This window comes from Cohaesibacter celericrescens (assembly GCF_002866925.1).
GTDB classification, from domain to species: domain Bacteria; phylum Pseudomonadota; class Alphaproteobacteria; order Rhizobiales; family Cohaesibacteraceae; genus Cohaesibacter; species Cohaesibacter celericrescens.
The window spans coordinates 1-115,343 of sequence record NZ_PKUQ01000009.1; the positions used below are offsets into that span (position 1 = coordinate 1).

Consider the following 115,343-nt stretch of genomic DNA (forward strand, 5'->3'; position numbering starts at 1 on the left):
ACAATTGTATAAACTTCATCACCAATTCTTAAATTGATATTACTGTCTTACCTGAATATGAGACTTCTTTGATTTTACAATTTGAATACTTTCTCGGAGTGCTCTTTCTAATGGTTGCGGTGTCGCCCCTCGTTCAATCTCATACGCGGTTTGAGTCAGTCGTATTAAACCGATGATGTTGGCTGTCCTTTTTAGTGTCTGCGCGGCTTGTCTTATGTGTAACGCCTGCATTGCGTAATGAATCGCCTGCGGAAAGTATCAGCCGCCATTGCGCTTTGGAGGACTTTGGAAAGTAAAAATTTATCAAATGGTTTGATTAGGAAATCCCAAAACACGTTTTTTAGTGCTGCTCCCTTCTATGATTAACCAATTGATTGGTTATTGTAATGATGGGCATAGTGGCGAGCCGATAATCAAAATGTTGTCGCAAGAGTTTTGTTACTTCTTGTCCTGACATGCCTGGTATGGACTTATCCATAAGAATGGTGTCGGGCAGATGCGTTTTTGCTAAGGCAATGGCTTCAGAGCCGTTAAAGGCTTCAATGACCTTGTGCTCCAGTGTTTCGAGTATCTCTAGTAGGATCGAACGGGCTGTTTCCTAATCATCAGCGAATAGGATGGTTAGATGGGATAAACCTGCAAAAGAAATAGGGCGTACATCTTTGTTTTTAGGCCGCCAATCGTATGGGGACCGATATTTGATGGTGTATTGATTTTATCCTGTAAATCTTCCCCCCCAATCAGCCCCCTCAGCCCAGCAAGCATGTGCTTTTAAAGCTACACAATTTTAGTTCGCAGGCTTAACTCATTGGGGCCGGGCTGGTTGGCCATGTGTTTTCAACTCCATGTTGCGGGCAATTTTGTGTGTCGGCGAGTGAGAGACCCCAATACCGTTTGTATTGTCACTTTATCTTTCAAACGCCAACGACGCCTTGAGATTTTGCAGTCCAGAGCGCTGCATGCTATGGCAACGCCGAACAACTATATGTGCGCTATTTAGGAATTCCAATGCAGACTTTAACGCTTACACCGAATGAAGCTTTTGAGCGCTATCAGGTGATCCGATCCCGGTTGCCAATGTTGCCTGAATTTGACTCAGGGCTAGGGAGGATGAAAACAGCTAATCACCTCGGGGACCTCGTTTCATTTTATGATGTTTTTGTTTTTGATGCCTTTGGAGTTCTTAATGTTGGTGACGTTGCTATTGCGGGGGCTCGTGATAGAATTGATGCATTGCAACGAGCAGGAAAGCGACTGTTTGTGCTGACCAATGCTGCCTCTTATTCCTTTCCTAGTGTGGTGGTGAAGTTTCAAAAGCTTGGCTTTGCCTTCGGACAAGATGAACTTATTTCGTCTCGGGATGTCTGTGAAACCCAAATGCTGGATATGGATCCGGCGATGACATGGGGAGTGATTGCACCATCAAATTTCAATCCAACAGAAGTGAATTTCCAGTGCTCTGTTTTGCGCGATGATCAATCGCAGTATGACAATGTGGATGGATTTATCTTTCTATCGACCGAATGCTGGCAGAATGCGCGGCAGTCGCTTTTGATCTCCAGTTTACAAAGGCGATCGCGTCCGGTGATTGTTGCCAATCCGGATTTGGTAGCTCCACGCGAAGTGGGGTTAACCTTGGAACCCGGATTTTATGCGCATGATTTGCTCGATCAACTACCGGACCTTGATCTGACCTTTCATGGGAAACCATTTGCCAGTGTTTATGATCGGGTGGAGCAACTGATTGGCGATAAACTCAATCGAGAACGGATTGCCATGATGGGGGATAGCCTGCACACAGACATTTGGGGGGCGAGTGTGCGCGGCTGGGGTTCGGTGCTGGTTACCGATCATGGCTTTCTCAAAGGACAGAATTTAGAACAAGCCATTCAGGACAGTGGCACCCGACCTAATTGGATCGTACCATCAATCTAGTGATGAATTTTTACCGTGCACGGTGTTGAGTGAGTAATTCTTTAAGCGACATCCAAATCTGGCGTTTGGAGTCCCGATTTCTTGCAAATAAGGGCAGCTATTTCAGCCACCCCAACGCCGCGGGACAAATCAGCAAATTGGAAAGGTTTGCCTTTGCGGGCATTTTCTGTATCGAGCCGCATGCGATCGAGGTCAGCGCCTACATAGGGCGCCAGATCGGTTTTGTTGATGATTAACAGGTCTGATCGGGAAATGGCTGGTCCACCTTTACGCGGAATGTCGTCGCCCTGACAAACCGAAATAACATAGAGGGTGAGGTCTGCCAGATCAGGCGAAAAAGTCGCTGCGAGATTATCGCCACCGGATTCAATAAAGACAATATCCAGATCAGGATGGCGGGTGCACAGCGTATCGATAGCGGCAAGGTTGATGGAGGCATCCTCGCGGATGGCGGTGTGTGGGCAACCTCCGGTTTCGATGCCGAGGACGCGATCCTCTGCCAATGCCTGCTTGCGCACGAGGGCCATTGCATCCTCTTTGGTATAGATGTCATTAGTCACCACCCCGATGGAAAAATGATCGCGTAGGGCAAGGCACAGTTTTTCTGTCAATGTGGTTTTGCCTGCTCCCACAGGCCCACCAATGCCAATACGCATGGGGCCATTGAGTGCCGATGGGGACGTGTGATCAGGATTGTTGGCAGTCATGACCGAAAGATCCTTGTTGTTAGATGCTCGTGCTGCATTGCCGCAATGTCAGAGTGCAGGCAACAGCTGCCGATGTCTTCGAGTGTTGCTGTTGTTGCGCGTTGTGCCGTTTCTAAAACTATGGGCTCTAAGGCAGCCTGCAGCAAAAGGCCATCGCTTTGCCCCAGTGGCACAAGGCGCATGGCAACCGAAATTAGATTGGCTGCAAAGGCGTGAATTGCTGCGGGTAATATGGTTTCCAGCGCGATATTCTGATTCTGCGCCACAGCGCCAAGAATGACGGGTAGAGCAATCACCTTGGTGCCTGTTTGATCCAACATATCATGGACGGGGCAGGGCCACGTCCGACTGGCTTGCAAAAAGGCGGCGCCTTGCTGAGTGGTTTCCATATAGCGCTCTGCACTGGGGGCCATTGCTAGGGCGTGGTCGTTCAAATCGAGCAAGGCAGTGCTTTGAAGCTGAACCGCTTTCCAGCTGAGCGCCAACATCACTGAATCGGACCAGCCACCACCACGCTTAACCAAAGCAATAAGCCAGTTCCGTGTGCTGACGCGGTCATGTAGCGTGCCTGCATCAATGGCCGTTTCTAAGCCGTGGCTATAACTAAAGGCTCCCACCGGAAAAGCTGGGGACATCCAGGTGAGAAGTCGCACAAGGGCGGCACCCGTCAGGCCGTTACTGGCAGTTTGTACACCGGCACCCTCAATGTGCATGGTCATGCTCGTGCGTGTGGCTCTGTACGGCGCCTTCGCTGTGATCGTGGGCATTGGGCGCTGTCTTGCCGACATAGGCTCCACTGACGGGAGAGAAAGGTGCTGTCACAGGGGTTAGCGTTGCGCCCAATCCCTGAAGCATATCGGCGATCACAGCATCCTGACGGATCCTTAGATGATCTTCATAAATCTCAGTTGGTTGATGTCGGTTGCCCAGATGCCAGCCAAGGGTCAGCAAAGCAAGCCCGTCTGCCCCCCGAACCTCATACAGTGGTTCGGGGATGGCCAACACCTTGATCATATGCCCATTGTCTAGCAACAGACCATCACCGTGATTGATCCGCTCAGCTCTTTGCAACAACAGCATAAATTCCACACCATTGTCACTGGTCAGGGCGATGCGGCGGCGAAAGCGATCCTCTTCATCAAGGGTAATCTGATCGTCTGGTTCAACAGTCCATTGATCTGGCGAGAGAACTTTATAGGCTATGATGTTTGACAAGGTTGCCTCCTAAAACAGAAAATAGCGTTGCGCCATAGGAAGCACTTCTGCGGGTTCACAAGTCAGGATTTCTCCGTCAGCCCGCACTTCGTATGTTTCCGGGTCGACGGATATTTCTGGTGTGGCATCATTGAGCATCATAGATGCTTTGGAAATACCGCTGCGGGTGTTTTCGACAGCAACCATAGTCTTGGCGGTTCCCAATTTTTTGGACAGGCCATTGTCAATCGCGGCTTGACACACGAAGGTGACAGAGCTGTTGGTCAGGGATTTGCCATAGGCTCCGAACATTGGCCGGTAATGGACCGGCTGAGGGGTTGGGATTGAGGCGTTCGGATCGCCCATTGGCGCCGCTGCGATGGTGCCGCCAATCACGATCATATCGGGTTTGACGCCAAAGAAGGCCGGAGACCAGAGCACAAGGTCTGCGCGTTTGCCCACTTCAATCGAGCCGATATGCTTGCTCATGCCCTGCGCGATGGCGGGGTTGATGGTGTATTTGGCAATATAGCGTTTGACGCGCTCATTGTCGTTGTTGCCACGCTCCAAATTTAAACTGCCGCGCTGCTTTTTCATTTTGTCGGCGGTCTGCCATGTGCGGATGATCACCTCGCCGACGCGGCCCATGGCCTGACTGTCGGATGAAATAATCGAAAAGGCACCCATATCATGCAAAATGTCTTCCGCTGCGATGGTTTCCTTGCGGATGCGGCTTTCGGCAAAAGCAACATCTTCGGGGATGTTGGCGTCCAGATGGTGACAGACCATCAGCATATCCAGATGCTCGGCCACCGTGTTGGCTGTGTAGGGCCTTGTCGGGTTGGTTGAAGAGGGTATCACATTGTCCATGCCGCAGATTTTGATGATGTCGGGGGCATGGCCACCGCCAGCGCCTTCGGTGTGAAACGCGTGGATGGTGCGTCCTTTGAAGGCATCAACGGTGCTTTCGACAAATCCGGATTCGTTCAAAGTATCCGTGTGGATCATCACCTGAACGTCATGGGCATCTGCAACCGTGAGGCAGGTGTCGATGGCGGCGGGAGTGGTGCCCCAGTCTTCATGCAGCTTCAGTGCCGCTGCACCACCCAAGAGCATTTCTTCCAGTGCCTTTGGCTGTGACGCGTTGCCTTTGCCTGCAAAAGCCAGATTCATCGGGAAGGCATCGGCGGCTTCGATCATGCGGGCGATATGCCAAGGGCCAGGGGTACAAGTCGTCGCCAGAGTGCCATGGGCTGGACCTGTACCCCCGCCGAGCATCGTAGTGATGCCAGACATCAATGCTTCTTCTATTTGCTGCGGGCAGATAAAATGGATATGGGCATCCATGCCGCCCGCTGTCAGGATTTTGCCCTCAGCGGCGATGGCCTCGGTGCCTGGACCGATGATGATATCAACGCCGGTCTGTGTATCTGGGTTACCTGCTTTGCCGATGCCGCAAATGACGCCGTCTTTGAGGCCAATATCTGCTTTGTAAATGCCGGTATAATCAACGACCAACGCGTTGGTGATGACTGTATCTACGGCTCCATCGGCGCGAGCCACTTGCGATTGGCCCATGCCGTCGCGGATGACTTTACCGCCGCCGAATTTGACTTCGTCGCCGTAGGAGGTGAAATCTTGCTCCACCTCGATGAATAGCTCAGTGTCAGCAAGACGCAGTTTATCGCCGGTGGTGGGGCCGAACATGTCCGCATAGGCGGCTCTTGAAAGTGAAATAGCCATTAAAGGGCACCTCCGATTTCGCCACGAAAGCCATAGACTTCGCGTTTGCCTGTCAGCGGGATCAGTTTGACAATGCGTGTTTGGCCCGGCTCGAACCGAACGGCAGTGCCGGCGGCAATATCAAGCCGTTGGCCACGCGCAGCAGTGCGGTCAAAGGAAAGAGATGGATTGGTTTCAAAAAAATGATAGTGAGAGCCAACCTGAACGGGGCGGTCGCCGGTGTTGGAGACTTCCAATTCGGTAACCTCTAGGCCGTCGTTTAGCATGATGTCCCCGTCAGCGGGAATGAATTCACCTGGTATCATGGTCTGTTCCCTATCTGATTGGTTCATGCACGGTGACGAGTTTGACCCCGTCGGGAAATGTGGCTTCGACCTGAATGTCGTGGATCATCTCGGGGATGCCTTCCATCACTTGATCGCGGCTGATGATGTGGGCTCCGGCTTCCATCAGGTCCGCGACAGAACGGCCATCGCGAGCCCCTTCAACGATGAAATCGGAAATCAAGGCGATGGCTTCGGGATGGTTGAGCACTACGCCGCGTTCCAGACGACGACGCGCCACCATCGCCGCCATGGCGATCAGTAGTTTGTCTTTCTCACGGGGGGTCAAATTCATGACATTTCCTCCTCTATTCTATGTTGTCCAGACTCGGGGAAGAGGCTCCCCGGCCCGTAAATGTTGAATGAGCGGGATAAGCGCCGCACGCAGTTGCAAGCCGTAGGGGGCGCTCAGGCGCACCAGCAATTTGCCATTGAAGGCCGAGACACCACCATGACAGTCAGGCTGGCGCGCGATGCATTGGCGGGCACCATCGGCCAAAGTTGCAAGGCTTTCTGTATCTTCTGGGCCGATATAACAAAGGGACGAAAAGCTAGAGTGGCTCGATAAGACGGCCGCATTGGCCCCGAAGCCTGTCACATTTCCGTTCAGGGTTAGGGTGTCTGCGTGAAGCAGTTGACCATCACGCCTTATTCGCCAGTTATCAGAAAAACCGACAGAATGGACCTTTTCCCCCATGGCTAGACGACCGAGCAGAACAGATTCGACAGCAAGAAAACGGGCTGTGCCGCTCAGATCGACCAGTAGGTTACGGGTCAACTGAGATTGGTCAAACAGAATTGTTTCTTGTGGCAGCCAGTCAAGGCGGGCTCCATCGGCGACTGTGAGATTGGTGGAGACTTGCGCAGGCCCTTCGTTGGACTTGTAGATTTTTTCGCAGGCCTGTGTGGTGGCAACGGCTGCTGTGCCTGTGCCGCACGAGACATCCCAGTTGAGGTCATCACCGCCGGTCAGACCGCCTGAGCTGTTGATTAAAACAGCCTCAGCCCCGTTGGAGCCATAGACCCTAGGCAAACGGATTTTGGCACAGCCTTGCTGATAGAGCCCATCCAGCATGGTTTTGCCGGTGGTGCCCATAGAGCCGGGCTTGAAGCTGACCCGCCCTGTGCCGCTGGCGCGTTGCGCCCGCACGGGTTTGATGGTCGGCTCATACGGTGAGGTAGCTGCGAACATCATCCCTATCCAAATCTTCTGCGGGACCGGAGTGGGTTATTTCGCCGCGGTCCATAATGTGTACAACATCAGCCAATTCGCGACAGAAATCCAGATATTGTTCAACCAGAAGAATGGCCATTCCTTTTTCGTCGCGCAGATACGTGATGGCGCGGCCGATATCCTTGATGATCGATGGCTGAATGCCTTCAGTGGGTTCGTCCAATACCAGAATGTCGGGGCGTGTAACCAAGGCGCGCCCTATGGCCAATTGTTGCTGCTGACCGCCGGAAAGGTCTCCACCACGGCGTGATAGCATATCCTTGAGAATCGGGAAGAGTTCAAAGATTTCTTCTTCGATAAAGCGTTGCTTGCGCGGCAGGCGGGCGTAACCGGTTTCCAGATTTTCCTTTACGGTCAATTGCGCAAAGATCTCGCGGCCTTGAGGCACATAGCCTATGCCCTTTCCTGCGCGGGTATAGGAAGGGGCCTTGGTGATTGCATCCCTCCCCAAAAGAATCTCCCCGTTTGAGACGGGATGTTGCCCGACGATCGCCCGCAAGAGCGAAGATTTACCAACGCCGTTGCGGCCGAGCACACAGGTGATTTTTGCTTTTTCAACCACCAAGGATACATTGCGTAAAGCTTGGGCCGCACCATAATGCAGATCGATTGACTGCACCTTGAGAGCAGCCGTCTCTGGCATGCCGTCGATTACGATGCTTGTGTCCGGCCCATCTGTTTTTGGGGTAATTTCGATCGCTTCACTCATGATTATCTCCCCAAATAGCTTTCAATGACGTCTGGATGGGCGCTGACATGGTCGAGCGATCCTTCAGCGAGAACCGATCCTTCGGCCAACACTGTGACTTTGACATCAAGGTCGCGGATGAAGCCCATGTCGTGCTCAACAACGATGACGGAGCGCGTTTTGGCGATTTCGCGCAACAATTTGGCCGTCTCAATAGTTTCGGCATCGGTCATGCCGGCGACCGGCTCATCGACCAACAGCAGCTTGGGGTCCTGTGCCAACAGCATGCCGATCTCCAGCCATTGTTTTTGGCCGTGTGACAGGTCTGCGGCCAACTCGCTGGCGCGATGGGTGAGGCGAACGGTGTCCAGTAGGGCGTTGATTCTGGCCTTGTCCGCCTCGCTTTCTTGATAGAAAAGCGAGGCGAACACACTACGCTCACCAGCGAGGGCTAATTCGATATTTTCACGCACGGTTTGATCTTCAAAAACCGTTGGTTTTTGAAACTTACGACCGATGCCAGCCTGTGCGATTTCGGTTTCATCATGCTGGGTAAGGTCCATATCACCTTCAAACAAAACATCGCCGGAATCCGGGCGGGTTTTACCGGTAATGATGTCCATCATGGTGGTTTTTCCAGCACCATTGGGGCCAATGATGGCGCGCATTTCCCCCGCTTCGATGGCCAGAGACAGGCCATTAATGGCTTTAAAGCCGTCAAAGGAAACGGACACATCATCCAGATAGAGCAGGACAGGGGTGAGAGGCAGATCTTCGGTCATGAGGCGTCTCCGCTTTGCTCTGTGGCCGGCGTGCCGATGACAGGATCAGAGGGTGCCGATTTTTTGGCAGAGAATTTCTGGCGCACGCTGGCCATGGCACCCATGATGCCTTTTGGCAAAAACAGAGTGACAGCAACAAACAGCGCGCCAAGGGCAAAGAGCCAATATTCCGGCAGAGCGGCTGTGAACCAGCTCTTGCCCAAATTGACCGTGATAGCGCCCAAAATCGGGCCGATTAATGTGCCGCGCCCACCAATGGCAGTCCAAATGACCACTTCAATGGAGTTTGCTGGGGCAAATTCGCCGGGGTTGATAATGCCCACTTGAGGCACATACAGAGCACCAGCAAGACCTGCCATCATGGCTGAAACGGTAAAGACAAACAATTTCACATGTTCCACACGATAGCCAAGAAAACGGGCGCGGGATTCGGCCTCTCGGGTGGCGATCAACACTTTGCCAAAGCGCGAGCGTACGATGGCCGAGCTGAGGATGAGCGACAGACAAAGCGCAAAGGCGGAGGCTGAGAAGAGGCCGGCGCGGGTGCCGCCGTTTTGCAAGGTGAAGCCAAGGATGTCTTTAAAATCGGTCAGGCCATTGTTGCCGCCAAAGCCCATGTCATTGCGGAAGAACGCCAGCAAAAGCGCATAGGTCATGGCTTGGGTGATGATAGAGAGATAGACCCCAGTTACCCGTGACCGGAAGGCAAACCAGCCAAAGACAAATGCCAGTAGACCGGGCACAGCAAAGATCATCAGGAGGGTGAACCAAAATTGGTCAAACCCGAACCAATACCAAGGCAATTCTTTCCAGTTCAGAAAGACCATAAAGTCAGGCAAAATCGGATCACCATAAACGCCGCGTGAACCGATTTGGCGCATGAGATACATGCCCATTACATAGCCACCCAGCGCAAAAAAAGCGCCGTGACCGAGCGAAAGAATGCCGCAATACCCCCAAACCAGATCCAGCGCCAAGGCCAGCAAGGCATAGGTGAGATATTTGCCGAAAAGAGAGACGGCATAGTCAGGGATATGCAGCGCATGGTCGGGCGCAAGCGAGAGATTGAGGAAGGGGACCAGCACGGCAATCAGTGCGAGTGCTGCTGCAACCCAAGCAATGCGTCCTTGTAATCCACGAAACAAAAAGCCGGAAATCATTGCTCTACGGACCTTCCTTTGAGTGCAAACAGACCACGCGGGCGTTTCTGTATGAAGAGAATGATAAAGACCAGCACGAAGATTTTGCCAAGTACGGCACCGGCGAAGGGTTCAAGGAATTTGTTCGCCACACCCAGTGTGATGGCACCGATCAGGGTGCCCCACAGATTGCCAACGCCGCCAAACACCACAACCATGAAGCTGTCGATGATGTAGCTTTGGCCCAAGTTGGGGGAGACATTGCCGATTTGGGACAGGGCCACACCGGCCACCCCGGCGATGCCAGACCCCAGAGCGAAGGTGAAAGCATCAACCCAAGGGGTGCGGATGCCCATCGATGAAGCCATTTTGCGGTTTTGGGTGACCGCGCGCATTTGCAGCCCCATCGGGGTGCGCTTGAGCAGCAGGAACAACAGGCCAAATACGGCCAAAGCAAAGAAGAAGATCCAGATGCGGTTCCATGTCAGGGACAGGCCAGCCAATTCAACCGCACCCGACATCCAACTTGGGTTGACCACCTCTTTGTTGGAGGGGCCAAAAATGGTGCGCACGGTTTGTTGCAGCACCAAGGATACGCCCCATGTTGCCAATAAGGTTTCCAACGGACGACCGTAAAGAAAGCGGATGATGCCGCGCTCCAGAATGAGGCCAACCAGACCGGCAGCCAGAAAGGCCGCAGGAAGCGCAAGGAGCAGGGAATAGTCGGTCAAACCCGGAGCAAAAATTTGAACGGCCTGTTGCACCGCGAAGGTGGTGTAGGCCCCAATCATCACCATTTCACCATGGGCCATGTTGATGACCCCCATCACGCCAAAGGTGATGGCAAGACCGATGGAGGCCAATAAAAGCACAGAGCCGAGCGATAGGCCGTACCAGATGTTTTGGACTGCATCCCAGATGGACAGGCGGCGTTCAATGCTCGTGATCGCCAGCTGGGTTGCTTGTGCTACGGCGCTTTTGGGCGCAGCTTCAACAGCGCTCAGCAATGTCAATGCGCCACGACCACCCATTGTGCGCAAAATACTGATTGCTTCCAGTTTTGCGGTGTCTGGCATATCTGCGGACGAGAGTACGATGGCTGATTTTGCCTGATTGAGCAGAGATAAAATTTCAGCAATCTCTTCCTTAAGAAGGCGTGCTTCGATCAACGGCAAGGCAATCGGATCTTTGGATTTAAAAACCGTTTCCGCCGCCTGCATGCGTTCATCGGGATCGCTGCTCGACAAGGCAAAAAGGCTCAGTCCGTCGCGGATGGTTCGGCGCAGACTGTTGTTGGCTTTGATTTTTTTGAGATTGGATTTGGACTGGTCTTTGATCTCCTCACCGGTCAGGGGGTCGGTGAGGGCGTAGGTCTTTCCTGTTTTCTCGGTCAGGAAAACCTTTTTGTCCGATTTACGGTAATAGAGCGTGCCTTCTGCCAATTGATTGAGAACTGTTGCAACACGAGGGTCGCCAGACTTGAGAAGGATTTCGACTTTGGCGGCTCGATCTTTCAATTTGCCTTGGGCAAGTTGTGCAATGGAACCGGGCAGGTCCACCTCTTGCGCACTCACGGCAACGGGGGCCGCAAATAGAAAGAACAAACACGCTATCAATGCGCGAGGAAGAGACATGGGCACTCTCTTGTCTTTATGGAAATGTCCCGATGGCAGCTTGTCCCTCTTTAGAAGGGTGGGCCGCCATCGGGATTAAGGTTGGTCAGAAAAGGAGATTATTCGCCTTTGCCGCCACATGTTTTGGTTTCGGTGTTGAAGTTGCCGCAAGACAGCGGCGCGCGCCAATCAGAGATCAGTTTGGCAGAATCTGGCAGGAAGTCTGACCATGCATCACCGGGCACCAGACCTGCTGTTTCATAGACAACATCAAACTGGCCATCATCCTGAATTTCGCCAATCAGAACCGGCTTGGTGATGTGATGGTTTGGCATCATGGCAGAATAGCCGCCGGTCAGGTTTGGTACAGCAACACCAATCAGAGCGTCGATTACGGCATCCGCATCGGTGGTGCCAGCTTTCTCAACCGCTTTGACCCACATATTGAACCCAATATAGTGCGCTTCCATTGGATCGTTGGTCACGCGAGCCGGGTCTTTGGTGTAGGCTTTCCAAGCTTCGATGAAGGACGCATTGGCGTCGGATTCAACAGACTGAAAATAGTTCCATGCAGCCAGATGACCAACAAGCGGTGCTGTGTCTAGACCAGCAAGTTCTTCTTCACCCACGGAGAAGGCGACCACAGGAATGTCTTCGGCTTTGATGCCCTGGTTGGCCAGTTCTTTATAGAAAGGAACGTTGGCATCGCCGTTGATGGTAGACACAACAGCGGTTTTTTTGCCAGCAGCACCAAAGGCTTTGACGTCAGACACAATTGTCTGCCAATCAGAATGGCCAAATGGTGTGTAGTTGATCATGATGTCTTCTGCAGCAACGCCTTTGGCTTTGAGGTAAGCTTCAAGGATTTTGTTGGTTGTGCGGGGATAGACATAGTCTGTTCCAGCCAAAACCCAGCGTTCGACTTCTTCTTCTGCCATCAAATAATCAACGGCAGGGATTGCCTGCTGGTTTGGTGCGGCGCCAGTGTAGAACACGTTACGCTGCGATTCTTCGCCTTCATACTGTACAGGGTAGAACAGGATGGAGTTCAATTCTTCAAATACCGGCAGAACTGATTTACGAGATACCGATGTCCAAGCTCCGAAGACGGCGGAGACTTTGTTGACGTCGATTAGTTCGCGGGCTTTCTCGGCAAACAAAGGCCAGTCGGAAGCAGGGTCAACAACAACAGGCTCGAGTTTTTTGCCAAGTAGACCACCCTTTTTATTCTGCTCTTCGATGAGCATCAGCATGGCGTCTTTCAGCGTTGTCTCAGAAATAGCCATTGTACCGGACAGGGAGTGCAGAACGCCGACTTTAATGGTTTCTTCTGCAAGAGCAGCAGAAGCAGAAATCAATGAAGTGGTGATAGCCAAAGCAGCAGCAAGGCGGGAAATTTTCAAAGGCACGTTTTTATTCTCCATCTGGAAGTGTGATGGAGCTAGAATTGCAAGGCCTATGCCAAAGCTTAAACATTCGTTGGCGGATTTATTAGACCGTTGATTCTAATATCGAATTGTTAGGAACTGCTGGGTGCCCGTGGTGAGTGCTAGGTAAGTGTATGCGTATTAATGCTTATTATAGTCACCATTAGGTAGATTTATGCCTAAATAATGGGCAGGCGTAAATTTTACGCAGCATAATTTCCGAGCAAAGTACTTTGGCAATATTTATGTACCGCACCGACCGGTTCTGAATACCCCTGGCGCAAGAGATGAGGATGGGGCTGTGCCGAGCTTTGGGTCTATTGCTCTTTTTGCGACAAAAGGTTGTGGATCTAGAAATTACAGTTGTATTAGGTTGCGTTTTGTCGATTTGGGTTTTAGTTATGCGTAGTACGCGCCTTGATTGCGTTTGAGCTTTTCTTGCATTAGAGACTATTCTTGATATGACCCAAGCATCAAACGACACCCATAGTCTTGCAACTGCAATCCATAGGTTTGTGCTGTCGGGTAAGAACTTATGGTGTGTGACCGCTTTTGTTGTCTTTGGCGGGGTGGCCACTCTTTTTCTTATGATGACGGTCCTGCATAGTCTTGATACCGCTCGTGGTCTGTATCATTTTGTGCAGGAGTTTAATCTCTATCTGCATTCTAACCCTATGGAGTTGGTGCGGTGGTTGGGTGGTGTGGTTGCGCAATTTGAGAGCGCAAGAGGGCGATCAATCTTGGATCTGTCTGCATGGGCAGTTACAGGTGTTCTCGTCTCAATCCTCTTTATCGCACATTATCGGCGATTTTCTCGCCCAATAGGCGCGTCTCTCACTCAAAATAAACAGGCCGGCGCCGCTACACGTGAGTTGCTGGCGAGGGTTGGCTATTTCAAAGATATTCAGACCCCTATTATCCGCGAAGGCTTGGTGAGCAACGCATTCTTTTCTGTTGGTCGTGTCTTTTTTGCCCCGAAGGGACAGGTTTCGCGGCTTCTGAAAGGCAAGCCAGCTGAGAACCAGACCAAGACCCTGACGTTTTTTATGGTGCATGAATATGCTCATGCCGTCACAAAAGACAATCTGGCCAATTCCGTTTTTCTGGTTGTGATTTCAATTTATGTCTTTGTCTTTTTATCGCTTTTGGGGCCTGTTCTTCTTCTGGGGTCAGCGCTGGCCTCCTCATCACCGATGGGGCCTCTGCTAACGGTCCCACTGTCGCTAACCGTCTTTTTGCTTTTTTGTTCCAGCGTGGCGCTGTGTTTTTATGGCATGTGGGTGTCCTATATCAAAGCGCGTGAGTTTTTTGCCGACCAAGCGGCTTTCACTTTTGTACCAGATGCCGAAAATCCCTATGGCTTGCAAACTGACTTGCGCCGACCGGATGCGATCTGTGCCTTGAGCAACAATATTTCGGGCTATGAGCGCGATCAGCATAGACAGGGCTACAGTTTGCACGCGCGCAACTTGCTGGTATTTTTCTGGGGTGTGGCTTTCAGCATTCGCACACTTTATATCCTTGTCGCGCCCAAAGACTGGTGCTTTTCTATTTTGGCGTTTGACGCCGCTGCTCTTGCTGCCTTTTTTGTGTTGTATCGCTGTCTACCCAAAAGGCCGCCCCAACTTTTGATGCGGCCAACGTTCCCTTGGGTTTTGACCTTATTGTCGATCCTTGCTGTCGAAATCGCAGGGCCAGGACTTTTCGGTGCTTTGAAGGCGGTCTATTGGGATGCTTTTTCTAATGAAAATGCCCAGTTGATGGGGCTGCCGGGGCTTATCTTGCTATTAACTTTTTTCTTTGCTTGCTTCTATCTGGGGATCAAAAAACTTGTGAAGATGCGCAAAAGCGAGCCAAGGCGCACCGGCCAATTGTTAAAAAGACTACTGCTGCGCTTTATGATAGCTCCGGGCAATGCTGTTGAATATTTTGTGGTCTGTGTGGTGGTCTTATTGTTCTGCCAACCGTTCCTGCGTCATTTTATAACACTGGAGTTTTTAAACACCGGTTTGGTGGTGAACACCATGCTGCTGGGGATGCTTTGTCTGGGTGTGGTATTTTTATATCATCAGTATAAGAATTTTTTTGTCGTCAACAGAACACGGTTTGCATTGGTCACCACGCAAGGTGCGCTGATTGTCTTTGTCATGACGGGTATTATGCATCTTGTGCTTACGGACATGCTTGCTTCGGCTCGGCGCTCTGTATTGCAAGCGCCAGTGTCGTGGGATTTTCTAATTGGTTTGGTCCGCACGTCTGATTTACCTTCTGCCTTGATTGTTGGGGTAATTTCGGCGATCTTCTACCTGATGTTGCGTTGCGTTGCCTATTGGGCGCGGAACAAGTTGGACAAAATAGAGTTGAATTTGGAACAGATGATATGCCGATGACTATGAGCGAAGCCGCGCTTCGGGGGAAATTAACATTGGCAATGGCCAAGGCGGTTGATGAAACAGAGACCTATGAAGCCTATTTTGGCGAGCCAACCCAGAATGAAGATTATGGCGTCGCCCGGGCCGATGGCACGATGCCGGGCGATATGTTGTTTCTGTGGGAATTTGCCGGTTTTATCTCGGACTATATCGCTTCTCACGGCATTGATGTTTTGGATATTGTGGAGCAGGTCGGCAATCTCTTTGTCGCCTATCAAGCGGTCAAACCACCACGCAATGACTTTGATGATAGCGAAAAACAAAAGATCAAAGCTGCCGTTGCGGCCTCACTGCGCGATTTGCTCGAACCCAAGAAAGAGCCTTGAGCCCAAGTACGGCTTCAGGCTTTCTGCGCGCTAGGCAACCGCTGGTCTTCAATCGGTTTGTGCGCAGTCTATATGCCGAATCCCTCAGGGGTAGGACGAGTGGATTGCTCACACATATCGAGCGGAGGTGTGCCTGTTTGGGCGCCAACCATCCGCTCGACTGTCTCTGTTTTCATCTCGTTTTGATGGCCAACAACCGCCTTTATGACGCTTGTTGCTGCTTTGCTTCTTTTCGTCTTTTGTGGAGCAGTGGCTCGGTGTAGCCGTTGGGTTGCTCGGCGCCCTTGAAGACCAGATCGCAGGCTGCTTGGAATGCGACCGAATTTTCAAAATTGCCCGCCATATTTGTATAGAGCGGGTCGCCCGCATTTTGGCGGTCAACAACGGCAGCCATGCGTTGCATGGTTTCCATGACCTGATCTTGGCTGACAAAACCATGCCGCAACCAATTGGCCATATGCTGGCTGGAAATGCGCAAGGTTGCTCGATCTTCCATCAGTGCAACATCATTGATATCGGGCACTTTGGAGCAACCGATTCCCTGATCAATCCAGCGCACCACATAGCCAAGAATACCCTGTGCGTTGTTGTCCAGCTCGGACTGAATGGTGTCGCCATCCAGATTGCGCCCCTTCATCAATGGCACCGTCAGGATTTTGTCCAAATCAGCACGCGGGCGCTTTTTAAGGGTATCTTGCACTGAAGAAACATTGACAAGATGGTAATGCATGGCATGCAAGGAGGCCGCCGTGGGGGACGGCACCCATGCGCAGCTGGCTCCGGCTTTGGGATGGCCGATCTTGGCAATCATCATTTCTGCCATCTCATCGGGTTTGGCCCACATGCCTTTGCCGATCTGGGCTTTGCCTTTTAGGCCGGTTTCAAGGCCGATATCGACATTCCAGTCTTCATAGGAGGCGATCCAAGGCTGAGCCTTGATTTCGTCTTTTGGTAAAAACAAACCAGCGTGCATTGACGTGTGGATTTCATCGCCTGTGCGATCAAGAAAACCGGTGTTGATGAAAACAATCCGGTCTTTGACCTGACGGATACATTCTTTCAGATTAACCGTGGTGCGGCGCTCTTCATCCATCACACCCACTTTTATGGTGTTGCGTGGCAGCGAAAGAGCGTCTTCGACAGCGCTGAACAATTGTTCGGTGAAGGCCACTTCTTCCGGCCCATGCATCTTGGGTTTGACAATATAGATGCTGCCCGTGCGGCTGTTGCCTTTGCGAGACAGGTCATGCAGCGCGCAAGCAACCGTCATGAAGGCGTCCATAATGCCTTCAAAGATTTCGGCGCCTTTTGGGTCCAGAATAGCGTCGTTGGTCATCAGATGGCCAACGTTGCGCACCAGCAGCAGACTACGCCCGTGCAGAGACATTGGCTGGCCGTTGGTGCCGGTATAGCTGCGATCTAGGTTGAGCTTCCGCGAGACGGTTTTCCCTGCTTTTTCAAAGCTGTCCTGCAAGGTGCCCTTCATCAGGCCCAACCAGTTGCTGTAAACGATGCATTTGTCTTCTGCGTCCACCGCAGCAATGGAATCTTCACAGTCTTGTATGGTGCTGATGGCGGATTCCATCACCACATCTTTGATGCCTGCGGACGAGAGCTTGCCGATTGGGTGATCTGGCTGCACCTGTAATTCGATATGCAGGCCGTTGTTTTTGACCAAAATCACGGTATCATCCACATGGCCGGCAAATTGCTCAGGCGTTTGCAAAGCGGTCTTGCTGCCATCGCTCAAGGTGATAGTGAGCTGTTTGTGGTCTTCAGAGACGGCATAATGTACCGCGTCTGCATGTTTGCCTTTGGCCAAGGGTACGGCTTGATCGAGAAAGGCACATGTTCTGCTGATGACTTCTTTCGCCCGTGCTTCGTTGAAAGAGGCCCCTACTGCCAAATCGCCCTCTTGGCTGATGACATCGGTGCCATAAAAGGCGTCATACAAACTGCCCCAGCGTGCATTGGCGGCATTGAGAGCAAATCGGGCGTTCATGACTGGCACCACCAGTTGCGGTCCGGCGATGGTGGCGATCTCGGCATCGACATTCTGTGTGCCGACAGAAAAATCGGGGCCTTCGGGCACGAGATAGCCGATGTCTTGCAGGAAGGCCTTGTAGGCCGCTTGGTCTGGCAGAGCGTCTCTTTGGGCCTGGCACCACGTATCAATCTTGGCTTGAAGGGCGTCGCGTTTGGCAAGCAGGGCGCGGTTGATCGGGGTGAGTTTGTCAACGGCGGCTGCGAAGCCTGCCCAAAAATCTTGCGGTGTCACATGTGTGCCCGGCAAGATTTGTGTTTCAACAAGCTCGGCAAGCAGGGTGTCGACTTGCAAACCGTTTTTATTGATTCTGCTTGTCATGGTCTGTTCCCATTGGGTTGTGGTGCGCTGTGTCACCATCTGGCTTTGTATCGTGTTCCTAACCATTTTACGTCATGCTGGCCCGTCTTTCCAAGGGGGCTATTATCTTCAAATTGTTGCAGGTGTTTTTTGTGTTGGGCCATTGTCTTTGAAATGGATGTATGATGGACCAGATTTTCTTGCTCATCGTGGCTGATCCGTCGAGCAAATACGCGGTGTATAAGCTGTTAAGCGCGCGCTGGTTTGGGAATCCTGTTCCCTTTGTTATACTGGGCTAAATAGTTGTGGGAGATAAATGTCAGAGTTTGGGAGAAGGCAAATGACACAAAAGACCAAAGACTTGTCAGCACTCGTCTTTTTCATCCTATTGGTGATGGGAGGGGGCATATTTATCGGCACCCAAACCCTGCCCGGAGATTGGTTTGCCGGTTTGACCAAGCCGTCATTCAATCCGCCGAATTGGATTTTCGCCCCAGTCTGGACCGTGCTCTATTTGTTTATCGCAATTGCTGGCTGGAGAAGCTGGCGGCAGGGCTGGACGCGCACGCCGATGCAGCTGTGGTTTGTGCAGTTGGTGCTTAATTTCGCTTGGTCGCCGCTGTTTTTCACAGCGCATCGGACCGATTTGGCGCTCGCCGTCATTGTTTTGTTGCTGGTGAGTATTCTGATTTTCATAACAAAGACATGGCGATTGGATCGCATCTCTGCTGGGTTGTTCGTGCCCTATGCCGCTTGGGTGGGCTTTGCGACCTTGTTAAACGGAGCCATTTTCGCGCTGAATGGATGAAACTTTGGTGAGGTCCGTTTGAAGGCCTGCCCGCCTATTTGCAAACGCCAAAAAGCAACAAGTCTTTCACGGCCGTTTTGGTCTCTTCCCACTGTGCATCAGTCAAGGGCTTGCCTTGGTTGAGCGTCGAAATCTGGTGGTTGAAATCGGCATAATGCTGGGTCGTTGACCAAATGGCATAGAGCAAATGCCTACCGCTGATCTTACGGATTTTGCCTGCGGCAATCCAGCTGTCAATCACCGCAACCCGCTCCTCTGTCCATGAGCGCAGTTCGGTTTCTAAATAGTCCTGAACAATCGGAGCGCCCTGAATGATTTCATTGGCCCAAACCTTGGAGCCATATGGGCGTGTTCTGGACAGCTCTAACTTGGTGTCGATGTAACTTCCAAGCGCAAACTGCGGGTCTGCAGACACAACGATCTCATCGGCGGCAGCACGCCAGATGTTGAATATATCTTCAACGACGGTTCGATACAGCAACTCTTTGGTGGAGAAATAATAGACAATGTTAGATTTGGGCAGTCCTGCTGTTTCGGCAATTTTGCTGATGGAAGCGCCCGTGTAGCCATATTCGGCAAAGTTGATTTCTGCAGCAGACAAGATCTTTTCAATGTTTTTTTCCCTGTTCTTTTTCTGCTTCGATATTGGTTGGGCGGCCATTGAAATTCCTGTCTTCTAACGTCTACATATGTCTTATTCGGGTGAACTTATCGGTTTTTTGTTGCGTGGCTCTCCGCAAAACCACTTATCAATTGTGGGAAATTTAGCAAAATTAGTCTCTTTTTTCGTCTGTTTTGGGCTCTAATTTTGGGCAACTGCCCTAATATTCGGCATTCATTAGAAAATCTGACCGATCGTGCAGATAAAAGATTGACCGATCGTGCAGGCGATGCAATCGTTCATAACACGAATGGCGAGATTGGCAAAAAATTTCCATGCCAGATTGTCATCATGAGGGTCATCATTGGGGGAAAGTGATGCAAAATGATCTGTCGGCATTTTGGATGCCGTTCACAGCCAACAGGCAATTCAAATCCGCACCACGCATGTTCGTGTCAGCTGAGGATATGCATTATCGCACCTCGGACCACAAACAGGTGCTGGATGGCACGGCTGGCCTTTGGTGTTGCAACGCCGGTCACAAGCGTCCAAAAATAACAGCTGCTATTCAGGCGCAAGCCGAAGAGCTGGATTATGCCCCCGCCTTTCAGATTGGTCATCCCAAGGCGTTTGAATTGGCGACCAAGCTTCGCGATATGGCCCCAGAACCCTTTGAGCATGTTTTTTATACCAATTCCGGGTCTGAATCGGTTGAAACGGCTCTCAAGATGGCACTGGCCTATCATCGTGCCAGAGGAGAAGGTCAACGCACCCGCCTTATCGGCCGTGAACGCGGATATCACGGTGTCAATTTCGGTGGTATTTCTGTTGGTGGCATTCCCAACAACCGGCGTATGTTTGGCTCACTTCTCACTGGTGTTGATCATCTGCCCAGTACGCATTTGCCAGATCAGAACCGCTTCGTTAAAGGCCAGCCCGAGCATGGGGCCGAGTTGGCTGATGAGCTAGAGAAAATCATCGCGCTGCATGGCGCAGAGACCATTGCCGCAGTGATTGTCGAACCCGTTGCTGGCTCAACCGGTGTGTTGATCCCACCCAAGGGCTATTTGGAACGGCTGCGCAAAATCACAACTAAACATGGAATCCTGTTGATTTTCGACGAGGTTATTACGGGTTTTGGTCGTTTGGGGGCGCCGTTTGCTGCTGACTATTTTGGCGTTATGCCAGACCTGATCACCACCGCCAAAGGGTTGACCAACGGGGTTATTCCCATGGGGGCGGTGCTGGCAACGGGCGCCATCCATGACGCTTTCATGACCGGTCCTGATCATTTGATCGAGCTGTTCCACGGCTATACCTATTCGGGCAACCCGATGGCGTCTGCTGCAGGTTTGGCGACGCTCGAGACCTATGAAGAAGAAAAGCTGTTCGAGCGCGCTGCATCCCTTTCCGCTTATTGGGAGAAAGCCCTGCACAGCATGGCGGATTTGCCGCATGTCATCGATATCCGCAACATCGGCTTGATTGGTGCCATTGAACTGGCGCCCATCCCCGGTGAACCAACCAAACGAGCCTTTAACGCCTTCCTGAAGGCGTTTGAAAAGGGCGTTCTTATCCGCACAACGGGCGACATCATCGCCTTGTCACCGCCTCTCATTATTCAAGAAAGCCAGATCGATCAGATCGTCGATGTGCTCTCTGGCATCTTTAAGGAACTCGATTGATGTATAGCGTCAACAATCTCATCAACGGTCAGGCTGTGGCCTCTGATTCTGGCCGCTCTAAGCCGGTTTTTAATCCTGCGACTGGCGAACAGATCGGAACAGTCGACCTTTCCAGTGATGTAGAAATTGATCAGGCGGTTGCTGCCGCCAAAGCCGCTTTACCGGGCTGGGCGGCGACATCTCCTGCCAAGCGGGCGCGGGTGTTTTTCGCCTATGCTGCACTGGTGCGCGAAAAGGCTGATGATATTGCCCGCGAAATCAGCCGCGAGCACGGCAAGACCCATGATGACGCACTTGGTGAGGTCACCCGTGCCTTGGAAGTGATCGAATATGCTTGCGCTGCGCCTGAATTGCTCAAGGGCGAATTCTCTCGCAATGTCGGTCCCGGAATTGACACGCATTCCGAACGCCAGCCGCTTGGTGTGGTGGCTGGTATCACACCGTTCAATTTCCCCGCGATGGTTCCCATGTGGATGTTCCCAATGGCCATTGCTTGCGGCAATACCTTTGTGCTCAAGCCGTCCGAGCGAGATCCATCGGCTGCGACATTCGTTTGCGAATTGTTGATGCAAGCAGGCCTTCCTGCTGGTGTTATCAATGTGGTGCAGGGCGACAAAGGCGCGGTTGATGCCTTGTTGGACCATCCTGATGTCAAAGCCGTTAGCTTTGTTGGCTCGACGCCGATCGCTGAATATGTCTATCGACGCGGCACTGATGCTGGCAAGCGCGTGCAAGCCCTGGGTGGTGCCAAGAACCACATGATCGTTATGCCTGATGCCGACATGGAACAGGCCGCAGATGCCCTGATGGGCGCTGGATATGGATCCGCCGGTGAACGCTGCATGGCTGTCTCCGTTGCGGTTCCGATTGGTGCCGAAACCGCGACCCGCTTGGTCGATGCGCTCAAACCGAAGGTCGAAGCGCTCAAGATTGGTCCATCATCCGATGAGACCGCTGAAATGGGTCCTGTCATCACCGCCGAAGCCAAAGAGCGCATCACGGGGATGATTGACAGCGGCGTGGCGCAGGGCGCTGAGCTTGTCGTCGATGGTCGTGGATTTTCGCTGCAAGGATATGAAGATGGATATTTCCTTGGCGGTTCTCTGTTCGACAAAGTCACTCCAGACATGGATATTTACAAAACAGAGATTTTTGGCCCAGTACTAGCCGTGCTAGAGCCGCAAAACTTTGACAGTGCGGTCAAGTTGATCAACGACCATGAATATGGCAACGGCACCGCTATCTTTACGCGCGATGGCGACGCTGCACGTAAATTCTCCAGTTCAATCGAAGTTGGTATGGTCGGTGTTAATGTACCAATTCCTGTGCCAGTGGCTTTCCATTCCTTCGGTGGCTGGAAACGATCAAGTTTTGGCTCCCACGGCATCTACGGTCCGGAAGCTGTGCATTTCTACACTCGTTTGAAAACCACAACCACCCGCTGGCCAGAAGGCATTTCGCAAGGCGCCGTTTTCACCTTCCCAAATTAAGGCAGCCTGAACAGACAGCACAACGGAGCAATCACTAAGATAATAATAATCAATAGGCGTTGAACAAGCCGGATAACCGGCGGGCACGCCCATCGACCCAGAGATCCAGAGACAATACAACAGGGAACACAGGCATGAGAAAGAATCTCAAAATAGACAGCGATCGGCTGTGGCAGTCGATCATGGATATGGCAGAAATCGGTCCGGGCATCGCTGGCGGTTGTAATCGCCAGACTCTGACGGACGAAGATGCGCAAGGCCGTGCCCTGTTTAAATCCTGGTGTGACGATGCTGGTCTGACCATGGGTGTCGACAAAATGGGCACCATGTTCATGACACGGGCTGGTACAGATCCCGATGCCTTGCCTGTTTATGTCGGGTCTCACCTTGATACCCAGCCGACCGGTGGCAAATATGATGGTGTTCTTGGTGTGCTTGCGGCGCTTGAGCTGGTGCGCACCCTGAATGATGCCGAGATCAAAACCAAGCATCCGATTGTCGTGACCAACTGGGCCAATGAAGAAGGTGCTCGTTTCTCACCGCCTATGCTGGCCTCCGGTGTTTTTGCCGGTGTGAATACGCTGGACTATGCCTATGGTCGCCAAGATCTGGAAGGCAACACCTACGGCGATGAGCTCAAGCGCATTGATTGGGTTGGCGAAGAAGAAGTCGGCGCACGCAAAATGCACGCCTACTTTGAATATCACATCGAACAAGGGCCTGTTCTGGAAGCCGAAAAAAAAGAAATCGGCGTTGTCACTCATTGTCAGGGTCTGTGGTGGCTGGAGTTCACCCTGACGGGTAAAGAAGCCCATACCGGCTCCACTCCGATGGCCATGCGCACCAATGCGGGTCTAGCGATGGCGCGTATTTTTGAAATGGTTGAAGAGGTCACAATGGCCGCCCAGCCAAACGCCGTCGGTGGCGTAGGGCAGGTGACCTTTAGCCCCAATTCGCGCAATGTGTTGCCTGGCACAGTGGTGTTCACCGTGGATATTCGCACGGTTGACCAAGTCAAACTGGATGGGATGCGTGATGCCATCAAAGAAAAAGCCGCTCATATCTGCGCTGGACTGGGTGTAGGGTGTTCGGTTGAACAAGTCGGCCATTTTGATCCAGTAACCTTTGACGCAGGGTTGGTTGAAAAAGTACGCAACGCCGCGGTAGAGCTTGGTTATTCCCATATGGACTTGGTGTCTGGCGCAGGGCATGACGCCTGTTGGGCGGCAAAGGTCGCTCCTGCCACCATGATCATGTGCCCCTGTGTTGATGGGCTTTCGCACAATGAAGCAGAAGACATTTCTCAGGAATGGGCAACAGCCGGAGCCGATGTCATGCTCCATGCTGTGTTGGAAACCGCGGAAATTGTCGAATAGACATTTGCCGTCAGGAAACCAAACGCTTAGGAAGCAGGAGCAAAATCATGAGCAAAGTCATTAAAGGCGGCACCATTGTCACCGCCGATCTAACATATGAAGCCGATATTAAAGTCGAAGAGGGCGTGATCACTGAAATCGGTCCAAATCTGTCTGGCGATGAAGTGCTGGATGCGACCGGATGTTATGTGATGCCGGGCGGTATCGATCCCCATGTGCATTTGGAAATGCCCTTCATGGGCACCTATTCCTCGGATGACTTCCTGTCTGGTACCAGCGCCGCTGTGGCCGGTGGAACGACCATGGTGGTTGATTTTTGCCTGCCAGATCCGGGTCAGAATTTGCTTGATGCCCTGACGCGCTGGGATAATAAATCCACTCGTGCGGTCTGCGATTATTCTTTCCATATGGCGGTCACTTGGTGGGACAAACCGGTTTTTGAGCAGATGGAAACCGTGGTTAAAGAAAAGGGCATCAACAGCTTCAAACATTTCCTCGCCTACAAAGGCGCGTTGATGGTCAATGATGATGAGCTGTTTGCCTCCTTCCAACGTTGTGCCGAGCTGGGCGCTCTGCCGCTGGTGCATGCGGAAAATGGCGATGTGGTGGCGTCTATGGCTGCCAAGCTTTTGAGCGAAGGCAATGTCGGGCCCGAAGCCCATGCCTATTCGCGCCCGCCTGAAGTGGAAGGCGAAGCGACCAATCGCGCCATAATGATCGCCGATATGGCCGGTGTGCCGTTGTATGTGGTGCATACGTCTTGCGAGCAGAGCCATGAAGCCATTCGTCGTGCGCGCCAAAAAGGCATGCGGGTGTATGGCGAACCGTTGATCCAGCATCTGACTTTGGACGACAGCGAATATTTCAACAAGGATTGGGATCATTCCGCCCGTCGTGTGATGAGCCCTCCATTCCGCAACAAGCAACATCAAGATAGTCTGTGGGCCGGCCTTCAGTCTGGGTCTCTGTCTGTTGTGGCGACCGACCATTGTGCATTTTCAACCGAACAAAAGCGCTTCGGTGTGAATGATTTCACCAAAATCCCTAATGGCACCGGAGGTCTGGAAGATCGGATGCCAATGCTGTGGACCTATGGTGTCACAACCGGTCGCTTGACCATGAATGAGTTTGTCGCGGTCACCTCCACCAACAGCGCCAAGATCCTGAACATGTATCCGCAAAAGGGGGCCATTCTGGTGGGGTCTGATGCTGATATCGTGGTTTGGGATCCTGAATTGTCCAAAACCATCACGGCTGAAAAGCAGGTCTCCGCCATTGATTATAATGTCTTTGAAGGCAAAAAGGTCAAAGGCCTGCCCCGCTTCACCCTGTCTCGTGGCAAGGTCGTGGTAGAAGAGAGCGTGTTGAAGGTAGAAGAAGGCCACGGCAAGTTTGTTGCCCGCAAGCCATTCCAAGCGGTCAATAAATCCCTGTCGACCTGGAAGGATCTTGTGGCGCCACGACCTGTCCAGCGCTCGGGCATTCCGCCAAGCGGCGTTTGACGTCACTCCATTTTGCCTTGGTCGCGGGTTTGTGCCCAAGGTGTCACGCGATCACAAAATAACAATAAAAACAGCCGAAACGGGAACACGCAACAATGATCCATTCCGACTTTCATGTCGTTAATGCCAAGGACCTTTGTCTTACCTTTGAGACAAATGACGGACCGGTCCATGCATTGAAGGATGTTAATTTGCAAATCGACAAAGGCGATTTTGTTAGTTTCATCGGCCCTTCAGGCTGTGGCAAAACGACGTTGCTGCGAGCGATCGCAGCATTGGAGCATCCCACATCCGGAGAGCTTATTGTCAATGGAACAACGCCGGATCTGGCGCGTGAAGATAGAGCTTACGGCTATGTTTTTCAGGCCGCGGGTCTTTTCCCCTGGCGCACTATTGCTGGCAATATCAAGCTGCCCCTCGAGATTATGGGTTTTGCCAAAAGTGAGCAAAAAGAGCGCGCAGACAAGGTGCTCAAGCTGGTGGATCTGGAAGGATTTGGCAACAAGTTCCCTTGGCAATTGTCCGGTGGAATGCAACAGCGGGCCTCCATTGCCCGCGCTTTGGCCTTTGATGCTGATTTGCTGCTGATGGATGAGCCGTTCGGCGCGCTGGACGAAATTGTGCGTGACCATCTCAATGAGCAGCTGTTGGAACTGTGGGAGCGCACCCATAAAACCATTGCCTTTGTGACGCACTCCATTCCTGAAGCGGTCTATCTCAGCACCAAAATTGTAGTCATGAGCCCGCGTCCGGGTCGTATCACCGATGTGATTGAAAGCACGTTGCCCAAGGAACGACCTCTCTCCATTCGCGATAGCCAAGAATTTATCGATATTGCCCACCGCGTGCGTGAAGGATTGCGCTTTGGTCATGGGGATGGAGCGGACTGATGCAAAAAATATTTGCAGTTCTGACCGTGATTTTCGCCATTGTCGTGCTCTGGTATGGAGCCGCTGTTATGATGAATGCCAAATGGGTAAAGGAACAAGCGGTTCGTGCGAAGGTTGAGCTTTCTACGACGCAATTGATCAGTCAGACATTGAGCCAAGATCGCCCTGTTGTGCCGGCTCCGCATCAGGTTGGCATGGAATTCTGGAAGAGTGTCTTTACGAAAAATGTCACCTCCAAACGCTCGTTGGTGTTCCATGCGTGGATCACCTTGCGCGCCACATTGTTGGGATTTTTTATCGGAACATTGGCGGGTATCATTCTGTCGATCGGAATTATCCATATCCGTGCAATGGATATGAGCGTGATGCCCTGGGCGATTGCGTCGCAAACCATTCCTATATTGGCAATTGCCCCGATGATCATCGTGGTGCTCAATTCGATCGGTATTCAGGGATTGATCCCCAAAGCCATTATCTCTGCCTACCTGAGCTTCTTCCCGGTGCTTGTTGGTATGGTGAAGGGGTTGCGTTCTCCTGATCATATCCAGCTTGATCTGATGAAGACCTACCATGCTGATGCCAAGAGCACCTTTTTCAGTCTGCGTTTGCCGTCGTCTGTGCCTTATCTCTTTACAGCAATGAAGGTCGGCGTTGCTGCTGCTCTTGTTGGTACCATCGTTGGCGAATTGCCTACCGGTGCCATCCGAGGGTTGGGTGCGCGGTTGCTGACAGGATCCTATTACGGACAAACCATCCAGATGTGGGCAGCTTTGTTTGCGGCTGCGTTTTTGGCTGCGGGACTGGTCGCCTTGGTGGGAATGGCAGAAAAAGCAACGCTCAAGAGAATGGGGATGATACGATGATTTTGGTAATCCTTGCGATCTTTATTTTCGTTGCAGCTTGCTGGATCAATGTGAAACTGGCCAATTCAGAAGCCAGTAAAACTCTTTTGCTTCGTTTCTTGGTTCCGGCTATCTTTGGCCTAACCGTGCTTGTGGTTTGGGAGTTGATGGTGCGCGGGCTCGCCGTGCCGCAAGTTATTTTGCCTACACCGTCAGCGATTGCCACCAAATTCTTTTCCTCCACCCATCTGTTATTGGCCGATTTTGTGCAAACCTTCATGAAAGGGGCTTTGGGTGGATATATAATCGGTTGCGGCGCTGCGGTCCTAATGGCGATCCTGATAGATCGGGTGCCGTTTCTGCAAATGGGCTTGCTGCCAGTGGGTAATTTTGTTGCCGCATTGCCGATTGTCGGCACGGCCCCGATACTGGTTATGTGGTTCGGCTTTGATTGGCATTCTAAGGCCGCCGTTGTTGTGGTGATGGTGTTTTTCCCCATGCTGATCAATACGGTACAGGGGCTTGGTTCAAGCGATCATATGCAGCGGGATTTGATGAAAACCTACGCTGCCAGCTATTGGGCAACATTGTTTAAGCTTCGGTTGCCGATGGCCATGCCTTTCATTTTCAATGGCTTGAAAATCTCGACCACACTGGCTCTGATTGGTGCCATTGTTGCCGAGTTTTTCGGATCTCCCATCGTCGGTATGGGCTTTCGTATTTCCACCGAGGTTGGACGTTTGGGGCTCGATATGGTCTGGTCAGAAATTGTCGTCGCAGCAATCGCTGGGTCCGCATTTTACGGACTCGTTGCTGTGATTGAGAAACGGGTGACTTTCTGGCACCCGTCACAACGGAGCTAAAAAAGCTCTCAATTATAAAAATACCAAAAAATGCAACACCATAAAACACACCAAAGGGAACTCAATATGATTGATACTTTCAAAAAGATTGCTACAGGGGCCGTTGCCGCTGCATCGCTCTTTGGCGCGGGTTCGGCGCTGGCTGCTGATGACTATACCTTGCAGCTCAAATGGGTCACACAGGCTCAGTTCGCTGGTTACTATGTGGCTCTTGAAAAAGGCTACTATGAAGAGGAAGACCTCAATGTCACCATCAAGGCTGGTGGACCGGATATTGCTCCGACCCAGATTCTTGCCGGTGGTGGTGCAGATGTGGTGATTGACTGGATGCCTTCGGCTCTGGCCGCCCGCGAAAAAGGCCTGCCATTGGTCAATATCGCCCAACCTTACAAAGCATCTGGCATGATGCTGACATGCCGCAAAGACAGCGGTATCAAAACGCCTGCTGATTTTCCGGGCAAAACTCTGGGCGTCTGGTTCTTTGGCAATGAATACCCGTTCCTGAGCTGGATGAGCACCCTTGGCTACAGCACAGAAGGCGGCGACGGCGTGACGGTTCTGAAACAGGGTTTCAATGTTGATCCGCTGTTGCAGGGGCAGGCTCAATGCGTGTCCACCATGACCTACAACGAATATTGGCAGATCATTGATGCCGGTCTGACCCCTGAAGACCTCATCACCTTCAAATATGAAGAACAAGGCGTAGCAACGCTGGAAGATGGTCTGTATGTGCTTGAAGACAAACTTGCCGACGAAAAAGAAGTCGACAAGATGGTTCGCTTCGTGCGTGCGTCGATGAAAGGTTGGAAATATGCTGAAGCCAACCCTGATGAAGCCGCTGAAATCGTACTGGAAAATGACGAAACCGGCGCACAGACAGAAAAGCACCAGAAGCGCATGATGGCTGAAGTGGCCAAACTGACCGCTGGCTCCAATGGCGCTCTGGATATTGCTGATTATGACCGCACAGTCAAAACCCTTTTGGGTGGCGGTTCTGATCCGGTGATTTCAAAAATGCCAGAAGGCGCTTGGACTCACAAGATTACCGATGCAGCCCTGAAATAGGGATTCAATGCCTCTGCGCCCAGTTGATCAAGGCTGGGCGCAGATATCTTGTTTGGCACAGAACCAGAGCTGCCGTTCAAGGCACGCCCCCAAGAATAAAGACCCTGTTCAATGTGCTTCATTCGATCTGCGCAAGGGCCTTGTTATTCGAAAATTTGGCCAAAATTCGAGCAAGAGCCGGAGCAATAAAGCCGGTTTCTAAATTTGCATAAGGAGAGAGCGATGCAGACCGATAAAACATCACCGGCTTTTGCCGTGGCACCAGCTGCGCTCGCCCTGTCTAACCCTTCCGCTGCCGATTTTGCCTCAGCCGACCTCGATATCCTCAAAGCGCAGGCGCGTGACATCCGCGACACGCAGTGGGGACATGTGGTGACCTATTCACGCAAGGTTTTTGCACCGCTTACAAATATGTGCCGCGATACCTGTTCCTATTGCACCTTCGTTAAGCATCCAGATGATCCTGCCGCCAATATTATGTCGCCGGAACAGGTGTTGGCCATTGCCAAAAAGGGTGAGGCGCAAGGCTGTAAGGAGCTTCTGTTCAGTCTGGGTGAAAAACCCGAGCTGCGCTATGACAAGGCTAAGGCCGCGCTGGCAATGATTGGCTATCAGCGCATGACCGACTATTTGGCCGATATGTGCGCGCTGGTTCTCAAGGAGACGTCTCTGCTGCCCCATGTTAATGCGGGTACATTGGCAGATGATGAAATTGAAATCCTGCGCCCGGTCGCCGCCTCCATGGGCATGATGCTGGAGACGGTGTCGCGCCGCCTTACCCAGAAAGGCGGGCCGCACTATGCTTGTCCTGACAAAACGCCCGTGCAGCGGTTGCGCACCCTGGAGCGGGCAGGGCAACGCAAAGTGCCGTTCACTACTGGCCTGTTGATCGGTATTGGCGAGACATTTGCCGAGCGGGTCGAGGCCCTGCACGCGATCAATGAATGCCATTCCCGCCATGGCCATATTCAGGAAGTCATCATTCAGAATTTTCAGCGCAAACCAGACATTGTGATGGCCAATGCACCCGAGCCATCACTTGACGATATGATGCGCACCATAGCCGTTGCGCGGATAATTCTGGCTCCAGAGATCAGCATTCAAGCGCCGCCCAACCTCAGTGCGCGGCATCTGGCTTATCTCGATGCGGGGATCAATGATTGGGGCGGCATTTCGCCGGTGACAATCGACTTTATCAATCCCCAGCATGAATGGCCGGAGATTGCCAATCTTGCCAATTCCTGTCGCCTAGCGGGTTATGAGCTGCAAGAGCGTTTGACCATCTATCCCAGATATTTGCGCGACGGGGAGGCGTTTGTCAGCCCCCAACTGCAAGCGCGTATCAACAATATGGCGGGGTCAAACGGTCTTGCTCGCAACCAACATCTTCTTGCTGGCTCGCAAGAACGGACTATAGAACAGAATTTTGGATCGGGAGGATGTCACTCATGAATGATATGTCGCCAATAGTGGATGTCATGACCCTTAATGATCCGCTCGTCAGAGCAAGTGGTCCGGTACGCGCCATTTTGGACAAGGCGATGGCCGGTGTCGAAATCTCGCAAAGTGAGGGCGCGTGTTTGTTCGCCGCTCAAGGGCCGGATTTGCCTGCAATCTATTATGTGGCGGACCAATTGCGCCAGCGGGCCAACGGCGACCAAGTCAGCTTTGTGGTCAACCGCAACATCAATTTCACCAATGTTTGTTACATGGGCTGCCGTTTTTGTGGCTTTGCCAAGCGCTCCGATGAAGCCGGTGCTGAATGGTTGGAGCTTGAGCAGATTGTGGCACGCGCCCAAGAGGCCTGGGATCGAGGCGGCACAGAGGTCTGCATTCAGGGTGGGTTGCATCCCAAAATGGATGGCACCTATTATTTCGATATTGTGCGTGCCTTGAAAGCAGCGTTGCCCGAGATGCATATTCATGCATTTTCGCCCTTCGAAATCTGGTATGGCGCGTCCAAGACCAAAATGTCCTATCGGGACTTTTTGACCGAGTTGAAAGAAGCCGGACTGGATACCATCCCCGGTACAGCGGCTGAAATTCTTGACACCGAAATTCGTCAGCAACTGACCAAAAATAAATTGAGCACAGAGCGTTGGGTGGAGATTATTCGCGCCAGCCATGAGGTCGGTATTCCCACCACAGCCACCATCATGTATGGCCATATTGATGGTCCAGAGCATTGGGCAGCACACATTGCTTTGTTGCGCGATATTCAAAAAGATACCGGTGGTTTTACAGAATTGGTGCCGCTGTCTTTTGTGCATACGGAAAGCCCGCTCTACACCAACAATCCAGATAAGGTCCGCCCCGGGCCGACGGATGATGAAGTCGACAAGATGCACGCGGTGTCTCGCATTATGCTGGCCGGTCACATCGATAATATACAAGCCTCCTGGACCAAATTGGGCCCCGAGCGCGTGCAACAATTGCTCAAACGCGGAGTGAATGATCTGGGCGGCACCTTGATGAATGAGAGCATATCTCGCTCTGCTGGGGCAGATCACGGACAGGAGCTTACGGCTTTTGAATTGGTGCAAATGATACGCGCTGCAGGGCGCATTCCGGTTCAACGCCGCACCAATTACTCCGTCCTTGATGTTTATGACGATCACGACCCAGTGCCACTGGCGCCGCTGGTCGAGCGTAAGGCAAACCAAGCGCCGCTTGATTTCCTTGATATGTTCCCCGCGCAGCCAACGTCTATGGAGGCTGCGCAATGAGGAGCGGCGAGCGCCTCAGAGTAACGCTGCTTGCTGGTGGTGTTGGTGGCGCAAAAATGGCCGAGGGACTGGCGGCGGTCGAAGACATCAAACTGTCGATCATTGGCAATATTGCCGATGACGAAGCTTTCCACGGCCTGTGGGTCTCGCCCGATATCGATACGCTGACCTATTCACTGGCGGGTATGATCGACCGTGTACAGGGTTGGGGGGTGGCTGACGAGGGCAAGCGGGCGCTCGACACCCTGTCCATGTTGGGGCAAGAGACATGGATGACCTTGGGGGATCGGGACTTTGGCCTGCATATCTATCGCACCATGCGTCGCAATCAAGGCGATCGTCCTTTTATCATTGCGCGGGATGTCGCGCGGGCGTTTGGTATCAAAGCCGCTATTGTGTTGCCAACCGACGATATTGTGCAGACACAGGTACAAACCGATGCGGGCTGGCTCAGCTTTCAGCAATATTTTGTGCGGGAACAATGCGCTCCTGACGTGCGTGGCGTTCGCTTTGAAGGCATTGAGACCGCCAGACCGACGCTGGAAGCCCTAAAAGCGATCCTCACTGCAGACGTGATTGTGTTGGCGCCGTCCAACCCATTGGTCAGCATTGCCCCCATCCTTGAAATCCCCGGTATCGGCGAAGCCGTCAAAGCTGCAACGGCGCATAAAATTGCAGTCAGTCCCTTTATCGCAGGCAAAGTGGTCAAAGGCCCTGCCGACCGGATGATGGCCTCGATGGGGATGCGCGCCGATGCGCTTGGCGTGGCTCAACGCTATCAGAGCTTTGTCGATCAATTGGTCATTGATAATGAGGATGCGACGCTTGCCGCTGACATTGCTGCGCTTGGGGTTGACCCTGTTTGTTACCCGATCCTGATGAAAGATCAGACTGACAAAGCGCGACTGGCCAGTGAAATCATGGCCGAAGCGCGCAAGACCCTTGATGCGGGAGGCCGTGCATGAGCGTTTCGAAAGAAAGAATGCTGCTGGCAATTCCGATGAAGGATCCATCCGATGCCAAAACACGGCTCGGTGTGTCTTTGACGCAAAAACAGCGTGGGCAGCTGGCGCTTTCCCTGTTTGAGACGGTTGTCGAACGGGTTCAGACCGTGTTGCAAAGCATGAGCCCCGAGCAAGCGCAGCAGCGTCATATCGATATCGCCGTGGTTTCAGCCAGTCCTGTTTTGCAGGACACAGCGGCACGGTTGGGTATTTTGTTTTTTGCTGAAGGTCCGCGTTCTGGCCTGTCGCAGGCCGTCAGCCATCTTGCGTCGCAAGCCCATGCACAAGGCTATAGCGCTTTGTGTGTGCTGCCCGGTGATTTGGCCGACCCCAAGTTGTCAGATCTGCGCTATTTGCTGTCTTATCCGCTGGATGAACAGAAGGTGGTGATTTGCCCCTCGGGTGACTTGGGTACAAATGCCCTTATGGTGCCGCTGCCCAGCCCGATTGACTTTGGTTATGGGGAGAGATCGTTTCACCTTCATTATCACGCCACGATTGAAGCAGGCATGATGCCAGTGGTGTTGCCCCTGACGAGCCTGCGGATGGATGTGGATACGCTTGTCGATCTACAATATGTGCCGCAGTTCCATCTCGATGCGGCGTTGCTGGGAGATGGCCGATGAGCATGAGCATTTCAGTCACCGCCATTGCCGATATTCCCGACATCATGCAGGGCGATGATCTGGCCCGGATCGTCGGTGATTGCCTCATAGCCAGCGGCAATGCACCGATGGACGGTGATATTCTGTGTGTGGCGCAAAAGATCTTTTCCAAAGCAGAAGGCTGCATCATCCCGTTGGATAGTGTCACGCCTTCAAGTGAAGCAGAGAAATATGCTGCCGAGCTGGGAAAAGATGCCCGCAAAATTGAAGTGGTCCTAAACGAAAGCACAGAAGTGGTGCGCGCCTTTCGTCATTCCACGGAGAATGAAGGCACCATGATTTGCCGCCATCGTTTGGGGTTTATTTCGGCCAACGCGGCGGTGGACGAATCTAATTTTGCCGAGACTGATGCGGTGATGACCCTGCCGCCTGATCCGGACTTGAGCGTCGCCCGTATGCAGTCGGCACTGGCCGCGCGTTTCGGGTGTCAGATCGGCGTGGTCATGACCGATACATTCGGTCGGCCTTGGCGGATCGGGCAGGTCAATGTGGCCATCGGCTTGTCAGGTGTACCTGCCACCTTGCGTGAGCAAGGCAATGAAGATGCGTGGGGGCGCACAATGAAAGTCACCGAGTCTGCCTTTGCTGATGAATTGGCCGCCGCTTCGGGGCTGGTGGTGCGCAAAGCAGGAAAAACCCCGGTTGTTCTTTTTCGTGGCCTTGATTGGACCCCCACAAAAAGCAGTTATGCGGATCTTTTGAGACGCAAACAGGAGGATATGTTCAAATGACAATCGCAATTATCGGCGGCACAGGGCCGCAAGGTCAGGGACTGGCCCTCAGATTTGCCCGTGCAGGGGTTCCTGTGGCCCTTGGGTCTCGCGATGGTGCTCGCGCGGCTGAAATTGGCAAAGACTTGATGGCTCAACTGGGCGAAGGCGCAGCATTCATCACCGGTCTGGCCAATGAAGACGCAACCAAAGCTGCGGATGAGCTGGTTATTCTGGCGGTGCCTTTTGCCGGTCACAATGCGACGCTTGCGGCCCTAAAACCCCATCTTGCAGGCAAGATCGTTGTCGACATTGTTGTACCACTGGCAGAAGGTGACCCCAAAAAGGTAACGATGCCACCCGAAGGATCGGCGACAGAAGCCGCACAGGCGCTTTTGGGACCGGACATTCCGGTGGTTGGAGCCTTGCATAATGTATCGGCCACGACGCTCAAAAACCTCGATTGGGACATCAATTGCGACATTCTGGTGTGTGGCAACAGTTTGCCAGCCCGCAAGAGCGTCATGGCGCTGATCGAGAAGCTGGGTGTCAATGCCTACAACGCCGGTGACGCCGAGGCTGCTCGCTGCATTGAGGCCATCACACCGATCCTCATTCGCATCAATATTTCAAAACAGGTACCCTTTACCCATGCGGGTATCAAAATCTGGGCGCCGGATCACTAAGCTTCATCGCTGAATGACTTAACGCGCAATTAAAAAACATAAAAACAACAAACAGATCATCGGAGAGAGATAATGGACTTTGCAATTTGCTTTAAAGGTTTTGTTGAACCCAAGCGTGCCCGCGCCCTTGTGCGCCAAGCAGAAAATGCAGGCTTCACCCATTGCTGGTTTTATGATAGCCATATTCTGTGGCGCGAAAGCTATATGGCGATGGCGATGTGTATGGAACACACCACCAAAATGCGTTTTGGCCCTTGTGTGACCAACCCGAACACCCGCGACTGGTCGTTGGCCGCATCGATGTTCGGTTCGCTGGCAAAACAATCGGAAGGCCGCTTTGATATAGGTCTTGGCCGTGGTGACAGCGCTGTACGCGTGATGGGCAAAAAACCCGCCACTCTGAAACGGTTGGAAGAATTCACCCACGTCGTCAAAGCCCTGATACGTGGTGAAGAGGCCCAATATGGCGAATGCCCAGAGCCGGTTAAATTCCCCTGGGCCGAAGGCTACGAGCTGCCGGTCTGGGTTGCTGCATACGGCCCCAAAGCACTCGCTTCTGCTGGTCGTGTTGGCGATGGTCTGATCCTGCAGATTGCTGAACCAAAAATCATCAAATGGCTGGCTGATCAGGCGATCGAAGAAGGTAAAAATTCTGGTCGTGACATGTCAAACTATAAAGTTATGGCCGCTGCACCTGCTTACTTCGGTAGCAAAGAAGATTGCATTGAAGCCACCCGTTGGTTCCCTGCAATGGTCGGCAACCATGTGGCCGATATTGTCGAAAAATATGGCACCGAGCGTAAAGATATCCCAGAATCCCTGACCGCCTATATCAAGGATCGCAAGGGCTATGACTATTCCAAGCATGGTCAGAGCGATAACCCTTATCTCGACTTTATTTCTGACGAAATTGTTGAGAGCTTCAGTGTGTTAGGTGAGGCTGACGAGCATATCGCCAAGATACATGAGTTGGAAGATGCCGGTGTGACCCAGTTCAACATCTACTTGGACAATGGCAACGAAGAACAGATCATTGCGGAATATGGCAAAACCATCATTCCGGCCTTTGCTGCTGAAAAATAACGCCTGATTGAGACGTTAAATAAAAAAAGTCCCAAGCGGCGGCATGCTGCTTGGGACTCCCTCCTGCAATTCTATTGTAGTTGTAATGGGACTGCAGGCCAGTGTCAGGCGTCGTGACGACGGTTTATGCTGCTTGGTCTACCGGGCAAATTCAGCGCCATATCCCGTTTGGGCCGCCGGGCAATGACCTTGCCTTTTGCAATCACAAAAAGCCGGTCGGCACGCAAACGAATGGCTTCAATCGGGTTGCGCGCATCCAGCACCACCATGCTGGCTTTTTTGCCCACAGCAAGGCCATAATCATCAAGCCCCATAATCGCAGCGCTCTGGGTTGTGACCATTTCAAAACAATGGCGCATGTCGGACGGGCTGCTCATTTGGGCCACATGCAGGCCCATAAAAGCAACGTCCAACATGTCGGCTGTGCCGAGCGAATACCACGGATCAAGCACACAATCCTGACCGAAGCCGACACGAATGCCGTGCGCCAGCATTTCTGGGACACGGGTCTGGCCTCGGCGTTTGGGATAGGTGTCATGGCGTCCCTGCAACATGATATTGATCAGCGGGTTGGGAATGGCCGACACTTGGGCCTCTGCGATCAGTGGCAACAATTTGGAGACATAATAATTGTCCATGGAATGCATCGAGGTCAGGTGAGAGCCTGCCACCCGCTCTTGAAGCCCCAGCCGTTGGGTCTCATAGGCCAATTGTTCGATATGGCGGGACATGGGGTCATCGCTCTCGTCGCAATGCATATCTACCAACAAACCGCGCTCGGCAGCGATTTCGCACAGCTCTGTCACCGAGCGGCGGCCATCGTCCATGGTGCGTTCGAAATGGGGGATGCCGCCCACCACGTCAACACCCATATCGAGGGCCTTGATGGTGCAGTCTTTTGCTGTTGGCGAGCGATAAAACCCGTCCTGAGGGAAGGCCACAAGCTGCAGATCGATGTAGTCTTTGATCTTGTCGCGCACAGACAGCAACGCCCGCACGCCCTTGAGGCCATCTTCGTCGGATGTGTCCACATGGGTGCGGATGGCCAATAGGCCCATTGAGGCCGCCCAGTCGCAATAGGACAGTGCGCGTGCCTCTATGGTCTCTTCGGATTGGATTGGTTTGAGTTCACCCCACAGGGAAATGCCTTCCAAAAGCGTGCCGGAACCATTGATACGCGGGGTGCCATAGGACAGGGTGGCATCCATGTGAAAATGCGGGTCGACCAAGGGCGGAGCCACCAGTTCGTTAGTGGCATCAACAATTTCGCCTGCGTCAGCAGAGAGCGATGGCTCAATGGCCGCGATCAGGCCGTTGGCAACGCCAATGTCAGCGACCGTGCCGTCGGGCAGCGTGCCGCCTTTGACGATCAAATCAAAACTCATCTTTCACCTTTTTGATAGGGCACCATCAGGGCTTTGGGATAGCTGGCACGACGGGCCATGACGATCAAAGCCAGAATGGACAGAATATAAGGCATCATCAAAAAGACTTGATAGGGAATGACGCCGCCTGTCAATTGTTGCAAACGCACCTGATAGGCATCAAAGGCCGCAAATAATATGGTGCCAAGTAGTGCTTTGCCCGGACGCCAGGACCCGAACACCACCAGCGCGATGCAGACCCAGCCACGGCCATTGACCATTTCAAAGAAGAAAGAGTTAAAGGCCGACATGGTCAGGAATGCGCCGCCGATAGCCATTAACGCGCTGCCTGCCATAACAGCACCCATGCGGATAGCCACCACAGAAATGCCTTGCGCTTCTACAGATTCAGGGCTTTCCCCCACAGCACGCACAGCCAAACCCAGAGGGGTGCGATAGAGCACCCATGCGACAACAGCGACGGTGAAGAAAGCAAAATAGGTGAGGGGTGTTTGTGTAAAAAGGGCCTCACCCACCACCGGTAAATCTGATAGAAACGGAACGGGAAGGGGCTGGAATGCATCGATTTTGGGTGGAGATGTCACCTTGGGCAGCACCAATCGGTACACATAATAGGTTAGGGACGAGGCCAGCAGAGTGATGCCGATACCGGTCACATGTTGAGACAGGCCAAGCGGCACTGTGAGCAATCCATGCAAGGCGCCGATGGCAATGCCCGTGCATGCGGCAATAGCGATGCCGAACCACAAGTCGCCGCCCAGATAGACCGTAACCCAACCGGCAAAAGCGCCAGCGGTCATAATGCCTTCAATGCCCAGATTGAGTACGCCTGCGCGTTCGCAGACCAATTCGCCCATGGTGGCGAGGATCAATGGAGAGGCAATGCGAATGACCGCAACCCAGAAACTGGTGGTCAATAGGATGTCTATGGCTTCTAACATATCCCTATCTCCATTTGATCCGGTAACGGGTGAGCATAATTGCCGTGACCATGGTCAATAGAGCGGTCGCTACCATCACATCTGCGATGTAGCTGGGCACATCGGCCGAGCGGCTCATGGCGTCAGCACCCACAAAAATGCCGGATACAAAAATCGCAGAGAGGACCACTCCTAAAGGATTGAGCAATGCTAGCATGGCAACAACGACGCCGGTCATGCCATAACCGGGTGACAAATCGAGGGTGAGACTGCCTTTGAGGCCAGCGACTTCCGAGAAGCCAGCCAATGCGGCCAGTCCGCCAGACAATAGCGCGGTTTTAACCAATACGCTGTTGACGGCAATGCCCGCAAAACCGGCAGCCTTCGGATTATGCCCGACAGCACGCATCTCATAACCCAATGTTGTTTTCTTCATAATCACCCATGTGATGATGGCCGATGCGATAGCCATTGCAAAGCCATAGTGCAGCCGTTTGCCCGTGATCATGCGCGGCAGGCGGGCCGCTTTTTCGAGCTTTTCTGATTGTGGCCACCCCAGCGCCATGGGGTCTTTCAACGGCCCTTCCAGCAACATGGAAACAAACAGCAGGATAATGAAATTAAGCAGCAGGGTTGTCACCACTTCATCCACCCCGAAACGGGTTTTGAGCAGTGCCGGACCAAGCAGCATCAAAGCCCCTCCGACCATGGCTGCCATCGCAATCAACGGAATTAGAACCGGTCCGGGCAACGGCAATGCACCAGCGCCCAAAACGACGGTGATCACCGCACCGATATAAAGCTGCGCTTCGGCGCCGATGTTCCAGAGCTTGGCACGAAAAGCGACAGCCACCGCGAGACCTGTGAAGATCAACGGCGTTGCGCGCGTGAGAGTTTCAAACAGCGCAAATTGTGACCCCGCAGCGCCTTTTGCCACCAGATAGAACACCGACAACGGCGAGGCTCCTGCGGCCAAAACGAGGATAGAGGCGAACAAAAGGGTCGCGGCAATGGCACCGGCAGGGTAAAGGAATGTTGCTGCCAGCGAAGGGGATTGTTTGGGTTCAAGCCGCATTTGGTGCTCCCGCTGCAGTGTCTTTGTGACCAGCCATCAAGGCACCAAGCTCTTTGACGCTGCGCTCTCCGCGCGCCGAAGGGGTTGAGAGTTCCCCTTCGCTAATGACCACAATGCGATCTGAGAGCGCGCGGATTTCATCCAGATCTTCCGAGATCAGCAACACAGCTGCACCTCTTTTGCGGGCTTCCAGCAGCCGATTATGGACATAGGTTACCGCGCCGATATCAAGGCCACGAGTTGGCTGAGCGGCGATGATCAGATCGGGATTCCCATCCAAAGCACGCGCCAAAATGAGCTTTTGCATATTGCCGCCTGACAGCAGACGAATGCGGGCGTCTGGCGATGGGCATTTTACATCATAGGCAGCAATGGCCTTTTCAGTGAACTGACGGGCGGCCTTCCAATCAAGCCAACCTGCGCTGGAATAGGGTTTGTCACGGTAGTTTTCCGAAATGGCATTTTCCATCACCGACATATCGCCGATCGCGCCCATGGCATGGCGGTCTTCGGGGATGCGTCCGACGCCTTTTTTTAAGGCTTGGCGTGGTGACCATTTGGTGACCTGTTCGCCGTTGATGGCCATGTCGCCCTTCTGGTGGGCTATCATGCCAGACAAAAGAGCCGCCAACGCAACCTGCCCATTGCCAGAGACGCCAGCCAGCCCCGTAATCTCGCCTTGACGCAAGGTAAGCGTGAGGTCTTTGAGCGCGGTCGTTGTGCCTTGCTGAGCTGTTGAGACAGCCATAAGCTCTAGCACTGGCTTGCCGGGCGTGACAGGCTCCACTTCGGGCAGGGCGATTTCTTCGCCCACCATCAGAGCGGCCAGTTCATGACGATCGGTTTGTGATGTCTCTCGCTCGCCGGTGAGCTTGCCAGAACGCAAGACCAATACACGATCGCTGATTTCCATCACTTCATACAGCTTATGGGAAATGAAGATCACCGAGAGGCCTTCGGTAACGAGCATTTTCAACGTCTTGAAAAGAGCCTCGGTTTCTTGCGGCGTCAGGACGGCCGTTGGCTCATCCAAGATCAGTATCCGAGCGTTGCGGTAGAGGGCTTTAAGAATTTCAACCCTCTGACGTTCGCCAACGGTCAACTGGGAAACCATAGCGTCCGGATTGACGCTGAGACCAAAGCTGGTGGCGAGTTCGAGGATGCGATCTTTTGCTGCTTTTCGGTCGAACTTCCAAGACCACAAGCCTTGTGTTCCAAGCGCGATATTGTCTAAAACCGATAGATTGTCTGTCAGGGTGAAATGTTGATGCACCATACCAACACCCGCATCAAGCGCGGCGGATGGCTCCCCGGGGGGCAACGCATGGCCTGAGACTTCGACAGAGCCCTCGTCGGCGACATAGTGGCCGAATAGAATATTCATCAATGTTGTTTTACCGGCACCATTTTCGCCAAGCAAAGCAATGACTTCGCCTTGCTTTAATTCGAAGCTGATCGCGTCGTTGGCGATGAGAGGTCCGAAGCGCTTGGTGATGCCAGTGAGGCGAAGAACGGTCTTCGCCTCATGCTGGGGATTGTCAGTCATTAACTCGATTTCGGTTCAGTGTCGTTGATCTCAACCGTGAAAGAGCCATCCATGATTGCAGCTGATTTTTCTGCGATCAATTTCAACGCGGCTTCTGGAACCTTGCCTTCGAATGTGCCTAACGGAGCGAGTGAGCACCCTTTTTCTTTCATGAAAGAAAATACGCCGTAATCGTCGGCCTTGAAGCTACCCGCTTTGAGCTGCGCAATGGCATGGTCGAGGGTTGGCTCGAAATGCCACAGGGCGGAGGCAACAACGGTTTCCGGATAGTCAGACTGGGTGTCGATCACATTGCCGACGGCCAGCAAGCCTTTTTCCTTGGCTGCATCAGAGACACCAAAGCGTTCTGCATAGAGCAGGTCTGCACCGGCTTCGATTTGGGCAAAAGCGGTTTCTTTGGCTTTTGGGGGATCGAACCAAGAGCCGATAAAGGCGACCTGAAATTCAATGTCGGGCTGCATTTCTTTGGCACCCGCCATGAAAGCATGCATCAGGCGGTTCACTTCAGGGATGGGATAGCCGCCGACCATACCGATATTCTTGGTTTCGGTCATCGCCCCGGCAATGATGCCCGAGAGATAGGAAGCGTCCTGAATATAATTGTCAAAAACAGCAAAATTGGGCAAATCAGCTTTTGGCTTGAAGCTGGAACCGAGCAAGAATGCAACATCAGGATAATCGGCAGCCACGGCGCGTGCTGCGTCTTCTACCGCGAACACTTCCCCGATGATGAGCTTGTGACCAGCCTCGCAATATTCACGCATGACGCGCTCATAGTCGCTGTTGGAGGTGTTTTCCGAATAGGTATATGTGATGTCACCACGGGCTTGTGCAGCTTCCGCAGCAACATGAATGCGGCTCACCCATTGCTGTTCTACGGGAACAGTATAGATTGCTGCCGTTGAAATCGGCTCTGCAGCAAAGGCGCGATGGCCCAAGCCACCCAGAGCCAATGCTGTCGCTCCGGACAATTGCATGAAGTGACGACGAGAAAGGGCAGAAAGGAGTGACTTGCTGTCGTTGACCATTGGTATCCCCATTTTGAGTGTTTCATCCTACTTTCGGACAAGGGCTCCCGTTTTTCAAGGCGAAACTGATTATTATTTTATCATTTTGCACATGTGCCTTTTTCGTGAGCAGGTAATAGTGACTATGCCTCCCTAACAAGCAAAAAACTGTTTTGCGTTCAAAGCAGGGTCACATCAAGGAAACTGGGAAGCGCCGTGTGCCGCCGCCCAGAATTATCGGTTTCAGGGCTGCAAAGCCTCAGCATCGCTTCCTGCCGTCAAATGCAACGGGCAAGAAGGATCCGTGACAGCGCGCCAGACAGCCTTCACAACATCCTCGGGTCGGGTAAGTTCTGCTTCTGTATTTTTTCGAAAGCCGCTCATGACCTCTTCAATGAAGGGTTTGTAGGCATCCGGTATCTCTCGCATTCCCGCCATCAAGACTCTTGCATTGTAGCCAAATTTGGTTGCGGGTGCCTGCCCTGGCAAAACCAAACGGGTGCGAATGCCCAAAGGAGCAAGCTCAAGCGCCAGACATTCTGTGTAAGCATTCACGGCTGCTTTGCTCGCGGTATAAACGGATAGCAACGGCAGCGGCAGGAGTGTCACGCTGGATGAGACATTGACAATGACACCCGCCCCCTTTTTGCGAAATTGTGGCAACACGGCTCGGATCATTTCGAAGGTGCCAAAACTATTGGTTTCGAAAATATGCCGGATGGTTTCTTCTGGCGTGGCTTCAAACGCGGATCGCCAGCCGATACCGGCGTTGTTGACCAGAGCGTCGATCGGCCCAGCCGTTTCCACCGCATCGGCAATGCTGTTCCGGTTCGTGATATCCAACGGCAATATGCGCAAGCGTTCCGATACAGGAATAATCCCCGGTTGCGGATTGCGCATCGTGGCGACGACATTCCAGCCTTGTGCGAGAAAGTGATGTGCGGTCTCTAGCCCGAATCCTGAGGAACATCCGGTGATCAATATGGTTTGCATAATGGTGTCTCCTTTGGTTGGTTCACCTGATATAGACACGCTTGATTGAATGATCTATCATTTAAGATCCGTAATTCTTTATCGAAAGTCCGAGATGTTCGATCCGCTATCTGAAGTGATCTCTCTTCTGAGGCCGAAGGCACCCTATTCGAAGTTGCTTGAGGCATCGGGAGCCTTTCGGGTGCGTCGTGAGAATGTGGGCGATGTGTTCTATTTCAACTTGCTGTCTGGCCGGGTGTGTTTTGACGTAGATGGGAAGCAGCCTGTTGACCTAAACACAGGCGACTTCGCTCTCGTCCCTGCGGCATTTTCATTCACCATATCGAGTCTGGACCCGATTCCAGATCGTGATATCAAGACACAACCGGTGCCCGGTGATGATGGAATTGTCCGCATTGGAGCAGGCGGGGGGCCTGTGGAGGTGCAGGCGCTCATTGGCCATTGCAGCTTTGGCAGTCCGGACGCTGACCTTCTGGTTTCACTGTTGCCTGGTTTGATCGTCGTGCGTGGGGAACCGCGATTGGCAGCCTTGACCGCACTGGTGCGCGATGAAGCACGGGCTGCGCGCCCCGCTCGGGAGGTTGTCGTCGAGCATTTGTTGCAGGTTTTGTTGATCGAAGCGCTGCGCTCGACCACGCAATCAGGAGCAACAACCGGTTTGTTATGTGGTTTGGGGGATGAAAGGATTGCTCCTTCCTTACGATCCATGCACGCCAACCCGGAGTATGCGTGGACGGTGCTGGAGTTGGCGCGGCAATCAGGATTGTCCCGTTCAACCTTTTTCACGCGGTTCAATCGGATTGTCGGCATGCCGCCGATGGGCTATTTACTCAATTGGCGCATGACCCTTGCCAAGCATATGCTGCGTTCCGGGATATATGACATCACCAAGATATCAAGTGATGTCGGTTATGGTTCGGCCAGTGCTTTCAGTACCGCCTTTGCCCGTCATGTCGGACACCCGCCGGCGCGTTATGCAAAGGCGATGGCGACAGGTTGGAGACAGGGGGAAAGCTAAAGCTATTCAAAGGGAAAGGCCCGTCGGGGTCTTCAGCGGCAGGCCTTGGCTTTTGTCTCTTTGGCGATGGCTCATTCAGCCCAGTAAAGGCTATTGGGGTTGTCCACCAAAAGCAGCTTCTGAGCCTGTTCTGTCGGTGCAATCAATGGGATCACATCGGTCAAGGCTCCGTCGTCTGGCATATGGCTTTTCATATTGGGGTGTGGCCAGTCCGTACCCCAGAGCACACGTGTGGGGAAGTGCTCAACCAAATAATGTGCAAAAGGAATCACGTCATCATACGGAGGGCCTTTGACAGAAAGCCGTTCAGGACAGCTGACTTTGGTCCAGAAATTATCATGCTCTTTAAGCAATGCCACAAATTCCTGAAAATCCTGTCCACTCAAACCTTTGGAAACATCGACACGCCCCATATGATCAATGACCACTGTGATGTCCAGTGAGATCAGGAAGGGCACAAGATCATGCAGATCCTGCGGTTCGAAATAGACAATGATGTGCCAGCCAAGGGGTTTGATCTTATCAACAATGGCCCGGAATACCTCACGCGGAGTGTCATCCACCAGCCGTTTGACAAAATTGAAGCGTACGCCGCGCACCCCCGCTGCATGCATATCCAGCAGCTCGGCTTTGGAAATATCAGGTCCGACCACGGCAATACCACGCGCCTTGTCTCCCGCGCTTCTCAAGGCATCCAGCAAGGCGTCATTATTCTTGCCATGGCAGCTGGCCTGAACGATAACATTCTTCGAAAAACCAAGGTGATCCCGTAGAGCAAAAAGCTGCTCTTTGGATGCATCACAGGGCGTGTATTTGCGCTCTGCTGCGTAGGGGAAAACGTCTGCGGGACCAAAGACATGACAGTGCGCGTCCACCGCCCCCGAAGGGGGGGTGAAAGCTGGTTTCTTTGGATCAGGATGAAACGGAAGGTAATCGGGTGTCATTGGAGTGTACCGCTTTCCATATAATGAAGGTTACGAGTGCCAGCCCGATGGCTTTGGCTCCCAACGAGAGAAGATCGGTCTGTAGCGCACCGAATGGGCCGATCAGGGCGATCGCCCCCAACACAAGCGCCACCCGCTCAACAAAGTCCAATGGCCGCCCGATCCAGCCGGTGAAGGCCGTTCCCAAGGCAAAGACCGCAGCGAAGGCTCCGCATGTCGCGATGACAATTTGCACTGGACTACCGATCAACAGCAATTCGGGTGCATAGACGAACATGAAGGGGGCAATAACGCTGACAAACCCCAATCTGATGGCTTCAAATGCTGTTTCGTTGGGTTCTGAACCGGCTATGGATGCGCCAGCATAGGCTGCCACGGCAACAGGGGGGGTGATGGCGGACAGCAAGCCATAATAAAAGATGAACATGTGACCGGCGAGAATAGGCAGACCGAACCGTTCCAAAGCAGGGGCAACCAAAATAGCCAGCAGCAGATAAGCCGCCGAGGTTGGCATGCCCATGCCAAGAATAAAGGAGGCGACCATAGTGAGAAGCAAAACCGCCAGCATGCTTTCGCCACCAATTGACAGGATCATCGAAGAAATCTGCAAGGCAAGACCCGTCAAGGTCAGAACTCCGATCAAAACGCCAGCAATGGCCACCGCCGCCACAATCGGCATGACGTTGCGCACAGTGATGACACAGACTTCCATAAAATCGAGCAATGAAATACGGGTTTCCTTTTTCCATAGAGACAACACAAGAGTTGCCAATATGCAAAGAACCGCCGCTTTGGCCGGTGTGAAGCCATAGATAAGAAAGCTTACCAGTGCGACCAGAGGCAGCAACATATAGCCTTGCTTTGATAAGACCACCCAGATGGAGGGCACATCTGCGGGATTGGAGCGTTCCAGATTGAATTTACCCGCTTCCAGACGCACCGAGACCAGCAGGGCAAAGACATAAAGAAAGGCAGGAATGGCAGCAGCCGCTGCAATGGTTGCATAGGGTATCTGGGTCATTTCAGCCATCAGGAAGGCAGCAGCCCCCATGACGGGAGGCATGATCTGACCCGCTGATGAAGCGGCCGCTTCAATTGCAGCTGCGACTTTGGGGCGATAGCCCGTCCGTTTCATCAGAGGAATGGTAAAGGTGCCCGTGGTGACAACGCCAGCAACCGCCGAGCCATTGATAGAACTGAACATGGTGGAAGAAATCACCGCTGTTAAGCCTGGCCCCCCTTGTACTGTGCCGGTCAGGGCGTGCGCAATGTCGACAAAAACCTTGCCCAGTCCAGAGCGCAACAACAACCCGCCTAACAGCGAGAATAGCAGGATATATTCAGACGCCACGCCCATCGGCATGCTGAACAGACCTTCTGTGCGCAGGAATAGGTTGGACGTCAAGCGGTCGAGACCATAGCCAGCATGGCCATAATCGCCCGGAATTAGATAACCAAACAGTGCATAGCTAAGGGCGACCAAGGCGAGGCCAACCATCGTCCAGCCTAAATAATAGCGAGCCAGAACCAACGCGACAAAGATAGTGACCACAAACAGTTGCACATCAGTTTCGCGGGCGATTGCACCCATGCGAATGATCGATATGTAATTTTGATACAGATACGGACCGGGAATCAGTGCCAGCAGAGCCAGCACATAAAAGATAATCCGAACTGCAAAATAACGTTGTTTGACTGCAAGCAAAAACAAACCGCAGCCTGCCAGTAGCGAGAAAAACAGACTGCGCAAGAGCAGGGCTGTAAAGGAGCTAAAATAGGCCGAGTGGATGACGAGCAAAGCGCCGGCAACCGCAGTCAGAGTGATTGCAAGCCCCACCAAAACCCGCTCATACGGATATAGGTTCGTTTCCGGCAAGAAACGAGATATGTAGGAATTGAACACAGTATGGTCCCTCAATTGTCTTACCAGGAAAGTCGAGGGGTGCATGATAGCACCCCGCCGATCTTATTCGCTATAGTAGCGCGTTGCACCTGGGTGCAGTGGAATTGGCGTTTTAGGGGCCTTTTCCTTGGTAATCAAACCCGCTGCAGGATGCACCTTGCCGAGGGTATCCAGATTGTCGAAGATCGTTTGTGTAATACGATAGATGACGTCTTCATCGGCATCCTTGCTAGTGAACAGGATGACTGGGTCACCAATGGCGATGGTGTCTACATCATTGCCATTGTAAATGGCGGCGGGGACATGGGTCATTGTGTAGTAAGGATATTCTGCAATCAGTTTTTCACCATTTTCCTTGTTGATCGGAACCAATTTGGAGTCGGTTGTGGTGGTCAATTCAATGAAAGCAGAAGCGGGGACACCGGCCAAGATGATGGATGCATCAAGGTTGCCATTTTTGATGGCGTTGGTAGCCTCACCATAGGACAAATATTGGATTTTGTCAGGATTGTAGGCATCATGTGCCTTGAGCATGCGTTCAGCCAGCACGGAAGAATTCGAACCGGGAGGGCCCACCGAAATTCTCAAATCCTTGAGGTCCGCCATAGACTGGGCTTTTGACGCAGCGGTTGCGGCCACTTGCAAGATTGCCGGATAGAGGGCGGCAATGGCCAGAACATTTTGTTTTTCCTCGAAAGGATCCTCTCCGCTATAGCCTGCATACAGGGTCGAACCGGATGAAAATCCGATGGTCATTTGCCCCATCGACACACGTCGCACATTCTCGATTGACGCGCCGGTTACTTCGGCGTTGGCTGAAATATCGTTGTCAAATGCGGTAAGCATATCTGCCATACCCGCGCCAACAGCATAAAATACACCGCCGGTTCCGCCGGTACCGATTGAGACGCGGTCTGCAGCATGAGCGCAGCCCACGGTTAGGGCGAGTGTCGCCGCAAGTGTAATCAAACCTTTTTTCATAATAGTCCTCCCTGGAGTATTGGTTGATATCAATGATCGATCAGCTGAACACCTGACCGTCGAATAGTTTTCTTGCTGTTCTCAAAAGAGCTGATTTAGTAACTTTGCCGTCACTGTCAAAGTCCAGAACCGTTGCGGTTTCACCGATAGGATGCTCTATTTTCAAGATCTTACTGCGGCCGTCAGGCATGACAGCCAATTGATGTGCAGGGCCTTTTTGCAAAGCGCAAGCGGTTGCAACGCTAACCGCACCGAGCACGCCGATGGATGCGTGGCAACGGTGGGGAATGAAAGTGCGCGTAGAAATACATCCTCCCATGCGTGGAGAAGCCACCATGGTCATTTTGGGGACTGATTTCTCACGCACATCCCCCAAATTCATGCGTTTTCCTGCCTGAAGCCGGATGGATTCCAGTTTGGCCTTGAGTGCGTCATTTGCGTCTAGGGTTTCGCGGTCCTCATATCCACTGATACCCAGATCGCTGGCCGCGAGAACCACAACGGGCATGCCGTTGTCTATCATGGTCACTTCAATGTCATCAATGACGTCGCTTTCATTGCCCGTGGGCAAAAGCGCGCCGCAGCTGGAGCCTTCTGTGTCTTTAAACGCCATTGGAATGGGAGCTGCAGTGCCGGGGACACCATCAATGGCAGCGTCGCCGGCATATGAAACCTGACCACCGGGTGTTTCAACCGTCAAAATAGCGATCTGACCGGTATTCACCATATGAACTGCAACATTGGTTTGCGCCGGTTCTGCAGCCACCAGTCCGCGTTCGATGGCAAACGGGCCAACGGTGGCGAGCATATTGCCACAATTCTGGGAGTCCGAGACGATGGCCTGATCGACAAATACCTGCAAAAACAGATAGTCAACATCCGCATCGCCTCGGTTGGACTTGCTCACCACAGCAATCTTGGAAGTCAAGGGATCTGCGCCACCAAGTCCGTCGATCTGGCGCGCATCGGGTGACCCCATGATAGCCAACAACACGGCATCCCGTTCTTGGGGATCAGACGGCAGATCATCAGCGAGAAAGACCCCGCCTTTTGAAGTGCCGCCGCGCATCCACATACAAGGCCAGGCGTTAGACATATTTCAGGCCCTTGGCTTTGAGCGCTTCGCGCATGCCATAAACGTCCAACCCAACTTCTCCGGCAAGAAACCGAGCCCGATTACGGGCTTCTTTTTCTTCCCGTGCTTGGGATGCTTCTATGGCCTTGCCTACGGTCAACTGCGGCACAATACAAACCCCGTCATCGTCTGCCACGATCACATCACCCGGGCTGATGTGTTGACCAGCGCAAACGATGGGTACATTGATGTCACCGAGGGATTCCTTGACGGTGCCTTGTGCTGAGACAAAACGCGACCAGACTGGAAAATCCATTTCTTGAAGTTCTTTAAGGTCGCGCACACCGGCCTCGATGATCAGGCCCCGCACACCGCGCGCCTTCAGTGCTGTGGCAAACAATTCACCAAAATACCCAGCATCACTCAGGGACGTTGGCGCAATCACCAAAATATCGCCTTCGCGGCACTGTTCGACAACCACATGAATCATCCAGTTGTCAGCTGGAGGGATGGAAACGGTCACCGCATTGCCCGCAATACGGGCTCCAGGGTAGATAGGCCGCATATAGCTTTTTAGCAAACCCGTGCGTCCTTGCGCTTCATGCACGGTTGCGACACCAAACTTGGCAATCTTATCGACCTGCCCAAGAGGCGTTCTGTCAATATTCTGAACAACGACGGCCATTACAACTCATCCACTGTGCGAGGGAAAACAGACTCAAAGCCTTCAGCATGAGTGGCCGCGCGCCCACCCGCCATGCCACCGGAGTTGCGGCGGAAATGGTTGCCGCGGTTTTCGGCGACGTTGGTGTAATAGTGCCAGAGATGTTCTTGACCCTGCATGCATTCGATTGCGGCCTTCTTTTTCTCCCAGACAGAGGAGATATCAAGGAACACATCTGGTTTCCAGTTCATGCGCTCGGTCTGATGCGGCTCGAACAGGTAAAGCTGCGGCGCACCAAGAACCTTCTCGCCGGGATTGTGACCCCAAGCCTGAGCAATCATGCGGGCTTCAAGGGCAATCTGGGTGGCGTACATATGGTCAGTGTTGTAAGGATCAAAGCGCGAATGGCTCATCATGAAGTCGGGTTGAACGCTACGGATAACATCAACGAGACGATATTTTGCTTCGCGGTCAAGCTCAAGTGGGTAGTCCCCCAGATCAAAGAACTGAATGTCAGCAACACCAAGTGCTTGGGCAGCATTCTCTGATTCTTTGCGCCTTTCGGTCTTGACCCGATCCAGCGTCATGCCCTGTTGTTTCCACAATTTTGCACTTTCGCCGCGTTCACCGTAGGAAAGACAAACGACTGTCACGTCGTAGCCTTTATCGGCATGAAGTGCGATGGCTCCGCCGCAGCGCCAGACGAAATCAGCTGAATGGGCGCTGATGACCAGAGCTGTTTTTTTATCCTTCATTAAGTCCTCCGCAAAGCAATTGACTGTCTTCAGTCGGTCTTGAGTTTCTTGATCAAACAATAGGGTGTGATCGGCAGAGAAGACCAATTCAAAGGCTGTTGCCTGAATTTTGAATTATTCATTTTATGAAATTGTCTTCATCCAAAATAGGTCAGCAATGCTTACTTAAATTATCAAAACATTGATTTAATTGCATACTTATGGCTATAAAGAGCAGGTGTTTCATAAGTAATATGAATAGAAGGTGCGGTTAAATGCTCAGTCTCAAGGCCTATCATGTTTTTGAAAGCATTTTTCGGTTTGGCAGCATTACCGATGCCAGCAAGCATATTAATGTATCTCAACCAGCTATGACGCAAAGCCTTCTTAAGCTGGAAGCGGCACTGGGTGTCGGCCTGTTCGATCGCAAAAAGGGCATGGCTCCCACCAAGGCAAGCAAAATTTTTCATACCCATATTGAAACGGGCCTTGCCCACCTACGAACAGCGGTTGGCGTTTGTGCGGCTAAAGAGGAGAAGGCCAATCCCCATCTCTATCGACAGATTTCATTGAGCCAGCTCAAATGTCTGCATGCGACATTTGAAGGTGGGAGCTTTAAGAGCGCCGCCCAGTCTTGCGGCCTAACCTTACCCACGGTGCATCGCTCGTTTCGGTCACTGGAGGCACTGCTGGGCGTGAAACTGGCGGAAACGCGGCCCAACAGCGTGCGGCGCAACACCGAGGGAGAAATCTTCTACAATTGGACTAAACTGGCTTTTCGTGAGTTCCGACAGGCGCAGTCGGATTTGGACGGATGGAAGGGGAGCTATAGAGAGACATTCACCGTGGGGGCTTTGCCTCTCGTGCAATCTTCCATCCTGCCCAAAGCGGTGCTAGCCTTCTCGCAGGAGTTTCCCCATGTCACGGTCGCGGTGTTCGATGGAACCTATCAGAGCATGGTGCGCCAAATGCAGCGCGGAGAAATTGACTTTATAATCGGCGCATTGCGTGGCGAAGGGTTGGCTGAACATATAGAACAGGTTCCGCTGTTTGATGATGAGCTGATTGTTATCAGCCGCGTCGGTCATCCTCTCACCAAGCTGCGAACGATAACAAAGAGGGATTTGGCGGCCTATCCTTGGGTCATGCCGAGAAAGGGATCGCCTTCCAGAGCCTATTTTGATCGTTTTTATGATGATCTTGGGCGCTCTTCTGAGTTGCAATATCCTATTGAAACCGGCTCCTTCAGCCTATTGCGCTGCCTACTTCAGGAAAGCGACCGCTTAAGTGTGATATCGGCGCAGCAGGCCCATTATGAATTGAGCAGCAAGCAATTATCCAAGGTCGATTATGCATTGGACCAGAGCACGAGGACCATAGGCTACAGTCATCGCAGTGGCTGGCAAAACAGCTTGCCACAGAAAAGGTTCCTGCAGCTTCTGAGCTGACTTTTAGGTGAAAACCATGCGGACGGGTTTGGGCCTTGGTTTTGACTCTTCAGAACCGGTTATGGACTGCCCTTTCTTCAACAAAGGATGCTGCGCGCGTTGCCCGTGTGATTTGGTTTGACATTTAAACATTGGATGAATTTTTGATAATTCATCGAAATTTTCAAATTACATTGACATTGTAGCTGAAAACCGCATAAACATAGGATGAATATGTCGGCGTTCAAAGAAGGCCTCAACAAGTGAATGCATTCCTTACAAGGGCAGTTTTATGATTGATCAAGCTCCTATTGTTCTTAATCCGGTTGATACGATAGCGATTTTGCCCAAAGGGGCCAAGAAGGGCGATGATCCTTTAGGGCTTGGGACGGCTTTGCCTGCCAATATCATGGCGGGCCATAAGCTTGCACGAGTCGCTCATAAAACGGGGGATCAGATCCTCAAATTCGGCCAGATTATCGGCATTGCGACGCAGGATATTGCGGCCGGAGACCATGTGCATTCGCATAATTGTGTCTTCTCTGATCACGGTCAGGATTATCAGGTCGGGTGCGATCTGGAGCTGGCCAAGGCGGCCATTCCGCAGCTGGAAGCGCGTGAGTTTATGGGCTTCCGCCGAGCCAATGGCCAGTTTGGTACTCGCAATTATATCGCGCTATGTGCGACAGTGAACTGCTCGGCAACAGTTATTCGCAAAGCGGCTCATGAGCTGGAAGTGTCTGGTGCTCTTGAGCCTTATGCCAATGTTGATGGCGTGGTGGCCTTTGCCCACGGCACGGGTTGCGGCATGAACAATCAGGGCACCGGTTTTGAGATTCTGCAGCGTGTGCTGTGGGGCCATGCGACCCATCCCAATGTCGGGGCGGCGATTTTTGTCGGCCTTGGCTGTGAAGTGATGCAGATCGCGCGCATGAAAGACGTGTTTGACGCCTCCAACGGCGCGTTGATGGAGCATTTCCACCACCTGACCATTCAGGAGACCGGCGGTACGCGGGCCACCATTGATGCGATCAAGGCCAAGGTTCTGGAGCTTCTGCCCGAAGTGAACAAAAACGGGCGTGAGCCATGCCCTGCGTCAGAGCTGAAGATTGCGCTGCAATGTGGCGGCTCGGACGGGTTCTCCGGCATCACTGCCAATCCGGCGCTGGGCGTGACCTCCGATCTGCTGGTCGGCCTTGGTGCAACGTCGATTCTGTCAGAAACCCCGGAAATTTATGGCGCCGAACAGCTGTTGCTTCGCCGCGCAGAAAGCAAAGACATTGCCGACAAGCTTATCAACCAGATCAAGTGGTGGGAAGCTTATGTGGCAATGCACAAGGGCAGTCTGGACAACAATCCAAGCCCGGGCAACAAGGCGGGTGGTTTGACCACCATTTTGGAAAAATCTCTTGGTGCTGTTGCCAAAGCAGGGGCCTCGCCACTGACGGCAGTTTATGACTATGCCGAGACCGTCACTGCGCATGGTTTTGTCTATATGGATACACCCGGCTATGACCCGGTTTGTGCAACGGGCCAGATTGCTGGCGGGGCGCATATGGTGGTCTTCACCACCGGTCGCGGCTCAGCTTTTGGTTCCAAACCTGCTCCGACCATCAAGGTTGCCACCAATGATGTGCTGTTTGCCGCAATGCCCGACGATATGGACGTCAATTGCGGAGACATCCTGTCCCAAGGCGTGTCGCTGGAAGACAAAGGCGCAGAAATGCTGGAGATGATCCTTGCAGTTGCCTCGGGGCAGAAAACCAAGTCCGAAGAACTGGGCCTGGGCGACAATGAATTTGTGCCTTGGCAGGTCGGCGCGGTGATGTAAACGCCGCCGCCACATGCAGACCAAGTGCAACCATCGGCAATAAAGAATAAAAGGATAAAGACACATGCAGCGGGTGAATGAGAGCAATCTTGGTGGTCGGCCTCGTCCGACCGAACGCATCATTCAGTTTGGTGAAGGCAATTTTTTGCGCGCCTTTATGGACTGGAAGATCGATCGCATGAATGAAGACTGTGGCAGCGACTATGGCGTTGTCATTGTTCGCCCGATTGATGGTGGTGTCCCGATCTCGCTGAATGATAGCGATGGAGTCTATACGGTGCTGTCCCGCGGCGTTGGTGGCGATGGGCAGGCGGCCTCCGATGCGCGCTTGATTGCGGCGGTGCGTCGTGAGCTTAATGCAGTCAAACAATGGGACGATGTTCTGGGTCTGGCGCGCAACACCGATTTTGTGGCTGTGATCTCCAACACCACTGAGGCTGGCATTGTCTATGATGCAAGCTGTCGTGCGGATCAAACTCCGCCGACCAGCTTTCCTGCCAAAGTGACAAGGATGTTGCTGGAACGCTTCAATAATTGTGGCGAGAAAGACGCACCGGGCTTTCATTTTCTGCCCTGCGAGCTGATTGACAAAAACGGCAACAATCTTGAAAAGATCGTGCATCAGCATGCGACCGATTGGGCGCTGGGTGCGGATTTCATTGGCTGGCTCAAAAGCAAGAATGCTTTCTACAACACCTTGGTTGACCGCATTGTGCCCGGCTTCCCGCGGGATGAAGTGGAGAGCATTGAAGCGGAACTTGGTTATCATGATCCGCTGATGGTGACGGCAGAGCTGTTCCACTTCCTTGTCATCGAAAAACGCGACGATCAGCCAGATCTGGTTTTGCCGATGGCTGACAAAGACGCTGGCACCTTGATTGTTCCCAGTGCCGATGGATACAAAGAACGCAAGGTTGCCATTCTCAACGGCGCCCACACCGGTCTTTGCCCGCTCGCGCTGATTTCCAATACCGTGTCGGTGAAGGAGGCAATGGATAATGGCGCAGCGTCGCGCTTTCTGGATGCGATGCTGGGTCAAGAAATCATTCCCTATCTGTCCCTGCCAAAAGAAGAATTGGCCGCGTTCAGTGCCGAGGTTCTGCGCCGCTTTGCCAACCCGTTCATTCTGCACCGCTGGCATGATATCTCGCTGAATGGTTTGGCCAAGTTCCACACGCGCAATCTGCCGCGATTTGAAGCTGCCATGGCTGCCACCGGCAAACCGCCGCGCTGTATGAGCCTGTCGATTGCGGCCTGGCTTGTGTTCTACACCGGTGACTTTGCTGCCAGTGGTGATCTGCCGCCACGCGACGGGGATGATGTCATCGCCCTGATGCAACAGATCGGTGCCATCAAAGACAAGGGCGGTATTGCGGCTATGGTCAGTGCCTTTTTGGAAAATGAAACCATCTGGGGCAAAAACTTGGCCAGCGATGACCTCGTCGCCACAGTAACCCAAGCATACGAATTCCTGACAAAATCCCAAAATGGTGAACCATTCTCCCTCGATCGTCTCGATCAATGGATTGCCTAGTCTTCGACTGTACCGGTTTTTGCGCTGCTATTAGCCTGCATGACCCTTCTCTGCCACAGCAGGGAAGGGTTTTTGTTTGTGCGGGTGACTGGCTGCTTGTCGGTTACGCTTCACTTTGATTGTGCAATTCTACGATTTCCCTCGATACGAGTGAAAGGTGGGATGTTTGTTTCCGAATATACAATAAACATGGGATGTATCAGGGTAATATTAGGAAAAATGGCTGAAATTAATTGACATCCTACCCTTTTATATGAAAAACATAGGATGTTATTATTTGCGATGGAAACTGATCCTCGACGCCGATGCCGGCCGGAATGGCGGTTTCAATGACCATGGAAATGGGAGGTACTATGAAAAATATACTCAAGTATACGATGGCTGCCGCATTTGCGATGACCACGATGTTCAGCGCGGCTTTGGCAGATGTCACCATCAAAGTGGCTTATGAAAACAATCCCGGTGAGCCAGTCGATTTGGTCGTCAACGAATGGGCCAAAATGCTGAAAGAACGCAGCAATGGCACCATCACTCTTGAGCTGTATCCTAGCTCCCAGTTGGGGTCCAAGCAGGACGTTACCGAGCAAGCCATGCTAGGTTCAAACGTCATCACCATCAGTGATGTGGGTTTCCTTGCGGACTTTGTCCCTGATCTTGGCATTCTGTTTGGCCCATATTTGAGCGACAGCCCAGAAAAACTCTTTGCTATCTATGAAAGCGACTGGTTCAAAGAAAAAGAAAAAGAACTGGCTGACAAAGGCATTCATCTGGTTATGAAGAACTACCTTTATGGTGTTCGTCATTTGATTGCGACACGTCCGGTGAATACGCCTGCTGATATGAAGGGTATGAAAATCCGTACTCCAAATAACATCATGCAGATCAAAGCTATTGAAGCTATGGGTGGCACAGCAACACCAATGCCACTTGGCGAAGCCTACACAGCAATGTCTCAGGGCATTATCGATGGTGTCGAAAACCCTCTCGCGGTTATCTATGGTGCAAAATTCCAGGAAGAAGCCAAATATCTCAGCATGATTGGTTACCTTCTGAACACCTCACAGTTCATCGGTGGCGAAGCTTTCTTCCAAACACTTAGCGAAGAAGACAGTGCCCTTATTCATGAAACAGCTTACGAAGCCGGTCTTTACAGCCAAAAATTGGCAGCAGAATCGGATGCTGGTTTTATCGAAAAATTCAAAGAAGCCGGTGTTGAAGTGATCTATCCCGATCAAGCCCCGTTCCGGGATGCTGCACTTGCGGTCTACTCTCAGTTCCCTGAGTGGAGCGATGGCCTCTATGAGAAAATCCAGTCTCAGCTTAAATAAGCGCCAGACTGCAACAATTTAGAGCCTGCCACTGCCGAAAGTGGCAGGCTTTTCTCTAAAGCCCACTGAGAAGGGACAACTTAAATGACCTTCATGCGTCGGATTTTCACTGTTCTGCTTGGTTTGCCTCTCGCCTATCTCGTTCTTGCTACGTCCTATTCTGTGTTTATGCGTTATTGGATGGAAGCCCCCGTTCACTGGATGGAAGAGACCTCGGGTCTTGCCATGATCTGGGTTGTGATGATTGGCGCCATGTGCGCTGAGCGAGACGGCGACAATTTGTCAATCGCGGTGTTGATCGAAATGATGAACAAAAAAATGCAGCGCGTTTTTATCATTCTCGTGTCATTGGTTTCGATCGGAATGCTGCTGTATCTTGCCTATCTTGGTAACAATTTGGCCAATCGCGTTGCCTTCAAGCTGACCGGTGTTTTGAAGCTGTCCTGGTACTGGATCGACATCGCCGTACCCGTAGGGATGATAGGTTCCGCCATTTTTATCGCTATACGTCTCGTCAGCTATCTGCGCACCGGTGAGCTGGACGAACACAAAGAAGAAGGAGGAGCAGCATGACCTGGCTTTGGATCATTCCCTTGATGCTGCTGGCATTCTCGTTGAACATGCGACTGTTCCTCGGGATTATGACGGCGGTCATTTGTTATTTCACTTTCTTTACTTCTACGCCTCCTGAAATCGCAATCCAGCGTTTCATCGCTCCTGCCTTGAACACCTCGTTACTGGCCATTCCCTTCTTTGTGATGTTGGGGACTTTGATGGCCCACTCAGGGGTTGCCGAACGCATAATCGACGTTGCTGTTTTGCTGGTGGGGCGTGTCAAAGGCGGTTTGGCTCTGACCAATATTCTTGTCAGCACCATGTTGGGTGGGTTAAGTGCGTCCAACCTTGCCGATAGTGCCATGCTAACCCGCATGATGGTGCCAGAGATGGAAAAACATGGCTATGACCGTGGCTTTTCCGCAGCCGTCACCGCAGCAGGCTCCCTGATCACACCGATCATTCCTCCCGGGATCGCTCTGATCATCTATGCGCTTATTGCGGATGTTTCTGTTGCGTCCATGTTCATGGCCGGTGTTTTGCCCGGTGTGCTCTGCGCAGCGCTTTTGATGGTGACTGCGTATTTGGTTGCGGCCAAACGCGGCTATATGCCCAAGGAAGCCAAACGCCCGACCCGTCGGGAAGCCGGCATCACTGTTTTGCGTGCCTGGCCTGCCTTTTTCCTTGTTGTTGTGATCATCGGTGGTATTCGACTTGGTATCTTCACGCCCACAGAAGCCGGTGCTGTTGCTGTCCTTATGATCATCTTGATCGGTACGCTGCTGCATAAAACCATGAATTTCAGTGATATCCTCAATTCGATCTACAGTGCGGGAAAGTCTACGGCGTCCGTTTTGCTTATTATTATGGCGAGTGGGGCCTTGGCCTGGATTTTCTCAGTCGAAAAAGCGGGCTTCGCATTTGCGGACTTCATCACACATCTGACCGACAACAAATATCTGTTCCTGATTGCTCTCAATCTGGCGCTGTTGTTCTTTGGCATGTTGATTGAAGGTACGGCACTTTTGATCATTCTTGTGCCGTTGCTCAAACCGACCCTGATGACGATGGGCATCGATCCGGTGCATTTCGGAATCATTTTGATCCTGAACCTTTCCATCGGAACGTTAACGCCACCCGTCGGGACGGTTATGTTGGTGGTCTCCAATTTGGCAAAAGTCGATGTGATGCGCTTCACCCGTGAGGCTGTGCCCTTTTACATTGCCTTGTTTGTCGCACTTGGCTTGATCATTTTCATTCCAGAAATTTCATTGTTGCTGCCAAATATATCGAAGTAAAGCATCTTGAAAGACACCCTGTGACGGATAAACCCCCGCCGGTATCAACTGGCGGGGGTTTTGTTAAAATGTCTGAGCATCAGGCCAAGTCAGCCGCAGCAAGGCTATCTTTGTTGGGGTTCCAAGTCTATTTCCTGTTCCAGACCGGAAAGGCGATCTGGGTTTTCCTTGATCCAGTTTGTTACGCCACTCAGGTGCGCCCACATTGCATATTTGGCACCTTCCACATCCTGCTCCTCGATCTTGGCAAGAATGGCCTCATGCTCACTGCGGGTTCTGTTTTGTTGCGCCACTTGACGATTGCGCCATACACGAGCGCGATGGGCTGGCCCAGAGACGACGTTGAGGAGAGAAATCAAAATAGGATTTTGGCTGGTTTCCGCAATGATCCGATGAAATTCGGTGTCCATTTCCAGCAAAACATCGGGATCATCGGTATTCATCAGCTTTTGGTGGCACTGTTTGAGCCGTTCCATGTCGCTCTTGGAGCGCTTTGCCGCCGCGATGCCGATTGTATAAAGTTCAAGCGTGCGACGAATTTCCAAAAACCACATGACAGACTGCGGACCGGAAACATCAACAGCGAACCGCAGTGTTTCAATCATTTTGGAAGGGTCCAACCCGGAGACATAGGTGCCATCTCCCTGGCGGGCCTCAAGGATTTGCATTGCCTGCATGGCGCGCACAGCTTCACGCAGCGAGTTCCGCGAAACACCCAATTGTGCCGAAAACTCTGTTTCATTCGGCAACCGATCGCCAGGGCGGAGGTCTCCCGTTTGAATGAGGTTTTTGACCAGGGAAATTGCCAAATCAACTTTGGGGCTACTCATTTGCCGCTTATTCCTTCAAAAAATGTGATTTTACAATATCAATTGAACAAAAGAAGTCAATGGTCCTATGAATGTGTAAAAACAGCGCATTAAATGCGGAGAATTTGAAATTTCATTGACAAACATGGGATGAATGCTTCATAAACATCCTATGAATAACGGTCGATTGTGACAGACTATGCGCTCTTTCAACAAATCGGAAGAAAGCACCCGGGACTTTTCGGTTTTACGCACATATCAGCCAGGCGGGCACTTGATGCCTGACCCGATTTAAATTTGGATTGATGCGGAGTTTCGCGGCCTCCCGCACCAGGAAGTGACTAAGTAAGAAGTTGATATATCTCAGCGTTCTCCCCCGCGCTTTGATATGCCTTTCGGGTGAGCGTCTTCACATCAATCCAATATCTTCAAGTCTGAGATATCGATACATGCGTGTTGGTATTTTTCAATGAATTCAGAGTCCTATCAGGAGAATTGTGATGAAAGCCCTTTGTATCGTCAACACTGGCCAGAATGAAATTCGGGACGTTGCTGCCATGAGCCTTGGAGCCGACGAAGTGGTTGTCGATATTTCCTATGTCGGCTTTTGTGGCAGTGACCTCAATACCTTTTTGGGCCTCAATCCATTGGTCAGTTTTCCGCGCATTCCCGGACATGAGGCCTCCGGTTTCATCGTCGAAAAGGGTAGCGCTGTAGGGGATGAATTGAAGATTGGCCAATCCGTCATTCTGTGGCCCTATTCAGCCTGTGGCAAATGCACAAGTTGCATGTCCGGTCGTGCAAATGCTTGCCGTTACAATCAGACGCTGGGGGTCCAACGCGATGGTGCATTGCGCGAAAAAATGGTCATTCGTGCCGACTGTGTCGTCCCCAATACATCGCTATCGCCCAAGATACAGGTCTTGGTTGAACCGCTCTCTGTTGGTTTTCATGCTGTCGCACGTGGTCGCACCGAAGCCTCGGATACGGTGGTTGTGATGGGTTGCGGTATGATCGGGGTCGGTGCCATCATGGGTGCAGCCGCACGCGGCGCGCGGGTGATCGCCGTTGATACCAGCCCAGAAAAAGAAGAGATCGCGCGTTTTGCTGGAGCCTCCGAATTCTTGACACAAAGTGGCGAGGATCTGCAGGCCAAGATCAGTGCGTTGACCGATGATCATGGTGCCAATGTTGTCATCGAGGCTGTCGGGTTACCCATAACCTTTGTCACAGCAATCGATATCGCCTGTTTCTGCGGTCGTGTTGTTTATGTTGGCTACTCCAAGGCCCCTGTGACCTATGAAACCAAATTCTTCAACCTCAAAGAATTGGATATCATGGGCTCTCGCAATGCCATGCGTGATGACTTCAGCGCAGTCATCCAGAGCCTTGAAGCGCTGGGTGACAAAGCAGAAAGATTGATCACCAAAGAATTCACGATGGATGATGCCGCTGACGCTTTGCCCTATTGGCAGAACAACCGCAATGACGTCCTCAAACTGGTGGTCAAGCTCTAATCATGAACCCGTTACAACAGATCTACGGACTGCAGGATCAAACCGCTCTCATCACTGGTGGTGGGAGCGGTATCGGTTTTGCCATTGCGTCCTGTTTGTATCAAGCAGGAGCCAATGTCATCATCGCGGGCCGCCGAAAAGCAGTGCTCGACGAGGCATGCAAAAAACTGGGGCCACGCGCATCTAGCGTGGTCCTTGATGTCGCTGATCTGAGCGCAATTCCGCACTGCATCGGCGATATACAGGCCAAATACGGAGCCATCGATATTCTGGTCAACAATGCTGGCAATACGGTCAAAAAACCCTTTGATGAAAGCTCTATGGATGACTTTGACGGGGTGTTTGACGTGCACGTTCGCGGCCCGCTGGAATTGACGCGGCAGATCATAAAAAATCAAATAGTGAATGGAGGGGGACGTGTGCTGTTTATCTCTTCCATGACGGCTTTTATCAGCCAGCCAAATGTCCTGCCATATACGGTGTCAAAAACCGCACTGAGTGGCGTGATCCGTGCTTTGACTGCTGAGTTTGCCAGTAAAAATATTCGTATCAATGGTGTCGCGCCGGGGTGGATTGACACCGACCTTTACCGCCAGGCAACCCAAGGGGATCTGGCGCGACAGCAGAAAATACTCAGCCGCATCGCCACGGGAGCCTTGGGTGAACCTCAGGATATTGGCTGGACATGCGCCTTTTTGGCATCCAACGCAGCAAAATATATCACCGGCCAAGTCTTGTTGGTGGATGGCGGTGCAGCCGCGGGCTTTTGATTTTCTTTAGAGATTTGCGCGCATTGCATGGATCGGATTTGAAGGGAGCGACACGGCTCCCTTCAATGTCTGTACCGGCGGGGTCTATTTACCGGCGTCCCCAATGATCGGGTCTTCAACAGGAACGGTGAGAAGTTCCTGTTGGGCCAAATCTTCGGGTTGTGAGGTAAAGCCGCGCAGACCGGCCATGATTTTTTTGTCACGCTCAATGTCAACATCGCTCAGACCATACACCGTCAGCAATTCTGAAAGAGAGCGCAGCGCATGCAAATGAATGCGTTCATAGCCATGGCTTGCGTCGACACCAAAGGTGATCAGGGCTGTGCGCACATCGGCTCCGGCTTCAATGGCCGACGCGCTATCTGATCGATAGAACCGGAATACATCTTTCTGAAATTTGATATCGTGAAGCCCGCATAGATCGACCATCTTGTTGGTGAGGTGATAATCAAACGGACCTGTTTGGTCCCCCATGCAAATAGTCACGCCAAATTCGGATGAATTTTGTCCTGGCGCAGAGGTGCCATTGTCCACCGCAACCATGGATGCAATGTCGGGCAACAGCACCGCAGCAGCGCCTTGCCCCACTTCTTCGGCAATAGTGAAAAGCCAAAACAGATCAACCGGAGGCTCTTTGCCCCGCTCAACCAGCGCTTTCAAGGCGGCAAGCATCACCGCCACGCCGGCTTTGTTATCTAAATGCCGCGACACGATAAAACCGTTGTCGAGAAACTCAGGCTGCGGGTCGATGGCGACAATATCGCCAATCTCGATGCCAAGGCGGCGCAAAAGGGCTTCATCATGAGCAAAGGCATCAACCCGAAGCTCAACATGGTCCCAGCCAATCGGGGCTTCATCCACCTCATCACCAAATGAATGTCCAGACGCTTTGGGTGGAAGAATGGTGCCGCGATAGGCGCCATTGCGCGCAAGGATGGTTGCACGTGCGCCTTCGGCAAAACGGGCAGACCAGGTGCCAATCGGCACCAGACCAAGCCGGCCATTGGGTTTGAGCTGTTTAACCTGTGCGCCCAGCGTATCGACGTGAGAAACAAAGGCGCGCGCACCGGCTCTCTCTCGGCCGGCAAATCTGGCTCGAATAGCACCGCGTCGGGTTAGTTCAAACGGGATATCAAGAGCATCCAGTTGTTGGCAGACATAACGCACGACATTGTCGGTAAAGCCGGTGGGACTGGCGATTTCCAGCAGTGCTTTCAGTTGGTCCTGCAAATAATCGACATCTATGGTCAAAGGTGGTGTTTCAGTCATTGCGGTATGCTTTTTGTTGAAGTTGGCGCTCTGGCATGGTCATAGAGCGCGGGAACAATAAATCGATAAACCGCTCTGCCGTCGGTTGCGGTTCATGGTTGGCAAGGCCGGGGCGTTCATTGGCTTCAATGAACACATAATCAGGCTCGGTAGGGTCTTTGACCATCAGATCGATTCCGGTGACTGGAATATCGATCGCCGATGCTGCACGGATGGCGGCCTCAATCAGTCTGCGATGGACTTGCGCTGTGACATCGACAATCGTGCCACCCGTATGCAGGTTGGCAGTCTTGCGCACGGCCAATTCAACCCCGGATGCAAGGCAATCATCCATAGCGTAGCCAGCTTGAGCAATGCAGCGTTCGGTTTCTTCGTCAAGCGGGATGGTACTCTCCCCACTGGTGGCAGAAGACCGCCGGCGGCTTTGTTTTTCAATCAACTGCCGGATCGTTGCCGCACCATCGCCGATCACCTTGGCGGGAAGCCTTAGTGCAGCAGCAACGACCTCCCCATTGATGACGACCAGACGCAAATCATGGCCGGGGTAATATTCCTCGAGCAGGACATCTTCGCTGACTTGCCGGGCGCGTTCTATGGCTATATGCAAGGTCTCCAAATCCGACACACCGACGGCAATGCCCTTGCCTTGCTCACCCCGTGCTGGTTTGACAACCACAGACCCATGTTCTTGCAAAAATGCCGAGATTGCCTCGGGGCTGGTATCGGTAATCTGATCTGGCACGCGCACCCCTGCCAGTTCAACAACTTTGCGTGTCATGCGTTTGTCATCGCAAATAGACAAAGCCACTGCACTGGTCAAATCGGTGAGAGACTCACGACATCTGATCAATCGGCCACCAAAGCTGAGACGGAAAAAGCCGTTTTTGGCATCGTCAATGTCAACATGTATGCCCCGCCGCAAGGCTTCATTGACAATGATCTGGGCATAGGGGTTCAACCCTGTTTCGGCCTGATCTCCGACAAATAGTTTTTCGTTTATTTGGTTTTTGCGCTTAACCGCAAAGACGTTGACCCTGCGGAACCCCAGTTTTTCATACAAGGCAATGGCTTGCTCATTGTCATGCAGGACTGACAGATCCATATAGGCGGCACCACGTGCCTGAAACTGTTCCGCCAACCGGCGCAGCAGAGATTCCCCCACGCCGGCATGAGGCGCAGACGGGCTTACCGCAAGGCACCAAAGCGAAGAGCCCTGTTCAGGATCATCAAAGGCTTTTTTATGGTCAACACCCATCACCGATCCGAGAATATCCCCTGTCTTGGCGTCTTCGGCCACCAGCATTGTCACCATTCCGGCGTCGCGATGAGACCAGAAAAAATCTGGAGGAACCGGCACCATGCCACGCTCTGCGTGAATTATATTGATTGCTTCAGCATCGGATCGCGTAGATAGGCGGCGAATATGGAAGGTCGTCCGCCTGCGACGGGCAGGGCGGTAAACAGTAAAATCCAGTCGATAGGTGTGAGACGGGTCAAGAAAATACTCCTGTGGGGCATGGGCAAGAACGATGTGCGGATCGCGGACATAAAATGCGATATCGCGTTGGGTCGGGTGCTCATTGCGCATTGCTTCGACAAGATCTTCGGGATTTTCAAAGGTATTGCCAAAGATCAAGCGCCCCCACCCACAATCCAGCGTGACGTTGGAGCGGGTGAGGGCATGCGAAGAATGAAGGGAGCTCATGCCTTCTTGGCGAATGCGCTTCAATCGATGATTGGCGGTCGGCTTTGGTTTGTCTCGCTCAGAACTCATAGGTCTACGCCTCCAATGTCTGAAGCCACAATTCGAGGAGAGCGACTTGCCACAACTCAGAGCCTCTCAGTGGAGTGATATGGTCCGATGGCGCTGCAAATAACTGGTCAAGATAGTCTTGCTGAAACAAACCTCGGTCTTTTGCGGCCTGCGAGGACAGCGCATCTTTGACCATTTGCAAATAGGGGCCTTGGATATATTTAAGCGCAGGAACCGGAAAATACCCCTTGGGTCGATCAATCACCGCTGCGGGGACAACATGGCGTGCTGTTTCTTTCAAAATACCCTTACCGCCATGGGCCAGCTTGAGCTGGCTGGGAATGCGCCCTGCCAGTTCCACCACTTCGTGATCCAAAAACGGTACGCGCGCTTCCAGCCCCCAAGCCATGGTCATATTGTCTACGCGCTTGACCGGGTCGTCGACCAGCATGACATTGGTGTCCAGTCGCAAAGCCTTTGCCACCGCATCTTCAGCACCGGGACGTCCAAAATGTTCTGCGACGAAGGCAAGGCTTTCGTTGCGGTCTGCGTGGTAGTCAGGATTAAGCTGGTGCGAAATCGCTTTGTGTGAGCGATCAAAGAAGGACGCAACATAGGTTTCCAGCGGGCTCGGAGAGCCTTGCAAGGGCGGATACCAGTGATAGCCACCAAAGACCTCATCAGCCCCCTGTCCTGATTGCACCACCTTGATGCTTTTGGACACTTCGCGCGACAGCAAATAAAAGCCAATATTGTCATAGGAGACCATTGGTTCCGACATCGCAGCAATCGCTGACGGCAGATTCTCCATCATCTCATCGGAAGGGATGTGGATTTTATGATGATTGGTGCCGTAATGCTGTGCGATCAGGTCGGAATATTCGAACTCATTGCCTTTTTCATCATTGGCATCTTCAAACCCGATGGAATAGGTTGCCAATCCTGACTGCCCCTGTTCGGCCAAAAGCCCGACAATCAAAGAGCTGTCGACGCCACCCGATAACAACACGCCTACAGGCACGTCGCAAACCATGCGGCGCTTGACGGCCTCGCGGAGTTTGTCGAGCAAAAGATCACACCATTCACTCTCTGAACGCCCTTGGTCAGCGGAGGAACTTTCAAAGGAAGGTGTCCAATATTGCCGTTCGGTGGAGGTTCCGTCGGCTTCGATAATGCGGACGGTCGCCGCTGGCAACTTGCGAACACCCTTGAGGATGGTCCGCGGAGCAGGCACAACAGCATGCCAAGACATGAAATGATGCAAGGCTGCACGATCAATGGACCGGTCAACATCTCCCCCTGCCAGAATAGCCTGGAGCGTAGAGGCAAACCGGATGTGATTGTGGCTTTCGTTCAGGTAAAGGGGTTTGATGCCAAAGCGATCCCGCACCATGATGATGCGGCCGCTGTTCTCTTCATGGATTACAAAAGCAAACATGCCTTGCAGGCGTGGCAGCGCATCTTGGCCCCATTCTGCCCAGGCTTTCAAAATGACTTCCGTGTCGCCATTCGAGGCAAATTTATGCCCCAGTCCGGTCAGCTCTTGCCGAAGCTCGGGATAATTATAGATGCAGCCATTGAATACGATCGTCAACCCTGTTGATTTGTCAATGAATGGCTGTGCCGAGGCATCGGAAAGATCGATAATCTTCAAGCGCCGGTGTCCCATTCCGACGTTGCCTTTAATGAAGGTTCCTGATGCATCAGGGCCTCTTGAGGAGAGGCGCTCTGTCATTGCGTTTATCTTTTCGGCCGACACCGGCGTCCCATTAAAAGTCACTTCACCGCAGATACCACACATATCTAAGAACATTCTCCTTATAATAATTTGACTAGGAAGCATTAGTACAATAATGATTATTATTCAACAGTTGAGGCAAAAGAATGACGCCAAATCAGGAAATCAGGGCCGTATTGAAGGCTATCCGTAAAATATCCCGCGCGTTGGATATCCACTCGCGGTTTCTAAACAAGCAGAGCGGTTTGACATTACCACAGCTTATCGTCTTGAGATGTGTGAGAGATTTGGGTGAGCCGACAGGCAGCGCCATCTCTAAAGAAGTCGATTTATCACCGCCAACGGTATTGGGTATTTTGGATAAATTAACCGCCAAAGGGCTGATCGAACGGACGCGCCCCGATACCAATCGCAGGATTGTTATTTCGCGGTTGACTGAAAAAGGAACGGTCGAGCTATCCAAAGCCCCGTCACCGCTTGGCGATGTGTTCGAACGGCACTTTTTTGCTCTGACCGAGGTTCAGCGTGCACAAATGCTGAAAAGCCTCGAAATGCTGGGTGAATTCACCATTGATGATCGTTTGGAACAAAAAGCCAAGATCCTTGAGCCCAAGATTCGGGAGCCAAAGTGACCGATCGTTTGGGGTGCGGCTTGCCTGCTTCATAAGCTCATAACTCTCGCCAAACCAGCATCGCATCCAGCACATGAGCCAAGGTGACCTACCCATTTGCTATGGGTTATGCGCAAGGCTTTTTGCGTAAATCCTTAATTTCCATAGCCATGTCTTCGGCCAACTGGGCGAAGTCGTTGGCCTGCATGCCCTGATGCAAAGCCAAGCGCAGCGCGGTTACATTGGCCTGAAAACGGCGGGCCAAGCGGTCGGGGTCTGCGTTGTCTGCCAGCTCACCCGCCTTTTGCGCGGCTGTAAAGGCGGCGGAAAACTCACTTTGCATTGCAGACAGGTAATCGCGGGTCACCGCAGCAATCGCAGGATCTGTGGTGCGTGTATCCACCAGAGTTTTGGTCAACATGCAGGCCCGCCGTGACACATCATCGGGTGCCAGCCGTGCATAGGCACGAAAATGCTCTGCCATGGCATTCAGCGGTGATGATGCCCGGGCCAATTGCGCGCGAAACCCCGAGCGGGATTTTGCGAAATAGCGCTCCAGAGCCAGCAAATAGAGTGTTTCTTTGCTGGTGAATGCCGCATAGATACTGCCCGGTTTCATAACCAGTGCGGCCTCGAGATCCTTGATTGAGGTCGCGTGAAAGCCTTTTTCCCAAAACAGCGCCATTGCGGCGTCCAAAGCTGTCTCTCGGTCATAAGGCGCGGAACGGGACATGGTCAGTTGGCCTCTTTGCTCAGCTGGGTCAGGATGTTGGTATAATTGTCGACGCCTTGAGCGCCTGTGACTAGGTGTTGGCGATTGAATATCATCGCAGGCACGCCACTAATACCCTGTTGAACCCAAAAACTTTGTTGCTGCCGGACGTCAGACGCGAAGCGTTGATCGTCCAGCACCGCCTGTGCCTCGGCTGTATCAAGGCCAATTTCCCCTGCGACAGAGGCCAGAACAGCTGTGTCAGACAGATCGCGCTGGTCTGTGAAATGCGCGGTAAATAGCGCCATTTTCAGGTCGTTTTTGCGGTCCTGTTGGTCGGCCCAATGTAGAAGCTGATGCGCGTTGAAGGTATTGTGCATGCGCATCTCATCGGTATAGCGAAAATCAATTCCCAGCTCCGTGCCGAGCTCGGTCATATGCTTGCGGCTCTGGGCGGATTGCTCAGGAGTTGCACCATATTTTTCCGCGACATGCTCACGCAGGTTCTGTCCCTCGTGCGGCATGTCGGGATTCAGTTCAAAAGGATGCCAGTGAATGTCATGCGCGGTGCCTGTGGCGTCCAGTGCATGGGTCAGTTGGCGATAGCCGATGATGCACCAAGGGCACATCACGTCAGACACTATGTCGATGCGGAGTGGTGTTGTCATGGCTTGTTCTTTCCATCAGATGAATACGTGATTGCTGCGTAACGAGTACTCCAAATATTTGGGGCGGAGATAGCTCCACCCCAAATATTTGACTTATTTTGTGCCCTTTTTCCATGCGAATTTTTGGAAAACCTGATCCACCTGTGTGTGGGCAAAGTGGTTTGTATAATTGGACATCAGTTTTTGGGAGGCACCCAAGATAACGTCGAGGATGCTGGTCGTGGTGAAACCGGCAGCCAGGAAGGCTTGTGTGTCGGCTTCATCAACGAACCCGCGATTGCGAACGACCTGCAGGGTGAAATCGCGCAGGGCTTCCAGTTTGGCGGTTGGCAGTGGCGTTTCATCACGCAGGGCGGTGGTGATGGCATCATCGATGTTCATCATTTTTGCGATGCCAGTGTGGGCGGGAACGCAATATTCGCAGTTCTGTTCCACATTCACTGTTTGCCAAACGACGGTTTTTTCTTCGTCGGACAGGCTGGACGCCATGAATTGTTGGTGGCTGAAATTATAGGCTGACAACAGGCTAGGGGAGTCGGCCATGATGGCATGCAGGCCGGGGATACGACCGTTGGCTTTGAAGGATGCTTCGAGTTGTGGCTTGGCTGCATCGGGGGCCGTTTCAATGGTGTGTTTGATAAAGTCAGTCATAGTGTCTCTCCAAAAACTGTGGGGCTGTATTGCAATCTGTTGTGATGCATATATAGTTGATTTGAGTGATCACTCAATGAGTAATTTGAGCAATCACTCAAACGTGAAGCTAGCAACGTGAAATGCTGCTATAAGTGGGGCAGAACATTGGGTGCCAATATGATGTGTTGGGTGGTTCTCGATTCCAATGCTACACTAGGAAAGACACACTATAGTAAGCTCGGAATACGATCTTTGAAAAATGTAAGGATACCAAATGATAGCAAATAAGCCTCGCGTCGGAGAACCCGTCGACAAACTCAGCTTTTCTGTGGCAGATGGGGAAGGATCGATTGCAATCGGTCAACCCAAGGATCGCTGGACCATGTTGTTTGTATATCGTGGTCAGCATTGCCCTCGTTGCAAACGGTTTCTGAGCAAGCTGAACCAGGCTCTACCGTCTTGGGCCGAGCTTCTCGATGTGGTCGTCGTTTCCGCCGATTCCAAAGAAAAGGCCTTGGCAGATAAGAAAGAATTCGGATGGGAATTTGATCTTTGTTACGGTTTGACGGAAGCGCAAATGCGCTCTCTTGGCCTGTATATTACCGAACCGCTGTCAGAGTCGGAAGCATCGGGCCTGTTTTCTGAACCTGGCGCCTTTGCCATTCGCCCTGATGGTACCCTGATGCTGGTGGATATTTCCAATGGTCCGGCAGCACGGCCTGACTTGGAAGAACTTTTGGATGGGATGAAGTTCAACATCTCAAACAACCGCCCAGTCAGAGGAACCGCCTAATTCAGGCGGCTTTAACAGGATGTCCCACAAGGGCAATTCCGTTTGATGAAATCCGCTGTTTGGGCCGCCCCTGCGGCGGATTTCATTGCCTGTTCCGGGAAAAACCCGTCGATACAGTTGCTGATTAAAAATCAGCGGCATCAGCCATCGCGACGATTTCATCAAAGATGATCGGCGTGGAGGTGATGACTCTTCCACCATGCTCCAACATATCGTTGGCACTCTGTTTCTCGATACGGCCGCCTGCCTCCAAGATCAACAATTGTGCAGCCAAACAATCCCAAGCGTTCATGTGTGGTTCAGCGTATCCGATCAATCGGCCTGCGGCGACATAAGACAGCATCAATCCACCAGATGAGTTGCGGAAAAAAATACCGCCACGGCTGGCCAGATCGTCAATAAAGCGAACCACTTTGGTCTTATCCGTGCGGCCATTTATGCCCACTCCAAGGTTGCCAGCGTCCAGGCCGGTGGTCTCGGCAACTTTCATCGGCTTGTCGTTTAAATAGGCCCCGCCATCAAGAGAGCCTGAAAACATCTCGTTGTGGCAGGGATCGAAAATGGCTGCGATTTTGGTTTTGTCATCATGCACACAGGCGATAATGACACACCATGCTGGAATGCTTGTCAGGAAATTGGCCGTGCCATCAATCGGGTCGATAACCCACGTATAGCCGGATGTGCCGTCGACATTTGCATGTTCCTCACCCACAATCCCATCTTTGGGAAACCGTTCGGCGATGGCAGCGCGCACAAAAAGCTCGACGTCTTTGTCGGCGTTCGAGACCAAATCCTGCGCGCCTTTTTGTTCAACATTGAGATTGCCAATATCGGCAAAATAAGTCATGCCGAGTGCTCCGGCTTTTCGGGCAGTGTCTTTTGCAAATTCGAGGCGGTTATTGATTTCTTTGTTCATCTTGGTTCCGACTATAATGCTGATAGAGTGCACTTTAATGCAATCCTGATACTGTGCCTTTGGTCGCCCAGCGTAATATCGATATGAGGGCAAGAGGGATCAGTGTTGTCATTAACACAGCGCAGAAGGCCATGGCCATACCAAGCCCCATGGAACCCTGATCGAATTGCTGCCAGATAAACACTGCGATGGTTTGAAAGCCGATCGGAGCCACCAAAAGCGATGCCACCAACTCACGGGAAGCGACGGCAAAAACCAGGATCATGGCTGTGATCATGCTGGGCAAAATGAGTGGCAAAACAATCCGGCGGAAGGCCATGAGCGGCCCGGACCCGGACACCCGCGCAGCGGCCTCCAGATTATCACCCAACTGGTGCAGGGAAGCGGTCGCATAACGCACCGGCTGCGGCAGCAAAATGCAACAATAAGCCAGCAATAGAATGAAAGGGGTGTTGTAGGGCGTGATGGGCAACCATGGCTGGTTCCAAGCCAATATAATGCCGACGGCCACGACGACCCCGGGCAGAGCGTTGGGGGTGATCGAAAGGGCGTCGAGTATAATGCGAAAGCGCCCTCGTCCTTTGACCACGGCATAGGCGGTGATGGTTCCCATCAGTCCGGCCAAGAGCGCCGTGGTGATGCCAAGAGCGAGGGAGTTTCCCATGGCCACCAGTCCATCGCTGCCCGTGTTGAGCAATTCAGCGAAATTGTCTGTGCCCATATTGGAAAGGGTTAGTCCACCTGAAATGGTCCGCGACAGGGCGGTGGCCAGAATGGCCAAGATCGGCAGGCCTGTTGCCAGAAAAGCCACAAAACCGAACAGCAGGGTCGCTGGCAGTGCCCAGATACCCAATTCTCGCTTGTCTGACGCCTGCGGTTTGCCGCCAATGATGCGATAGTCACGACGCGTCAGCAGCCAGCGTTGCAACATGAAAGCAACCAGCGCCATCAACACCAGCACAAGCGACAAAGTGGCAGAACCGGGCAGGTCAATCGGCCATTCGGATATGCGATTTTCTATACCCGTTACCAACACTTCAAAGCCGATACGGCGACCAAGGGCAGCAGGAGTGCCATATTCCTCGATGGACATCGCAAAGACCAGCAACAGACTGGCGGCAAGTCCGGGCATGGCCAACGGGAAGGTAATACGTGCGAATGAACGCCACTGTCCGGCACCAAACACCCGACCTACGTCGGCGTAGCGGGCGCCCACGGTTTCAAAGGTGCGTGAAAGAACAAAATACACGACGGGAAAGGTATTCAGACCCATGATGATCATGATGCCCGGTACAGAAAAAAGCAGCTGGGCCAGATTAACCCCCGTCAATTGTTCCAAATAACCGTGGGGCTGTAAGGTCATGATCCAACCAAGCGCCGCAATATAGGGCGGGATCATAAAGGGAATGAGCAGCAACGCATCCCAAATCAATGCACCGGGCACGCGGAACAGAGCTCTCAGAGCCGCCAGAGGCAGCGCCACAATAGCTGCGCAAACAACGGTGCCCACCCCGAGCGTTAGGGTGTTGCCAGCCAAACCGAGCAGACTTGGGTCGGCAAGGGTTTTGATAAACAGAGAGAAAGGAGCGGCAAAGGAGCCGCTCCCGATATTGGGAAAAATCGCCTGAATAACGATGAAAAGACAAGGGATGGCAACGACAATCAGCAACCCGACAGTCGCGGTCCATTTTAAAATGGCGCTTCCTTCTGCGCCGGTCGCCGTTGCTGCCTTGTTCATCAGTTGAAGATCTTCTTAAAGCCAGCCAGAACATCTGCGCGAGCTGGAGCGCCATCATTGGACAGCAATTTCAGATCGCCGATCAACGGGCGATCGACTTTGATGTCTGTGCGTGATGGCATCAGATGCACCTTGGCGACTTCGTTTTGGCCTTCATCTGACAATACATAGTCGATGAATTTCTTGGCATCGTCCTGATTCTGGGACGATTTCAGGATCATAATTGGACGAGGCGCGACAACGGTGCCGCTTTTGGGGAAGATCACTTCAACGCTCTCACCCTTAGCGGCTGCACCCATGGTGATGTAATCAACCGCAGCGAAAACCGTGGCTTTTGCGCCTTGCAATACAGGGTTCAGGGCTGCTTTGTTGGCGCCAGCTACGATAGCTCCATTGTCTTTGAGGCCCTGCAGAACGTCATTCATGCCGTTGGCTGCGAAAGCTTCAACCAGTGTGAAGGTGCCGCCAGAGGCTGCTGGATCGGGCAGAGTGACCAGATCTTTATAGGCAGGCTTGGCCAGATCAGACCAATCGCTTGGTTTTGGTGTGCCGGACTTGGAATTCCATGCAATACAGATGCCTGCAACGCCTTGAGCGACCGCACCATCCATTTTGAGGAAATCGGGAACGGTTTTGGCATTGGGGCTTTCATAGGAAAGCAACAGGCCTTTTGCGGCAAAATCTGTCGCTGTGCCCCAAGCGGCAGAGACGACAACGTCGGCGACAGGATTGGCCGCTTCGGCTTCAAGCCGTGCCATAACCTTACCAGTGGTGGCTTGGAAAATGTTGGCTTTGATGCCGGTCTTGGCGGTGAAGCCTTTGGCAAGGTTTTTGATCAGGGCGCCGGGGCCTGCAGAATAGACGGTAACATCTGCATGAGCCGCGGTAGAAGCCAGAAGGCCCATGACGATGGCGAGTGTGGTGGAACGCATGTAAGTCTCCATTGGGTGGTTCATGCTGCGACCGGGAACCAGCGCAGATCGTGAGGGGAAAAGGACAACTCCAGCCTATCGCCGGGGTTTGCTCGTTCAGGGCTGAGGAGGCGGATCAGATGATCCGTGCCACAGACCTTGAGAGTCAGGGCACGACCGGTGCTGCGGGTTTGAACCCGCACAACGTCGGCTTTGAGTTTTTCAGTTCCGGAGCCATCAAGACGCAGGGCGTGTTCGGGCAACAGCACTTGCGCGAGACCGGCTTCAATGCCGCTGCTGACATCATTGCCCGACAAGGCAATTTGTGTGTCTTGGATGCACCAACCCGAGGGCGCCCTGTGCGCAGGAAGCAGGCAACCCAGACGCAGGAAATCAGCAACCGCAGCGGTGGCCGGAGTATGGATCAGCTCATCGGGGGAGGCGAGTTGTTCAATGCGTCCACCCTGCATCACGGCGACCTGATCGGACAGGGTTAGCGCTTCGCCATGATCATGGGTGACATAAACAGCGCTGAGATTGAGATCTGCGACAAGATCGCCCAATTCATCAATCATGCTTTCGCGCAATTCGCGATCCAGATTGGACAGGGGCTCGTCAAACAGCACCAATGGCGGCTCGGCCACAATGGCGCGAGCAATGGCGACGCGCTGTTGTTGGCCGCCGGACAGATCTGAAGGGCGACGTTGTGCCATTGCACCAAGGCCGACCCGCTCTAGTGCCTCCCCGACGCGGCGCTTGCAGTCGGCTGCGGGCCGTTTTTGCATTTCTAGCGGGAAGGCAACATTTTTGGCGACCGAGAGATGGGGCCAGAGCGCGTAATCCTGAAACACCATGCCAAGACCGCGTTGTTCTGGCGGCAGAGCAATGCCTTTGCTCCGGTCTGCCACCAAGTTACCGGCTATTTCGATTTGTCCTTCATTGGGAAGCAGTAAACCGGAAATCAATCGCAACAGCGTGGTCTTGCCACAACCGGACGGGCCAAGCAGACCAAGCACTTCACCAGCAGCCAGATTGACATTGATCCCGTCTAGAACAGGGGCCTCGCCATAGCTCATGGACAATGAACGGATAGTCAGGGCCTGATCGGCGGACGTGGAAAAGGGCTTGGTGATCATGAAATAACTTCGTTTGCGTCAGTTTATCGGTAATCAGCCGCTTTCTAGGACTCCTATGTGACAGTTGTGTAACCGTTGAATGTCAGTTTTATGAAGCTTCGTTTTGAGGCGGCTGTGGTTTGAGAGTGGAGCGTATGAAGGAAGCTCTGGCTCCGCGCTACAAAGCCGCTTAGAACAAAAGGCAGCGGATGCATTTTACCGTCGCGCCAAACAAAGCCAAACCAGCCAAGAGAGAGCCGATGCAAGTAACCATTGCTCAACAATCCAGAGACCTCGGACAGAGGCAGGAATACCGCCGTCGTCTGACGCTGACACATCCGCCCGCTCACATTTATGCCATTGGTGATGTGCATGGCTGTCTGGATCTTCAGCAAAAGATGGAAAAGCTGATCCTTGCAGACAGCGCGGCGATGCCCGGCTTCAAGCTGATCCTGTATCTGGGAGATCTGGTGGATCGGGGTGCTGATTGCAAAGGCGTGATTGACCATTGCCTGTCGCCGTTGCCCGATGGATACGAGCGATTGAGCCTTTGCGGCAATCATGACCAGATGTTTCAAGACTTTCTCCAAGCTCCAAGCCTCAGCGCGGAGTGGCTGGGCTTTGGCGGTCGGGAAACCTTGATGTCCTATGGTGTCGATGTCGATCAACTCTCCGCCGGATCTATGCCTGATGATGCTTTTGCTGCATTGATAGGGGACGCGGTTCCCGCATCCCATCTTCACTTTCTGCACCAATTACCCGTTGCCGTGACCACACCGGACGTGCATTTTGTTCACGCGGGCATGCGCATCGGCGTTCCCATACAGGAGCAAGACGCGACCGATCTGATGTGGATACGGGCCGAATTTCTGGTCGACACTCCGGCTTCGGATCGGCTTGTTGTACATGGGCACACGCCTGCCTCGTCGCCCAGACTTGGACCGGGCCGTATTGGCATTGATACAAAGGCCGTCGGGGGAGGACCGTTAACAGCACTGCATTTGCATGGGGGTAGCCATCGTTTTCTGTCCGTTGTGTCGGAGGCGTGAACGCAACGCCTGACCCGTAATAGAGAGCTTGTGCCCCCCTCCTTTCAGTCTCATAAAATCTGTGCTCTGTCACCGGCCTGTCGTATGTCAAAATTAGCATATGCATCAAAATGCATTGACAGAGATATTTGTATCCATTATTCATGAATTATTGATATAAATAATGTGGGCCGCTCTGTTGGCACCACTGAGAAAGCCGACCTGTCTGAAGATCTTTCGTTTGTTTGAAAAGCCGGACCTCCGTGATGCTGTCATGAAACGGATTGCCTGTGCTTGTTAGAGGATAACGAAGATGGTCATTTTGAGGATGCAACGATGAGCGAACAAATTTACAACGTCCTGTTTTTGTGCACGGGAAATTCCGCCAGATCTATCTTGGCAGAAGCAATCATGAACCGGATTGGGAATGGTCGTTTCAAGGCTTATTCGGCAGGATCGGCCCCTAAGGGAGAGGTGCATCCGCGCACTTTGTCCCTGTTGCAACGAATGAACATCGACACAGGATTCGCGCGCTCCAAGAGCTGGGATGAGTTCGCCACGCCTGATGCACCAAAGATGGATTTTGTCTTCACCGTTTGTGACAATGCTGCTGGTGAGACATGTCCCCTATGGCCGGGGCAACCCATGACGGCCCACTGGGGAGTGAGCGACCCCGCCGAAGCAACGGGAACAGAGCCAGAAATCGCTTTGGCTTTTTCCGAAGCCTATCGGATGCTTTATTCAAGGATTTCTATTTTCACGGCTCTGCCACTTGTCAGCATTGATCGCCTGTCACTCCAGACAAAACTCGATGAAATCGGCAAAAATAATGAGAAAGCAGACTAATGTCAGTTGATGCAAATACGACCACCAAAGCGCCACAAGCTGGCGGCATTGGTTTTTTCGAGAAGTGGCTTTCCATTTGGGTCGCGCTGTCAATCGTCGCAGGCCTTGTGCTTGGTGAGGTCTTTCCCTCTCTGTTTGGCATGCTCGCCAACCTGGAATATGCCCATGTCAATCTTGTTGTGGCAGTGCTGATTTGGGCGATGGTTTACCCGATGATGGTCTCTGTCGATTTTAGCAGCATCAGCCATGTGGCGGATGAACCCAAGGGGCTGCTCATCACTCTAGTGGTGAACTGGCTGATCAAGCCTTTCACGATGGCTGTTCTTGGTGTTGTTTTTTTCAAATATCTGTTCGCAGGTTTGATCAGCACTGCCGATGCGGATTCCTACATTGCAGGCCTCATTCTGCTTGGCGCAGCGCCTTGCACCGCGATGGTCTTTGTTTGGTCGCAGCTGACGCGCGGAGATGCAAATTACACCTTGGTGCAAGTGAGCGTCAACGACCTGATTATGGTCTTCGCTTACGCGCCAATTGTCGCTTTGTTGCTTGGCGTGACAGACATTCCTGTGCCGTGGAATACTCTGATTCTGAGTGTGATCCTGTATGTTGTCGTGCCTCTTGCTGCGGGCTATGTGACGCGCAAAATCCTCGTTGGAGGCGCAAGAACAGATGAGGCAGTTGATGCATTTACAGCAAAGCTGAAACCGATCTCTGTGCTGGGCCTTTTAGCGACAGTGGTTCTGCTGTTTGGTTTTCAAGGCAGCGTCATTCTCTCCCAACCACTCTTGATCGTGTTGATTGCCGTGCCACTTTTGCTTCAATCCTACGGTATTTTTGCAATCAGTTATGTTGCGGCCTACTTTATGAAGGTGCCCTTCAGGATCGCTGCGCCTTGTGCTCTCATTGGCACCTCAAATTTCTTTGAGCTGGCTGTTGCTGTTGCCATCGGGCTCTTCGGGCTGCATTCCGGTGCAGCGCTTGCGACGGTCGTCGGCGTGCTTGTGGAAGTCCCTGTCATGTTGTCTCTGGTGGCTTTTGCCAACAGAACGCGTCAGCATTTTCCGGGGTAACCCAAGCAAAGAGTCGCTCTGGTTGTCGCCCATTGTGCTTCACCAAATTGACATTAAAAATGGCCATTGCCAAAACGGATAAAGGCAACCAACTTCATGACCATCGTTATTCATCACAACCCGGACTGCGGCACTTCACGGAACGTGCTGGAGATTATCAGGCTGACAGGACATGAGCCTGTGATCATCGAGTATCTTTCCCAAGGATGGACAAGACCTCAGTTGCTGGCTCTTTTTGCTGCTGCGGATTTAACCCCGAAACAGGCCTTGAGAACATCCAAGTCTCCGGCTGAAGAGCTGGGGTTGCTCGCCCCGACAGTTTCCGATGAGGACATCCTTGACCAGATGCTGAACCATCCGGTTTTGGTTAATCGGCCGATCGTCTGCACGCCAAAAGGCGTCAGGCTCTGCCGCCCGTCCGAGGCAGTGTTTGACTTGTTGGACGTGGCTCCGGGCACCCAATTCACCAAGGAAGATGGTGAAAAAATCATCGCGCCTTAAGTCAAAGATACAGCTGGCTCGATTGCACAGCTCTTGCCTGTTGATTGCAACGGCGCAGACAATGGCCCCTCCGTTGTGGGGGGCCATTGGTTCGAGGCGAGCCAAAGCAAAAGGGTGGCTTAAGCGCTTCGGACAGAGAGGAGGAAGTTCCCTACTTGTTTTTCCAATTGGCTGGATTGCTCTGACAGACTGACGGCCGATTGACGAATATTGGCAGATGCGGTGCCTGTGGTTTTAGCCGCGCTGTTCACGCCAGAAATGTTATTGGTCAGCTCCAAGGTTCCGCGGGCGGCCTCTTCGACATTGCGCGCAATTTCTTGTGTTGCGGCATCCTGTTCTTCAACGGCACTCGCAATAGCGGTTGAAATTTCATTCATATCCCTGATGGTTTCGGAAATGATATTGATTGCGGAAGCCGCTTCTTCGGTCTCGTTTTGAATGGATGAAATTTGAGTGGAGATTTCAGAGGTAGCCTTGGCGGTTTGTTCAGCCAGTTGTTTGACCTCCGATGCGACGACCGCAAATCCCTTACCGGCTTCACCTGCTCGGGCGGCTTCAATAGTTGCATTTAGAGCCAAAAGATTTGTTTTTTCTGCGATATCACTGATTAAACCAACGACATCCCCTATGGCTTGAGCCGCAATCGCCAAAGCCTGCACTTTGGAATTGGTGCCGCTAGCGGTTTCGACTGCTTGCGACGACAGTTTTGTGGAATCTATCACTTGGCGTGAAATTTCAGAAACGGACGAAGCCATTTCTTCTGTTGCACTTGCAACCGTCTGGACATTCGTCGACGTTTCCTCTGCGGACACCGAAGCCGCCGCTGATTTTTCGGCCGATTCTTCAGCGGTCTGGTGCAGTTTTTCAGAATCGGCGGAGAGCTCTTTCACATTGGAGGCAACATGCTGGATGATGCTGCCAACAGAGTTTTCAAAGTCTGATGCGAGATTTTCTAGCGTTGAATTGCGTTCCCGAACCCCCGCTTGCAAATAGACATCAATTGCCAAGTCCATATCAAGCATGGATGCTTTTATGATAGCGGATTGCAGCAGCGCAATTTCCTGCTGTTTTTTACTCGAAAAGGGGCCTTTCGGCATTTGCATGGCGAGGACATTGACAACTTCTGAAACAAGAAAATTGTATCCGCCAATGTACCAGCGTGGTTCGAGGCCTAGTTTATTGTGGACCTCACCGATCTTGTTGACCGATGCTTCGTAACTAGCATCAAAGCGTCCATCGACAATGATCTTCCAATGTTGCAGTTGTTTTTCCTTCGCGTGCATCATATGTGCGCGATTTTTAAAGAAAGCGTCGGTATCGGGAAAATTAGCGACATGATCGTAGAAATTATCCAGAGCAATGGGCAATATCGATAAAATCAAGTCAGAATTATTACGCAAAGCATTGATGATGTCTTCGTCTATGTTATGGAATGATAACCTATCTTGAATGGTATTATTTGTCATGTGTATATCCCCTATATAATTAAAATTAGGACGAAATAAGTTAAAAAGGTTTTACTTTATATATATTTCAAATTAATCTTTTTAGTGTATTTATTGGGTATTATATACTAGAAGTAATTATTATTACTTATGGTTATTAAGTCTTTGTATCAACCACCCTTGATTGCACGGCGACCCGTTTGTGTGACATCCAATTTGAAGGGATTCTGTTTTTAGGCTACAGGGCGCGGCTAGGACATGGATGAGGTTTTGCTGGCAGAGGTGCTGAATTCGGGGTAAATCTTTGGCCACAGTCGATGTGCCTTTGAAGGCAAGCACTTGACTTCCCTCTGCTCTTTAGGATCCAGCGAGAACGCTATTTCCAACCCACAGATCTCCGGTATCAAATATGGATAGAGTGCCAAGGGACGCGTTGCTAGGTGCGGCGTCAACAATATGCCGACACCCTATTGACCCAGCTCAATGGCAAAGTCCGAGTGCTCGTCCTTTATGGCTTCAATTCTGATATCTGTTGCACGAACAAAAACAATAAGGATTATAACCGTGACCAACTCAATTGCCGGCATTATTCCGGTTGTGCTAACCCCTTTTACCGATAACAACGAGATTGATTGGAAAGGGTATGAAGCGCTAATCGAGTGGTATATCGAGAATGGCGCTCAGGCTTTGTTTGCAGTGTGCCAGTCCTCTGAAATGCTTTTTCTTTCTCAAGACGAGCGTTACCAATTGGCGCGTTTCACAGCTGAGAAAGTTGCTGGCCGTATTCCTGTTATGGCGTCCGGACATGTATCCGATGCCTTGGAAGATCAGAAGAAAGAACTTGCGTCTTTACTTGATACAGGAATAGACGCGATTGTTCTGGTGACCAATCGTTTGGCGCCTGAAAACGCAGCGCCTGAAGTCTTCCGTCAAAATCTCGATGCACTTCTGGATTTTTTGCCTGACGATATGCCGCTGGGGTTGTATGAATGTCCTGCCCCTTATCGTCGCCTTCTTTCTGATGATGAAATTCGCTACTGCGCCGAAACAGGCCGGTTTGTGATCCTGAAAGACGTTTCTTGCGATCTCGAAACGGTCAAACGCCGGGTTGCTATCGTCAAAGAGTCACCGCTCAAAATATGCAATGCCAACGCAGCCATTGCCTATCCTGCCATTCTGGCCGGCTCTGCCGGTTTCTGTGGTGTCTTTAACAATGTGCATCCAGACCTGTATCGTTGGCTACAAGACGAAGGCGCAAAACATCCTGAATTGGCTCAGGAACTGGCGGTCTTCTTGGTGTTGGCCGCAGCGCTTGAGCCGTTGGGTTACCCCAAACTGGCCAAACTGTATCATCAACGGCTTGGCACTTTCTCAAGCACCCTAAGCCGCGTTATCCCTTACGATATCGAAGAAAAATATTGGGCACTCCAAGCGATGCTTGATCGTGTCGAGCAGGGCAGCGAACAGTTCCGCATAAAAATTAGCGCGCTTGACTAATAACCCCGACATCGACCATGGCAAATCTTTCAAAATGGCGATGAAAGCGATCATCTAGGCCTAGGGACGGACCGATTGGATTTGTCTCTTGCCAATTCGGTTGATTTGAGATCCACTCATGGTGCTGCGAGTCGCGCCATGGGTGAATTGCTTGGTCGCGGGTTGCCGTGAGTGATTATGATGTCCATTGGATTGCTTTGGTGCATTGCAAAGCGGTTTAAACTGGCGCTTTATTGACCTTGCAGGTGTTTCCTCGGCGCTATGGCTTCACACCTTAATGGTGCGACCAGATGTCTCATTATTATATTTGTTTTTGCAAAATAAGTATTTTACATGTTACTTTTATGCTACGTGTTTTCTTATATCCAGCCCTCATCCAAATCTGGGTGATTTGAGGCCATATATGCCGCAGCAGAGATCATTTTTGAGCAGTCTTCGCAAGGAACTCGGCCTAACGGTGCTGGCTTTGTTTGTTATGCTGCTGCAACTTATTTTCTCTGCGGCGCATCTAACGGCACAGGAGCATGGCAGCGGCCAGCTGGACCGACCAGACCAGTTGCTGATCTTTTGGGAAATATGCACAGGGCAGGGCGTTGTTAGCCTACCTGCTGCAAAAGATGGCTCTTTGCCATTTGAAACCTCTCTTGACCAAGAAGATTGTGCCATTTGCGCCACTGCATCAATCAGTGGTTTTGTTGCTCCGGACACCGACTTTTCTCTCGCTCAGTTGCCGCTTGCCGTGGGGGCTTTGCGGTGGCCTCAGGTCTCGAACCAGCGGTCTTTTCAAACCTATCCGCGTGCCGGAGACAGCAGGGCCCCCCCTTCCGCTGCGATCGAACGCCCCAACACCCAATCTGCAACCTGACACTTCACTTCATCTGACCTGATCCCGCAAGCGCAACGTAACGCGCTTCACTAAAAACTCAGCAGATGTCTTGATGCAGCATCATCTCAAGAGAGCTGTTATGGAACCAATCTATGACGATCTTTTCGTCAATTTATCGCGCTGGCAGTTCGCCGCCACAGCGCTCTATCACTTCTTGTTTGTCCCTTTAACGCTGGGCCTAACCTGGATTCTGGTGATCATGGAATCGGTTTATGTGATGACCGGAAAACATGTTTATCGAGACATGACCAAATTCTGGGGCAAGTTGTTTGGTATCAACTTTGCGCTGGGTGTCGCCACCGGCCTGACGATGGAGTTCCAGTTCGGCACCAACTGGTCCTATTATTCCCATTATGTCGGCGACGTGTTTGGCGCACCGCTGGCAATTGAAGGCCTGATGGCCTTTTTCTTGGAATCCACTTTTGTCGGCCTGTTCTTTTTAGGTTGGGACAAACTGACCAAACGCCAGCATCTGGCGGTGACCTTTATGACTGCCATCGGCTCGAACCTGTCGGCGCTTTGGATTCTGGTTGCTAATGGCTGGATGCAGAACCCGGTTGGCGCAGAATTTTCGTCAGAAACCATGCGTATGGAAATGACCAATTTTGCTGAAGTGGTGTTCAATCCGGTTGCTCAGGTCAAATTCATTCACACCGTTGCCGCTGGTTATGTCTGTGCCTCGATGTTCGTCATTGGCATTTCCGCTTGGTATATCCTTAAAGGACGCGATCTGGGCTTTGCCAAACGCTCTTTCGCAATTGCTGCGGGCTTTGGTCTGGCGACTTCCCTTTCTGTTATCGTTCTGGGTGATGAAAGTGGCTATGAGCTGGGCGATGTTCAGAAGGTCAAGCTGGCAGCCATTGAAGCGGAATATCATACCGAAAAAGCGCCCGCGGCGTTCAATCTGATCGGGCTACCCAATGACAAAGAAAAACGCGTTGATTACGCGGTTCAAATCCCTTGGGCAATGGGTATCATCGCCACCCGTTCACTCGACAAGCAGGTCATTGGCATCACTGATCTAATCAAACAACACGAGGTCCGCATTCGCTCGGGCATGATTGCCTATGATTATCTGCTCAAACTGCGCGCCGGTGATAAATCGGATGAGACCATCGCCAAATTTGATCTCTATAAAAAGGATCTGGGCTATGGCTTGCTGCTCAAGCGTTATGTCGAGGTACCAAGCCAGGCCACCGAGGAAATGATCAAACTGGCGGCGGAGGATTCCATTCCCTACGTGCCATATTTATTTTGGAGCTTCCGCATTATGGTGGGGCTTGGTTTCTTCATGTTGGGCTTGTTTGGCCTGTCCTTCTATTACAATGCCAAACGTGTGATCGAGAAAAAACGCTGGTTGCTGCATGTGTTGGTCTGGTCCATCCCGCTACCTTGGATTGCCATCGAGCTTGGCTGGGTCGTTGCCGAATATGGTCGCCAACCATGGGCGATTGGTGAAATTCTGCCGACATTTCTCGCGGCCTCCAGCCTGACAATCTATGATTTGATCTTTTCTCTCACGGGTTTCCTTGCCTTTTACACCTTCCTGTTGGTCATCGAAATGTGGCTGATGGTCAAGTTTGCACGTCTGGGACCAAGCGCCCTGCACACTGGCCGTTATCACCATGAACAGACTGCGACATCACCCTTGGCTCCGGCCAAATGATGCCAAACCAGAAGGAAAATTATGATGTTACTTGATTATGAAATCTTGAAACTGGCTTGGTGGGTTCTCGTCGGGGTCCTGTTGATCGGTTTTGCCATCACCGATGGTATGGACATGGGGGTGGGCAATCTGCTGCCATTCCTTGGCAAGACGGATACTGAACGTCGCATTATCATCAATACGGTCGGCCCGCACTGGGAAGGCAACCAAGTGTGGTTCATCACCGCAGGAGGGGCCATCTTTGCGGCTTGGCCTGCGGTCTATGCCGCCGCTTTTTCCGGCTTTTATCTGGCCATGCTGCTGGTGTTGTTTGCATTGTTCTTTCGCCCTGTCGGCTTTGACTACCGCTCAAAAATCGAAAGCACAAAATGGCGCAATGCTTGGGACTGGGGTATCTTCGCCGGTGGCTTCATTCCAGCTCTGATCTTTGGTGTGGCCTTTGGCAATCTGTTGCAGGGTGTGCCGTTCCATCTTGATGAATTTCTGCGTGTAACCTATGACGCTACCTTCATCTGGGCCTTGATCCCTTTGCTCAATCCCTTTGCCATTCTGGCTGGGTTGATCTCTGTTGCCATGTTAACCGGCCACGGCGCAACGTGGCTTCAAATGCGGGCCGATGAAAGCATCGCCGCCCGCGCCCGCCAGACCGGCGCGATCCTTGGGGTGACAACCGCATTGCTGTTTGCTTTAGCAGGGCTTTGGATCAGGATCGGCAATTTTGATTATTTTGTCATTGTCAGCCAACCACCGCTTGACGCCTTGCCCAACCCGCTGACCAAAGAAGTGGCGATGCAGGCAGGGGCTTTGTTCAACATCTACAGCAGTCATCCTTTTGCCATAGCAGCCCCTCTTGTGGGTATTGCAGGGCCGTTGTTGATGGCTGCCATGAGTTATCTGGGGCGCGGCGGTTTTGCCTTTTTCTTCAGCGCCCTTGGCATGACGGGGATCATCTCCACCGCTGGTCTGTCGATGTTCCCGTTCATTATGCCTTCAAGCAGCGACATGACCTCGTCGCTGACAATCTGGGACGCGTCCTCCAGCCACCTCACCTTAACGGTGATGTTCTGGGCGGCGGTGATCTTTATGCCCATTGTTCTTGGTTATACCATCTGGTGCTACGCACGCATGTGGGGACGGATCACGGTCGAAGAAATCGATGCCCGCAGCCATTCAGCCTATTAGCAAAGGAAATCAGAATATGTGGTATTTCACTTGGATTCTTGGCCTGACTGCGGCCCTTTCAGTCGGCGTTATCAATGTCATGTGGTATGAAGCACAAGACGGCTTTGGCGAGCCGGACGAGGACGAGAAGCGAGGCCTTTAGCCTCTGCTTTCTTTCAATAACTGTGATGATCGGCGCGTCCGGTCATCACAGAACACGGCCCGGCGGTTTTGCTTGAGGGCCCTTACTGAGGGACAAACCCGATCAGCATGTCAAACGCACCGTCCGATCAACACGCTTCAACCTTGGCTGCGACATTTCTAAAAGGCCAAGCCCGCAAAGCCAACAGACCGCTGGGCCTGTCGATTGCTTTGGCATTTGCCTCAGGTGTGCTGCTCATCGTTCAAATGGCGGTGTTGGCTCATGTTATCAGCGCTGTTTTGACCAACAACGCAGGTCTTGATGATGTGTCTTTCCCGCTTGCCATTTTGCCTGTTCTTTTTGTATTGCGGGGTGGCCTGAGCTATTTTTCTGAACGGCTGGCGTTGAATGCCGCCATTGATCTCAAACATCAATTACGCGGGGAGCTGCTTTCTCAATTGCTTGCCAAAGGACCGATTGTCGTTCGGGGCAGCGAGCAATCGATAGGTGAGCGTGTCACGATGCTAACCGATGGCATTGAGGCGTTAGAGGGGTATTTCGCCCGTTATTTGCCGGCGATGGTGATGATGGTTATGCTGCCTTTTGCCATTCTTGCCGTCACTTTGTCGCTAGATTGGCTGTCGGCTCTGGTAATGGTCGTCACCGCGCCATTCATCCCCTTTTTCATGATCCTGATTGGCAAGGGTACCGAGCGGCTCAATCAAAAACAATGGCGTAAACTGGCGCGTCTTTCAGCGCATTTTCTGGACATTGTCGAAGGCCTGACGACGCTCAAATTGTTCAATGCCTCCAAACGGGAGGCCGAGACAGTCACCAGAATGGCAGACTCCTATCGCCGAACAACCATGTCAGTGCTCCGTGTGGCGTTTCTGTCCTCACTGGTGTTGGAGTTTTTCGCCACTGTGTCAATTGCGATGATCGCTGTGTTCATCGGCTTTCGTCTGCTCTATGGCGAGATTGACTTCTTTTCCGGATTTTACGTCCTTTTGCTGGCACCAGACTTTTATTTGCCCCTACGCCAAATGGGCACGCATTATCATGCCCGCATGGAAGCCATCGGCGCGGCAGGGAAAATGGTGGATCTGATCGGGGAGGATTCAGCCCCAGCCCCTACCTTTGAACCCCAATCCTTGCCTCGGCACACACAGGGGATCGCGATTGAATGCCGCGATGTCTCATATGCCTACCCCGATGGATCCCTTGCACTGGACCGAATATCCTTTTCGTTGGGGGCAGGACAAAATCTTGCGCTCGTGGGCCATTCGGGAGCGGGGAAATCGACACTCCTCGACTTGCTCTTGGGTCTCATACAGCCAACATCCGGCCAGATCTTGATCAATGGCATTGACCTTGCGCGCTTGCCCGTGGACGCGTGGCGTCAACAATTGGCCTATATTCCGCAACGCCCCACGCTGCTTGCGGGAACAATCCTGGAAGCCATTCGCTATGGCGCACCAGAGGCCAGCATGGAAGCCGTCATTAGCGCCGCCAAGGCCGCTCAATTGCATGGCTTTATTTCTCAATTGGATGATGGTTATGAGCACAGATTGAATGAAAAGGGCAAAGGCATTTCGGGTGGCCAGATCCAACGGGTCGCCATTGCCCGCGCCTTGGTACGCAACGCGCCGCTGGTTTTGCTGGACGAGCCCTCCGCCCATTTGGACCCTGACAACGAACAGAAATTACAACAAGCCCTTGAGGTGCTCCATAAAAATGCGACCACTCTCACCATTGCCCACCGCTTGCATTTCATCCGCCATGCCGATCAGATCCTGCATCTGGATAAAGGTCAGATTGCCGAATCGGGCACACATGAAGGCTTGATGGCGCGCAACGGGCTGTATGCCTCTCTGGTACAGAGCCTGTTTGACGAGGAGGCGCACCGTGATTGATATTTTGCGCTTGCTACGGCTCATGCGCCCTTGGGCTGGTTGGATCTTGCTCGGAGTTTTTGTTTCTGTGCTCACCTTGCTTGCCAATGTCACCCTGATGGCCATGTCTGGCTGGTTCATCGCATCGATGGCCTTGGCGGGACTTGCGGGCGTATCAATGAATTATTTCACTCCCGCTGCCGTCATTCGCGCCATGGCGATCACCCGTACAGTGGGGCGTTATGTGGAGCGGTTGGTGACCCACGAGGCCACCTTGCGTCTGGTTGCGCACCTGCGGCGCTGGTTCTATGACCGGTTGGAGCCGCTGGCTCCTTCTGGCCTGCAATCCGAGCGCAGTGGCGATTTGTTTTCGCGCATTGGTGCTGATATATCGGTGCTGGAGAATTTCTATCTGCGCACGTTGGTGCCCTCCCTTGTGGCCCTCATCACCCTTCCCCTGTTTGTCCTCTTCAATGCCCGCTATTCCCCTGTTTTGGCCTTCGGGATGGCTTGTTTATATGGCATGTCTGGCTTGATTCTGCCGCTTGCTCTTCGTTATTTTGGCAAAACAGCAAGTCAACAACTGGTCTTGCAACAAGCGCATATACGCACGGATTTGGTCGAAGGTTTACAGGGCATGCGTGAGATGCTGGTGTATGGCAGAGACTGTGATTTTCGGCATGCCCTGCAAGAACAGTCGCAGGACTTAAGCAACAGCCAAAAGCACTTGGCCAATTTGCAGGCTGCGTCGCAAAGCACCATCACATTGGCCGCAAACTGCGCTATCTTTTTGGTGTTGCTGACCATTGTCCCCCAGATAGAAGCCGGTCTTTTGTCTGGCCCGTCGTTGCCCATGTTGGGGCTGTTTGTATTGGCCAGTTTTGAGGCGATCCTGCCGCTGCCTTTGGCGGTGCAGTCATTGATAGCTGCGCAAATGGCCGCGCGTCGCCTGTTTGCGATTGCCGACAAACCGCCGCTTGTTGTCGAGACCAGCGATGCGCTTGAACAGCTAGCATCGCCGAGTTGCCCGAAACTGCAATTGGATGCGGTTACTCTGCGCTATCCTGAACAAGAAAAACCGGCATTCTCCAATCTTTCCCTGACGCTGCTAGCCGGGAAATCGGTGGCGATTGTCGGCCCTTCAGGAAGTGGAAAGTCTAGTATGATCAACGCACTAACTGGTTTTTGGCCGATTGAAAAAGGTCAAATCCTGCTCGACGGCGTGCCGCACAATCAAATGACAGGAGAGCCGTTGCGGGCGTATTTTGCGGTGGCCCCGCAACATCCACATATTTTCAATTCGACTGTGCGTGGCAATTTATTGCTCGCCAACGAAAGCGCAAGTGATGAAGATCTTTACAGAGTCTGTGCGCACGTCGAGTTGAGCGATCTGATCGCGTCGATGCCCAAAGGGCTAGACACTTTTGTTGGTGAAGCGGGCGAGACCCTCTCAGGTGGACAGATCAAGCGACTGGCTCTTGCTAGAGCCTTAGTATCACCCGCTCCCATCCTGATTTTGGATGAGCCCGGTGAAGGGCTGGACCCCCGCATGGAACGACGCATATTGGAAAATATTGTGATGGGTGAGAAGGGTAGATCTATCATTCTGATCACCCATAGAAAAGCAGGTTTAAACTTGGTTCAGGCGGTCCATACATTGAGTGCGGAATAAAGCCGACATTTTGTTCCCCGAACTGAACCTAACCGTCTTGACAGAATTTGGTTCATTTTCTCCCTTTTGACTTGGCCAAACCGTGCCTTTACCCCTTGATTGAGGAATTAAATCAAGGGGTCATTTCAATCGTCTGCGGGTTTGGAGTGACATGAAAAAAACAATAAGTCTGTTCCGTCCATACAAATAGAGACGTAATTTTCAACCTATTTGATGATGAATTTATAACGTTAAAATAAATTCAAGCTGCTGTTTCTTCTCAAAAATTTCAAATTTACCTTCTGTTAATCGCACAGGCTGAACCAAAGTCCAATGGTATTTGAATGTCGAGCGTCTGTAGGTTTGCGTAGTCTGATAAAGACAGGCGGCCACTTTGAGGAGAGTTGGTCGCTCAAGGCCACTTTGAGGAGAGTTGGCTTCGTAAATTTTAGGGAGGAACCTAATGAGCAAACTATTGATCTCGCGCCGCGGTTTGATCAAGTCCAGCGCTATGGTAGGCGCAGGCTTGGCCATGCCGACAATTTTTACAAGCAGCGCAAGTGCATTCACAAACGAACCCAAAGGCAGCAGTGTTGTCTTTGGTTTCAACGTTCCCCAGACCGGTCCTTATGCGGACGAAGGCCTAGATGAGCTTCGCGCACAAGAACTTGCTATCCAGCACCTGAATGGTGAAGGCGATGGCGGCATGTTGAACACCTTCTCGTCGAAGGTTCTAAAGGGCAACGGCATCCTGGGCAAAAAAGTCGAATTTGTAACCGGCGACACCCAGACCAAGTCTGACGCAGCCCGCGCATCGGCTCGCTCGATGATTGAAAAAGACGGTGCTATCATGATCAACGGCGGTTCGTCCTCGGGCGTGGCTGTTGCTGTTCAGGGGCTCTGCCAAGAAGCTGGCGTTATCTTTATGGCTGGCCTCACTCACTCCAACGACACCACGGGTAAAGACAGAAAAGCCAATGGTTTCCGTCACTTCTTCAATGCCTATATGTCTGGTGCAGCCCTCGCTCCGGTGCTCAAGGAAGCTTACGGTGCCGACCGTCGTGCTTATCACTTGACCGCCGACTACACTTGGGGTTGGACGCAGCAGGCTTCCATCCAGCAGGCTACCGAAGGCGTGGGTTGGCAAACCGTCAACAACGTACTGACCCCGCTGGCATCTACAGACTTCTCGTCCTACATCGCTCCGGTTCTGAACTCTGGCGCCGACGTGCTCGTCCTGAACCATTACGGCGGGAACATGGTCAACTCTCTGACCAACGCTGTTCAATTCGGCCTGCTCGACAAGATGGTCAACGGCAAGCAGTTCGAGATCGTTGTTCCGCTCTATTCTGAGCTGATGGCGGCTGGTGCTGGCGAAAACGTACGTGGTGTGTTCGGTTCAATGAACTGGAACTGGCAGCTGCAGGATGAAGGCTCCAAGGCCTTTGTTAAATCCTTTGGTGAAAAATACGGTCGTCCGCCATCAAACTCCGCGCACACCTGCTACGTCCAGACATTGCTTTATGCAGATGCTTGTGAACGTGCGGGCACCTTCAATCCTTGCGGCGTTGCTGAAGCGCTCGAAGGCTTCGATTTCGACGGCTTGGGCAACGGTCCTACACATTATCGTGCCGACGACCATCAGTGCTTCAAAGACGTGCTGGTCATGAAGGGCAAGGAAAATCCGACCAACCAATATGACACGCTGGAAATCGTTGAAGTGACGCCGCGTGAACAGGTTGAGTATGCTCCGGATCATCCGATGTTCGCCGGTGGCGACCTCGGAAAATGCAACGCGGGCGCATAATCTGAACCATCTGTTGGCCGCGCCGTCTAACGGTGGCGCGGCTTTCTATTTTAATTGGGGCTAGAACCGCCGCGCATGCTGCGCACGGTTTAATCGATGCGGGCTTTTCAATGGACGCAATCATTCTTCAGATTCTCAACGGTCTAGACAAAGGCAGCGCCTATGCTCTGATCGCACTGGGACTGACACTCATCTTCGGTACGCTGGGCGTGGTCAACTTCGCCCACGGTGCCCTGTTTATGCTGGGTTCCTTCTGCGCCGTTACGCTTCAGAGAATTCTCTCGCTGTCCTTTACAGTGGAAGACCCGACCCAGAAGGACTTTCTTGGCAATCCGCTGAAGGTCGATACACCCTACATAGTCAACTGGTTTGGCGATGTGACAGGCAACGCCATTATCAACTGGTCCGTGCCGCTGTCGATCTTGTTCGCCATCCCCGTGATGCTGCTTGTCGGCTATGTGATGGAACGCGGGCTGATCAAGCATTTCTACAAGCGCCCGCACGCCGACCAGATTCTCGTCACGTTCGGTCTTGCGATTGTCATTCAGGAAATTGTCAAATATTTCTACGGCGCCAACCCGATTCCGACACCCGCACCAGATGCATTCAAGGGATCAATCGATTTCGGGGTTTTGATCGGATACGCCGAGAATTCCATCATTTATCCTTACTGGCGTCTGGTATATTTTCTGTTTTCCGCTGTGATCATCGGTGCCGTGTTTGCTTTCTTGCGCTTCACGACCTTCGGCATGGTGGTCAGAGCCGGCATGGCCGATCGTGAGACCGTTGGTCTCCTCGGTATCAACATCGACAAACGTTTCACCATCATGTTCGGCATTGCTGCCGCAGTCGCCGGGCTTGCCGGCGTCATGTATGCACCAATCAACTCGCCCAACTATCATATGGGCATGGACTTCTTGGTGCTGTCCTTCGTTGTGGTCGTTGTCGGTGGCATGGGCTCGCTGCCCGGTGCCGTGTTGGCTGGTTTCCTGCTGGGCATTCTCGAAAGCTTTGCTTCGATGAACGAAGTCAAGTCGCTGATCCCGGGGATCGACCAAATTATCATTTATCTTGTTGCAATCATCATCCTTTTGACCCGCCCACGCGGTCTTATGGGTCGCAGAGGCGTGATGGAGGAATAATCCATGCTGGGTCTGAGTAAGAAAGATACTACCTTTCTCCTCATCGTTATCTTTTTAACGTTGGCGACACCGATATTGCTGCAGCCGTTCCCCGAGAACTCGGCGCTGGCGCAGTTCAATGCCGGATATCCCGATCTGATGCAGCGATTTGCCATTTACGGCATCTTCGCTATCGGGTTCAACATTCTTTTCGGTCTGACCGGCTATCTCTCTTTCGGTCACGCAGCCTTCCTTGGCGTCGGATCTTATTCCGTTGTCTGGATGTACAAGCTGTTGAGCTACAATGTGTTGCCCGGTCTCTTGTTGGCCGTCTTCTTGTCAGCACTGTTTGCATTGCTGATTGGCTACATCTCTCTGCGCAGGTCGGGCATCTATTTCTCGATCCTGACGCTGGCCTTGGCACAAATGTCGTTCAATCTGGCCTACTCGGTGCTTACGCCGTTAACCAACGGGGAAACCGGTCTGCAGGTCTATAATGACGATCCGCAAGTCCTGATGGGAGAAGGCAGCCTAACCTCGCCGCATTTCTTTGGCATTGTGATGAATGATGTCACCAAGGTTGAAGTCGGGGGCTGGCAGTTCACCTTCAGCAACGGTTACTACTTCTGCGCCATCATCGCGATTGTGGTTTTCTATATTTCCCTGCGGATCTTCCGTTCGCCCTTCGGCATCATGCTGCGTGCGATCAAGACCAATCAGACACGGATGAGCTATACCGGTCTCAACCCGCGTCCCTACACGCTTGCAGCCTTCGTCATTTCAGGTATGTATGCAGGTCTCGCCGGTGGTTTGCTGGCCTCGATGGATCCGCTCGCAGGCGCCGAACGCATGCAATGGACAGCATCGGGAGAAGTGGTGCTCATGACCATTCTGGGTGGTGCCGGCACGCTAATGGGCCCCGTGCTCGGCGCAGGCTTCATCAAATATTTTGAGAATATCTTCTCAAAAATCAACGATAACATCCTGCATGGCTGGTTCTCGGCGCTGCCCGATGGACTGGAAGACGCAATTGTCTTCCTGATGCATCCCTTTATCGGCAAGGGCTGGCACCTGACATTGGGTCTGCTGTTCATGATGGTGGTTATCTTCCTGCCCGGTGGTCTGATCGAAGGTGGGCAACGCATTAAAGATTGGTCCAAGCGCAAGAAAACGCCCAAAGTTCCGCCCAAAGACCCAGAACATCACCCGAAACCAGCCCCTCACGTGGCCTAGAGTCATTTTCGATCAGCTTGCATAAAGCTGGTCGAAAAGACCCAACAACACAAATATTTGGCGCGATTTTACGACTTAAAGAGAGCCAAAATCACGCTGATGGAGATTGCAGATCATGGGAATTCTTGAAGTAACGGGCGTAAACAAGCGCTTTGGCGGACTGCAAGCGTTGGGCGATGTCAATCTATCGGTGGCCGAAAATTCGGTTCATGCGATCATTGGTCCGAACGGTGCAGGCAAATCGACATTACTCAATTGCCTCGTTGGCAAGCTAAAACCGGATACAGGCACGGTGACCTTTCAGGGGGACTCCGTGCTTGGCCGGACGCCATTTGAAATCAACCAGATGGGGATTAGCCGCGTGTTTCAGACACCGGAAATTTTCACCGATCTGACCGTGATGGAAAATATGCTCATTCCTTGCTTTGCCAAGCGGGACGGGGCATTCCGGATGCACGCTTTTGGTTCCATCGCTAATGAACGCGAGATTGTTGAACGGGCCGAGCATATGCTTGAAGAGGTCAATATGACCACGAAGCTTGATATGCTCGCCGGATCAATGTCGCGTGGGGACAAAAGGCGTCTCGAAATGGCTATGTGTTTGGTGCAGGAACCCAAGCTTCTTTTGCTTGACGAACCCACCGCGGGCATGGCGCGGGCCGACACCAACAATACGATTGATCTACTGAAAGAGATCCACGACAAGCACGACATCACCATTGCTATCATTGAGCATGATATGCATGTGGTCTTTTCTCTTGCACAGCGCATTACCGTTCTGGCGCAGGGTACACCACTTGTCGAAGACACTCCGGAAAATATCAAGGGTCATCCGAAGGTCAAGGAAGCCTATTTGGGAGAAGCAGCATGACCGACATTTCCATTGAAGCGACCCCGCGACCGCCAGAAGAGCGTCCCGATTTCTCCAAACATGCCAATTTGGCGGCAACCGCGCCGGCCTTTCTGTCTGTCCACGATATCCACGCTTATTATGGTGAAAGCTATATCGTGCAAGGAGTTTCCTTCAACGTTCATGAGGGAGAAATTCTGGCGTTGTTGGGGCGCAATGGCGCTGGTAAAACCTCTACGTTAAGAACGATTGCGCGCCTTGACGATCCGGCATTGACCCATGGTGAAATCTGGTTGGACCATCAGCATCTTCACACAATGAAGAGTCATGAAGCCGCGCGGGCTGGTATGATTTTGGTGCCAGAGGATCGGCGCATCATTCCCGGCCTGACAGTCGAGGAAAATATCCAATTGGCGCAGATCGTCGAGCCAATCGGATGGAGCCTTGAACGGTTGTATGACCTGTTCCCGCGGATGGGTGAAAGACGCAACCAAGAGGGCGTTACCCTGTCGGGTGGTGAACAGCAAATGCTGGCAATTGCGCGTGCATTGGCGCGTGATATCAAGGTGTTGCTGCTGGATGAGCCTTACGAGGGATTGGCTCCTGTTATTGTTGATGAGATTGAAAAGACACTCGAAATCATCAAGAAACAGGGCATCACCACTATTTTGGTTGAGCAGAATGCCGTGCGGGCGCTCGAACTTGCCGATCGCGCCGTTATTCTTGACACTGGTTTGGTGGTCTTTGATGGCTCAGCCAAAGAGGTGCTCGACAATAAAGAGCTACGTGAGGAATATCTGGCCATTTGATATCCTGCCCTCATGCGCGGGGGGGAACCGCCATGTACCATCTAAAGCTGACGAGGGGTCTTCGTCAGCTTTTTTGTATGGCATAGCGCTGATTGATGGCAGTGAAACTGTCCATTTTGTGACGTTCCCGGCACTTTTAAATACCAGTCAGCGCTTCTATACTGCCAATAAAAGCCGGATCGCGTCGAATGTAAGATCCACGCGCACCAATTGGGTTGTAGCAATGGGCATGGCACCGGCATGGCCATTGACAGGGCTAAGGGGACTGCCAAATATTCGGCTTTCTAGCCTTCACACTGTTTTCTAGTCATTTCACTGGGAGGATGGCCAAATCGTCGACGAAAGGCGCTCGAGAAATATTGGCTAGAATTAAATCCGCATTGAAATGCGACTTCTGTCACCGTGAGCTTCTGCTCGGACGCCAGCAACGCAATGCCATGCTCGAGCCGCAAGTGGGTGAGATACTCCATCGGCGTCATGTTTTTTAACTTCTTGCAATAGTCTGCAAAGCGTGTGCGTGACAGCCCGCATTCCTCGGCCATGGCATCCAGCGTCCAATGCTGGTCCAGTGCATGTTCTAGTTGCTTGAGAAAAATCAACACGGTGTTTTGCATAAAGGAGAGATTGTGATTGAGGGCTGGTGCCTGAACCTCCATCCGCTCCAACAAACAGCTGAACAAAGAATTGAGGGCAATTTTGAGGCGCGTTTCGCCCTGCTCGGGCAGGCGATCACGTACGATGTGGGCAATTGATTCATAGATTTTTGAAAGCTCGGAGCCAGCATCCCATACGGGTTTTTCATTGAGCTGCACCAGCTTTTTCAGGCATTCCTTTTCATGGTCCGACAGCAGAACCCACTCAGGCCAGGTCCATTGCTCGTTGGGGCGACGAACCCCCACATCCAGAATGGTCCAGATCAGTCTGCTTGGTCCCACATTGGGCTCACCAATGCTGTGCAATTGCCAAGGGCGAACAACCAATAGCTGGCCCTGAACAAGCCTGTGACTAACGCCGTCTACATCCACATGCAAAGATCCGCGAGCGACATAGGCCAGCTTGATGCCTTCGTTGCAGTGACGGGCAAGACGCCAGTCCTGTTCTGTCTTGGCATCCCAATATCCCACCGTGCAAATCTGTGGCAACCGATGCTGCAATGACAGGCCGGGGTAGGAGCCTCTGGTCCATGCTTTTAGTTCGACTTCACCACGCTGTGCGGCTGCCTGCAAATCCTTGCAATTGTCGGCATAGAGCATCGAGCCTGGCTCGCGAAATACGGTTGGGCGATCTGCTGGGTGGACGGGGGTGATGTCCTCAACGGTCATTTTGCTTTTTCTCTTCATAACAGGATATATAAAATTTACCAGTTGTTGATTTTGCAAGCAAGCAAATACTTCTTGTGAGAAACTGTTCTTGTCATGGAAGTCGTATTTGAAAAGCGACGAGTCGCCATGGCATCAATGGTCACATCTCAAAAGGGGGGACGCATCTTGCTCATAGGGTTTAACATGCTCTTGGTGGATGGAAAGATAGGGCTTGAGCATCTTTCAATCCTGCAAAAACTAAAGAATTTTGGGTATGATGGCGTTGAAATTCCTGTCTTGGAAGGCGAAACACAGCATTATCGAGACCTTGGGAAAGCGATCCGAGATATTGGCCTCAGGGTAACTGCATCTACCGCGCTGCCAAGCGAAGTCAACCCCTTGAGCCCCGATCAATCCGTGCGGAACCGTGCCGCAGATTTTTACAAGTGGCTGATTGAAGCGAGCCATGAGCTTGGAGCTGAGCTGGTTGTTGGGCCCGTACATTCTCCCATTGGATATTTTACTGGCAATGGTCCTACGGAACAAGAGACGGAGCGCTGCGTAGAAGCAATGCGCATCCTTTGCGATGAGGCTCATTCCGTTGGAATTGGCATTTCACTGGAGGCGGTAAACCGGTTTGAATGCTACATCGTCAATACCTTGGAAGCTGCATCCGAAATTTACCAAAAAGTGAATCATCCTGCCTTTGGTTATATGTTTGATACCTTCCATGCAAACATCGAAGAAAAGGATCCGGTTGCTGCGCTGCGCACCTATCGCAATGGGGTGACGCATGTGCATATATCAGAAAATGACCGAGGCATTCCCGGAAGAGGGCATGTTGATTTCAGAAAACCAATCAAGCTTCTGCGCGAAACCGGTTACGATCAATGGATCACCGTCGAAGCCTTTGGACGTTCCTTGCCGGCGCTTGCCGCCGCTACGCGCGTCTGGCGTGATTTGTTCGAAGATCGCGACACTTTGTTTGCTGAGAGCATCGACCTGATCCGCAAGGAGTGGGCCTTTGCAGGTGATGAGCTGGGCATGGCAAACGGGGATGGTAAATAATGTCAGACGCCGAACTTGCTCTGAAGCAAACAGCGCACCTCGATCACCCTATATTGGAGATGCGCAGCATCGACAAAAGCTTTGGCAGCGTCAAGGCATTGCAACAAGTCTCTATTGACTGTCGCGCAGGTGAAGTGCATGCGATTTGCGGAGAAAACGGTGCCGGTAAGTCGACCTTGATGAAGGTGCTTGGCGGTGCGTATCACGCCGACTCTGGTGACGTGCTTCTGGATAGCGTGCCTGTGCATTTCAAGCATCCCAAACAAGCTCATGCCGCCGGTATTGCGTTCATCCATCAGGAGCTTAGCCTGTTGCCGTTTCGCTCTGTCACGGCAAATATTTTCTTTGGCAATGAGATCGTGAAAGGCGGCCTGCTTGATCACAAGCAGATGCGTGCCAAATCCGTGGAATTGCTGGATAGGATCGGGGCCAACATCGATCCGGATGCGGAAGTTTCCACCCTCTCCGTGGCAGAACAACAATTGGTCGAGATCGTCAAGGCTTTGTCACTTGATGCGCGCATCCTTGTTATGGACGAGCCCACCGCCGCACTGGAAGACGGGGATGCTCTTCGACTGCTCGATTTGGTGCGCACGCTTTCCAGCAGGGGCATGGCGATCCTCTATATCTCGCATCGTATGCCGGAAATCATGGCTATCGCGCAGCGGATTACCGTACTCAAAGACGGGGAAAGCGTCTGGACGCGCACAGCCAGCGAAGTCTCCATCGGTGACATTGTTTTTGGCATGGTAGGGCGGGAGCTTTCTGCTTTTTTCCCTCCGCGGCCTGAAATCGCAAATGCGCCGCCACTTTTCCAGATCAATAAACTCAGCAATGACACGCTCAAGAATATTTCTCTTTATGTCAGACCGGGCGAAATCCTCGGTGTCGCTGGCCTTGAAGATTCCGGTAAATCCGTCCTCGCCCGCACCATTTTCGGTGACTATCCTGCAACCAGCGGCACAATGCAGCTGAATGGTGCGCCATGCAAAATCGGATCCATCCGCGACGCTATCCAGCTTGGTATCGGTTATGTGCCGCCGCACCGAAAGGCCGAGGGGCTTGTTCTGCGCCAGTCCGTGCGGGACAATCTTTTGCTATCCCTGCGTAGCATTGCCGGTTCCTTTGCCAACCCTTTCAAAGGCAAGCAAAAGCCAGTAGAAGCTGATCGTATCCTGAAAGAACTGGATGTGCGTGCAGGAGATTACGGGCAGGATATTGCCCAGCTTTCGGGTGGCAACCAGCAAAAGGTGATTGTCGGTCGCTGGCTGCAACAAGATCCCAGCCTGATTGTCTTCGTCGAGCCGACTCGTGGTGTGGATGTCGCCGCAAAGCGCGCGATCTACGACCTGATGCGTGATTTCACCAGCAAGGGCAATGCGGTCATCGTGATCTCTTCGGATCTGCCTGAAGTGGTTGGTGTGTCGGATCGCATCCTCGTGATGCGCTCGGGGACAATTTCTGGCGAGCTGCCAGCGGGTAGCAGTGAAGAGGATGTGATGCTTCTTGCCGTTGAGCAAGAAGACACGCGCATTGCAGGCAAAGACCAAGAAAGCGAAACGCGTCACGCCAAATCCAAAACATGGGTCTTGCCGGTTTCCACCTCTATCGCAGGATTTGCGATTCTTCTTTATGTCTTGGCGGCGATGGGATCGGGGGCCGGTTCTGCCTTTACTTTTGATGCGATTGTTGGGGTTCTGCACCGCATGGTCGCGCTCGGGTTCGTTGCCTTGGGACAAACCTTTACCATCTTGTTGGGGTCAATTGACCTCTCTGTCGCCAACCTCATCAGTCTTACCGCCGTTATGGCCTCTTTCCTCATGCAAGGGGATACGGGCAATATCGCGATGGCTGTGGTAGCCTGTTTTGCAATCGCTGCGGTGGTGGGTCTCGTCAATGGTATCCTTGTTGCCTACTTCGAGATCAATCCCTTCATCGCCACGCTCGGCACAGGGTTGATATTGCAGGGCATGCTGGCATCCAGCTTTGAATATCTGCGTGGTTCGGTGCCGGCGGAATTCCAGGCGCTTGCCTATAGTGGGTTCGGCGGCGTGACCTTCTCACTGATGGCCTTGTTCCTGTTTGCTTTGATCGGCTGGTTTGTGCTGGAGCGTACCCGTTTCGGTGCCCATGTTTATGCATGCGGCGGCAATCCGGAAGGCGCACGTCTTGCAGGTATCGCAACAAAGAAAATGCTGATGTCCGTGCATGTGATCGCCAGCATGTCTGCCGCCGTCACAGGCCTTTATCTGGCTGCGCGTTTGCGGTCGGGCACGCCATGGCTCGGGCAAGAAGGTATTTATGATCTTGAGTCCATCGCGGTTGTTGTCATTGGTGGAACCATCCTTGCTGGGGGCAAAGGCGGAGTTTGGGGCACACTTGCCGGTGTCTTCCTGTTTGCCTGTCTCGATGCCAGCTTCAACATGTTCGGCGTAGATGCCTTTCTCAAACAAGTGCTTCGCGGGGTCATCGTTATCGCTGCCGTAAGTATCTACGCGGTCCGCAACAGGGGGCACATCGCATGAGAACCATTGCTTCGCAGATGCAGGGGCTGCCCCTGCGCAAGCTTATCCTTTCCTTCAATATAGCACTGGTGGTGTTTATCTGTTTGTATGGTGTGATCTGCATCATCCAGCCGAATTACGCCAATCTGAACCTGTTCATGAATTTCCTGCGTAGGGCCGCCCCTCTGGCGATTCTGGCGAGTGGGCAGGTCTTTGTTATTATTTCAGGCGGGTTCGACCTATCCATGGGGGCTGTGGTGACGCTTGTTGTCGTTGCCGCGTCGATTTTTATTAATGGGGATCCGGGCTCCACATGGAGCGGAATTGCATTGCTCTATGCGATGGGCATTGCCATCGGCGTGACCAACGGTCTTGTCGTGTCATACCTCAAAGTCCCCTCCATCATCGCAACGCTCGGTATGAAGCTTCTCGTTACGGGGCTGGCGCTTATGTGGTCAGGCGGCTCGCCGAGGGGGGATTTACCAGACAATTTTCGCAATCTGGGCCGATTTGTCTGGCGGGATGCACCGTTGATTGGAACATTGTCCATCGCAGTGGTGATTGCTGTCGTCTTTGCCGGTCTGGCTTGGTTCTTTCTACACCGCACGGCCTTTGGCAAGCGTTTGATTGCAATGGGGGATAATCCGCGCACTGCCGAGCTTGCAGGAACGCCGGTGAAACGGACCCGTGTCTTGGCATTTCTTGTTTCGTCTCTTGCGGCGGTCACTGCGGGCATTGTGATCGGCGGCTTTGCCGGTGTCTCTGTCAATGCAGGCAACGGCTTGGAGCTTCAAGCCATTGCAGCCTGTGTGATTGGCGGCGCGATTCTGCTCGGTGGCGGTGGCACATTGGTTGGCGCGGTGTTTGGTGCCCTGTCGCTCTATGCCTTGTTTACTCTTTTAAATCTATTGGGAATGCCGCAGGCCATGCGTGACACGGTTCAGGGTCTAATCTTGATTGCTGCCGTTGCAGCTTCGGTTCTGCGCGCCAAGAAACTCGGTTAAAGGGCTTGCCCCGATCCGACTTAACAGAGAGCGAAAACTCTCATTTTATGTGGAGGAAATGAAGTGAAAAAACTGATCATTTTAGCAAGCGTTGCTGCGATGGCGATGGGGTCTAACTCCGTTGCAAACGAATTCGATGATGATGCCGAATTCCAGCGCCAGCGTGACTTGCTGTCCATGCAACCTCAAGGGCCAGAGGGCAAACCTTGGGAGCAGTATCTTGGTGGTGGTCTGGTTGATACCAGCGCATATAAAGGCGAAGGTGCGGTGCGCATTTGCTTCTCCAATGCGGGTATTTTCAACCCATGGCGCGTTGTTGGCATGAACAACATGGAAGGGGAAGTTGAACTGCAAGGCGACAACATCGCAAGCTTCCGTGTTCTGGATGCGGAAGGCAACGATAACAAGCAGATTTCTGATATCGAGTCTTTTGTGGCTTCTGGTGACTGTGATGTTCTTATCGTGTCTCCAAACACCACCGCAGCACAAACGCCAGCAGTTGAAAAAGCCTGTGAAAGCTTGCCGGTTGTCGTGTTCGACCGCGGTGTGCAAACCGATTGCCCTGTCACATTCATTCAGCCAGTGGGTGGATATGGCTTTGGTATCACCTCGGCTGAATATATGGTCAAACAGCTGCCAAAAGGCTCAAACGTTCTTGCCATCCGCATTATGCCGGGCGTAGACGTTCTGGAAACCCGTTATTCTGCCGCTGCTCGTATCTTCAAAGAAGCGGGCATCAATATCATCGGTAACGAGTTTACTCATTCCGATCGTGCTCGCACCAAAGCAACCGTGGAAGATTATATCAACCGCGGTGAGCAAATCGATGGTTTGTGGCTTGATGCTGGTGATACGGCAACAGCTGCGCTTGAAGCCTTTGAAGATGCGGGCCTCGACTATCCTGTTGTATCCGGTGAAGATCAAATGGACTTCCTGCGTATGTGGAAGGACAAAGGTCTCAAAGCGGTAGGGCCATCTTACCCAACCTACCAATGGCGCACGCCAATCCTTGCCGCTCTGGCAATCCACGCAGGTAAATCGGTTCCCGGCCCGGTATGGAGCTTGCCACAGCCAGCAGTCACCGAAGCAACCCTTGACTCTCTAGTTGACGAACGCATGCCACCTCTGCACTACGCTTTGTGCGGTTGTGAAGAGCTTCCTGGTTATCCTGAGCGTTGGGGCGGAAGCAAATAACCAACGCTTCAACACGATCAAAATTGGAACCGACGGCTTGGTCTGTCGGTTCTTTTTCACCTGCTGATGGTGGAGACAATATGGGAATGAAAATATCTTTTTGTCGGGAAACAGGGCAGGGGTATGATGTCGCCAAGTTCTGGACCTGCCAAATGCCGTCAATAAGCAGGTGGGCGCGGTCTCATGTAAGGAATATTAGCTATGAAAACATTGAAGGGGCCAGGTCTTTTTCTGGCGCAATTTGTCGGCGCAGAGCCACCATTCAACGATCTGTTCTCTATTGCGAAATGGGCTGTCGATCTTGGCTATGTGGGGCTTCAGCTGCCGTCAAATGATGGCTTATTCGACCTAGACCGTGCAGCTACCTCCAAAACTTATTGCGATGAATTGAAGGGGAAACTCGGCGAAATCGGTGTCGAAATTACCGAATTGTCGACCCATGTTCAGGGCCAGCTTGTCGCCGTTCATCCGGCCTATGATGCCCTGTTTGACAATTTTGCACCCGAAGCGGTGCGTGGCAACCCTCAAGCACGGCAGGAATGGGCAGTCGAGCATATCAAAAAGGTCGGGCTGGCCTCAAAAAATTTGGGACTTGATACCCATGTGACTTTTTCTGGTGCGCTTGCGTGGCCTTATATCTACCCATGGCCGCAACGTCCCTCGGGCCTTGTTGAGGAGGCGTTTGCCGAGTTGGCCAAACGCTGGCGTCCAATTCTGGATTTCCATGACGAGATTGGCGTTGATGTCGCCTATGAGCTGCATCCGGGTGAAGACCTGCACGACGGGGTGACTTTTGAGCGTTTCCTTGGTGAATTGGACATGCATCCTCGCGCCACAATCCTGTATGATCCTTCGCATTTTGTGTTGCAGGCCCTCGACTATCTTGCCTTTATCGATATCTACCACGACCGTATCCGGGCTTTCCATGTCAAGGATGCAGAGTTGAAGCCGAATGGTCGCTCGGGCGTCTATGGTGGCTATCAATCCTGGGTGGACCGTCCGGGTCGTTTCCGTTCGCTTGGAGACGGAGATGTTGATTTCAAGGGGATTTTCTCCAAAATGGCCCAGTATGATTTTGCCGGTTGGGCCGTACTGGAATGGGAATGTGCCCTCAAACATCCTCAAGACGGTGCGCGAGAAGGATCCACTTTCATCCGCGATCACATCATCCATGTCACGGAACATGCTTTTGATGATTTTGCGCGCAGCGGAACCGATGCCCAAGCAAACCGTAATCTGCTTGGCCTTGACTAAGGAACGACAATGACCCTCAAAGCTGAAAAATCCCACGCAAAGGGACCTGCCCGGTTGCGGCTTGGTATGGTTGGCGGTGGTGTGACTGCCTTTATAGGGGCAGTTCATCGCATTGCATCACGCATTGACGACCGATTTGTTTTGGTGGCCGGTGCTCTCGATAATGACCCGCAGCGGGGGCGAGATTTCGCGCTCTCTATTGGCATCGAGGCTGACCGTGCCTACGACAGCTACCAAGAGATGATCAAGGCGGAAGCCTTGCGGCCAGACAAAGTCGACGCGATTGCCATTGTCACACCGAACTTCCTGCATTTCCCTGTTGCCAAAGCGGCGCTGGAAGCGGGGTTCCATGTGATCTGTGAAAAGCCGATGACAACCACTTTGGAGGATGCCCGGGCTCTGGCCGAGATCGTCAAGCGCACGGGCAAGAAGCTGTTCCTGACACATACCTACACAGGGTATCCGATGGTGCGTCAGGCCCGCGAAATGGTGGCTGACGGCGCGATTGGTGCGTTGCGCAGGGTGCAGGTCGAATATGCTCAGGATTGGCTTGCCGCTCCCGAAGAAGACCCTGAAGCAGCAGGGGCCAATTGGCGCAACGACCCCAAAAAGGCCGGTCAGGGCGGGGCGATCGGAGACATTGGAACCCATGCCTATAATTTGGCGGCATTTGTTGCGGCAGAAGAGCCAAGCCATTTGCTTGCGGAATTGACTGCGTTGGTTCCCGGGCGGCAGGTTGACGATGATGCCATGGTGCTGATGCGCTATGCGTCTGGTGCCAAGGGGACTTTGTGGGCCAGTCAGGTTGCCGCTGGTAACGGTAACAATCTGTCTTTGCGCATTTATGGGGCGACTGGTGGGCTTGAATGGTGGCAGGAAAAGCCCGAAGAGCTTTGGTACACGCCGCTTGGAGAACCGAGGCGTCTTTTGCTGCGCAACGGGGCCGGTGCTACAGAGGCCGCCGTTTCCGGAAGCCGTATTCCTGCAGCCCATCCAGAAGGCTACCTGGAAGCATTTGCCAATCTATACAAAGACGCAGCTGATGTTTTAGCGGGCAATCAGCAACAAACACTGGTTCCTGACGCAGCCGATGGTGTCAGTGGGTTGGTTTTTGTGACGGCCTGTCTTGAATCGGCATCCAATAACGGAACATGGGTGTCCCTTGACGCATTAAGAAACGGCTGAGAGACGGATCTCGGTTGATCCGCACCTTGCGCTGCCTTTCGCTTAAGTCTGTGGCATGGCACTTCAATTTGTTGGAGTGCCATGTTTGTTATTTGCGCTTGCCCGACGCGGTTTTCATTAAAACACGCAGAACCTCTTCCATAAAAATGAAAAAGACGGTGCGACTCTTTTCATAGGCCTCCAAGTCACCCGACTGGGTGCTTTGGGTGAGACAAAAGATCTTGTCATACTGGGTAATGAGTGAGGGGTTATACTCTTCGACAATCAGGGCCACGTCGCCGCCCTTGCGCTTGGTGTCTTGGTAGATGTCGTCAAAGGATTTGAAGGTACCGGTGACCGTAAAGATGAGCAGCAATGTGGTCTCATCGGTCATGGACGTGGCCGACAGATCGTCTGGTACCGCGATGGTGACCTTGTTGGTGCAGGTCTTGAAGCGATATTCAAAATATTGGGCACATAGAAAAGAGGGCCCATACCCCAGCAACACCAGTTTGTCGTTGGCATTGATGAGCTTCACCAATTCATCGACCTTGCTGCTGTCAAAATCTTGAATGAATTGACCGACCCGCTGCAACTCGGATGAGTGGCCTGGTTCGGGCAGTTTCCTGTCATACAGAAAATCAAGATATTGCTTATAAGTGGCAAAACCGAGCTTTTTGGAAAATTTGGATATCTTGGACACCGAGCAATTGCACAAATCCGCGGCTTGCGTGATGCGGATGGCGTCGACTGTTTTGCTGTGTTGTTGCAGCGTGGAATGGATTTGCTGCTCCAGCGGATTCAGGGCATCGAAGTCGATATTGATCATGAACGGGTCCCAACTTGTGGTTCGGTATGACGGTAGCGTCAGTCTGTTTTGGTCAAGATAATGGAAAATTTTCCGCATTAATAGTGGAAAATTTTCCATAACTATGAAAAATGTGGCTTATAAACAGAAAATATTCGTCATTTCTTGATAAAATTTTCCATTCATAGTACCGTTCAGCAAGTTTGAAAGAGAATTTTCCATTCTACGCAGGAGTAAAGGTTTTGGATTCTATGACTGTTTTGGATCAATTAGCGAAAATTGTAGCCGCGGATCAGATCAATACCAATCAGGAGGATCTATACGAGGCTTCTGCAGACCGGTATAAAAAATATGCCAAGGCACGAAAAGTCTTGGATGTGCCCGCACCAATCGCCATCGTCTATCCCAAGAGCGCTGAGGAAGTCGCGGATCTTCTGAAATTCTGCGATGCCAACGGTATTAACGTGATCCCGCGCGCAGGCATGACTGCGACCGAAGGCGGGCTGGAGAATTGGAAAGAAACCACTCTGGTTGTCGATACCCTGCATCTGGACAAAATTATCAAGATCGATGCCTACAACAGCCAGGCGACCGTGCAGGCGGGTGTGCCACTGCAGCAGCTTGAAGATGAACTGCGCAAAATTGGCTATACCACGGGCCATTCGCCTCAGTCCAAACCGGTCGCCAAATACGGTGGTTTGGTGGCGACCCGCAGCATAGGTCAGTTCTCGACCCTTTACGGCGGCATTGAGGATATGGTGGTGGGCTTGGAATGTGTGTTCCCGGACGGCCATATCTCCAGAATCAAAAATGTTTCGCGCCGTGCAGGTGGTCCGGACATCCGGCATATTGTTATCGGCAATGAAGGCGCTCTTTGTTACATCACCGAAGTGACCGTCAAGATCTTCAAATATTATCCCGAGAACAACAAATTCTTTGGCTACCTGATCAAGGATGTTGATGTCGGCATCAAAATCCTGCGCGAAGTCATGGTCAATGGTTTCAAACCGTCTGTGGCGCGTGTCTATTCCGAAGAGGATGCTGCGCAGCATTTCTATCATTTCCATGAGAATAAATGCGTTTTGTTGTTCATGGCCGAAGGGCCAAAGGGCATTGTGGAAGCAACGGGCGCTGCGATCGAAGATGCTGTTAAAAGCTTTGAGGACGGCATCATCAAGCCGGTGGACAGCACGCTCATCGAGGACTGGTTTAACCATCTCAACTGGTCGCAAAAAGACATCGATGACGAGTTTGAAAAAATGCGCGAAAGCAATGCGCACGCAGGCTATACCACCGAGATTTCTGCCGACTGGGAAACCATCCCCGTTATTTACAAAGCTGTGATGGAGCGGATCCGCACAGAGTTTGACAGAGCTGAAGACCTGACCATGTTGGGTGGCCACTCATCCCACAGTTATCTCAACGGCACTAACATGTATTTTGTCTATAACTACAAAATCCACTGTGAGCCGGAAGATGAATTGCTCACCTACCACCATCCACTCCAGAGAATCATTGTTGAAGAGACGCTCAAGCATGGCGGCTCCATGTGTCACCACCATGGCATCGGCAAATTCCGCAGTGAATGGACCAAGGATGAACATGGATCTGCTTACTACATGCTCGAAAAGCTCAAACAGGCTTTCGATCCAAACGGCATCATGAATTACGGCACCATCTATCCGCAAGAAGCTGTCAAAAAATACATCTATCAGGAAGACGGTGACGTCTAGTTCCATCACAAAGACAAAGACCGGCAGGAAATTAGGGAGAACAGGGTTTCCTGCCGGCCTTCTCATAAAGCCATATGTTGGGAGGAAAACTATGCCTAAAAATAACTTGAGACGTTATTTTCAGTTCTTTCTGGTCGTGATCGCTGCCGGGGCCATCTATCCCGTCATCTATCTCAGAACGAACTATCAGGAAACCATTTTGGACGTGTTCAATTTGCCCCTTCCTGCCTTGAATGATTTTTACTCAGTGCTGGGTCTAGCCTATGTCATTGGCTATTTGCCAAGCGGGCTGATCAGTGACCGGTTTTCGGCCAAATGGTTGATCGGGATATCCCTTTTGGGAACGGCAGCCTGCGGTTTCTGGTTCGGAACGGTTCCCGGTCAGTCAGAAGTCAGAGCGATCTTTTTCCTTTGGGGGTTCTTCTCGGTGTTCACCTTCTGGAGCTCTCATATGAAGCTCGTCAAGATGCTTTCCAAGGCCAATGAAGAAGGCCGTTTCTTCGGTATTCTTGACGGTGGCCGTGGTGTTGTGGAAGCGCTAATGGGAACCATTGGTCTGGCTATTTTTGCAACTATCCTAGGCAGTAGCGTTGAAATTGCCGACAAAACCGAGGCACTCGTAGCGGTTATCAATCTCTATTCCGCGATTGTATTGGCAGCGGCCATCCTCATCATGGTGTTTGTTGAAAGCGATGAAAAGTTGGCAGCGCATGCCGAGCATAGCGGGTCACGGTCCGAGGCTGAAAAGTTCCATCTTCGCGACGTAGGAAAACTGCTCAAGAACAAATATGTCTATCTCATGGGCAGCATAATCTTCATGGGATATGCGGTGTTCTGGACGGTCTATTATCTGGGTGGTTTTCTGCAAACCAACATCGGGGCAGATGCTGTCACCGTTGGGACCGTCACGGCGATTGTGTTGTGGATGCGGCCTGTCGGTGGCTTTATCGGTGGTTTCCTCGCAGACAGGGTTGGCCGCGCCTACACAATCTGTGGCGCCGTTCTGGGAGCGTCTACGCTTCTGGTCATCGTCGCCATTATGCCCGTCTCCGCCTCTCCAACGCTATTCTATGGCTTGATCATTTTGCTGGGAGCGTTCCTCTATGCGGTACGCGGTACCTATTGGTCCTTGTTGGGGCGGTCCCATATCGATGTTGCCATGATGGGGACTGCCATCGGTGTGATCTCCTTCATCGGCTATATGCCGGATATCATTCTGCCGCAGTTGAACACCTTTCTGTGGAATGTGTTCGGTTCGACCGGTGGTTATACCGCTTACTTCTTGGTCAGTGCCGGCCTTGGCGTGATCGGCGGTATTCTTGCCCTTGTCTACAACAAGATGAATGACACATCCTTTGCTGAGGCGAGCAATGTTGCGGCTGTTGAAGTGGCGCAGGAAAGCTGATGAAAATCATCTGCGTCGTCAAATTCGTCCCCGATGGTGACAGCTTTGATATCGAAGACGATAAGCCCGTCCCCCTTCTGAAAGCCCGACGACTGCGGATCAATCCAGACGATGAATGTGCCATAGGGTTGGCTCTTAAAATCAAAAAGAGCCAACCTGATACTTCCATTGAATTGCTAACGATGGGCCCCCCATCACTAGGCCCGTTGGTTGAAGATATCTTGAGGGTCGGTGTTGATCGGGCAACGATCATTTCCGATGAGATATATGCCAGCAGCGATGCTTGGGTTACCAGCAAAATTCTGGCTCGATATCTCACAACTGCCGAATATGACGGCCTCTTTACCGGTAGTCATGCCATTGACGGCGGCTCATCCAGTGTGCCGCCGCTGATTGGTGCCGCTTTAGGTCTTGTTCAGCTGTCCGGCATTACCAAACTCGATGAAGACAGCGTCGGTGACGCATGTGTGAGAGTGGATGTTGAGGATGAGGCAAGTGTAACACGCTATGAAATTGACATGCCTGCTGTCCTGAGTTTTTCGCGGAAAAGCGGCTACCGATTGCCTTATGTCCGGTTCAAAAATCGCAATAGGGATGTGACGGACAAATTGGTCTGGTTGAGCAATAACGATCTCGGTTTTGACGCAGCAGAGGTCGGGCTGAAGGGCGCGCGGACAAAAATTGCACGCAGCTTCAGTAGCACAAGTCAAAAACCCGAACGGCGCGTGGTTGGTAACGATCAGCAAGGTGTCGACGCGGTTTATAACCTCTTGAAAGAGAAACGATTTATTTAATGTCACGCACACTAATCATCATAGAACAGCAGCAAACGCGGGCGGGGCTAGACCTGCTTGATGTCGCGCGGCAGATCTATGGTGATGTGCCCGGTGAAACCTATGCTTTGTTGATTAATGGCGACCAAGCGCCGCTGATTGGCCGGTTTGATACGCTGTTTTCTGTGCAAGACAGCGCCATCAGAAGCTACGATCAGCTTGCCATTAGTGGCGTCGTGACGGGCTTGCATCACGACTATAATTTTGACTGCATCCTTATGGTCCATACGCAATGGAGCGGCATGCTGTTACCGCGCGTCGCTGCCAAGCTCAATGCCGGTTTGGTGACGGACGTGAGAGGCGTCTCATACGCCCCAGATGACGATCAAAACCAAAATCAACGGCCACACTTTATCCGGCCGGCCGCGGCACATAGCAGGATGGACGCTATAGACTGCAACGCAGCAGGCCCCATCATGCTGACGGTGCGGTCCGGGAGCTTTCATTCTTCTGATAGGGGGGGCAAGAAAACCAGGATTGTCGAGCCCAAAGGGTTGGCCTACCGGACCGGCGGGCTCCGCCTGATCCAGAAGCAGGAAAAGCTTGATTATGATATCTGCGACAGTGAAATCCTGATTTCAGGCGGCGGTGGTGTCGCTCGGGATTTTGAGGCTTTAAAGCCGCTGGCGCAGGCGCTGGGAGGGCAGGTTTCCGCCAGCCGGTCCCTTGTCGATCGTGGCTTGGCTCCAAAGCCTATTCAGGTTGGGCAGTCCGGCAAAACAGTCAGCCCCCGCCTTTACATGGCTCTGGGCATCCACGGCGCTATGCAGCATGTCGTGGCCCTGAAAAACGTTGATACCATCATTTCGGTCAACACCAATGAGAATGCACCGATTTGCAGCCTTTCAGACATCGTCGTCAAAGGTGATGCACTCGCATTTGTTGGCAAATTGCTCAAAAAGATAAAGGAGGAGCAAAGCAATGGAACCCACTGACTTCAATATGGATTTCTTCTCCCTGAAGGGGAAAAATGCGATTGTCACCGGCGGCAATGGCGGTCTGGGACAGGCCTTTTCCACCGCTCTTGCCAAGGCAGGGGCCAATGTTCTGGTGCCCAGCCTGATGGACGATGACGGCACGACCAAAAGAATGGTCGAAAGCTGCGGTGTTGCCTATCAATTCATCGAAGCGGACATCACGGCTGAAGGGGAGTGCAAACGGGTTGTCGACGCTTGTCTGAATGCATGGGGCAGCGTCGATATTTTGATAAACTGTGCCGGTATCAGCATTAACGAGCCTGACGTAACCAAATTTTGTCGCAAGCAGTGGGACAAAATGATCGCCGTCAATCTGACCGCCGCGTTCGAGATGATCCATGAAGTTTGCCCGCATATGATCAAGCAGAAAAGCGGCAAAGTCATCAACATTGCATCGCTCTATTCCTTCCTTGGAGGCCAATGGTCCCCAGCTTATGCATCCACCAAACATGGCATCGTCGGCCTGACAAAAGCCATGTGCGATGAACTGGCGCAATGGAACATTCAGGTCAATGCCATTGCTCCGGGCTATTATGCTACACCTCTGACCGAGATGACCCGCAAGGATGAAAAACGCAACAGCGAAATTCTCGCCCATATTCCTGCCAACAGATGGGGAGCGACCGCCGATCTGATGGGGGCCACTGTCTTTCTCTCCAGCCCTGCATCTGACTATGTGAACGGCACTGTTCTCACCGTCGATGGTGGTTATTTGATGCGCTAGTGGACGACATGAAATATTTGAATAGCTCATTCTTTGAGGGGGCGATAAGCCCTTCAAATATTTCGATGTTTCAATTCATCAAAGAAAAATAGAGGTTTGAACATGGCTTCAAACCTCTAGGCCGCAGAGGAGAGATCGACAATGACCAATGGACAAAATCGCTATATTCTCGCCATTGATGGTGGCACGCAAAGCACCAAGGTGGCCCTGTTTGATCTTGTGGGCAATGAGATATGCGCTCACACCGTCAAGCTCAAGCCAATCTATCTTTACGGGGACGACCGTGCTGAGCATCCCGATGATGACTTGTGGGACAGCCTGAAGCTTGCTTGCCAGACCATGTTTGACAAGTTTGACGGGGACAAGTCGGACATTGTTGGCGTCGGGCTCGGTTCCATCCGTTGCTGTCGCGCTTTGATCAAACAAGATGGCACTCTGGCATCTCCGGTGCAGAGCTGGATGGATCTGCGCCTGTCCAGACCCTATGAGCATGATGATGATACCGTTCGCTATGTGACAACAACTACCGGTTATCTGACGCATCGACTGACCGGGGAGGCCAAAGACACCCGATCCAACTATGTGGGTCCTTGGCCGATCGATCCTGTCACTTTGGACTGGTATGAGGATGGCGAACGCTTCGATAGCTTCACCACCCCTAGAGAGATGCTATTCGAGCTTGTCGATCCATCGAGCATTCTGGGGCATATCAATGCATTTGCCTGCGAGGCAACCGGCATTCCAAAAGGACTTCCGGTGGTATCAACGGCAAATGACAAAGCCGTTGAGGGGCTGGGTGCTGGTCTGGTCAATGATGGTACGGTGCTTGTTACATTGGGCACCTACATCGCGTCGATGATGGTTGGTGACGAAAACAGATCTGATACGGTGAATTATTGGAGCAACCCGGGTGCGGTGCCTGGCGAGTTTCTGTATGAAAGCAGCGGTATCCGGCGTGGCATGGCCACGGTTACCTGGATCAAGGACCTATTGGGTGAGGATGTCACAAAAGCTGCAGAAGCCAAAGGCATGACGCCGGAGGCCTATCTAAACGCCATTGCGTCGGAGCAAACGTCCCCCGGCTGTGATGGCCTCTATACCGTGCTGCATTGGTTGGCCCGTCCAACGCATCTGTATGAGCGCGGCATGATAATAGGGTTTAACGGAACCCACAAAGGTCCCCACATGTTCCGTTCTGTCCTTGAGGGCATCGCTATGACCATGAAAAATCATGCGCAAGCCATGTGCGATGAACGCGGGGTGCAGCCCACTAAAATCATCGTGAGTGGTGGTGGGTCCAACGGAGATCTCTTCATGCAGATCTTTGCCGATGTATTTGGAGTGCCTGCCTGCCGCAATGAGGTGAATGGTTCTGCCAGCATGGGCGCTGCTATTTGCACGGCCTTGGCTTTGGGGATTTATAAAGACAGATCAGATGCCATAAACCATATGGTACGCATTCGTGATGTCTTTGAGCCCGTGCCTGAAAATGTCACCCTCTATAACAAGATCAATGAGACGGTCTACAAACATTTGGCGCCACAGACCGAGGCCCTCTTGAAGGCCTCACACGAAATTTTCCGCGCTTAAAAACAAGGCTCCTGACAATCCTAGTATACCGATTGACAGGGGCCCAATATGCAATAAAAAATAGTAGAGTCCGAGCAGAAGCCAAGCAAATTTCTTGTGCCTGTCACTTGCGCTGTCGTTATGTGGATGATGTGTTGTTACTGTCAGTACCCTGCGGCTCAATCGCGCCTTTTACCACACAACTTGCGAGCTGTTCACGCAGCATGTCTGTCAAGGCCAACACCATCGGGTCAGGATCGTCCCCACGGTGACGGATCACTCCGAAAGCAACAGATCGGGTTGGCGTAAGGGGGCGAGTGGTGAAGTGCCTGTCATCCATCGCCAAAACGCTAAGGCGGTCTATGATCGTCAGTCCGGCTCCGTTGGCAACCAGATGCTGGCTCATTTGCGAGGAATTGGTCAGGATTTCGCGCCCGATTTTTACGTCATTTGCTTCAAACAAACTATCAATCTGCCGGCGCAACAGCATGCCGGGAAATTGCAAGACAAGAGGAACAGCGCTTAGATCCTTTAGCGCAATAATCTTTTTGCTGGCAAATGCATGATCCTTTGGCATCAATACTTCGAGATCGGCCCGCCCCAGGGATGTGCTGGTCACGGCCCAGTGGCTGACCGGAACATTGCCAAACCCCAGATCATATTCGCGGCCATTGATCCAGCTCTCAAGATCCCGGTGCGAGCGAATGTCGATAGAAACTTTGACTTCGGGATACTCTTTTGTGAAACGTGCCACAGCGGGCGCCACCACGGACAAAGCGGCTCGGGGCATGGTTACAATACGCAGCCGCTTTAGGCGCTGGGCGCGGATTTCATTGGCAATGCGCGGTATTTCTTGCAGGCCGGCCAAGATGCGCCGGGCTTCACGGTTAAAGGCGGCCCCTTCTTCGGTCAAGTGTAAGCGTTGTTTCTCGCGCTTGAACAGCATCAGGTTCAGTTCAGATTCAAGAAGTGAAATCAAGCGGCTAACGGCAGGCTGGCTTAGGTTCATGACGCGCGCTGCACCGCTGACGGAGCCTTCTAAAACAACGGCATTGAAGGCTTGTAGCGCTTTGATATTCATGAGTTCCGACTTTCAAAGGGGGTATCAGCAAATTTTATAATATCATTGAAACTATGCATAATCTACATGACATAATTTGAATTATAGTGGCTGACAGAAAAGACCCTCAAGCAAGCGAGGACTGTTATGCCCCCTTCATCGGCCTCCAATTGGTCACCTTCGGTTATTGATCTCATGCAGCGTCTTCCCGAGCGGGAATGCGTTGAAGTCAACGGCTTACCCATGAGCTATCGCTCCATGGGCTCAGGAACACCTATTCTGTTTATGCACGGATTGCTTGGCAGTGCGGACAGTTGGGTGTTTCAGATGCTCGACTTGAGTACGCGCCACAGGGTTATCGCTTGGGACGCCCCCGGCTATGGCCAGTCCAGTGAAATCGAGCCTGACCTAGACGCTTTTGCAGAGCAATTGAGGGGGCTTATTTCTGCGCTGTCTCTTTCATCTCTCACCGTCGTGGGACATTCAATGGGCGGCACGCTCGCTGCCCGTATCGCGGCTGATCCAGCCCCCCAAATGGACCGCCTCGTTCTGTCTTGTACGCACCCCGGCTACGGCGAGCCGCGCGACACCCCTCCAACAGAGAAATTGCTTGACCGTATCGAGACCCTGAAGAAACAGGGGGGAGAAGCCTATGGACGCGGTCGCGCAACCCATATGGTTGCACATCCGGTGGATGCCTTTCTGTTGGAGGTTGCAGCCTATGTTGCGGCCGGCACAGCGCCTGATGGCCTGTTCACGGCGACACGTATGTTGCAATTCGCTGATTTGCGGCCTTTCTACAGCAAGATTAAGATCCCAACATTGGTTTTGTTCGGTGGCAAGGACCCGGTGGTTCGCCCCGATTTATCAGCCGAACTCAAAGCGCTGACACCCAATGCAACCCACACAACATTGCCAAATGTCGGCCATGCCCCTTACCTCGAAGACGCCAAGGGTTACGAGGCCGTTCTGACTCCCTTTATCGAGTCATCCCACAATAGCTCTGAGTGACAACCGCTCGGTGCCTATCAATGTCTGAACCTGCACACCACTGGGAGGAACAATATGTTAGGTTTTCTCATCGGCCTCGTCGTCACGGTCATCGTGGCTTGGCTTATTATCAAGAAATATCAACCGCACACCATCTTGCTGCTTGCTGGTCTGGTATTGTTGGCTTTGACCCTGTTTGTCACGCCGGAAACATCCATTCTTTTCAAGAAAGCCAAATCGACGGGCCTTTCTTTCTTTGATATTTTTGATTATGTCCGCGGGTCTCTTGCCTACCGCGCTGCGGGATTAGGTATGATCATTATGGCCGCCGGTGGTTTCGCTAAATATATGGACCACATCGGTGCGACAGACGCCATGGTCGATGTGGCGATCCGCCCGCTCAAGCTTCTCAATGCGCCCTATGTGGTGTTGGCACTCGGGTATGCGGTTGGGCAGTTTCTCAATATCTTCATCCCCAGCGCCGCCGGCCTCGCCATGCTGTTGCTGGTCACCTTCTTTCCCACGCTTGTACGCCTTGGTGTCAGCACTGCCGCTGCCGCGGCCATGATCGGCACAACCGCTGTGCTTGATTTGGGTCCTGCCTCGGGAGCGTCCAATTTGGCAGCCAAAACGGCGGATCTGGACGTAGCGATCTATTTTGCTCAACACCAGTTGCCGGTCGGCTTGTTCGCCATCGCAGTTATCACGGTTCTTACTTATTTTAGCGGTCGGTATTTTGATGGCAAAGCAGGGCATGTTGCGATCGCAGAAGCGCTTAATGCAGGGCAAGATGACGCGTCTAAAAAGGATCGTGCTCCGGCCTTTTATGCTTTCTTGCCAATGGTGCCCCTTGCTTTGATCCTGATCTTCTCCAAACTGCTTATCAGTTCGGTAAAACTTAACGTAGTCACCGCGATGTTGATTGGTGCTTTGTTGGGCCTGCTATGTGAAACCGTCCGCCACCGTGATGGCAAAAAGGTCACGAAAGGCTTTATGGCCTTCTTTGATGGTATGGGCCGCATGTTTGCCCGCATTGTTTCATTGATCGTCTGTGCAGAAGTTTTTGCCGCCGGTTTGAAAACCATCGGGATGGTGGAATTCCTGATCAATACTGCCCAAACCTCTGGCTTTGGTGTCACAGCAATGACCATCGTCATGTGCGCTATGGTAACCGTTGTGGCCGTCATTACAGGGTCTGGCAATGCGGCCTTCTTCTCCTTTGGTCATCTTGCCCCCAATATTGCCGCAAGCTTTGGTGCCTCTTCGGTGGCCATGCTGCTGCCGATGCAGCTGACCGCAGGCCTTGCTCGCTCCATGTCTCCTGTGGCTGGTGTTATTATTGCGGTGAGCGACGCGGGGAATTGTTCGCCCATTGAAATAGTTCGCCGTACGGCTTTGCCGGTCATGGGCGGAATTTTGACGGTCGTTCTGTTCGGAGTCGTCTTCTCCTGATCTGCCTATGTTAAAAATGGCAGCGGTGCTTTGTGCTCCGCTGCCTTTCCTTGCCAGCCAGAACGTGCCAGAAGCGCACAACATATCCATTTATAAATGAGACACCCTAATATGGTTGCGATAGTGCACGCGGCGCTGTTTGTCTGCCAACCAATCCTGCCACGGCGAGCAGTGCCAACAGATAAGGCATCATGATCAGCAGGGCATTTGGTAATATTATGCCCATCGCAGGCAACTGGAACTGGAGGGCCGTTGCACCCCCAAACAACAGGCAAGCGATGATGGTGCGTGACATTTGCCAATTGCCGAAGATAACAGCGACAATCGCAAGGTAACCTGCCCCTTTTGTCATGCCCTCTGTGAAGGTATGAATTTCTGCAAGCGACAAAAATGCGCCCCCCAAGGCGGCCATCATGCCGGTGAACATAATGACGGCATATCTGATTTTATGCACGGATGTGCCCGATTTTGCCACAGCAACAGGATCATCTCCCGTAGCCCGAATCGCGATGCCAAGGCCTGTGCGGGCCATGATCCAGACAACAACTGCAATAAGTACGAAAACCAGATAAACCAGCCAAGATTGGTTGAAAAGGGGCCCGACAAAAGGAAGCTGACCCAGCACCGGCAGTGACCAAGCGTCA

The 115,343-nt window shown here is 52.3% G+C and carries 103 protein-coding genes (1 of these 103 running past the window's edge); 60 read left to right on the forward strand and 43 right to left on the reverse strand.

All coding sequences use genetic code 11. The features are described 5' to 3' along the window. Positions 1-340: 340 nt before the first annotated feature. Positions 341-583 (reverse strand): response regulator, encoded by a 243-nt coding sequence (locus C0081_RS23845; RefSeq protein ID WP_101532710.1) that lies wholly within the window; start codon positions 581-583, stop codon positions 341-343. A 425-nt stretch (positions 584-1,008) separates the two neighbouring features. Between C0081_RS23845 and C0081_RS04970 the strand changes: the two genes are divergently transcribed. Beyond that, positions 1,009-1,935, forward strand: coding sequence for an HAD-IIA family hydrolase (locus C0081_RS04970; RefSeq protein ID WP_101532711.1), 927 nt, complete (start codon positions 1,009-1,011; stop codon positions 1,933-1,935). 41 nt (positions 1,936-1,976) lie between these two features. Here the strand turns inward: C0081_RS04970 and ureG are convergent, their stop codons facing one another. From ureG to urtA, 12 genes are all read right to left on the reverse strand, one after another. Beyond that, positions 1,977-2,642 (reverse strand): urease accessory protein UreG, encoded by a 666-nt coding sequence (gene ureG / locus C0081_RS04975; protein ID WP_245417861.1) that lies wholly within the window; start codon positions 2,640-2,642, stop codon positions 1,977-1,979. Next, positions 2,639-3,361 (reverse strand): urease accessory protein UreF, encoded by a 723-nt coding sequence (locus C0081_RS04980; RefSeq protein ID WP_101532712.1) that lies wholly within the window; start codon positions 3,359-3,361, stop codon positions 2,639-2,641. The genes ureG and C0081_RS04980 overlap by 4 nt, the downstream gene beginning before the upstream one ends. After that, positions 3,345-3,857, reverse strand: coding sequence for an urease accessory protein UreE (locus tag C0081_RS04985; RefSeq protein ID WP_245417862.1), 513 nt, complete (start codon positions 3,855-3,857; stop codon positions 3,345-3,347). Before C0081_RS04985 ends, C0081_RS04980 begins: the two co-directional genes overlap by 17 nt. Positions 3,858-3,866: 9 nt before the next feature. Beyond that, a complete protein-coding gene (gene ureC / locus C0081_RS04990) occupies positions 3,867-5,579 on the reverse strand; it encodes an urease subunit alpha (RefSeq protein WP_101532713.1) in 1,713 nt (570 codons plus the stop codon). After that, positions 5,579-5,884 carry an urease subunit beta gene (locus tag C0081_RS04995; protein WP_101532714.1) on the reverse strand — a complete coding sequence of 102 codons (306 nt, stop codon included), beginning with the start codon at positions 5,882-5,884 and terminating at the stop codon, positions 5,579-5,581. The genes ureC and C0081_RS04995 overlap by 1 nt, the downstream gene beginning before the upstream one ends. 10 nt (positions 5,885-5,894) lie before the next feature. After that, entirely contained in the window at positions 5,895-6,197 is a 303-nt protein-coding gene (locus C0081_RS05000) for an urease subunit gamma (RefSeq protein WP_101532715.1), read from the reverse strand. Positions 6,198-6,215: 18 nt separating this feature from the next. Beyond that, a complete protein-coding gene (locus tag C0081_RS05005; RefSeq protein ID WP_180966763.1) occupies positions 6,216-7,097 on the reverse strand; it encodes an urease accessory protein UreD in 882 nt (293 codons plus the stop codon). Continuing rightward, a complete protein-coding gene (gene urtE, locus C0081_RS05010) occupies positions 7,069-7,779 on the reverse strand; it encodes an urea ABC transporter ATP-binding subunit UrtE (protein ID WP_101532823.1) in 711 nt (236 codons plus the stop codon). The genes C0081_RS05005 and urtE overlap by 29 nt, the downstream gene beginning before the upstream one ends. A 68-nt stretch (positions 7,780-7,847) precedes the next feature. After that, on the reverse strand, positions 7,848-8,606 hold the full coding sequence (urtD, locus tag C0081_RS05015) for an urea ABC transporter ATP-binding protein UrtD (protein ID WP_101532717.1): 759 nt from the start codon (positions 8,604-8,606) through the stop codon (positions 7,848-7,850). Continuing rightward, complete coding sequence (gene urtC, locus C0081_RS05020) at positions 8,603-9,766, reverse strand: urea ABC transporter permease subunit UrtC (protein ID WP_101532718.1); 1,164 nt, start codon at positions 9,764-9,766, stop codon at positions 8,603-8,605. The genes urtD and urtC overlap by 4 nt, the downstream gene beginning before the upstream one ends. Further along, entirely contained in the window at positions 9,763-11,379 is a 1,617-nt protein-coding gene (gene urtB, locus C0081_RS05025; RefSeq protein WP_101532719.1) for an urea ABC transporter permease subunit UrtB, read from the reverse strand. The genes urtC and urtB overlap by 4 nt, the downstream gene beginning before the upstream one ends. Positions 11,380-11,477: 98 nt before the next feature. Beyond that, positions 11,478-12,767, reverse strand: a complete 1,290-nt coding sequence (urtA, locus tag C0081_RS05030) for an urea ABC transporter substrate-binding protein (protein ID WP_245417863.1) — start codon at positions 12,765-12,767, stop codon at positions 11,478-11,480. A 479-nt stretch (positions 12,768-13,246) separates the two neighbouring features. Between urtA and C0081_RS05035 the strand changes: the two genes are divergently transcribed. Together C0081_RS05035 and C0081_RS05040 are read left to right on the forward strand one after the other, a co-directional pair. Next, on the forward strand, positions 13,247-15,175 hold the full coding sequence (locus C0081_RS05035) for a M48 family metalloprotease (RefSeq protein WP_101532721.1): 1,929 nt from the start codon (positions 13,247-13,249) through the stop codon (positions 15,173-15,175). Beyond that, on the forward strand, positions 15,172-15,543 hold the full coding sequence (locus tag C0081_RS05040) for a hypothetical protein (RefSeq protein WP_146006407.1): 372 nt from the start codon (positions 15,172-15,174) through the stop codon (positions 15,541-15,543). Before C0081_RS05035 ends, C0081_RS05040 begins: the two co-directional genes overlap by 4 nt. Positions 15,544-15,745: 202 nt before the next feature. Here C0081_RS05040 and C0081_RS05045 read toward each other — a convergent pair whose 3' ends face one another. Beyond that, positions 15,746-17,908, reverse strand: a complete 2,163-nt coding sequence (locus C0081_RS05045) for a malate synthase G (protein WP_101532723.1) — start codon at positions 17,906-17,908, stop codon at positions 15,746-15,748. A gap of 319 nt (positions 17,909-18,227) precedes the next feature. Between C0081_RS05045 and C0081_RS05055 the strand changes: the two genes are divergently transcribed. Beyond that, positions 18,228-18,695 carry a TspO/MBR family protein gene (locus tag C0081_RS05055; RefSeq protein ID WP_101532725.1) on the forward strand — a complete coding sequence of 156 codons (468 nt, stop codon included), beginning with the start codon at positions 18,228-18,230 and terminating at the stop codon, positions 18,693-18,695. A gap of 34 nt (positions 18,696-18,729) precedes the next feature. Here C0081_RS05055 and C0081_RS05060 read toward each other — a convergent pair whose 3' ends face one another. Then, positions 18,730-19,356, reverse strand: coding sequence for a TetR/AcrR family transcriptional regulator (locus C0081_RS05060; protein ID WP_245417864.1), 627 nt, complete (start codon positions 19,354-19,356; stop codon positions 18,730-18,732). A gap of 317 nt (positions 19,357-19,673) precedes the next feature. Here C0081_RS05060 and aptA point away from each other — a divergent pair, with 317 nt between their 5' ends. The 15 genes from aptA to C0081_RS05135 all read left to right on the forward strand — a co-directional run bounded on the left by aptA (position 19,674) and on the right by C0081_RS05135 (position 35,883). Then, positions 19,674-20,981 (forward strand): omega-aminotransferase AptA, encoded by a 1,308-nt coding sequence (gene aptA, locus C0081_RS05065; RefSeq protein ID WP_101532727.1) that lies wholly within the window; start codon positions 19,674-19,676, stop codon positions 20,979-20,981. After that, positions 20,981-22,471, forward strand: coding sequence for a CoA-acylating methylmalonate-semialdehyde dehydrogenase (locus C0081_RS05070; protein WP_101532728.1), 1,491 nt, complete (start codon positions 20,981-20,983; stop codon positions 22,469-22,471). Before aptA ends, C0081_RS05070 begins: the two co-directional genes overlap by 1 nt. Positions 22,472-22,605: 134 nt before the next feature. Then, positions 22,606-23,847, forward strand: a complete 1,242-nt coding sequence (locus C0081_RS05075; protein ID WP_101532729.1) for a Zn-dependent hydrolase — start codon at positions 22,606-22,608, stop codon at positions 23,845-23,847. A gap of 47 nt (positions 23,848-23,894) precedes the next feature. After that, the gene (hydA, locus tag C0081_RS05080; RefSeq protein ID WP_101532730.1) at positions 23,895-25,349 is read left to right on the forward strand and encodes a dihydropyrimidinase; all 1,455 of its coding nucleotides are present in this window, start codon (positions 23,895-23,897) and stop codon (positions 25,347-25,349) included. 95 nt (positions 25,350-25,444) lie between these two features. Continuing rightward, positions 25,445-26,239, forward strand: coding sequence for an ABC transporter ATP-binding protein (locus C0081_RS05085; RefSeq protein WP_180966764.1), 795 nt, complete (start codon positions 25,445-25,447; stop codon positions 26,237-26,239). Further along, on the forward strand, positions 26,239-27,102 hold the full coding sequence (locus C0081_RS05090) for an ABC transporter permease (protein WP_101532731.1): 864 nt from the start codon (positions 26,239-26,241) through the stop codon (positions 27,100-27,102). Before C0081_RS05085 ends, C0081_RS05090 begins: the two co-directional genes overlap by 1 nt. After that, positions 27,099-27,944 (forward strand): ABC transporter permease, encoded by an 846-nt coding sequence (locus tag C0081_RS05095; protein WP_101532732.1) that lies wholly within the window; start codon positions 27,099-27,101, stop codon positions 27,942-27,944. The genes C0081_RS05090 and C0081_RS05095 overlap by 4 nt, the downstream gene beginning before the upstream one ends. A gap of 66 nt (positions 27,945-28,010) precedes the next feature. Further along, on the forward strand, positions 28,011-29,009 hold the full coding sequence (locus C0081_RS05100; RefSeq protein ID WP_101532733.1) for an ABC transporter substrate-binding protein: 999 nt from the start codon (positions 28,011-28,013) through the stop codon (positions 29,007-29,009). 222 nt (positions 29,010-29,231) lie between these two features. Beyond that, positions 29,232-30,461, forward strand: coding sequence for a 7,8-didemethyl-8-hydroxy-5-deazariboflavin synthase CofG (gene cofG, locus C0081_RS05105; protein ID WP_101532734.1), 1,230 nt, complete (start codon positions 29,232-29,234; stop codon positions 30,459-30,461). After that, positions 30,458-31,735, forward strand: a complete 1,278-nt coding sequence (gene cofH, locus C0081_RS05110; protein ID WP_210200397.1) for a 5-amino-6-(D-ribitylamino)uracil--L-tyrosine 4-hydroxyphenyl transferase CofH — start codon at positions 30,458-30,460, stop codon at positions 31,733-31,735. Before cofG ends, cofH begins: the two co-directional genes overlap by 4 nt. Continuing rightward, positions 31,732-32,700: a 2-phospho-L-lactate transferase gene (cofD, locus tag C0081_RS05115; RefSeq protein WP_101532735.1), complete on the forward strand. Its 969-nt coding sequence runs from the start codon at positions 31,732-31,734 to the stop codon at positions 32,698-32,700. Before cofH ends, cofD begins: the two co-directional genes overlap by 4 nt. Beyond that, complete coding sequence (cofC, locus tag C0081_RS05120; RefSeq protein ID WP_101532736.1) at positions 32,697-33,365, forward strand: 2-phospho-L-lactate guanylyltransferase; 669 nt, start codon at positions 32,697-32,699, stop codon at positions 33,363-33,365. Before cofD ends, cofC begins: the two co-directional genes overlap by 4 nt. Continuing rightward, positions 33,362-34,135, forward strand: coding sequence for a coenzyme F420-0:L-glutamate ligase (gene cofE, locus C0081_RS05125; protein WP_101532737.1), 774 nt, complete (start codon positions 33,362-33,364; stop codon positions 34,133-34,135). Before cofC ends, cofE begins: the two co-directional genes overlap by 4 nt. Then, positions 34,132-34,800: an NADPH-dependent F420 reductase gene (gene npdG / locus C0081_RS05130; protein ID WP_101532738.1), complete on the forward strand. Its 669-nt coding sequence runs from the start codon at positions 34,132-34,134 to the stop codon at positions 34,798-34,800. Before cofE ends, npdG begins: the two co-directional genes overlap by 4 nt. Before the next feature lie 72 nt (positions 34,801-34,872). Then, complete coding sequence (locus C0081_RS05135; RefSeq protein WP_101532739.1) at positions 34,873-35,883, forward strand: TIGR03842 family LLM class F420-dependent oxidoreductase; 1,011 nt, start codon at positions 34,873-34,875, stop codon at positions 35,881-35,883. Between the two features lie 104 nt (positions 35,884-35,987). Here C0081_RS05135 and C0081_RS05140 read toward each other — a convergent pair whose 3' ends face one another. The 6 genes from C0081_RS05140 to C0081_RS05165 all read right to left on the reverse strand — a co-directional run bounded on the left by C0081_RS05140 (position 35,988) and on the right by C0081_RS05165 (position 42,809). Further along, entirely contained in the window at positions 35,988-37,268 is a 1,281-nt protein-coding gene (locus C0081_RS05140; RefSeq protein WP_101532740.1) for an amidohydrolase family protein, read from the reverse strand. After that, positions 37,265-38,209, reverse strand: a complete 945-nt coding sequence (locus tag C0081_RS05145) for an ABC transporter permease (RefSeq protein ID WP_101532741.1) — start codon at positions 38,207-38,209, stop codon at positions 37,265-37,267. Before C0081_RS05145 ends, C0081_RS05140 begins: the two co-directional genes overlap by 4 nt. Before the next feature lie 4 nt (positions 38,210-38,213). Continuing rightward, positions 38,214-39,263 carry an ABC transporter permease gene (locus C0081_RS05150; protein ID WP_101532742.1) on the reverse strand — a complete coding sequence of 350 codons (1,050 nt, stop codon included), beginning with the start codon at positions 39,261-39,263 and terminating at the stop codon, positions 38,214-38,216. After that, complete coding sequence (locus tag C0081_RS05155) at positions 39,253-40,809, reverse strand: ABC transporter ATP-binding protein (RefSeq protein WP_101532743.1); 1,557 nt, start codon at positions 40,807-40,809, stop codon at positions 39,253-39,255. Before C0081_RS05155 ends, C0081_RS05150 begins: the two co-directional genes overlap by 11 nt. Beyond that, complete coding sequence (locus C0081_RS05160; protein ID WP_101532826.1) at positions 40,809-41,837, reverse strand: BMP family protein; 1,029 nt, start codon at positions 41,835-41,837, stop codon at positions 40,809-40,811. Before C0081_RS05160 ends, C0081_RS05155 begins: the two co-directional genes overlap by 1 nt. Positions 41,838-42,059: 222 nt before the next feature. Next, a complete protein-coding gene (locus C0081_RS05165; protein ID WP_101532744.1) occupies positions 42,060-42,809 on the reverse strand; it encodes an SDR family oxidoreductase in 750 nt (249 codons plus the stop codon). Between the two features lie 94 nt (positions 42,810-42,903). Between C0081_RS05165 and C0081_RS05170 the strand changes: the two genes are divergently transcribed. Then, entirely contained in the window at positions 42,904-43,827 is a 924-nt protein-coding gene (locus C0081_RS05170; protein ID WP_101532745.1) for an AraC family transcriptional regulator, read from the forward strand. A 71-nt stretch (positions 43,828-43,898) separates the two neighbouring features. Here C0081_RS05170 and C0081_RS05175 read toward each other — a convergent pair whose 3' ends face one another. The 6 genes from C0081_RS05175 to C0081_RS05200 all read right to left on the reverse strand — a co-directional run bounded on the left by C0081_RS05175 (position 43,899) and on the right by C0081_RS05200 (position 50,149). Next, positions 43,899-44,771, reverse strand: coding sequence for an amidohydrolase family protein (locus tag C0081_RS05175; RefSeq protein WP_101532746.1), 873 nt, complete (start codon positions 44,769-44,771; stop codon positions 43,899-43,901). After that, on the reverse strand, positions 44,740-46,674 hold the full coding sequence (locus C0081_RS05180; protein WP_210200398.1) for a TRAP transporter permease: 1,935 nt from the start codon (positions 46,672-46,674) through the stop codon (positions 44,740-44,742). The genes C0081_RS05175 and C0081_RS05180 overlap by 32 nt, the downstream gene beginning before the upstream one ends. Positions 46,675-46,737: 63 nt before the next feature. Further along, complete coding sequence (locus tag C0081_RS05185) at positions 46,738-47,655, reverse strand: TAXI family TRAP transporter solute-binding subunit (protein ID WP_101532748.1); 918 nt, start codon at positions 47,653-47,655, stop codon at positions 46,738-46,740. A 40-nt stretch (positions 47,656-47,695) separates the two neighbouring features. Beyond that, on the reverse strand, positions 47,696-48,751 hold the full coding sequence (locus tag C0081_RS05190; RefSeq protein ID WP_101532749.1) for a 4-oxalomesaconate tautomerase: 1,056 nt from the start codon (positions 48,749-48,751) through the stop codon (positions 47,696-47,698). Next, complete coding sequence (locus C0081_RS05195) at positions 48,744-49,415, reverse strand: 4-carboxy-4-hydroxy-2-oxoadipate aldolase/oxaloacetate decarboxylase (protein WP_101532750.1); 672 nt, start codon at positions 49,413-49,415, stop codon at positions 48,744-48,746. Before C0081_RS05195 ends, C0081_RS05190 begins: the two co-directional genes overlap by 8 nt. Beyond that, positions 49,415-50,149 (reverse strand): PIG-L deacetylase family protein, encoded by a 735-nt coding sequence (locus C0081_RS05200; protein WP_101532751.1) that lies wholly within the window; start codon positions 50,147-50,149, stop codon positions 49,415-49,417. Before C0081_RS05200 ends, C0081_RS05195 begins: the two co-directional genes overlap by 1 nt. Before the next feature lie 254 nt (positions 50,150-50,403). Between C0081_RS05200 and C0081_RS05205 the strand changes: the two genes are divergently transcribed. The 6 genes from C0081_RS05205 to C0081_RS05230 all read left to right on the forward strand — a co-directional run bounded on the left by C0081_RS05205 (position 50,404) and on the right by C0081_RS05230 (position 58,101). Beyond that, entirely contained in the window at positions 50,404-51,576 is a 1,173-nt protein-coding gene (locus tag C0081_RS05205) for a LysR family transcriptional regulator (protein ID WP_101532752.1), read from the forward strand. 271 nt (positions 51,577-51,847) lie between these two features. Then, the gene (locus tag C0081_RS05210) at positions 51,848-53,386 is read left to right on the forward strand and encodes a UxaA family hydrolase (protein WP_101532753.1); all 1,539 of its coding nucleotides are present in this window, start codon (positions 51,848-51,850) and stop codon (positions 53,384-53,386) included. A 64-nt stretch (positions 53,387-53,450) separates the two neighbouring features. Next, on the forward strand, positions 53,451-54,920 hold the full coding sequence (locus C0081_RS05215) for a tagaturonate reductase (protein WP_101532754.1): 1,470 nt from the start codon (positions 53,451-53,453) through the stop codon (positions 54,918-54,920). A gap of 353 nt (positions 54,921-55,273) precedes the next feature. Further along, positions 55,274-56,248, forward strand: a complete 975-nt coding sequence (locus tag C0081_RS05220) for a C4-dicarboxylate TRAP transporter substrate-binding protein (protein WP_101532827.1) — start codon at positions 55,274-55,276, stop codon at positions 56,246-56,248. A gap of 84 nt (positions 56,249-56,332) precedes the next feature. Then, positions 56,333-56,821 carry a TRAP transporter small permease gene (locus tag C0081_RS05225; RefSeq protein ID WP_101532755.1) on the forward strand — a complete coding sequence of 163 codons (489 nt, stop codon included), beginning with the start codon at positions 56,333-56,335 and terminating at the stop codon, positions 56,819-56,821. Next, positions 56,818-58,101 (forward strand): TRAP transporter large permease, encoded by a 1,284-nt coding sequence (locus C0081_RS05230; RefSeq protein ID WP_101532756.1) that lies wholly within the window; start codon positions 56,818-56,820, stop codon positions 58,099-58,101. The genes C0081_RS05225 and C0081_RS05230 overlap by 4 nt, the downstream gene beginning before the upstream one ends. 104 nt (positions 58,102-58,205) lie before the next feature. Here the strand turns inward: C0081_RS05230 and C0081_RS05235 are convergent, their stop codons facing one another. Continuing rightward, positions 58,206-58,931, reverse strand: a complete 726-nt coding sequence (locus C0081_RS05235) for a FadR/GntR family transcriptional regulator (protein WP_101532757.1) — start codon at positions 58,929-58,931, stop codon at positions 58,206-58,208. Positions 58,932-59,410: 479 nt separating this feature from the next. Here C0081_RS05235 and C0081_RS05240 point away from each other — a divergent pair, with 479 nt between their 5' ends. Further along, a complete protein-coding gene (locus C0081_RS05240) occupies positions 59,411-60,427 on the forward strand; it encodes a zinc-binding alcohol dehydrogenase family protein (RefSeq protein ID WP_101532758.1) in 1,017 nt (338 codons plus the stop codon). A 2-nt stretch (positions 60,428-60,429) separates the two neighbouring features. Next, positions 60,430-61,197, forward strand: a complete 768-nt coding sequence (locus C0081_RS05245) for an SDR family NAD(P)-dependent oxidoreductase (protein WP_210200399.1) — start codon at positions 60,430-60,432, stop codon at positions 61,195-61,197. A gap of 84 nt (positions 61,198-61,281) precedes the next feature. On the opposite strand, the gene C0081_RS05250 is transcribed toward C0081_RS05245, so the two are convergent. From C0081_RS05250 to C0081_RS05260, 3 genes are read right to left on the reverse strand one after another with little or no spacing between them, the layout of a single operon-like run. Then, entirely contained in the window at positions 61,282-62,466 is a 1,185-nt protein-coding gene (locus C0081_RS05250) for an osmoprotectant NAGGN system M42 family peptidase (RefSeq protein WP_101532760.1), read from the reverse strand. Then, complete coding sequence (gene ngg / locus C0081_RS05255; protein WP_101532761.1) at positions 62,459-64,240, reverse strand: N-acetylglutaminylglutamine synthetase; 1,782 nt, start codon at positions 64,238-64,240, stop codon at positions 62,459-62,461. The genes C0081_RS05250 and ngg overlap by 8 nt, the downstream gene beginning before the upstream one ends. A 4-nt stretch (positions 64,241-64,244) precedes the next feature. Beyond that, complete coding sequence (locus tag C0081_RS05260; protein WP_101532762.1) at positions 64,245-66,020, reverse strand: N-acetylglutaminylglutamine amidotransferase; 1,776 nt, start codon at positions 66,018-66,020, stop codon at positions 64,245-64,247. An 83-nt stretch (positions 66,021-66,103) separates the two neighbouring features. On the opposite strand from C0081_RS05260, the gene C0081_RS05265 reads away from it, so the two are divergent. Continuing rightward, the gene (locus C0081_RS05265; RefSeq protein ID WP_101532763.1) at positions 66,104-66,589 is read left to right on the forward strand and encodes a MarR family winged helix-turn-helix transcriptional regulator; all 486 of its coding nucleotides are present in this window, start codon (positions 66,104-66,106) and stop codon (positions 66,587-66,589) included. A gap of 106 nt (positions 66,590-66,695) precedes the next feature. On the opposite strand, the gene C0081_RS05270 is transcribed toward C0081_RS05265, so the two are convergent. From C0081_RS05270 to C0081_RS05280, 3 genes are all read right to left on the reverse strand, one after another. After that, positions 66,696-67,301: a TetR/AcrR family transcriptional regulator gene (locus C0081_RS05270; RefSeq protein WP_101532764.1), complete on the reverse strand. Its 606-nt coding sequence runs from the start codon at positions 67,299-67,301 to the stop codon at positions 66,696-66,698. A gap of 2 nt (positions 67,302-67,303) precedes the next feature. Continuing rightward, a complete protein-coding gene (locus tag C0081_RS05275) occupies positions 67,304-67,948 on the reverse strand; it encodes a DsbA family oxidoreductase (protein ID WP_101532765.1) in 645 nt (214 codons plus the stop codon). 93 nt (positions 67,949-68,041) lie between these two features. Further along, entirely contained in the window at positions 68,042-68,599 is a 558-nt protein-coding gene (locus tag C0081_RS05280; protein WP_101532766.1) for a carboxymuconolactone decarboxylase family protein, read from the reverse strand. A gap of 256 nt (positions 68,600-68,855) precedes the next feature. Here C0081_RS05280 and C0081_RS05285 point away from each other — a divergent pair, with 256 nt between their 5' ends. Next, a complete protein-coding gene (locus C0081_RS05285; RefSeq protein ID WP_101532767.1) occupies positions 68,856-69,374 on the forward strand; it encodes a redoxin domain-containing protein in 519 nt (172 codons plus the stop codon). Between the two features lie 124 nt (positions 69,375-69,498). Here C0081_RS05285 and C0081_RS05290 read toward each other — a convergent pair whose 3' ends face one another. The 4 genes from C0081_RS05290 to C0081_RS05305 are packed head-to-tail and all read right to left on the reverse strand — an operon-like array spanning position 69,499 to position 74,075. Further along, complete coding sequence (locus tag C0081_RS05290) at positions 69,499-70,290, reverse strand: inositol monophosphatase family protein (protein ID WP_101532768.1); 792 nt, start codon at positions 70,288-70,290, stop codon at positions 69,499-69,501. Between the two features lie 34 nt (positions 70,291-70,324). Next, positions 70,325-72,028: an ABC transporter permease gene (locus C0081_RS05295; RefSeq protein WP_101532769.1), complete on the reverse strand. Its 1,704-nt coding sequence runs from the start codon at positions 72,026-72,028 to the stop codon at positions 70,325-70,327. Next, complete coding sequence (locus tag C0081_RS05300; protein WP_245417865.1) at positions 72,028-72,960, reverse strand: extracellular solute-binding protein; 933 nt, start codon at positions 72,958-72,960, stop codon at positions 72,028-72,030. Before C0081_RS05300 ends, C0081_RS05295 begins: the two co-directional genes overlap by 1 nt. A gap of 20 nt (positions 72,961-72,980) precedes the next feature. Then, positions 72,981-74,075, reverse strand: coding sequence for an ABC transporter ATP-binding protein (locus C0081_RS05305; protein ID WP_101532771.1), 1,095 nt, complete (start codon positions 74,073-74,075; stop codon positions 72,981-72,983). Positions 74,076-74,314: 239 nt separating this feature from the next. Between C0081_RS05305 and C0081_RS05310 the strand changes: the two genes are divergently transcribed. The 4 genes from C0081_RS05310 (at position 74,315) to C0081_RS05325 (ending at position 77,499) form a co-directional block, all read left to right on the forward strand. Next, positions 74,315-75,103, forward strand: coding sequence for a metallophosphoesterase (locus tag C0081_RS05310; RefSeq protein WP_180966765.1), 789 nt, complete (start codon positions 74,315-74,317; stop codon positions 75,101-75,103). A 315-nt stretch (positions 75,104-75,418) separates the two neighbouring features. After that, positions 75,419-75,928, forward strand: coding sequence for an arsenate reductase ArsC (locus C0081_RS05315; RefSeq protein ID WP_101532828.1), 510 nt, complete (start codon positions 75,419-75,421; stop codon positions 75,926-75,928). Next, the gene (arsB, locus tag C0081_RS05320) at positions 75,928-76,998 is read left to right on the forward strand and encodes an ACR3 family arsenite efflux transporter (protein WP_101532773.1); all 1,071 of its coding nucleotides are present in this window, start codon (positions 75,928-75,930) and stop codon (positions 76,996-76,998) included. Before C0081_RS05315 ends, arsB begins: the two co-directional genes overlap by 1 nt. 96 nt (positions 76,999-77,094) lie before the next feature. Next, positions 77,095-77,499, forward strand: a complete 405-nt coding sequence (locus C0081_RS05325; RefSeq protein WP_101532774.1) for an arsenate reductase family protein — start codon at positions 77,095-77,097, stop codon at positions 77,497-77,499. 119 nt (positions 77,500-77,618) lie between these two features. On the opposite strand, the gene C0081_RS05330 is transcribed toward C0081_RS05325, so the two are convergent. Beyond that, complete coding sequence (locus C0081_RS05330; protein ID WP_101532775.1) at positions 77,619-78,965, reverse strand: globin-coupled sensor protein; 1,347 nt, start codon at positions 78,963-78,965, stop codon at positions 77,619-77,621. 543 nt (positions 78,966-79,508) lie between these two features. On the opposite strand from C0081_RS05330, the gene C0081_RS05335 reads away from it, so the two are divergent. The 12 genes from C0081_RS05335 to C0081_RS05390 all read left to right on the forward strand — a co-directional run bounded on the left by C0081_RS05335 (position 79,509) and on the right by C0081_RS05390 (position 93,659). Beyond that, positions 79,509-80,441: a dihydrodipicolinate synthase family protein gene (locus tag C0081_RS05335; protein WP_210200400.1), complete on the forward strand. Its 933-nt coding sequence runs from the start codon at positions 79,509-79,511 to the stop codon at positions 80,439-80,441. 424 nt (positions 80,442-80,865) lie between these two features. After that, the gene (locus C0081_RS05340) at positions 80,866-81,306 is read left to right on the forward strand and encodes a DUF2946 family protein (protein WP_180966766.1); all 441 of its coding nucleotides are present in this window, start codon (positions 80,866-80,868) and stop codon (positions 81,304-81,306) included. Between the two features lie 100 nt (positions 81,307-81,406). Beyond that, a complete protein-coding gene (locus tag C0081_RS05345) occupies positions 81,407-82,993 on the forward strand; it encodes a cytochrome ubiquinol oxidase subunit I (RefSeq protein WP_210200401.1) in 1,587 nt (528 codons plus the stop codon). Between the two features lie 24 nt (positions 82,994-83,017). Then, the gene (gene cydB / locus C0081_RS05350; RefSeq protein ID WP_101532777.1) at positions 83,018-84,175 is read left to right on the forward strand and encodes a cytochrome d ubiquinol oxidase subunit II; all 1,158 of its coding nucleotides are present in this window, start codon (positions 83,018-83,020) and stop codon (positions 84,173-84,175) included. A gap of 16 nt (positions 84,176-84,191) precedes the next feature. Next, complete coding sequence (gene cydX / locus C0081_RS05355) at positions 84,192-84,317, forward strand: cytochrome bd-I oxidase subunit CydX (protein WP_101532778.1); 126 nt, start codon at positions 84,192-84,194, stop codon at positions 84,315-84,317. Between the two features lie 107 nt (positions 84,318-84,424). Then, positions 84,425-86,209: a thiol reductant ABC exporter subunit CydD gene (gene cydD / locus C0081_RS05360; protein WP_101532779.1), complete on the forward strand. Its 1,785-nt coding sequence runs from the start codon at positions 84,425-84,427 to the stop codon at positions 86,207-86,209. Next, positions 86,202-87,860, forward strand: coding sequence for a thiol reductant ABC exporter subunit CydC (gene cydC / locus C0081_RS05365; RefSeq protein WP_180966767.1), 1,659 nt, complete (start codon positions 86,202-86,204; stop codon positions 87,858-87,860). Before cydD ends, cydC begins: the two co-directional genes overlap by 8 nt. 442 nt (positions 87,861-88,302) lie before the next feature. After that, positions 88,303-89,646, forward strand: coding sequence for a substrate-binding protein (locus C0081_RS05370; RefSeq protein ID WP_101532781.1), 1,344 nt, complete (start codon positions 88,303-88,305; stop codon positions 89,644-89,646). A gap of 110 nt (positions 89,647-89,756) precedes the next feature. Beyond that, complete coding sequence (locus C0081_RS05375) at positions 89,757-90,788, forward strand: branched-chain amino acid ABC transporter permease (protein WP_101532782.1); 1,032 nt, start codon at positions 89,757-89,759, stop codon at positions 90,786-90,788. A 3-nt stretch (positions 90,789-90,791) separates the two neighbouring features. Beyond that, on the forward strand, positions 90,792-92,000 hold the full coding sequence (locus C0081_RS05380) for a branched-chain amino acid ABC transporter permease (RefSeq protein WP_101532783.1): 1,209 nt from the start codon (positions 90,792-90,794) through the stop codon (positions 91,998-92,000). 115 nt (positions 92,001-92,115) lie between these two features. Beyond that, entirely contained in the window at positions 92,116-92,871 is a 756-nt protein-coding gene (locus tag C0081_RS05385; RefSeq protein ID WP_101532784.1) for an ABC transporter ATP-binding protein, read from the forward strand. After that, positions 92,868-93,659, forward strand: a complete 792-nt coding sequence (locus C0081_RS05390; RefSeq protein ID WP_101532785.1) for an ABC transporter ATP-binding protein — start codon at positions 92,868-92,870, stop codon at positions 93,657-93,659. The genes C0081_RS05385 and C0081_RS05390 overlap by 4 nt, the downstream gene beginning before the upstream one ends. A gap of 284 nt (positions 93,660-93,943) precedes the next feature. Here C0081_RS05390 and C0081_RS05395 read toward each other — a convergent pair whose 3' ends face one another. Next, positions 93,944-94,981 carry a helix-turn-helix domain-containing protein gene (locus tag C0081_RS05395; protein WP_180966768.1) on the reverse strand — a complete coding sequence of 346 codons (1,038 nt, stop codon included), beginning with the start codon at positions 94,979-94,981 and terminating at the stop codon, positions 93,944-93,946. A gap of 126 nt (positions 94,982-95,107) precedes the next feature. On the opposite strand from C0081_RS05395, the gene C0081_RS05400 reads away from it, so the two are divergent. The 6 genes from C0081_RS05400 to C0081_RS05425 all read left to right on the forward strand — a co-directional run bounded on the left by C0081_RS05400 (position 95,108) and on the right by C0081_RS05425 (position 103,169). Then, complete coding sequence (locus C0081_RS05400) at positions 95,108-96,028, forward strand: sugar phosphate isomerase/epimerase family protein (protein ID WP_210200403.1); 921 nt, start codon at positions 95,108-95,110, stop codon at positions 96,026-96,028. Next, entirely contained in the window at positions 96,028-98,553 is a 2,526-nt protein-coding gene (locus C0081_RS23540) for an ATP-binding cassette domain-containing protein (protein WP_180966769.1), read from the forward strand. Before C0081_RS05400 ends, C0081_RS23540 begins: the two co-directional genes overlap by 1 nt. After that, positions 98,550-99,536: an ABC transporter permease gene (locus C0081_RS05410; protein WP_101532788.1), complete on the forward strand. Its 987-nt coding sequence runs from the start codon at positions 98,550-98,552 to the stop codon at positions 99,534-99,536. The genes C0081_RS23540 and C0081_RS05410 overlap by 4 nt, the downstream gene beginning before the upstream one ends. A gap of 63 nt (positions 99,537-99,599) precedes the next feature. Further along, positions 99,600-100,730 carry a substrate-binding domain-containing protein gene (locus C0081_RS05415; protein ID WP_101532789.1) on the forward strand — a complete coding sequence of 377 codons (1,131 nt, stop codon included), beginning with the start codon at positions 99,600-99,602 and terminating at the stop codon, positions 100,728-100,730. A gap of 201 nt (positions 100,731-100,931) precedes the next feature. After that, complete coding sequence (locus tag C0081_RS05420; RefSeq protein WP_101532790.1) at positions 100,932-101,984, forward strand: sugar phosphate isomerase/epimerase family protein; 1,053 nt, start codon at positions 100,932-100,934, stop codon at positions 101,982-101,984. Positions 101,985-101,993: 9 nt separating this feature from the next. Continuing rightward, positions 101,994-103,169 carry a Gfo/Idh/MocA family protein gene (locus tag C0081_RS05425; RefSeq protein WP_101532791.1) on the forward strand — a complete coding sequence of 392 codons (1,176 nt, stop codon included), beginning with the start codon at positions 101,994-101,996 and terminating at the stop codon, positions 103,167-103,169. Positions 103,170-103,257: 88 nt separating this feature from the next. Here C0081_RS05425 and C0081_RS05430 read toward each other — a convergent pair whose 3' ends face one another. Continuing rightward, entirely contained in the window at positions 103,258-103,977 is a 720-nt protein-coding gene (locus tag C0081_RS05430) for a MurR/RpiR family transcriptional regulator (RefSeq protein WP_101532792.1), read from the reverse strand. Positions 103,978-104,207: 230 nt separating this feature from the next. On the opposite strand from C0081_RS05430, the gene C0081_RS05435 reads away from it, so the two are divergent. From C0081_RS05435 to C0081_RS05460, 6 genes are all read left to right on the forward strand, one after another. Then, positions 104,208-105,689, forward strand: coding sequence for an FAD-binding oxidoreductase (locus C0081_RS05435; RefSeq protein WP_101532793.1), 1,482 nt, complete (start codon positions 104,208-104,210; stop codon positions 105,687-105,689). Between the two features lie 91 nt (positions 105,690-105,780). Beyond that, complete coding sequence (locus C0081_RS05440) at positions 105,781-107,094, forward strand: MFS transporter (RefSeq protein ID WP_101532794.1); 1,314 nt, start codon at positions 105,781-105,783, stop codon at positions 107,092-107,094. After that, positions 107,094-107,888: an electron transfer flavoprotein subunit beta/FixA family protein gene (locus C0081_RS05445; protein WP_101532795.1), complete on the forward strand. Its 795-nt coding sequence runs from the start codon at positions 107,094-107,096 to the stop codon at positions 107,886-107,888. Before C0081_RS05440 ends, C0081_RS05445 begins: the two co-directional genes overlap by 1 nt. Beyond that, positions 107,888-108,862 carry an electron transfer flavoprotein subunit alpha/FixB family protein gene (locus C0081_RS05450; RefSeq protein WP_101532796.1) on the forward strand — a complete coding sequence of 325 codons (975 nt, stop codon included), beginning with the start codon at positions 107,888-107,890 and terminating at the stop codon, positions 108,860-108,862. The genes C0081_RS05445 and C0081_RS05450 overlap by 1 nt, the downstream gene beginning before the upstream one ends. Continuing rightward, positions 108,849-109,628, forward strand: coding sequence for an SDR family NAD(P)-dependent oxidoreductase (locus C0081_RS05455; protein ID WP_101532797.1), 780 nt, complete (start codon positions 108,849-108,851; stop codon positions 109,626-109,628). The genes C0081_RS05450 and C0081_RS05455 overlap by 14 nt, the downstream gene beginning before the upstream one ends. Before the next feature lie 141 nt (positions 109,629-109,769). Continuing rightward, on the forward strand, positions 109,770-111,218 hold the full coding sequence (locus tag C0081_RS05460; protein ID WP_101532798.1) for an FGGY-family carbohydrate kinase: 1,449 nt from the start codon (positions 109,770-109,772) through the stop codon (positions 111,216-111,218). Between the two features lie 118 nt (positions 111,219-111,336). Here C0081_RS05460 and C0081_RS05465 read toward each other — a convergent pair whose 3' ends face one another. Then, positions 111,337-112,278, reverse strand: coding sequence for a LysR family transcriptional regulator (locus C0081_RS05465; protein WP_101532799.1), 942 nt, complete (start codon positions 112,276-112,278; stop codon positions 111,337-111,339). A 126-nt stretch (positions 112,279-112,404) separates the two neighbouring features. Between C0081_RS05465 and C0081_RS05470 the strand changes: the two genes are divergently transcribed. Beyond that, the gene (locus tag C0081_RS05470; protein ID WP_101532800.1) at positions 112,405-113,268 is read left to right on the forward strand and encodes an alpha/beta fold hydrolase; all 864 of its coding nucleotides are present in this window, start codon (positions 112,405-112,407) and stop codon (positions 113,266-113,268) included. A gap of 54 nt (positions 113,269-113,322) precedes the next feature. Further along, entirely contained in the window at positions 113,323-114,699 is a 1,377-nt protein-coding gene (gene dcuC / locus C0081_RS05475) for a C4-dicarboxylate transporter DcuC (RefSeq protein ID WP_101532801.1), read from the forward strand. A 106-nt stretch (positions 114,700-114,805) separates the two neighbouring features. On the opposite strand, the gene C0081_RS05480 is transcribed toward dcuC, so the two are convergent. Beyond that, positions 114,806-115,343 carry the 3' portion of an ABC transporter permease gene (locus C0081_RS05480; protein WP_101532802.1) on the reverse strand. The gene runs 371 nt beyond the window's last position, so only the last 538 of its 909 coding nucleotides appear in the window; the start codon falls outside the window, past its right edge; the stop codon is at positions 114,806-114,808.

Bases quoted from the DNA above. Each gene is read 5' to 3' on its own strand.
- ureC (WP_101532713.1), bottom strand. From the start codon at position 5,579: ATGGCTATTTCACTTTCAAGAGCCGCCTATGCGGACATGTTCGGCCCC.
- C0081_RS04995 (WP_101532714.1), bottom strand. From the start codon at position 5,884: ATGATACCAGGTGAATTCATTCCCGCTGACGGGGACATCATGCTAAAC.
- C0081_RS05095 (WP_101532732.1), top strand. From the start codon at position 27,099: ATGATTTTGGTAATCCTTGCGATCTTTATTTTCGTTGCAGCTTGCTGG.
- C0081_RS05425 (WP_101532791.1), top strand. From the start codon at position 101,994: ATGACCCTCAAAGCTGAAAAATCCCACGCAAAGGGACCTGCCCGGTTG.
- C0081_RS05185 (WP_101532748.1), bottom strand. From the start codon at position 47,655: ATGAAAAAAGGTTTGATTACACTTGCGGCGACACTCGCCCTAACCGTG.
- C0081_RS05285 (WP_101532767.1), top strand. From the start codon at position 68,856: ATGATAGCAAATAAGCCTCGCGTCGGAGAACCCGTCGACAAACTCAGC.
- C0081_RS05290 (WP_101532768.1), bottom strand. From the start codon at position 70,290: ATGAACAAAGAAATCAATAACCGCCTCGAATTTGCAAAAGACACTGCC.
- C0081_RS05220 (WP_101532827.1), top strand. From the start codon at position 55,274: ATGAAAAATATACTCAAGTATACGATGGCTGCCGCATTTGCGATGACC.
- C0081_RS05310 (WP_180966765.1), top strand. From the start codon at position 74,315: ATGCAAGTAACCATTGCTCAACAATCCAGAGACCTCGGACAGAGGCAG.
- cydX (WP_101532778.1), top strand. From the start codon at position 84,192: ATGTGGTATTTCACTTGGATTCTTGGCCTGACTGCGGCCCTTTCAGTC.
- C0081_RS05250 (WP_101532760.1), bottom strand. From the start codon at position 62,466: ATGACTGAAACACCACCTTTGACCATAGATGTCGATTATTTGCAGGAC.
- C0081_RS04980 (WP_101532712.1), bottom strand. From the start codon at position 3,361: ATGACCATGCACATTGAGGGTGCCGGTGTACAAACTGCCAGTAACGGC.
- cofE (WP_101532737.1), top strand. From the start codon at position 33,362: ATGAGCATGAGCATTTCAGTCACCGCCATTGCCGATATTCCCGACATC.
- C0081_RS05155 (WP_101532743.1), bottom strand. From the start codon at position 40,809: ATGACTGACAATCCCCAGCATGAGGCGAAGACCGTTCTTCGCCTCACT.
- ureG (WP_245417861.1), bottom strand. From the start codon at position 2,642: ATGACTGCCAACAATCCTGATCACACGTCCCCATCGGCACTCAATGGC.
- C0081_RS23540 (WP_180966769.1), top strand. From the start codon at position 96,028: ATGTCAGACGCCGAACTTGCTCTGAAGCAAACAGCGCACCTCGATCAC.
- C0081_RS05315 (WP_101532828.1), top strand. From the start codon at position 75,419: ATGAGCGAACAAATTTACAACGTCCTGTTTTTGTGCACGGGAAATTCC.
- C0081_RS05345 (WP_210200401.1), top strand. From the start codon at position 81,407: ATGGAACCAATCTATGACGATCTTTTCGTCAATTTATCGCGCTGGCAG.
- C0081_RS05240 (WP_101532758.1), top strand. From the start codon at position 59,411: ATGAAAGCCCTTTGTATCGTCAACACTGGCCAGAATGAAATTCGGGAC.
- C0081_RS05060 (WP_245417864.1), bottom strand. From the start codon at position 19,356: ATGGCCGCCCAACCAATATCGAAGCAGAAAAAGAACAGGGAAAAAAAC.
- C0081_RS05265 (WP_101532763.1), top strand. From the start codon at position 66,104: ATGACGCCAAATCAGGAAATCAGGGCCGTATTGAAGGCTATCCGTAAA.
- C0081_RS05300 (WP_245417865.1), bottom strand. From the start codon at position 72,960: ATGCGTTCCACCACACTCGCCATCGTCATGGGCCTTCTGGCTTCTACC.
- C0081_RS05190 (WP_101532749.1), bottom strand. From the start codon at position 48,751: ATGTCTAACGCCTGGCCTTGTATGTGGATGCGCGGCGGCACTTCAAAA.
- C0081_RS05215 (WP_101532754.1), top strand. From the start codon at position 53,451: ATGCAGCGGGTGAATGAGAGCAATCTTGGTGGTCGGCCTCGTCCGACC.
- C0081_RS05280 (WP_101532766.1), bottom strand. From the start codon at position 68,599: ATGACTGACTTTATCAAACACACCATTGAAACGGCCCCCGATGCAGCC.
- C0081_RS05260 (WP_101532762.1), bottom strand. From the start codon at position 66,020: ATGTGTGGTATCTGCGGTGAAGTGACTTTTAATGGGACGCCGGTGTCG.
- C0081_RS05470 (WP_101532800.1), top strand. From the start codon at position 112,405: ATGCCCCCTTCATCGGCCTCCAATTGGTCACCTTCGGTTATTGATCTC.
- arsB (WP_101532773.1), top strand. From the start codon at position 75,928: ATGTCAGTTGATGCAAATACGACCACCAAAGCGCCACAAGCTGGCGGC.
- cydB (WP_101532777.1), top strand. From the start codon at position 83,018: ATGTTACTTGATTATGAAATCTTGAAACTGGCTTGGTGGGTTCTCGTC.
- C0081_RS05175 (WP_101532746.1), bottom strand. From the start codon at position 44,771: ATGACACCCGATTACCTTCCGTTTCATCCTGATCCAAAGAAACCAGCT.
- C0081_RS05200 (WP_101532751.1), bottom strand. From the start codon at position 50,149: ATGAAGGATAAAAAAACAGCTCTGGTCATCAGCGCCCATTCAGCTGAT.
- C0081_RS05380 (WP_101532783.1), top strand. From the start codon at position 90,792: ATGCTGGGTCTGAGTAAGAAAGATACTACCTTTCTCCTCATCGTTATC.
- C0081_RS05070 (WP_101532728.1), top strand. From the start codon at position 20,981: ATGTATAGCGTCAACAATCTCATCAACGGTCAGGCTGTGGCCTCTGAT.
- cofG (WP_101532734.1), top strand. From the start codon at position 29,232: ATGCAGACCGATAAAACATCACCGGCTTTTGCCGTGGCACCAGCTGCG.
- C0081_RS05245 (WP_210200399.1), top strand. From the start codon at position 60,430: ATGAACCCGTTACAACAGATCTACGGACTGCAGGATCAAACCGCTCTC.
- aptA (WP_101532727.1), top strand. From the start codon at position 19,674: ATGCAAAATGATCTGTCGGCATTTTGGATGCCGTTCACAGCCAACAGG.
- C0081_RS05460 (WP_101532798.1), top strand. From the start codon at position 109,770: ATGACCAATGGACAAAATCGCTATATTCTCGCCATTGATGGTGGCACG.
- cofD (WP_101532735.1), top strand. From the start codon at position 31,732: ATGAGGAGCGGCGAGCGCCTCAGAGTAACGCTGCTTGCTGGTGGTGTT.
- C0081_RS05295 (WP_101532769.1), bottom strand. From the start codon at position 72,028: ATGAACAAGGCAGCAACGGCGACCGGCGCAGAAGGAAGCGCCATTTTA.
- C0081_RS05410 (WP_101532788.1), top strand. From the start codon at position 98,550: ATGAGAACCATTGCTTCGCAGATGCAGGGGCTGCCCCTGCGCAAGCTT.
- C0081_RS05160 (WP_101532826.1), bottom strand. From the start codon at position 41,837: ATGGTCAACGACAGCAAGTCACTCCTTTCTGCCCTTTCTCGTCGTCAC.
- C0081_RS05140 (WP_101532740.1), bottom strand. From the start codon at position 37,268: ATGAGTTTTGATTTGATCGTCAAAGGCGGCACGCTGCCCGACGGCACG.
- C0081_RS05100 (WP_101532733.1), top strand. From the start codon at position 28,011: ATGATTGATACTTTCAAAAAGATTGCTACAGGGGCCGTTGCCGCTGCA.
- C0081_RS05465 (WP_101532799.1), bottom strand. From the start codon at position 112,278: ATGAATATCAAAGCGCTACAAGCCTTCAATGCCGTTGTTTTAGAAGGC.
- C0081_RS05385 (WP_101532784.1), top strand. From the start codon at position 92,116: ATGGGAATTCTTGAAGTAACGGGCGTAAACAAGCGCTTTGGCGGACTG.
- C0081_RS05195 (WP_101532750.1), bottom strand. From the start codon at position 49,415: ATGGCCGTCGTTGTTCAGAATATTGACAGAACGCCTCTTGGGCAGGTC.
- C0081_RS05090 (WP_101532731.1), top strand. From the start codon at position 26,239: ATGCAAAAAATATTTGCAGTTCTGACCGTGATTTTCGCCATTGTCGTG.
- C0081_RS05075 (WP_101532729.1), top strand. From the start codon at position 22,606: ATGAGAAAGAATCTCAAAATAGACAGCGATCGGCTGTGGCAGTCGATC.
- C0081_RS05370 (WP_101532781.1), top strand. From the start codon at position 88,303: ATGAGCAAACTATTGATCTCGCGCCGCGGTTTGATCAAGTCCAGCGCT.
- C0081_RS05430 (WP_101532792.1), bottom strand. From the start codon at position 103,977: ATGATCAATATCGACTTCGATGCCCTGAATCCGCTGGAGCAGCAAATC.
- C0081_RS05210 (WP_101532753.1), top strand. From the start codon at position 51,848: ATGATTGATCAAGCTCCTATTGTTCTTAATCCGGTTGATACGATAGCG.
- C0081_RS05230 (WP_101532756.1), top strand. From the start codon at position 56,818: ATGACCTGGCTTTGGATCATTCCCTTGATGCTGCTGGCATTCTCGTTG.
- cydD (WP_101532779.1), top strand. From the start codon at position 84,425: ATGTCAAACGCACCGTCCGATCAACACGCTTCAACCTTGGCTGCGACA.
- C0081_RS05270 (WP_101532764.1), bottom strand. From the start codon at position 67,301: ATGTCCCGTTCCGCGCCTTATGACCGAGAGACAGCTTTGGACGCCGCA.
- C0081_RS05040 (WP_146006407.1), top strand. From the start codon at position 15,172: ATGACTATGAGCGAAGCCGCGCTTCGGGGGAAATTAACATTGGCAATG.
- C0081_RS05435 (WP_101532793.1), top strand. From the start codon at position 104,208: ATGACTGTTTTGGATCAATTAGCGAAAATTGTAGCCGCGGATCAGATC.
- C0081_RS05420 (WP_101532790.1), top strand. From the start codon at position 100,932: ATGAAAACATTGAAGGGGCCAGGTCTTTTTCTGGCGCAATTTGTCGGC.
- C0081_RS05275 (WP_101532765.1), bottom strand. From the start codon at position 67,948: ATGACAACACCACTCCGCATCGACATAGTGTCTGACGTGATGTGCCCT.
- C0081_RS05445 (WP_101532795.1), top strand. From the start codon at position 107,094: ATGAAAATCATCTGCGTCGTCAAATTCGTCCCCGATGGTGACAGCTTT.
- C0081_RS05390 (WP_101532785.1), top strand. From the start codon at position 92,868: ATGACCGACATTTCCATTGAAGCGACCCCGCGACCGCCAGAAGAGCGT.
- C0081_RS05375 (WP_101532782.1), top strand. From the start codon at position 89,757: ATGGACGCAATCATTCTTCAGATTCTCAACGGTCTAGACAAAGGCAGC.
- C0081_RS05165 (WP_101532744.1), bottom strand. From the start codon at position 42,809: ATGCAAACCATATTGATCACCGGATGTTCCTCAGGATTCGGGCTAGAG.
- C0081_RS05055 (WP_101532725.1), top strand. From the start codon at position 18,228: ATGACACAAAAGACCAAAGACTTGTCAGCACTCGTCTTTTTCATCCTA.
- ngg (WP_101532761.1), bottom strand. From the start codon at position 64,240: ATGAGTTCTGAGCGAGACAAACCAAAGCCGACCGCCAATCATCGATTG.
- C0081_RS05400 (WP_210200403.1), top strand. From the start codon at position 95,108: ATGGCATCAATGGTCACATCTCAAAAGGGGGGACGCATCTTGCTCATA.
- C0081_RS05330 (WP_101532775.1), bottom strand. From the start codon at position 78,965: ATGACAAATAATACCATTCAAGATAGGTTATCATTCCATAACATAGAC.
- npdG (WP_101532738.1), top strand. From the start codon at position 34,132: ATGACAATCGCAATTATCGGCGGCACAGGGCCGCAAGGTCAGGGACTG.
- urtC (WP_101532718.1), bottom strand. From the start codon at position 9,766: ATGATTTCCGGCTTTTTGTTTCGTGGATTACAAGGACGCATTGCTTGG.
- hydA (WP_101532730.1), top strand. From the start codon at position 23,895: ATGAGCAAAGTCATTAAAGGCGGCACCATTGTCACCGCCGATCTAACA.
- C0081_RS05450 (WP_101532796.1), top strand. From the start codon at position 107,888: ATGTCACGCACACTAATCATCATAGAACAGCAGCAAACGCGGGCGGGG.
- C0081_RS05455 (WP_101532797.1), top strand. From the start codon at position 108,849: ATGGAACCCACTGACTTCAATATGGATTTCTTCTCCCTGAAGGGGAAA.
- C0081_RS05170 (WP_101532745.1), top strand. From the start codon at position 42,904: ATGTTCGATCCGCTATCTGAAGTGATCTCTCTTCTGAGGCCGAAGGCA.
- cofC (WP_101532736.1), top strand. From the start codon at position 32,697: ATGAGCGTTTCGAAAGAAAGAATGCTGCTGGCAATTCCGATGAAGGAT.
- C0081_RS05305 (WP_101532771.1), bottom strand. From the start codon at position 74,075: ATGATCACCAAGCCCTTTTCCACGTCCGCCGATCAGGCCCTGACTATC.
- cofH (WP_210200397.1), top strand. From the start codon at position 30,458: ATGAATGATATGTCGCCAATAGTGGATGTCATGACCCTTAATGATCCG.
- dcuC (WP_101532801.1), top strand. From the start codon at position 113,323: ATGTTAGGTTTTCTCATCGGCCTCGTCGTCACGGTCATCGTGGCTTGG.
- C0081_RS05225 (WP_101532755.1), top strand. From the start codon at position 56,333: ATGACCTTCATGCGTCGGATTTTCACTGTTCTGCTTGGTTTGCCTCTC.
- C0081_RS05085 (WP_180966764.1), top strand. From the start codon at position 25,445: ATGATCCATTCCGACTTTCATGTCGTTAATGCCAAGGACCTTTGTCTT.
- C0081_RS05005 (WP_180966763.1), bottom strand. From the start codon at position 7,097: ATGATGTTCGCAGCTACCTCACCGTATGAGCCGACCATCAAACCCGTG.
- urtD (WP_101532717.1), bottom strand. From the start codon at position 8,606: ATGACCGAAGATCTGCCTCTCACCCCTGTCCTGCTCTATCTGGATGAT.
- urtE (WP_101532823.1), bottom strand. From the start codon at position 7,779: ATGCCAGAGACGGCTGCTCTCAAGGTGCAGTCAATCGATCTGCATTAT.
- C0081_RS05145 (WP_101532741.1), bottom strand. From the start codon at position 38,209: ATGTTAGAAGCCATAGACATCCTATTGACCACCAGTTTCTGGGTTGCG.
- urtB (WP_101532719.1), bottom strand. From the start codon at position 11,379: ATGTCTCTTCCTCGCGCATTGATAGCGTGTTTGTTCTTTCTATTTGCG.
- C0081_RS05035 (WP_101532721.1), top strand. From the start codon at position 13,247: ATGACCCAAGCATCAAACGACACCCATAGTCTTGCAACTGCAATCCAT.
- C0081_RS05440 (WP_101532794.1), top strand. From the start codon at position 105,781: ATGCCTAAAAATAACTTGAGACGTTATTTTCAGTTCTTTCTGGTCGTG.
- C0081_RS05205 (WP_101532752.1), top strand. From the start codon at position 50,404: ATGCTCAGTCTCAAGGCCTATCATGTTTTTGAAAGCATTTTTCGGTTT.
- C0081_RS05325 (WP_101532774.1), top strand. From the start codon at position 77,095: ATGACCATCGTTATTCATCACAACCCGGACTGCGGCACTTCACGGAAC.
- C0081_RS05135 (WP_101532739.1), top strand. From the start codon at position 34,873: ATGGACTTTGCAATTTGCTTTAAAGGTTTTGTTGAACCCAAGCGTGCC.
- C0081_RS05395 (WP_180966768.1), bottom strand. From the start codon at position 94,981: ATGACCGTTGAGGACATCACCCCCGTCCACCCAGCAGATCGCCCAACC.
- C0081_RS05000 (WP_101532715.1), bottom strand. From the start codon at position 6,197: ATGAATTTGACCCCCCGTGAGAAAGACAAACTACTGATCGCCATGGCG.
- C0081_RS04970 (WP_101532711.1), top strand. From the start codon at position 1,009: ATGCAGACTTTAACGCTTACACCGAATGAAGCTTTTGAGCGCTATCAG.
- C0081_RS05235 (WP_101532757.1), bottom strand. From the start codon at position 58,931: ATGAGTAGCCCCAAAGTTGATTTGGCAATTTCCCTGGTCAAAAACCTC.
- C0081_RS05045 (WP_101532723.1), bottom strand. From the start codon at position 17,908: ATGACAAGCAGAATCAATAAAAACGGTTTGCAAGTCGACACCCTGCTT.
- C0081_RS05150 (WP_101532742.1), bottom strand. From the start codon at position 39,263: ATGCGGCTTGAACCCAAACAATCCCCTTCGCTGGCAGCAACATTCCTT.